This window comes from Klebsiella sp. 141162, from assembly GCF_050600755.1.
GTDB classification, from domain to species: domain Bacteria; phylum Pseudomonadota; class Gammaproteobacteria; order Enterobacterales; family Enterobacteriaceae; genus Klebsiella; species Klebsiella aerogenes.
Genome location: NZ_JAQIRI010000005.1, coordinates 115,344 through 230,686, shown reverse-complemented (window position 1 = coordinate 230,686; position 115,343 = coordinate 115,344). Strand labels below are relative to the sequence as shown.

Annotated in this window: 108 protein-coding genes, 2 tRNA genes, 3 other RNA genes and 1 other annotated feature (2 of these 114 cut by a window edge); of the genes, 63 read left to right on the top strand and 50 right to left on the bottom strand. The window is 55.0% G+C overall.

Annotation, left to right across the window (positions count from 1 at the left end; translation table 11 throughout):
• Positions 1-117 carry the beginning of a spermidine/putrescine ABC transporter ATP-binding protein PotA gene (potA, locus tag PGR23_RS16235; protein WP_042892246.1) on the bottom strand. 1,020 nt of this gene lie to the left of the window's left edge, so the window shows 117 of its 1,137 coding nt (coding positions 1-117); the start codon lies at positions 115-117; its stop codon lies off the left edge, out of view.
• Positions 118-371: 254 nt separating this feature from the next.
• On the opposite strand from potA, the gene pepT reads away from it, so the two are divergent.
• Positions 372-1,595, top strand: coding sequence for a peptidase T (gene pepT, locus PGR23_RS16230; protein WP_045361297.1), 1,224 nt, complete (start codon positions 372-374; stop codon positions 1,593-1,595).
• A 109-nt stretch (positions 1,596-1,704) separates the two neighbouring features.
• Here pepT and PGR23_RS16225 read toward each other — a convergent pair whose 3' ends face one another.
• The 8 genes from PGR23_RS16225 to rluE all read right to left on the bottom strand — a co-directional run bounded on the left by PGR23_RS16225 (position 1,705) and on the right by rluE (position 9,582).
• Entirely contained in the window at positions 1,705-2,826 is a 1,122-nt protein-coding gene (locus PGR23_RS16225) for a cupin domain-containing protein (protein ID WP_045375085.1), read from the bottom strand.
• A gap of 85 nt (positions 2,827-2,911) precedes the next feature.
• Positions 2,912-4,378 (bottom strand): two-component system sensor histidine kinase PhoQ, encoded by a 1,467-nt coding sequence (gene phoQ, locus PGR23_RS16220; protein WP_045393745.1) that lies wholly within the window; start codon positions 4,376-4,378, stop codon positions 2,912-2,914.
• Complete coding sequence (phoP, locus tag PGR23_RS16215) at positions 4,375-5,049, bottom strand: two-component system response regulator PhoP (protein ID WP_047046826.1); 675 nt, start codon at positions 5,047-5,049, stop codon at positions 4,375-4,377. The genes phoQ and phoP overlap by 4 nt, the downstream gene beginning before the upstream one ends.
• A gap of 167 nt (positions 5,050-5,216) precedes the next feature.
• The gene (purB, locus tag PGR23_RS16210; protein WP_316423306.1) at positions 5,217-6,587 is read right to left on the bottom strand and encodes an adenylosuccinate lyase; all 1,371 of its coding nucleotides are present in this window, start codon (positions 6,585-6,587) and stop codon (positions 5,217-5,219) included.
• A gap of 3 nt (positions 6,588-6,590) precedes the next feature.
• A complete protein-coding gene (gene hflD / locus PGR23_RS16205; RefSeq protein ID WP_015367144.1) occupies positions 6,591-7,232 on the bottom strand; it encodes a high frequency lysogenization protein HflD in 642 nt (213 codons plus the stop codon).
• Positions 7,233-7,288: 56 nt separating this feature from the next.
• A complete protein-coding gene (gene mnmA / locus PGR23_RS16200; RefSeq protein ID WP_045393753.1) occupies positions 7,289-8,395 on the bottom strand; it encodes a tRNA 2-thiouridine(34) synthase MnmA in 1,107 nt (368 codons plus the stop codon).
• 56 nt (positions 8,396-8,451) lie between these two features.
• Positions 8,452-8,910, bottom strand: a complete 459-nt coding sequence (locus PGR23_RS16195) for an NUDIX hydrolase (RefSeq protein WP_045393756.1) — start codon at positions 8,908-8,910, stop codon at positions 8,452-8,454.
• Positions 8,911-8,931: 21 nt separating this feature from the next.
• A complete protein-coding gene (gene rluE, locus PGR23_RS16190; protein ID WP_045393759.1) occupies positions 8,932-9,582 on the bottom strand; it encodes a 23S rRNA pseudouridine(2457) synthase RluE in 651 nt (216 codons plus the stop codon).
• Positions 9,583-9,821: 239 nt separating this feature from the next.
• Here rluE and icd point away from each other — a divergent pair, with 239 nt between their 5' ends.
• From icd to yajD, 3 genes are all read left to right on the top strand, one after another.
• Positions 9,822-11,072, top strand: coding sequence for an NADP-dependent isocitrate dehydrogenase (gene icd / locus PGR23_RS16185; protein WP_015705065.1), 1,251 nt, complete (start codon positions 9,822-9,824; stop codon positions 11,070-11,072).
• Positions 11,073-11,267: 195 nt separating this feature from the next.
• On the top strand, positions 11,268-11,567 hold the full coding sequence (locus tag PGR23_RS16180; RefSeq protein WP_047041657.1) for a hypothetical protein: 300 nt from the start codon (positions 11,268-11,270) through the stop codon (positions 11,565-11,567).
• A 134-nt stretch (positions 11,568-11,701) separates the two neighbouring features.
• Positions 11,702-12,049, top strand: coding sequence for an HNH nuclease YajD (gene yajD, locus PGR23_RS16175; RefSeq protein WP_015367133.1), 348 nt, complete (start codon positions 11,702-11,704; stop codon positions 12,047-12,049).
• 34 nt (positions 12,050-12,083) lie between these two features.
• Here the strand turns inward: yajD and PGR23_RS16170 are convergent, their stop codons facing one another.
• The 4 genes from PGR23_RS16170 to PGR23_RS16155 form a co-directional block, all read right to left on the bottom strand.
• On the bottom strand, positions 12,084-13,043 hold the full coding sequence (locus PGR23_RS16170) for a YbgA family protein (protein ID WP_316423308.1): 960 nt from the start codon (positions 13,041-13,043) through the stop codon (positions 12,084-12,086).
• A 150-nt stretch (positions 13,044-13,193) separates the two neighbouring features.
• Complete coding sequence (locus tag PGR23_RS16165) at positions 13,194-13,922, bottom strand: MerR family transcriptional regulator (RefSeq protein WP_047046819.1); 729 nt, start codon at positions 13,920-13,922, stop codon at positions 13,194-13,196.
• Positions 13,923-14,010: 88 nt separating this feature from the next.
• Positions 14,011-14,415, bottom strand: coding sequence for a cell envelope integrity protein TolA (gene tolA, locus PGR23_RS16160; RefSeq protein ID WP_316423309.1), 405 nt, complete (start codon positions 14,413-14,415; stop codon positions 14,011-14,013).
• Between the two features lie 117 nt (positions 14,416-14,532).
• A complete protein-coding gene (locus PGR23_RS16155) occupies positions 14,533-14,892 on the bottom strand; it encodes a helix-turn-helix domain-containing protein (RefSeq protein ID WP_315710051.1) in 360 nt (119 codons plus the stop codon).
• A 332-nt stretch (positions 14,893-15,224) separates the two neighbouring features.
• Here PGR23_RS16155 and PGR23_RS16150 point away from each other — a divergent pair, with 332 nt between their 5' ends.
• Together PGR23_RS16150 and oqxB are read left to right on the top strand one after the other, a co-directional pair.
• Positions 15,225-16,400, top strand: a complete 1,176-nt coding sequence (locus PGR23_RS16150) for an efflux RND transporter periplasmic adaptor subunit (protein WP_045393774.1) — start codon at positions 15,225-15,227, stop codon at positions 16,398-16,400.
• A 23-nt stretch (positions 16,401-16,423) separates the two neighbouring features.
• Positions 16,424-19,576 (top strand): multidrug efflux RND transporter permease subunit OqxB, encoded by a 3,153-nt coding sequence (gene oqxB / locus PGR23_RS16145; RefSeq protein WP_045393776.1) that lies wholly within the window; start codon positions 16,424-16,426, stop codon positions 19,574-19,576.
• 64 nt (positions 19,577-19,640) lie between these two features.
• On the opposite strand, the gene PGR23_RS16140 is transcribed toward oqxB, so the two are convergent.
• Positions 19,641-20,120 (bottom strand): RrF2 family transcriptional regulator, encoded by a 480-nt coding sequence (locus PGR23_RS16140; protein ID WP_063414922.1) that lies wholly within the window; start codon positions 20,118-20,120, stop codon positions 19,641-19,643.
• Between the two features lie 104 nt (positions 20,121-20,224).
• The gene (locus PGR23_RS16135; RefSeq protein ID WP_396279751.1) at positions 20,225-21,118 is read right to left on the bottom strand and encodes an oxidoreductase; all 894 of its coding nucleotides are present in this window, start codon (positions 21,116-21,118) and stop codon (positions 20,225-20,227) included.
• Between the two features lie 168 nt (positions 21,119-21,286).
• On the opposite strand from PGR23_RS16135, the gene PGR23_RS16130 reads away from it, so the two are divergent.
• The 6 genes from PGR23_RS16130 to PGR23_RS16105 all read left to right on the top strand — a co-directional run bounded on the left by PGR23_RS16130 (position 21,287) and on the right by PGR23_RS16105 (position 25,589).
• A complete protein-coding gene (locus PGR23_RS16130) occupies positions 21,287-21,769 on the top strand; it encodes a cold-shock protein (RefSeq protein WP_045375123.1) in 483 nt (160 codons plus the stop codon).
• A gap of 50 nt (positions 21,770-21,819) precedes the next feature.
• A complete protein-coding gene (locus tag PGR23_RS16125) occupies positions 21,820-22,359 on the top strand; it encodes a DUF2058 domain-containing protein (protein WP_015367123.1) in 540 nt (179 codons plus the stop codon).
• Positions 22,360-22,658: 299 nt separating this feature from the next.
• A complete protein-coding gene (locus tag PGR23_RS16120) occupies positions 22,659-22,916 on the top strand; it encodes a YjhX family toxin (RefSeq protein WP_396279750.1) in 258 nt (85 codons plus the stop codon).
• Between the two features lie 22 nt (positions 22,917-22,938).
• Positions 22,939-23,685, top strand: a complete 747-nt coding sequence (locus PGR23_RS16115) for an SAM-dependent methyltransferase (protein ID WP_396280109.1) — start codon at positions 22,939-22,941, stop codon at positions 23,683-23,685.
• A 154-nt stretch (positions 23,686-23,839) separates the two neighbouring features.
• The gene (locus tag PGR23_RS16110) at positions 23,840-24,865 is read left to right on the top strand and encodes an LLM class flavin-dependent oxidoreductase (RefSeq protein ID WP_396279749.1); all 1,026 of its coding nucleotides are present in this window, start codon (positions 23,840-23,842) and stop codon (positions 24,863-24,865) included.
• 160 nt (positions 24,866-25,025) lie between these two features.
• Positions 25,026-25,589 carry a YagU family protein gene (locus tag PGR23_RS16105; RefSeq protein WP_045393784.1) on the top strand — a complete coding sequence of 188 codons (564 nt, stop codon included), beginning with the start codon at positions 25,026-25,028 and terminating at the stop codon, positions 25,587-25,589.
• Positions 25,590-25,671: 82 nt separating this feature from the next.
• On the opposite strand, the gene ychF is transcribed toward PGR23_RS16105, so the two are convergent.
• Both ychF and pth read right to left on the bottom strand, forming a co-directional pair.
• Positions 25,672-26,763: a redox-regulated ATPase YchF gene (gene ychF / locus PGR23_RS16100; protein WP_015367117.1), complete on the bottom strand. Its 1,092-nt coding sequence runs from the start codon at positions 26,761-26,763 to the stop codon at positions 25,672-25,674.
• A gap of 117 nt (positions 26,764-26,880) precedes the next feature.
• Positions 26,881-27,465: an aminoacyl-tRNA hydrolase gene (gene pth / locus PGR23_RS16095; protein ID WP_047046770.1), complete on the bottom strand. Its 585-nt coding sequence runs from the start codon at positions 27,463-27,465 to the stop codon at positions 26,881-26,883.
• A gap of 271 nt (positions 27,466-27,736) precedes the next feature.
• Between pth and ychH the strand changes: the two genes are divergently transcribed.
• Positions 27,737-28,012, top strand: a complete 276-nt coding sequence (gene ychH / locus PGR23_RS16090) for a stress-induced protein YchH (RefSeq protein ID WP_045393789.1) — start codon at positions 27,737-27,739, stop codon at positions 28,010-28,012.
• A gap of 43 nt (positions 28,013-28,055) precedes the next feature.
• Here ychH and dauA read toward each other — a convergent pair whose 3' ends face one another.
• The 4 genes from dauA to lolB all read right to left on the bottom strand — a co-directional run bounded on the left by dauA (position 28,056) and on the right by lolB (position 32,466).
• A complete protein-coding gene (dauA, locus tag PGR23_RS16085) occupies positions 28,056-29,747 on the bottom strand; it encodes a C4-dicarboxylic acid transporter DauA (protein WP_072047995.1) in 1,692 nt (563 codons plus the stop codon).
• 124 nt (positions 29,748-29,871) lie between these two features.
• Positions 29,872-30,819 carry a ribose-phosphate diphosphokinase gene (prs, locus tag PGR23_RS16080; RefSeq protein ID WP_015367113.1) on the bottom strand — a complete coding sequence of 316 codons (948 nt, stop codon included), beginning with the start codon at positions 30,817-30,819 and terminating at the stop codon, positions 29,872-29,874.
• Between the two features lie 181 nt (positions 30,820-31,000).
• Positions 31,001-31,852: a 4-(cytidine 5'-diphospho)-2-C-methyl-D-erythritol kinase gene (gene ispE, locus PGR23_RS16075; protein ID WP_165430693.1), complete on the bottom strand. Its 852-nt coding sequence runs from the start codon at positions 31,850-31,852 to the stop codon at positions 31,001-31,003.
• On the bottom strand, positions 31,852-32,466 hold the full coding sequence (gene lolB / locus PGR23_RS16070; protein ID WP_045393797.1) for a lipoprotein insertase outer membrane protein LolB: 615 nt from the start codon (positions 32,464-32,466) through the stop codon (positions 31,852-31,854). Before lolB ends, ispE begins: the two co-directional genes overlap by 1 nt.
• A gap of 271 nt (positions 32,467-32,737) precedes the next feature.
• Between lolB and hemA the strand changes: the two genes are divergently transcribed.
• From hemA to kdsA, 6 genes are read left to right on the top strand one after another with little or no spacing between them, the layout of a single operon-like run.
• Positions 32,738-33,994, top strand: a complete 1,257-nt coding sequence (gene hemA / locus PGR23_RS16065; RefSeq protein WP_015367110.1) for a glutamyl-tRNA reductase — start codon at positions 32,738-32,740, stop codon at positions 33,992-33,994.
• Positions 33,995-34,034: 40 nt separating this feature from the next.
• On the top strand, positions 34,035-35,117 hold the full coding sequence (gene prfA, locus PGR23_RS16060; protein WP_015367109.1) for a peptide chain release factor 1: 1,083 nt from the start codon (positions 34,035-34,037) through the stop codon (positions 35,115-35,117).
• Positions 35,117-35,968 carry a peptide chain release factor N(5)-glutamine methyltransferase gene (gene prmC, locus PGR23_RS16055; RefSeq protein ID WP_047046764.1) on the top strand — a complete coding sequence of 284 codons (852 nt, stop codon included), beginning with the start codon at positions 35,117-35,119 and terminating at the stop codon, positions 35,966-35,968. The genes prfA and prmC overlap by 1 nt, the downstream gene beginning before the upstream one ends.
• Complete coding sequence (sirB2, locus tag PGR23_RS16050; protein ID WP_015367107.1) at positions 35,965-36,357, top strand: invasion regulator SirB2; 393 nt, start codon at positions 35,965-35,967, stop codon at positions 36,355-36,357. The genes prmC and sirB2 overlap by 4 nt, the downstream gene beginning before the upstream one ends.
• 3 nt (positions 36,358-36,360) lie before the next feature.
• A complete protein-coding gene (gene sirB1 / locus PGR23_RS16045) occupies positions 36,361-37,173 on the top strand; it encodes an invasion regulator SirB1 (protein ID WP_045393803.1) in 813 nt (270 codons plus the stop codon).
• A gap of 39 nt (positions 37,174-37,212) precedes the next feature.
• On the top strand, positions 37,213-38,067 hold the full coding sequence (gene kdsA, locus PGR23_RS16040) for a 3-deoxy-8-phosphooctulonate synthase (RefSeq protein WP_015367105.1): 855 nt from the start codon (positions 37,213-37,215) through the stop codon (positions 38,065-38,067).
• 77 nt (positions 38,068-38,144) lie between these two features.
• Here the strand turns inward: kdsA and chaA are convergent, their stop codons facing one another.
• Positions 38,145-39,245 (bottom strand): sodium-potassium/proton antiporter ChaA, encoded by a 1,101-nt coding sequence (gene chaA, locus PGR23_RS16035; RefSeq protein WP_015367104.1) that lies wholly within the window; start codon positions 39,243-39,245, stop codon positions 38,145-38,147.
• Positions 39,246-39,510: 265 nt separating this feature from the next.
• On the opposite strand from chaA, the gene chaB reads away from it, so the two are divergent.
• Positions 39,511-39,741 (top strand): putative cation transport regulator ChaB, encoded by a 231-nt coding sequence (gene chaB, locus PGR23_RS16030; RefSeq protein ID WP_015367102.1) that lies wholly within the window; start codon positions 39,511-39,513, stop codon positions 39,739-39,741.
• Between the two features lie 148 nt (positions 39,742-39,889).
• The gene (locus tag PGR23_RS16025) at positions 39,890-40,570 is read left to right on the top strand and encodes a gamma-glutamylcyclotransferase (RefSeq protein WP_015705085.1); all 681 of its coding nucleotides are present in this window, start codon (positions 39,890-39,892) and stop codon (positions 40,568-40,570) included.
• Positions 40,571-40,599: 29 nt separating this feature from the next.
• On the opposite strand, the gene PGR23_RS16020 is transcribed toward PGR23_RS16025, so the two are convergent.
• The gene (locus PGR23_RS16020; RefSeq protein WP_015705086.1) at positions 40,600-40,842 is read right to left on the bottom strand and encodes a DUF1883 domain-containing protein; all 243 of its coding nucleotides are present in this window, start codon (positions 40,840-40,842) and stop codon (positions 40,600-40,602) included.
• A 227-nt stretch (positions 40,843-41,069) separates the two neighbouring features.
• Positions 41,070-41,423, bottom strand: a complete 354-nt coding sequence (locus tag PGR23_RS16015; protein WP_047046759.1) for a DsrE/DsrF/TusD sulfur relay family protein — start codon at positions 41,421-41,423, stop codon at positions 41,070-41,072.
• A 66-nt stretch (positions 41,424-41,489) separates the two neighbouring features.
• Here PGR23_RS16015 and nasR point away from each other — a divergent pair, with 66 nt between their 5' ends.
• From nasR to PGR23_RS15980, 7 genes are all read left to right on the top strand, one after another.
• Positions 41,490-42,686 (top strand): nitrate regulatory protein NasR, encoded by a 1,197-nt coding sequence (gene nasR / locus PGR23_RS16010; protein WP_047046757.1) that lies wholly within the window; start codon positions 41,490-41,492, stop codon positions 42,684-42,686.
• Positions 42,687-42,920: 234 nt separating this feature from the next.
• A complete protein-coding gene (locus PGR23_RS16005) occupies positions 42,921-44,177 on the top strand; it encodes a CmpA/NrtA family ABC transporter substrate-binding protein (protein WP_047046756.1) in 1,257 nt (418 codons plus the stop codon).
• Position 44,178: 1 nt separating this feature from the next.
• Positions 44,179-45,063, top strand: coding sequence for a nitrate ABC transporter permease (ntrB, locus tag PGR23_RS16000; protein WP_045361320.1), 885 nt, complete (start codon positions 44,179-44,181; stop codon positions 45,061-45,063).
• A gap of 9 nt (positions 45,064-45,072) precedes the next feature.
• Entirely contained in the window at positions 45,073-45,861 is a 789-nt protein-coding gene (locus PGR23_RS15995; RefSeq protein WP_047078765.1) for an ABC transporter ATP-binding protein, read from the top strand.
• Between the two features lie 6 nt (positions 45,862-45,867).
• Positions 45,868-49,935 carry a nitrite reductase large subunit NirB gene (gene nirB / locus PGR23_RS15990; protein ID WP_165430640.1) on the top strand — a complete coding sequence of 1,356 codons (4,068 nt, stop codon included), beginning with the start codon at positions 45,868-45,870 and terminating at the stop codon, positions 49,933-49,935.
• Complete coding sequence (locus tag PGR23_RS15985) at positions 49,935-52,541, top strand: nitrate reductase (RefSeq protein WP_047046746.1); 2,607 nt, start codon at positions 49,935-49,937, stop codon at positions 52,539-52,541. Before nirB ends, PGR23_RS15985 begins: the two co-directional genes overlap by 1 nt.
• 131 nt (positions 52,542-52,672) lie before the next feature.
• The gene (locus PGR23_RS15980; RefSeq protein WP_046883774.1) at positions 52,673-54,049 is read left to right on the top strand and encodes a YchO/YchP family invasin; all 1,377 of its coding nucleotides are present in this window, start codon (positions 52,673-52,675) and stop codon (positions 54,047-54,049) included.
• Here the strand turns inward: PGR23_RS15980 and narL are convergent.
• Together narL and narX are read right to left on the bottom strand one after the other, a co-directional pair.
• Positions 54,046-54,696: a two-component system response regulator NarL gene (gene narL, locus PGR23_RS15975; protein WP_045375156.1), complete on the bottom strand. Its 651-nt coding sequence runs from the start codon at positions 54,694-54,696 to the stop codon at positions 54,046-54,048. The two genes, PGR23_RS15980 and narL, sit on opposite strands and share 4 nt — an antisense overlap.
• A gap of 10 nt (positions 54,697-54,706) precedes the next feature.
• Positions 54,707-56,485: a nitrate/nitrite two-component system sensor histidine kinase NarX gene (gene narX / locus PGR23_RS15970; RefSeq protein ID WP_045393808.1), complete on the bottom strand. Its 1,779-nt coding sequence runs from the start codon at positions 56,483-56,485 to the stop codon at positions 54,707-54,709.
• A 311-nt stretch (positions 56,486-56,796) separates the two neighbouring features.
• Here narX and PGR23_RS15965 point away from each other — a divergent pair, with 311 nt between their 5' ends.
• The 5 genes from PGR23_RS15965 (at position 56,797) to narI (ending at position 65,232) form a co-directional block, all read left to right on the top strand.
• On the top strand, positions 56,797-58,185 hold the full coding sequence (locus tag PGR23_RS15965; RefSeq protein ID WP_045393811.1) for a NarK family nitrate/nitrite MFS transporter: 1,389 nt from the start codon (positions 56,797-56,799) through the stop codon (positions 58,183-58,185).
• A gap of 387 nt (positions 58,186-58,572) precedes the next feature.
• Complete coding sequence (locus PGR23_RS15960) at positions 58,573-62,316, top strand: nitrate reductase subunit alpha (RefSeq protein WP_396279747.1); 3,744 nt, start codon at positions 58,573-58,575, stop codon at positions 62,314-62,316.
• Positions 62,313-63,848: a nitrate reductase subunit beta gene (gene narH, locus PGR23_RS15955; protein WP_045393813.1), complete on the top strand. Its 1,536-nt coding sequence runs from the start codon at positions 62,313-62,315 to the stop codon at positions 63,846-63,848. Before PGR23_RS15960 ends, narH begins: the two co-directional genes overlap by 4 nt.
• Entirely contained in the window at positions 63,845-64,555 is a 711-nt protein-coding gene (narJ, locus tag PGR23_RS15950) for a nitrate reductase molybdenum cofactor assembly chaperone (protein WP_045393815.1), read from the top strand. The genes narH and narJ overlap by 4 nt, the downstream gene beginning before the upstream one ends.
• The gene (narI, locus tag PGR23_RS15945; protein ID WP_015367083.1) at positions 64,555-65,232 is read left to right on the top strand and encodes a respiratory nitrate reductase subunit gamma; all 678 of its coding nucleotides are present in this window, start codon (positions 64,555-64,557) and stop codon (positions 65,230-65,232) included. The genes narJ and narI overlap by 1 nt, the downstream gene beginning before the upstream one ends.
• Here narI and PGR23_RS15940 read toward each other — a convergent pair.
• Positions 65,229-66,125, bottom strand: coding sequence for a DMT family transporter (locus tag PGR23_RS15940; RefSeq protein WP_047046738.1), 897 nt, complete (start codon positions 66,123-66,125; stop codon positions 65,229-65,231). The genes narI and PGR23_RS15940 overlap by 4 nt on opposite strands.
• A 107-nt stretch (positions 66,126-66,232) precedes the next feature.
• Between PGR23_RS15940 and PGR23_RS15935 the strand changes: the two genes are divergently transcribed.
• Positions 66,233-66,676, top strand: a complete 444-nt coding sequence (locus PGR23_RS15935) for an Lrp/AsnC family transcriptional regulator (RefSeq protein ID WP_045393819.1) — start codon at positions 66,233-66,235, stop codon at positions 66,674-66,676.
• A gap of 113 nt (positions 66,677-66,789) precedes the next feature.
• Here PGR23_RS15935 and PGR23_RS15930 read toward each other — a convergent pair.
• The 6 genes from PGR23_RS15930 to PGR23_RS15905 form a co-directional block, all read right to left on the bottom strand.
• Positions 66,790-66,922: non-coding RNA, RtT sRNA (locus PGR23_RS15930), on the bottom strand.
• Positions 66,923-66,965: 43 nt separating this feature from the next.
• Positions 66,966-67,050 (bottom strand) — tRNA-Tyr (locus PGR23_RS15925).
• Between the two features lie 39 nt (positions 67,051-67,089).
• Positions 67,090-67,222, bottom strand: a non-coding RNA gene (locus PGR23_RS15920) — RtT sRNA.
• Between the two features lie 43 nt (positions 67,223-67,265).
• Positions 67,266-67,350 (bottom strand) — tRNA-Tyr (locus PGR23_RS15915).
• Positions 67,351-67,509: 159 nt separating this feature from the next.
• Entirely contained in the window at positions 67,510-68,352 is an 843-nt protein-coding gene (gene purU / locus PGR23_RS15910; RefSeq protein WP_045397565.1) for a formyltetrahydrofolate deformylase, read from the bottom strand.
• Between the two features lie 44 nt (positions 68,353-68,396).
• Positions 68,397-68,855, bottom strand: a complete 459-nt coding sequence (locus PGR23_RS15905) for a YchJ family protein (protein ID WP_045397568.1) — start codon at positions 68,853-68,855, stop codon at positions 68,397-68,399.
• Positions 68,856-68,965: 110 nt separating this feature from the next.
• On the opposite strand from PGR23_RS15905, the gene rssA reads away from it, so the two are divergent.
• The 3 genes from rssA to galU all read left to right on the top strand — a co-directional run bounded on the left by rssA (position 68,966) and on the right by galU (position 72,069).
• A complete protein-coding gene (gene rssA, locus PGR23_RS15900; RefSeq protein ID WP_045397562.1) occupies positions 68,966-69,865 on the top strand; it encodes a patatin-like phospholipase RssA in 900 nt (299 codons plus the stop codon).
• 89 nt (positions 69,866-69,954) lie between these two features.
• Positions 69,955-70,968, top strand: coding sequence for a two-component system response regulator RssB (rssB, locus tag PGR23_RS15895; protein ID WP_045397559.1), 1,014 nt, complete (start codon positions 69,955-69,957; stop codon positions 70,966-70,968).
• 198 nt (positions 70,969-71,166) lie between these two features.
• Positions 71,167-72,069 (top strand): UTP--glucose-1-phosphate uridylyltransferase GalU, encoded by a 903-nt coding sequence (galU, locus tag PGR23_RS15890; protein WP_045397556.1) that lies wholly within the window; start codon positions 71,167-71,169, stop codon positions 72,067-72,069.
• A gap of 125 nt (positions 72,070-72,194) precedes the next feature.
• On the opposite strand, the gene hns is transcribed toward galU, so the two are convergent.
• On the bottom strand, positions 72,195-72,602 hold the full coding sequence (hns, locus tag PGR23_RS15885) for a histone-like nucleoid-structuring protein H-NS (RefSeq protein ID WP_004103116.1): 408 nt from the start codon (positions 72,600-72,602) through the stop codon (positions 72,195-72,197).
• 546 nt (positions 72,603-73,148) lie between these two features.
• On the opposite strand from hns, the gene tdk reads away from it, so the two are divergent.
• Positions 73,149-73,769, top strand: coding sequence for a thymidine kinase (tdk, locus tag PGR23_RS15880; RefSeq protein WP_045397553.1), 621 nt, complete (start codon positions 73,149-73,151; stop codon positions 73,767-73,769).
• A gap of 183 nt (positions 73,770-73,952) precedes the next feature.
• Here the strand turns inward: tdk and adhE are convergent, their stop codons facing one another.
• A complete protein-coding gene (adhE, locus tag PGR23_RS15875; protein WP_045397551.1) occupies positions 73,953-76,631 on the bottom strand; it encodes a bifunctional acetaldehyde-CoA/alcohol dehydrogenase in 2,679 nt (892 codons plus the stop codon).
• 478 nt (positions 76,632-77,109) lie between these two features.
• Here adhE and PGR23_RS15870 point away from each other — a divergent pair, with 478 nt between their 5' ends.
• From PGR23_RS15870 to PGR23_RS15840, 7 genes are all read left to right on the top strand, one after another.
• On the top strand, positions 77,110-77,757 hold the full coding sequence (locus PGR23_RS15870; RefSeq protein ID WP_045397549.1) for a YchE family NAAT transporter: 648 nt from the start codon (positions 77,110-77,112) through the stop codon (positions 77,755-77,757).
• A 753-nt stretch (positions 77,758-78,510) separates the two neighbouring features.
• On the top strand, positions 78,511-80,142 hold the full coding sequence (gene oppA, locus PGR23_RS15865; RefSeq protein WP_045397547.1) for an oligopeptide ABC transporter substrate-binding protein OppA: 1,632 nt from the start codon (positions 78,511-78,513) through the stop codon (positions 80,140-80,142).
• Between the two features lie 84 nt (positions 80,143-80,226).
• Positions 80,227-81,147: an oligopeptide ABC transporter permease OppB gene (oppB, locus tag PGR23_RS15860; protein WP_015367069.1), complete on the top strand. Its 921-nt coding sequence runs from the start codon at positions 80,227-80,229 to the stop codon at positions 81,145-81,147.
• 14 nt (positions 81,148-81,161) lie between these two features.
• Entirely contained in the window at positions 81,162-82,070 is a 909-nt protein-coding gene (gene oppC, locus PGR23_RS15855; protein ID WP_015367068.1) for an oligopeptide ABC transporter permease OppC, read from the top strand.
• Positions 82,071-82,081: 11 nt separating this feature from the next.
• A complete protein-coding gene (locus PGR23_RS15850; RefSeq protein ID WP_396279746.1) occupies positions 82,082-83,095 on the top strand; it encodes an ABC transporter ATP-binding protein in 1,014 nt (337 codons plus the stop codon).
• Complete coding sequence (oppF, locus tag PGR23_RS15845) at positions 83,092-84,096, top strand: murein tripeptide/oligopeptide ABC transporter ATP-binding protein OppF (RefSeq protein WP_015367066.1); 1,005 nt, start codon at positions 83,092-83,094, stop codon at positions 84,094-84,096. Before PGR23_RS15850 ends, oppF begins: the two co-directional genes overlap by 4 nt.
• Before the next feature lie 16 nt (positions 84,097-84,112).
• A complete protein-coding gene (locus PGR23_RS15840; protein WP_045368707.1) occupies positions 84,113-84,979 on the top strand; it encodes an ion transporter in 867 nt (288 codons plus the stop codon).
• Positions 84,980-85,047: 68 nt separating this feature from the next.
• On the opposite strand, the gene PGR23_RS15835 is transcribed toward PGR23_RS15840, so the two are convergent.
• Positions 85,048-85,377, bottom strand: a complete 330-nt coding sequence (locus tag PGR23_RS15835) for an HI1450 family dsDNA-mimic protein (RefSeq protein WP_015367064.1) — start codon at positions 85,375-85,377, stop codon at positions 85,048-85,050.
• Between the two features lie 34 nt (positions 85,378-85,411).
• A complete protein-coding gene (gene cls / locus PGR23_RS15830; protein WP_045397543.1) occupies positions 85,412-86,872 on the bottom strand; it encodes a cardiolipin synthase in 1,461 nt (486 codons plus the stop codon).
• 144 nt (positions 86,873-87,016) lie between these two features.
• Here cls and PGR23_RS15825 point away from each other — a divergent pair, with 144 nt between their 5' ends.
• Entirely contained in the window at positions 87,017-87,190 is a 174-nt protein-coding gene (locus PGR23_RS15825) for a YciY family protein (protein WP_086538044.1), read from the top strand.
• Between the two features lie 52 nt (positions 87,191-87,242).
• Here the strand turns inward: PGR23_RS15825 and PGR23_RS15820 are convergent, their stop codons facing one another.
• Positions 87,243-87,539, bottom strand: a complete 297-nt coding sequence (locus PGR23_RS15820; RefSeq protein ID WP_015367051.1) for a YciI family protein — start codon at positions 87,537-87,539, stop codon at positions 87,243-87,245.
• Positions 87,540-87,749: 210 nt separating this feature from the next.
• Between PGR23_RS15820 and tonB the strand changes: the two genes are divergently transcribed.
• Positions 87,750-88,484: a TonB system transport protein TonB gene (gene tonB / locus PGR23_RS15815; RefSeq protein ID WP_047046726.1), complete on the top strand. Its 735-nt coding sequence runs from the start codon at positions 87,750-87,752 to the stop codon at positions 88,482-88,484.
• A gap of 37 nt (positions 88,485-88,521) precedes the next feature.
• On the opposite strand, the gene PGR23_RS15810 is transcribed toward tonB, so the two are convergent.
• The 3 genes from PGR23_RS15810 to pfkB form a co-directional block, all read right to left on the bottom strand.
• A complete protein-coding gene (locus PGR23_RS15810; protein WP_047046724.1) occupies positions 88,522-89,388 on the bottom strand; it encodes a fructosamine kinase family protein in 867 nt (288 codons plus the stop codon).
• Positions 89,389-89,493: 105 nt separating this feature from the next.
• Complete coding sequence (ghoS, locus tag PGR23_RS15805; RefSeq protein ID WP_047046721.1) at positions 89,494-89,778, bottom strand: type V toxin-antitoxin system endoribonuclease antitoxin GhoS; 285 nt, start codon at positions 89,776-89,778, stop codon at positions 89,494-89,496.
• A gap of 86 nt (positions 89,779-89,864) precedes the next feature.
• A complete protein-coding gene (gene pfkB / locus PGR23_RS15800) occupies positions 89,865-90,797 on the bottom strand; it encodes a 6-phosphofructokinase II (protein WP_396279745.1) in 933 nt (310 codons plus the stop codon).
• Between the two features lie 357 nt (positions 90,798-91,154).
• Between pfkB and PGR23_RS15795 the strand changes: the two genes are divergently transcribed.
• The 9 genes from PGR23_RS15795 (at position 91,155) to ihfA (ending at position 99,511) form a co-directional block, all read left to right on the top strand.
• Positions 91,155-91,913 (top strand): DUF481 domain-containing protein, encoded by a 759-nt coding sequence (locus tag PGR23_RS15795; RefSeq protein WP_015705111.1) that lies wholly within the window; start codon positions 91,155-91,157, stop codon positions 91,911-91,913.
• A 431-nt stretch (positions 91,914-92,344) separates the two neighbouring features.
• Positions 92,345-94,273 (top strand): threonine--tRNA ligase, encoded by a 1,929-nt coding sequence (gene thrS / locus PGR23_RS15790; protein WP_045397528.1) that lies wholly within the window; start codon positions 92,345-92,347, stop codon positions 94,271-94,273.
• A 3-nt stretch (positions 94,274-94,276) separates the two neighbouring features.
• Positions 94,277-94,819: a translation initiation factor IF-3 gene (gene infC, locus PGR23_RS15785; RefSeq protein WP_004189469.1), complete on the top strand. Its 543-nt coding sequence runs from the start codon at positions 94,277-94,279 to the stop codon at positions 94,817-94,819.
• A 90-nt stretch (positions 94,820-94,909) separates the two neighbouring features.
• Positions 94,910-95,107 (top strand): 50S ribosomal protein L35, encoded by a 198-nt coding sequence (gene rpmI / locus PGR23_RS15780; RefSeq protein WP_001124225.1) that lies wholly within the window; start codon positions 94,910-94,912, stop codon positions 95,105-95,107.
• Between the two features lie 50 nt (positions 95,108-95,157).
• Positions 95,158-95,514, top strand: coding sequence for a 50S ribosomal protein L20 (gene rplT, locus PGR23_RS15775; protein ID WP_004102963.1), 357 nt, complete (start codon positions 95,158-95,160; stop codon positions 95,512-95,514).
• Between the two features lie 118 nt (positions 95,515-95,632).
• Positions 95,633-95,757: a sequence feature (Phe leader region), on the top strand.
• Positions 95,638-95,682, top strand: a complete 45-nt coding sequence (gene pheM / locus PGR23_RS15770; protein WP_001386830.1) for a pheST operon leader peptide PheM — start codon at positions 95,638-95,640, stop codon at positions 95,680-95,682. Its footprint overlaps the feature before it by 45 nt.
• A gap of 63 nt (positions 95,758-95,820) precedes the next feature.
• Positions 95,821-96,804, top strand: a complete 984-nt coding sequence (gene pheS, locus PGR23_RS15765; RefSeq protein WP_015367044.1) for a phenylalanine--tRNA ligase subunit alpha — start codon at positions 95,821-95,823, stop codon at positions 96,802-96,804.
• Between the two features lie 15 nt (positions 96,805-96,819).
• Positions 96,820-99,207: a phenylalanine--tRNA ligase subunit beta gene (pheT, locus tag PGR23_RS15760; RefSeq protein ID WP_045422920.1), complete on the top strand. Its 2,388-nt coding sequence runs from the start codon at positions 96,820-96,822 to the stop codon at positions 99,205-99,207.
• Positions 99,208-99,211: 4 nt separating this feature from the next.
• Positions 99,212-99,511: an integration host factor subunit alpha gene (gene ihfA / locus PGR23_RS15755; protein ID WP_015367042.1), complete on the top strand. Its 300-nt coding sequence runs from the start codon at positions 99,212-99,214 to the stop codon at positions 99,509-99,511.
• 57 nt (positions 99,512-99,568) lie between these two features.
• On the opposite strand, the gene PGR23_RS15750 is transcribed toward ihfA, so the two are convergent.
• Genes PGR23_RS15750 through PGR23_RS15740 form a run of 3 tightly spaced genes read right to left on the bottom strand, consistent with a single transcriptional unit; the run spans position 99,569 to position 102,137 of the window.
• Entirely contained in the window at positions 99,569-99,922 is a 354-nt protein-coding gene (locus PGR23_RS15750) for a RidA family protein (RefSeq protein WP_072251454.1), read from the bottom strand.
• Positions 99,919-101,184, bottom strand: a complete 1,266-nt coding sequence (locus PGR23_RS15745) for a D-amino acid dehydrogenase (RefSeq protein ID WP_323133878.1) — start codon at positions 101,182-101,184, stop codon at positions 99,919-99,921. The genes PGR23_RS15750 and PGR23_RS15745 overlap by 4 nt, the downstream gene beginning before the upstream one ends.
• A 38-nt stretch (positions 101,185-101,222) precedes the next feature.
• Positions 101,223-102,137, bottom strand: coding sequence for a LysR family transcriptional regulator (locus PGR23_RS15740; RefSeq protein WP_045396052.1), 915 nt, complete (start codon positions 102,135-102,137; stop codon positions 101,223-101,225).
• A gap of 277 nt (positions 102,138-102,414) precedes the next feature.
• On the opposite strand from PGR23_RS15740, the gene PGR23_RS15735 reads away from it, so the two are divergent.
• Together PGR23_RS15735 and btuC are read left to right on the top strand one after the other, a co-directional pair.
• On the top strand, positions 102,415-103,848 hold the full coding sequence (locus PGR23_RS15735) for a gluconate:proton symporter (RefSeq protein ID WP_045396055.1): 1,434 nt from the start codon (positions 102,415-102,417) through the stop codon (positions 103,846-103,848).
• A 127-nt stretch (positions 103,849-103,975) separates the two neighbouring features.
• The gene (gene btuC / locus PGR23_RS15730; RefSeq protein WP_315710096.1) at positions 103,976-104,962 is read left to right on the top strand and encodes a vitamin B12 ABC transporter permease BtuC; all 987 of its coding nucleotides are present in this window, start codon (positions 103,976-103,978) and stop codon (positions 104,960-104,962) included.
• Positions 104,963-104,998: 36 nt separating this feature from the next.
• Here btuC and PGR23_RS15725 read toward each other — a convergent pair whose 3' ends face one another.
• Positions 104,999-105,799, bottom strand: a complete 801-nt coding sequence (locus PGR23_RS15725) for a MetQ/NlpA family ABC transporter substrate-binding protein (RefSeq protein WP_045362713.1) — start codon at positions 105,797-105,799, stop codon at positions 104,999-105,001.
• Positions 105,800-106,030: 231 nt separating this feature from the next.
• Here PGR23_RS15725 and PGR23_RS15720 point away from each other — a divergent pair, with 231 nt between their 5' ends.
• From PGR23_RS15720 to selO, 4 genes are all read left to right on the top strand, one after another.
• Positions 106,031-106,582: a glutathione peroxidase gene (locus PGR23_RS15720; RefSeq protein ID WP_042893936.1), complete on the top strand. Its 552-nt coding sequence runs from the start codon at positions 106,031-106,033 to the stop codon at positions 106,580-106,582.
• Complete coding sequence (gene btuD / locus PGR23_RS15715) at positions 106,582-107,331, top strand: vitamin B12 ABC transporter ATP-binding protein BtuD (protein ID WP_315710099.1); 750 nt, start codon at positions 106,582-106,584, stop codon at positions 107,329-107,331. The genes PGR23_RS15720 and btuD overlap by 1 nt, the downstream gene beginning before the upstream one ends.
• Before the next feature lie 81 nt (positions 107,332-107,412).
• Entirely contained in the window at positions 107,413-107,877 is a 465-nt protein-coding gene (locus PGR23_RS15710; protein ID WP_045396070.1) for an NlpC/P60 family protein, read from the top strand.
• Positions 107,878-107,989: 112 nt separating this feature from the next.
• The gene (gene selO, locus PGR23_RS15705) at positions 107,990-109,432 is read left to right on the top strand and encodes a protein adenylyltransferase SelO (protein WP_315710101.1); all 1,443 of its coding nucleotides are present in this window, start codon (positions 107,990-107,992) and stop codon (positions 109,430-109,432) included.
• 28 nt (positions 109,433-109,460) lie between these two features.
• Here the strand turns inward: selO and hemP are convergent, their stop codons facing one another.
• The 3 genes from hemP to ppsR all read right to left on the bottom strand — a co-directional run bounded on the left by hemP (position 109,461) and on the right by ppsR (position 111,845).
• On the bottom strand, positions 109,461-109,640 hold the full coding sequence (gene hemP / locus PGR23_RS15700; protein WP_161799839.1) for a hemin uptake protein HemP: 180 nt from the start codon (positions 109,638-109,640) through the stop codon (positions 109,461-109,463).
• Between the two features lie 170 nt (positions 109,641-109,810).
• Positions 109,811-110,857 (bottom strand): 3-deoxy-7-phosphoheptulonate synthase AroH, encoded by a 1,047-nt coding sequence (gene aroH / locus PGR23_RS15695; protein ID WP_047046944.1) that lies wholly within the window; start codon positions 110,855-110,857, stop codon positions 109,811-109,813.
• 154 nt (positions 110,858-111,011) lie between these two features.
• Positions 111,012-111,845 (bottom strand): posphoenolpyruvate synthetase regulatory kinase/phosphorylase PpsR, encoded by an 834-nt coding sequence (ppsR, locus tag PGR23_RS15690; RefSeq protein WP_015367027.1) that lies wholly within the window; start codon positions 111,843-111,845, stop codon positions 111,012-111,014.
• 330 nt (positions 111,846-112,175) lie between these two features.
• On the opposite strand from ppsR, the gene ppsA reads away from it, so the two are divergent.
• Positions 112,176-114,554 (top strand): phosphoenolpyruvate synthase, encoded by a 2,379-nt coding sequence (gene ppsA / locus PGR23_RS15685; protein WP_315710102.1) that lies wholly within the window; start codon positions 112,176-112,178, stop codon positions 114,552-114,554.
• Positions 114,555-114,637: 83 nt separating this feature from the next.
• On the opposite strand, the gene rprA is transcribed toward ppsA, so the two are convergent.
• An RNA gene (rprA, locus tag PGR23_RS15680) (antisense sRNA RprA) lies at positions 114,638-114,745 on the bottom strand.
• A gap of 170 nt (positions 114,746-114,915) precedes the next feature.
• Positions 114,916-115,343, bottom strand: the end of a protein-coding gene (gene ydiK, locus PGR23_RS15675) for an AI-2E family transporter YdiK (protein WP_015367025.1). The gene runs 697 nt beyond the window's last position; 428 of the gene's 1,125 nt are visible here — the last part of the coding sequence; its start codon lies beyond the right edge, outside the window — the gene reads right to left on this strand; the stop codon is at positions 114,916-114,918.

Below are 115,343 nucleotides of genomic sequence, written 5' to 3'. Positions count from 1 at the left end.
GGTTAAGTTGAGATCGGAGATAACGGTCTTACCATCAAAGCTTTTGCGAATTCCCGCGAGTTGTACCAGCGGAGAAAGCGAACGCGGTTGTATATTCAATTTTTGACTCTGTCCCATGTAGACGCAACGGAAAAGGGATCGCTGCGGGGTTTGTGATTAACCACCTTTGGGGTTGCACATAATTAATAAGGGCCAGCATTTTACGGCAAACGATTGTAATCGCCAATCATTGTTGTTCTGCGGTGTATCACCTTTACACAGAATGCACGCAAATGTATTAAATTTTGGTTTACGGGCTAAAAATGACCTGACGCAATATTTGTCTTTTCGCCCTTATTGATAATGTTGTCACAAAAAAAGAGGGTGGCCACATGGATAAATTGCTTGAGCGTTTTCTGCAGTATGTTTCTTTAGATACGCAATCGAAGCCTGGCGTACGTCAGGTTCCCAGTACCGAAGGGCAGTGGAAGCTGCTGCGTTTGCTGCAGAGCCAGCTGGAAGAAATGGGGCTGGTCAACGTGACGCTAAGTGAGAAGGGGACGGTGATGGGGACGCTGCCGGCCAATGTCGCAGGGGAAATCCCGGCCATCGGTTTTATTTCCCACGTCGATACCTCGCCGGATTTCAGCGGTAAGAACGTGAATCCGCAAATTGTTGAAAACTACCGCGGCGGCGATATCGCCCTCGGCATCGGCGATGAAGTGTTGTCGCCGGTGATGTTCCCGGTTCTGCATCAGCTGTTAGGCCAGACGCTTATTACCACCGACGGTAAAACGCTGCTCGGCGCCGACGACAAAGCGGGCATCGCTGAGATCATGACGGCGTTGGCGACGCTGCAGGCGAAAAAAATCCCTCACGGTGATATTCGTGTTGCTTTTACGCCGGATGAAGAGGTCGGGAAGGGCGCGAAGCACTTTGACGTTGCCGCGTTTGATGCCCGCTGGGCGTACACCGTTGATGGCGGCGGGGTCGGTGAGCTGGAATTTGAAAACTTCAATGCCGCGTCGGTCACTATCAAAATCGTTGGCAATAATGTGCATCCAGGTACCGCGAAAGGGGTGATGGTCAATGCCTTATCGCTGGCTGCGCGAATTCATGCCGAAGTGCCCGCCAATGAAGCGCCGGAAACCACCGACGGTTATGAAGGCTTTTATCACCTGACCAGCATCAAAGGCAGCGTTGACCGGGCGGAGATGCACTATATTTTGCGTGATTTCGATCGCAAGCAGTTTGAAGCGCGTAAACGCAAAATGATGGAGATCGCCAAAAAGGTCGGTAAAGGGCTGCACCCTGACTGCTACATTGAACTGGTGATCGAAGATAGTTATTACAACATGCATGAGAAGGTGATTGCCCATCCGCACGTAGTGGACATCGCGCGTCAGGCGATGGTGGACTGCGATATCGAGCCGCAGATAAAGCCAATACGCGGCGGTACCGACGGCGCCCAGCTCTCGTTTATGGGATTACCGTGCCCGAATCTGTTTACCGGCGGCTACAACTATCACGGTAAGCACGAGTTTGTCACTCTGGAAGGCATGGAGAAAGCCGTGCAGGTGATTGTGCGGATTGCGGAGCTGACGGCGAAACGCTAAACCAGAGCCCGGTCCTGTAGGCCCGGTAAGCGTAGCGCCACCGGGTGGGGTATGGGTTGATGTGGTTTGTAGGCCCGGTAAGCGCAGCGCCACCGGGCAGGCTGTCGACTCAGTCCTCGAAGAACCAATAGCCGCTGTTGACCAGCGCCGCCAGCATGGCGAGGAAAGATGGGTCTTCCAACGCATCGCCGAAATGTTCGGCGCGCAGCGATAGATGCGTTGCCAGCGCGTCAAGCGCCGGGCGGTGCGGAGAATTGATTTTCTCGCCGTTGACGAACACTTCGCCATCGATTCGCAGCACGCGCAGGCCGCCGAGGCGGGCGAGCTTATCGCCCTGCTGCAGCGCATCGTAAATTTCATCTGGCTGATATGGCGGCTCCGGCGGCGCCACGTCAAGCTCGTGGCGGGATTGGGTAATGAACTCGCCAAACCACTGCTTAAAGTGCTCAGGCTGGTTAATCAGCCCCAGCATCATCTCGCGCAGACGATCCAGCTCAACCGGCAGAATATCGGCCGGATGGTCGCGGGATGGCACGTCCGGGTCGGCATAGCGCTGACTACCCAGTTCTCGTTGCAAAATATAGTCAGCAAAGCCGCTGAACAGCTCGCGAGCGTTCGGCGCACGATAGCCGACCGAATAGTTAAGCGAATTTTCCAGCGAATAGCCTTCATGCGGGAATCCAGGCGGAATGTAGAGAATATCGCCAGGCTCCATCTCTTCATCGATGATGGCTTCAAACGGATCAACCTGCAGCAGATCCGGATGCGGGCAGTGCTGTTTCATCGGCACCTTTTCGCCCACGCGCCAGCGCCGGCGGCCGGTACCCTGAATGATAAACACGTCGTATTGATCAAGGTGCGGGCCCACGCCGCCGCCGGGGACGGAGAAGGAGATCATCAGGTCATCGATACGCCAGTCCGGTAGGGCGCGGAAGGGATGCATCAACGCCGCCGTCGGCTCATGCCAGTTGTTCACCGCTTGCACCAGCAGCGACCAGTTGTTTTCGCTAAGATGATCGTAGCTTTCAAATGGACCATGGCTGACCTGCCATTTTCCGTCCTGATGACTCACCAGACGGCTGTCGACCTCGCTCTCCATGGCCAGGCCGGCCAGTTCATCCGGGCTGATTGGGTCGATGAAATTGGCGAAGCCGCGCTTTAACACTACCGGGCGTTTTTGCCAGTAGCGTTCGATAAAGTCGGGCCAGTTAAGCGTTAATTGATAGTCCATATTTATATTCCACAGCAGGTGTCTGTCTGGGATTATAACGGATGCGACGCCGCGGCGATGCAGGCGCCGTTAAAAAACTGTTGCGTTAGCTCTCTTTATCATCAGGAAGTTGTCGGCCAAAGATAACTTCCATGCAGGCGCCGCCGAGCAGGCTGTCTCCGGTCAGGATATCGCCATCATACTGTTCGACGATATCGCGGGCGACAGACAAGCCTACCCCCTGACCCGGACGCAACGTATCGGCGCGCTGGCCGCGATCGAACACCGCCGTGCGCTGGTTACGGGGAATTCCGGGGCCGTCATCCTCCACCAGAATATGCAGCTGGTTGTCGTTGGTCTGGCGTACCGAGACTTCGACAAATTCCAGACAGTACTTGCAGGCGTTATCGAGCACGTTGCCCATCACTTCCATAAAGTCGTTCTGCTCGCCGACAAAGCTTATCTCCGGCGAAATATCCAGCGTGATATTAACCCCTTTACGCTGGTAGACCTTATTCAAAGCCGAGGTCAGGCTATCCAGCAGCGGGGCGATCGGGTGCAGTTCGCGGCTGAGAAGCGCATTGCCGCTGCGCATGCTGGCGCGGTGCAGATAATAGCCGATTTGCTGTGAGATGCGGCTAATCTGCTCCAGCATCACCGGCTCTGCTTCGCTGACGCTAATTTTCTCGCCGCGCAGCGAGCGTAGGGTGCTTTGCAGCACCGCCAGCGGCGTTTTCAGGCTGTGGGTTAAGTCAGTGAGGGTGGTTCGGTATTTGTCGTAGCGGTCGCGTTCGCTTTTCAGCAGGCGATTAAGGTTGCTGACCAGACCGGTAAGTTCACGAGTGGTGTGAGAATCGAGCCTCTCACGATGATGTTCTTCCAGTTCGCGGACCTCTTTCGCCAGTGATTCGATAGGGCGTAAACTCCACCAGGCGGCAAGCCACAGCAGCGGGATGACCAGCAGCAGGTTAGCCGCCAGCACGTAGATAAACCAGCTCCACACCATATAAGAGCGTTTAAGCTCCACCGGGATGGTGTCGACCACCACAATGCTTAATTGCGGCATCTTCGCGGTGGCCGGATAGAGATTAATCGCCACCGAGTGCGTCATCTCCGAGGAGTCATCTTCCTCGCGGATGGCGTCAAGCTGCTCGCGAATTTCATCATTATTGCGCAGTAGCATACTACTGCTGCCAACATCGGCTTCGATTTCATGAAAACCGTTGCTTTTCAGCCATTCAGGTTGGATCCGCTTCACCAGCCAGGGGACGTCATGCTGTGCCCACAGCAGTTTACCTTTGGCGTCGTAAATCAGCGTCACCGTCGGGCTCTGCATATTCAGGTGTTCTGGAATATCGACATCGATGTGGTTATTTTCCCACTTCGCCAGCATGTAGAACAGGTTGCTCTCGCCGCGCAGCAGGCGGAAAGTGGTTTTATCGAAACTGACGCTGTAGCCTACCAGCGCAACCATGCCGTAGGCCAGCGACAGGATCAGCACCACGGCGGCTGTCGCCAGCAGGAAGCGGACGCGCAGTGAAAGCGGGAGAATATGTCGCAACACGCCTTTCATCCGCGCAGTTCGAATAAGTAGCCCTGACCGCGCACGGTGGTGATCACCTCTTGCGGATATTGCGTCTGGATTTTCTTACGCAGCCGCCCCATCAGCACATCAATAGTGTGGCTTTCGCGGAGTTCGGCATCCGGATAGAGCTGCAGCATCAGCGAATCTTTGCTCACCACTTTGCCGCGGTTACGGATCAGCGTTTCCATAATGGTGTACTCAAAGGCGGTGAGCTTAATCGGCTGGTCATTGACCGATAATTCGCGGCGCGATAAGTCAACCTGGAAAGGCGGAATCGAAATTACCTGTGACGCCAGGCCGCTATTGCGACGCAGCAACGCCTGCATGCGGGCGGCGACCTCTTCGATATGGAAGGGTTTGGTGACGTAGTCATCGGCGCCGGCGCTCAGAACCTCGACTTTATCCTGCCAGCCTTCACGGGCGGTCAGTACCAGTACCGGTACCGATACGTCGTGACTACGCCAGCGGCGGATCAGCGACAGGCCGTCTTCATCCGGCAGGCCAAGGTCAACGATGGCGACATCCGGGATATGCTCGCCCAGGTAGTAATCTGCTTCCTTTGCATCTTCCGCGGCATCCACCTGATGCCCCAGTTCCTGTAGCTGGACCTTGAGGTGATGGCGCAGCAGAGCATTATCCTCAACGACGAGTACGCGCATGCCCATTCTCCATTTCATTTTCGATTTGAATAGTTTAACGCGATTATGTGGCGCTGGGGGTAAACATTATTTAAACCAGGCGGGAGAGAGATTTTTTTGCGTGGAAAGTGGAGGGTTGCCAGGTAGCATGTGCGAAGAGATTGCCCATGCTACCTGAGGCAGGCTGGTTACTTCAGCTCGTCGACCATGGTGATCGCGCGGCCGATGTAGTTAGCCGGGGTCATCGCCTTCAGGCGGATTTTTTCTGCTTCTGGCAGCGGCAGGCCGTCGATGAACTGCTGCATACCTTCGGCGTCAACGCGCTTACCGCGGGTCAGCTCTTTCAGCTTCTCGTACGGCTTTTCGATACCGTAGCGGCGCATCACCGTCTGGATCGGCTCAGCCAGCACTTCCCAGTTGTGATCCAGTTCGTCCAGCAGACGATCCTGGTTCAGCTCCAGTTTGCTCACGCCTTTCAGGGTGGATTGGTACGCGATCAGCGCATAGCCGATGCCCACGCCGAGGTTACGCAGCACGGTGGAGTCGGTCAGGTCGCGCTGCCAGCGGGAAACCGGGAGCTTGCTGGCCAGGTGCTGCATCACGGCGTTCGCCAGGCCCAGATTGCCTTCGGAGTTTTCGAAGTCAATCGGGTTCACTTTATGCGGCATGGTTGAAGAGCCGATTTCACCCGCAATGGTTTTCTGTTTGAAGTGGTTGAGCGCGATGTAGCCCCACACATCGCGATCGAAATCGATCAGGATGGTATTGAAGCGCGCGATGCAATCAAACAGTTCGGCGATGTAGTCGTGCGGTTCAATCTGGGTGGTGTACGGGTTCCACTGAATACCCAGTGAGGTAACGAACTCTTCGCTGAACTGATGCCAGTCAACTTCCGGATAGGCGGCGATGTGGGCGTTGTAGTTACCGACCGCGCCGTTGATTTTACCGAGGATTTCCACCTGGTTCAGCTGACGGTACTGGCGCTCCATACGATAGGCGAAGTTAGCCATCTCTTTGCCCATGGTGGACGGGGTCGCCGGTTGACCGTGGGTACGAGAAAGCAGCGGCACGTCACGGTATTGGGTCGCCAAATCTTTAATCGCGTCAATCAGTTTACGCCAGTACGGCAGCACCACTTCGTCACGTGCGGTTTTCAGCATCAGCGCGTGCGACAGGTTGTTGATGTCTTCAGAAGTACAGGCGAAGTGAATGAATTCTGACACCGCGTGCAGCTCGGCGATATCGGCGACTTTTTCCTTGAGGAAATATTCTACCGCTTTCACGTCGTGGTTAGTGGTGCGTTCGATGGTTTTGATACGCTCCGCGTCCTCTACGCTGAAGTCGGCAACGATTTTATCAAGGAAACCGTTTGCGTCGGCAGCAAAAGCAGGAACTTCCTTGATCGCTGCGTGCGCGGCCAGTTTTTGCAGCCAGCGGACTTCTACCTGTACACGGAATTTCAGCAAACCGAATTCGCTGAAGATACCGCGCAGCGCGCTGACTTTATCGCCGTAGCGGCCGTCTACGGGGGAAACGGCGGTCAGTGAGGATAATTCCATAAATCATAACTCCGGGGTTAAATGAGCAAGAATTTGTTTTGCCTGGTTAACCAGACGATTGCGAGAAAACATGAGCTGCAGACGTCCGCCGCCAACCTGATGCCAGAGCACGGCGGAACGAATGCCGGCGAGCAGGGTAGAGCGTACCTTCGCCTGAACCTGCGGGCTTTGCAGCACGGCAGGAGAACCGGTGACCTGAATGCGCGGCCCCAGCGGGCTGATGACGTCAACGTAAATGCCAGCCATCGCGCTGAGCAGCGTTTCAGATTGTAGATCAAAATGTTCCAACTGACGGCGCAGGCCGCCGATGCGGTTGCCGAGAGTATCCATCGCCCCTTTGCTGGCGGCGAGTTTACGTTCCAGCACCATCAGGCTCAATGTGTAGCGGGTGAGTTCCGCGTTGAGGCCCTGACGGCTGCTGGTATTCAGCACGCCGAGCAGAGTCTCAAGCCCGAGACGAAGATTGGCTTCACTACCACCGAATACCGCCAGCGTTGAGTCCGGGTCGAGATCGATGATGCTGTTCAGCGAAACGTGCAGGGCGTCGCTGTCGCAATGCCCCTGATGCGCCAGTTGCTGAACCAGCCGCGCTGCCTGGCATACGCCCGCCAACGCCAGAGTGATGTCATAATAATTCTTCGCCACGCTTACTCCTTGTAACCCGCCGGGCGTTAATCATGCGTCCGGCGGAAAATGGTCGATCAGGATACCAGCGGCAGGCGCTGTTCGATAATTCCGCCGCCGAGGCACACTTCGCCGCTATAGAATACAGCCGACTGTCCCGGCGTCACGGCGGCGACGGGTTCATCAAAGATAACTTCGATGCGGTCGTCATCCAGCGCCTTCACGGTGCAGGGGATGTCGGTCTGGCGGTAGCGGGTTTTTACCGTGCAGCGAAGGGTGCCCTGAAGCGGCTGACGATCGACCCAGTGTAACTGCTGGGCAATCAGGCCGACGGACATCAGACGCGGGTGATCGTGACCCTGGGCGACAATCAGCACGTTGTTTTCCACGTCTTTATCGACCACGTACCATGGATCTTCGCTACCTTCTTTGGTGCCGCCGATGCCGAGCCCTTTACGCTGTCCGAGGGTGTGATACATCAGCCCCTGGTGTTCGCCTATCTCATCGCCATCGACGGTGATGATTTTGCCCGGTTGCGCAGGCAGATAGCGGCCCAGGAAGTCGCGGAATTTACGCTCGCCGATAAAGCAGATGCCGGTAGAGTCTTTTTTCTTCGCGGTGATCAGATCCAGCTCTTCGGCGATTTTGCGCACCTGCGGCTTTTCCAGCTCACCGACCGGGAACAAGCTTTGCGCGATTTGTTCGTGGCTGAGGGTGTAGAGGAAATAGCTCTGGTCTTTATTGCCGTCGAGCCCGCGCAGCAGTTGGCTTTTGCCGTTGACATCGGCGCGGCGCACGTAGTGACCGGTGGCGATGTAGTCAGCGCCGAGATCTTCTGCGGCGAACTCAAGGAAGGCTTTGAATTTGATCTCTTTGTTGCACAGGATATCCGGGTTCGGCGTACGGCCGGCTTTATACTCTTCGAGGAACAGCTCGAAGACGTTATCCCAGTATTCTGCGGCAAAGTTGACGGTATGCAGTTCAATACCGAGCTTATCGCAGACGGCTTGCGCGTCGGCGAGGTCGGCAGCGGCGGTGCAGTATTCCTCACCGTCGTCTTCCTCCCAGTTCTTCATGAACAGGCCTTCCACCTTATACCCTTGCTGTTGCAACAGGTAGGCGGAAACAGAGGAATCGACGCCGCCGGACATGCCGACGATCACTTTTTTTGGACTTTCTGACATTGGAATACTCACCACATTGAACTTCAAGGCGGCGTATTCTAGCACGCGCTAACCGTTCAGGCACCCCCTGTGAACGGCCAGTTAAATTCCGCAATCAGCGACAGCGGATGCCGCGGATCCTGCTGATAGCTGCGAATGCTTTCCGCCACCAGCGGCGAACGCAGGTTTTTCGCGTTAAGAATTTCCTCAGCACCGAGCCACAGACAGCGATCGATGTCGCTGTCGTGCGGTTCAGTAGCGCACGTATCGTTAAGCTCAATGGCAAACAGGAAGCGCAGGAACGGCGTGTTATCCGGGGCCTGCCACTGGTGCATGCGGATGAAGTGCTGCGGCGCGGCGCGAATACCGGTCTCCTCCCACAGTTCGCGCTCGGCGGCCTGCGCCAGGGTCTCATTGGCTTCGAGATGACCGGCTGGCTGGTTCCATAGCGCTTTACCGTTAATCGTCTCTTCAACAATCAGGAATTTGCCTTTGGCGTGAACCACGCAGGCGACGGTGACGTGCGGTTTAAACATCGAGCTTCCTTATGAATGCTGTTATTCGGTTTGACGCCACTCGCCGTTGGCTAAACCATCAAGCGTATAGCCGCCCATGGCGTAGCGAATCAGCCTTAGCGTCGGAAAACCGACGTGGGCGGTCATCCGGCGAACCTGACGGTTGCGTCCCTCATAGAGGGTGATTTTTAGCCAGCGAGTGGGAATCGATTTACGCTCGCGAATCGGCGGATTGCGCGGCCAAAGCCAGGCGGGTTCATCCACCAGCTCCACGCCGGCGGGTAGGGTGGGTCCATCGTTTAGCGTCACTCCGTCGCGCAGCGCGCGGATCGCTTCTTCTGTAGGTTCGCCTTCCACCTGAACGTAGTAAATTTTGCCGGTGCGCTTACCGGGCTGGGTCAGTTTTGCCTGTAGCGCGCCGTCGTTGGTCAGCACCAGCAGACCTTCGCTGTCGCGGTCAAGACGACCGGCGGCGTAAACACCGGCGACAGGAATAAAATCCTTCAGCGTGCTGCGCCCGGACTCGTCGGTAAATTGCGGCAACACATCGTAGGGTTTATTGAACAAGATCACAGTTTTAAGCTGGCGTTCTTTACGTTGTCTGGTCACTTGTTGTGTGCTGAATCGCTCAACGCGATGTTTTCTAAATGAAGTTTTCTGCATGGTATTTTCAGGCTCTCTCAATTGCCGCATTATAGCCTAATTACGAATGCCTTTCATGGACGCAAACATTCAGGTAGTATTGACATGCTCATTACAAATTATTAACAAAAAATTGCTCAAACCGATTCGCAATACAGGCAGGAAGGCAACACGGACGCGAATCTCCGGTTAGCGGGGCGACCCGGTACTCAGGAGTAGGCCGACTAAGCCAACACCAGGCTCGCGTGAAGAGGGAAGAGCAGAACCAGAAGCGCTCGAAGGAGAGGTTAATGGAAAGCAAAGTAGTAGTTCCGGCGGAAGGTCAGAAAATCACCCTGCAAAACGGCAAACTGAACGTCCCTCATAACCCGATTATCCCGTTCATTGAAGGCGACGGTATCGGTGTCGACGTTACCCCAGCGATGCTGAAAGTGGTTGATGCCGCCGTTGAGAAAGCCTATAAAGGCGAGCGTAAAATTTCCTGGATGGAAGTTTACACCGGTGAAAAATCTACCCACGTTTACGGCCAGGATGTCTGGCTGCCTGCTGAAACCCTCGATCTGATTCGTGATTACCGCGTTGCTATTAAAGGTCCTCTGACGACGCCAGTTGGCGGCGGCATCCGTTCTCTGAACGTGGCGCTGCGTCAGGAGCTGGATCTCTACGTTTGCCTGCGTCCGGTACGTTACTATCAGGGTACCCCGAGCCCGGTTAAACACCCGGAACTGACCGATATGGTTATCTTCCGCGAAAACTCCGAAGATATTTATGCGGGTATCGAGTGGAAAGCAGATTCTGCCGAAGCTGACAAAGTTATCAAATTCCTGCGCGATGAGATGGGCGTGAAGAAAATTCGCTTCCCGGAACATTGCGGTATCGGCATCAAGCCGTGCTCTGAAGAAGGTACCAAACGCCTGGTACGCGCCGCTATCGAATACGCGATCACCAACGATCGTGATTCCGTGACCCTGGTGCACAAAGGCAACATCATGAAGTTCACCGAAGGCGCGTTCAAAGACTGGGGTTACCAGCTGGCTCGCGAAGAGTTCGGCGGTGAGCTGATCGACGGCGGCCCGTGGGTGAAAATCAAGAACCCGAACACCGGCAAAGAGATCGTAGTTAAAGACGTGATCGCCGATGCGTTCCTGCAGCAAATCCTGCTGCGTCCGGCTGAATACGATGTTATCGCCTGTATGAACCTGAACGGCGACTACATTTCTGACGCCCTGGCGGCGCAGGTTGGCGGTATCGGTATCGCGCCGGGCGCCAACATCGGCGACGAGTGCGCGCTGTTCGAAGCCACCCACGGTACTGCGCCGAAGTATGCCGGCCAGGACAAAGTGAACCCAGGTTCCATCATCCTGTCCGCAGAAATGATGCTGCGCCACATGCAGTGGTTTGAAGCCGCAGACCTGATCGTTAAAGGCATGGAAGGCGCCATCGCCGCTAAGACCGTGACCTATGACTTCGAACGTCTGATGGAAGGCGCTAAGCTGCTGAAATGTAGTGAGTTTGGCGACGCTATCATTAAAAACATGTAATCCAGTTTTCTGGATTAATGCGAAACGGGAGCCTCAGGGCTCCCGTTTTTATTTGCTGTGTACCGGGTTATCCATAATTAAATAACAGTGAGCTATTCATGTTCGCTGCCGCTTGCTACGGTAATTCATCAATTGGCTCTATTTATTGCCATGTTTTGCCTGAGGATTCAGGTTATTATTATTAGAGGTGATATGATGAAAAAGATTATTTTGACCCTGGTATTAGCATCAGCAAGTATTTCTGCGTTTGCGGGTTATCATCCGGTCGCAAGGACCGCAGCCGTAGCCTCGGCCGATCATCCGGTGGCGGTAGCGGCGGCAACCAGCGATAACGGCAACCATCCGGTGGCGCGCACCGCGGCTGTCGCTTCGGCAGACCATCCGGTGGCGGTGGCGGCGGCAACCAGCGATAACGGTCGCCACCCAGTTGCGCGTACCACGGTTGTTGCTTCAGCGGATCATCCGGTAGCGGCGGCGGCAGTGACCAGCCATTAATAATCGTCTTCCCGGCGCTACGCCGGGATTTAGCTACCGCTCACGTCTGCGCATCGATTTCCTTTCCTGCCCCGTTTTACGCTATATTGGCGCTATTATCGTAAATTATCTCTTTATCACAGGTAACATCAGCCATGGCTTTGATCCCCAAAAACTATGCCCGCCTGGAAAGTGGCTATCGCGAGAAGGCGCTTAAAATTTATCCATGGGTCTGCGGACGCTGCTCGCGCGAGTTTGTCTACTCCAACCTGCGTGAACTGACGGTACATCACATCGATCACGATCATACCAATAACCCGGAAGATGGCAGCAACTGGGAGCTATTGTGCCTCTATTGTCACGATCACGAGCACTCCAAGTATACCGAGGCCGATCAGTATGGCACCAGAGTAGTGGCCGGTGAAGATGCGCAAAAGGATGTCGGTGAAGCCACCTACAATCCTTTTGCTGATTTAAAAGCCATGATGAATAAGAAGAAGTAGTCACGCTTCGTCGTAATAGAGCACAGTCTGGCTGCTAATTGACGCCCAGGCGCAGGGCTAAATCCTGCGGGTAGGGATCAAAATAGTTTTGCGCCTGCAGATAGCGGTCGGGATACTCGGCCAGGTAGTGCTTAAGCAGCGTCAGGGGCGCCAGAATAGGGAGCAGCCCCGCGCGATAATCCAGTATTACGTCACGCAGCTCGCCGCGCTGACGGCTATTCAACCTTTCGCGGAAATAGCCCTGAATGTGCATCAGCACGTTGGTGTGGTTTTTCCTGGAGGCGGTGTTTTTCAGGATCGCCATCAGCTTATCGCGGTAGGCGACGAAAAAGGCATCCAGGTCTTGCCATTGATGCATTGAGGCGACGAAAGGGCCGATTTCGCGATAGCCGGCCTGATGATGCGCCAGCAGCTGCAGTTTATAGCGGCTATGAAAATCCAGTAACCCCCGACGGGTCAGGCCATTGGCCCGCAGCGTATTCAGTTCATGCAGGGCGAAAAGACGCTCGACAAAATTCTCTCTTAGCTGCGGGTCGTGCAGTCGTCCATCCTCTTCTACCGGCAACCACGGATAGGCTTCCATCAACGCGCGGGTAAACAGGCCGGTTCCTTCTTTGCGCCCGCGGTTGCCTTTTTCATCATACAGGCGCACGCGTTCCATGCCGCAGCTCGGTGATTTGGCGCAGACGATAAAACCTGCTAATTCGCCGAGCCCAGGCAGGTAACCGGCGGTAAAGTCCGCCATTTTGCGCGTGACATCTTCGCGCGGTTCGCTGCTAAAACGCATCTGAATATCACCTGCACCGGTCTGCACCAGGCGCAGGGCCGGACGAGGGGAACTCAGACCGATGGCCATTTCCGGACAAATGGGTTTGAAGGTTACCCACGGCGCCAGTTCATCCATCGCAAATGGCAATCGTTTATGTCCGCCATCAAAGCGCACGGACGAGCCGGTTAAACAGCCGCTGATGCCAATCACAGGTTGCTTATTCATGGCGTTCTCCTCGCTTTGTTCTCACTGTTTGGGTCGTCCCGCAAAAACGGTTAGCCCGATATATTAAACTTACACAATCACGAATTTTTGTCCAAGTTTTTGGCGCGATTTTTTAGCGGAGAACATGGCGCAGGGGAGCAAAGCTATTTTTTACAGGGAGATAACGTCCAGAGAGACAACGTGCTGGCGCCAGAGGTCTATCTGTCTCTGGCGTGCGGCGGTGAGCTGGCCCGTGGTCACCAGCAACCAGTGGCGTTGAGGAAATATTTCCGGGGCCAGCGCGGTGGACGGCATCGGCAGCACATCAATGCGATGAGCTTGTCCGGTACGTATGAGCGCTTCCAGCCAGATTTCACATGGATCGCTCAGGTGCCAGCCGGTAATCAGATAGTTATCGCCCGGCGCGCGTTTATCGCCTTCAAGACAAAAAGAGGTGTAGGAGATGATAATGCCGTCGAGGATCTCACGCAGGGTCTGCATCGCCGGCACATTAGCCGATACTTTACTGCGTAACGGGCGCAATACGTTGGTAACCAGCTCAGGGCGGGGATTTTCCCGACCAGCATCGTAGATCAGCTGGCGTAGGGATTCGATTTTTCCCTCTTTCAGCCGCTGCAGCATGTTGTCCTGCAGGACAAGCCAGTTATTGCCTGGGCCGCCGTCAGGGCGGGTCAACAGCGGTTTGACCTGGCTTACGGGAACCCCTTTTTTTACCCAGTCGAGAATTTTCAGCGCCAGCTGGACATCGTTATCGTTATAGAGGCGGTGGCCTCCATCGGTGCGCTCGGGTTTAAGCAGGCCGTACCGGCGTTGCCAGGCCCGCAGCGTGGTTGCGTTGATGCCGCAAAGACGGGAAAATTCGCCGATGGAGTAAGACATTGCAATTACCTGATAACCGAGACTGCTTCTAATATACTACGGATGACGGCCGGTTGAATGCCGTATTGCTGGTAATAAAGCGCTGGTCTTATGCTTTAAAATCAATACTGGTATTTTTAAACGTCTGATAAGCGTCATCATCCGGCGCGGCAGGAATGTCAGCTTGCTTAAATGCTGATATCACCGCATGACACAGTTGTTCATCACCTTTTTCCGCACTGATGGAACTCACGGCGCCATCACGCTGCAGCGACAAACGAACCCGACAGCTTTGCCCGGAATATTCCGCGGAATCAGGCATTTTGGCCTTGACGGCGCTCATTATCTGATACGCGTAGGTAGCCCGACGCGATGGCTTCGCCGAAGGGGAGCTGGCGAACAGATCGTCGACTTCGGTGGCGCTCGCCGCCGCGTGCGACGTGGGCTGAGGATGATGACAGCCTGCCAGCAGTAAAGGGAACAATAACAACACCACCGGTGATTTGTTCAGCATGGTAACGCGTCCTTGTTTGTTTGGTATGGGCCAATCATAACGGTAGGTCCAACGCCCTGATAGCTGCTAAACATAGGTGCTTCTACCGTTCGCTCACCGATTCCCTGGGGACGATTATCACGACGGTAAGCGCAGTGGTAGCGTTTGGGAGCCGGAGACGCTTCGTCGCCAGGCGCCGGGCGCCTGACCATACTGGCGTTTGAAGCTGCGGTTAAAGGATTGCTGGGAGTCGAAACCCAGTGCGATTGCCACGTTTAAAATGGGCTCGTCGCTGTTGGCTAAGCGTTCGACCGACCTTTGCAGCTTATGCATGCGAATATACTCAGCGAGAGGGTAACCGGTGTGCTCCTTGAAGATCCGCTGCAGGTGCCATTTCGAATAGCCCGCTCGCCTGGCAACGGTCTCAATATCCAGACGGCTCTCGAGATTGTTGTCGATCCAATCCAGTAGGTCGTGAATAACCGCAGCAGTGTTCATTTTGTTGCCCCCATGCAGAAAATAAAAGTACCTTTTACAATTGCATTTAAAGGTGGCCCGTTTGGGGATTAATTGCAAGTTTTATTGTTGCATTTAATGCCGTGTCGGGAATAGGCCTTTTTTTCGACCTAAGAATAGCACATAAAGTGCAACAATTATTCTTGCACTTAGTTAAGCGCCTTCCTACAATCGCCGCGATAGTGTATTCGCAACTGTTACAGTTTTGTGGCGATGAACGACACAAATGGCCTCAAGCCTGCCCGGACAAAGGAAGTGGCGCGGCGTCTCCCGCAGCGTCTTGTCCGGCGGCGATAATTACCGGAATAAAAATAATGAGCCTGCAAAAAACCTGGGGAAAACGTCATCTGACAGCAGTAGGTATGGTGCTACTCTCGGCGCTGCTCGCTGGCTGCGATGAAGGCGTCGCGCAAAACGCCGCGCCGCAAGCTCCCGCCGTCAGCGCCGCTGACGTGGTGGTGAAATCTATTAGCCAGTGGGATAGTTTTAATGGTCGGATTGAAGCGGTGGAAAGCGTGCAGCTACGACCACGCGTCTCTGGCTATATTGATAAAGTGAATTACACCGACGGTCAGGAGGTGAAGAAGGGGGAGGTGTTATTCACCATTGACGATCGAACCTATCGTGCCGCTCTGGAACAGGCGCAGGCGAATCTGGCAAGAGCCAAAACACAAGCTAACCTGGCGCGAAGTGAAGCAAACCGCACCGATAAATTAATCAATACCAATCTGGTTTCCCGTGAAGAGTGGGAGCAGCGCCGCTCCGCCGCCGTTCAGGCGCAAGCGGATATTCGCGCCGCCCAGGCGGCGGTCGATGCCGCGCAGCTTAATCTGGATTTCACCAAAGTGACCGCGCCCATCGACGGCCGCGCCAGCCGCGCGTTGATCACCAGCGGTAATCTGGTCACCGCTGGTGATACCGCCAGCGTGCTCACCACGCTGGTGTCGCAAAAAACGGTTTATGTCTACTTTGACGTGGATGAGTCGACCTATCTTCACTACCAAAATCTTGCCCGTAGCGGGCAAGGGGCCTCCAGCAGTCACCAGGCATTACCGGTTGAGATCGGCCTTGTGGGCGAAGAGGGTTACCCTCATCAGGGTAAAGTGGATTTTCTGGATAATCAGTTAACGCCGAGCACCGGTACGATCCGCATGCGCGCGCTGCTGGACAATTCGCAGCGTCTGTTCACGCCAGGGCTCTTTGCCCGCGTCCGCTTGCCGGGCAGCGCTGAATTCAAAGCCACGCTTATCGACGACAAAGCGGTACTGACCGATCAGGACCGTAAATATGTCTATATCGTTGATAAAGAAGGTAAAGCTCAGCGTCGTGATATTACGCCAGGGCGGCTGGCTGCCGGTTTACGTATCGTCAAACAGGGGCTGAACCCAGGCGACAAAGTTATCGTCGATGGCTTACAAAAAGTGTTTATGCCGGGAATGCCGGTTAACGCGAAGACCGTCGCCATGACCACCAGCGCCGCACTTAACTGATCCCTTTTCTGAGAATCCGATCTATGGACTTTTCCCGCTTTTTTATCGACAGACCGATTTTTGCCGCCGTGCTGTCGATTTTGATTTTTATTACCGGCTTGATCGCCATTCCGCTATTGCCGGTCAGCGAATATCCTGACGTCGTACCGCCCAGCGTGCAGGTGCGGGCGGAATATCCCGGCGCCAACCCGAAAGTGATTGCGGAGACCGTGGCGACGCCATTGGAAGAAGCCATCAACGGCGTCGAAAATATGATGTACATGAAATCCGTCGCAGGCTCTGACGGCGTACTGGTAACTACCGTCACTTTCCGTCCGGGAACCGATCCCGATCAGGCGCAGGTTCAGGTGCAAAACCGGGTATCACAGGCCGAGGCGCGTCTTCCGGAAGATGTGCGGCGTTTAGGTATCACCACCCAGAAGCAATCACCAACGCTGACGCTGGTGGTGCATCTGTTTTCGCCCGGCGGTAAGTACGATTCCCTGTATATGCGTAACTACGCCACGTTGAAAGTCAAAGATGAACTCGCGCGTCTGCCCGGCGTCGGCCAGATCCAGATTTTCGGCTCGGGCGAATATGCGATGCGCATCTGGCTGGATCCCAATAAGGTTGCGGCGCGTGGGTTAACCGCATCGGATGTGGTGACGGCGATGCAGGAGCAAAACGTGCAGGTTTCCGCCGGTCAGCTGGGCGCCGAGCCGCTGCCGAAAGAGAGCGATTTTTTGATCTCTATTAACGCTCAGGGGCGTCTGCATACGGAAGACGAGTTTGGCAATATTATTCTGAAAACGGCGCAAGACGGTTCGCTGGTGCGCCTGCGCGACGTGGCGCGTATCGAAATGGGCTCGGGTAGTTATGCGTTACGTTCCCAGCTTAACAATAAAGACGCGGTGGGGATTGGTATTTTCCAGTCGCCGGGGGCGAATGCTATCGATTTGTCTAACGCCGTACGCGCGAAAATGAACGAACTCTCCACCCGTTTCCCGGAAGATATGAAATGGGCGGCGCCTTACGATCCGACCGTGTTTGTGCGCGATTCCATTCGTGCGGTGGTGCAAACACTGTTGGAAGCGGTGGTGTTGGTGGTGCTGGTGGTGATTTTGTTCCTGCAGACGTGGCGTGCGTCGATTATTCCGCTGATCGCGGTGCCGGTATCGGTGGTGGGCACCTTCAGCATTCTTTATCTGCTGGGCTTTTCGCTGAATACCCTCAGTCTGTTCGGGCTGGTACTGGCGATCGGTATCGTCGTGGATGATGCCATCGTGGTGGTGGAAAACGTCGAACGAAACATCGAAGAGGGGCTGGCTCCGCTAGCGGCGGCGCACCAGGCGATGCGCGAAGTCTCCGGGCCGATTATCGCTATCGCGCTGGTGTTGTGCGCGGTATTTGTGCCGATGGCATTCCTCTCCGGAGTGACGGGGCAGTTTTACAAGCAGTTTGCGGTGACGATTGCGATATCGACGGTGATCTCCGCCATCAACTCGCTGACGCTCTCGCCGGCGCTGGCGGCGCTGCTGTTAAAACCGCACGGCGCGGCGAAAGACTTCCCGACCCGGCTTATCGATCGCTTGTTCGGCTGGATTTTCCGTCCGTTTAACCGTTTTTTCCATCGTAGCTCAAATGGCTATCAGGGGCTGGTGGGCAAAACGCTCGGCCGACGCGGCGCGGTGTTTGTGGTCTACGTCCTGCTGCTCTGCGCCGCTGGCGTGATGTTTAAAGTCGTACCCGGCGGGTTTATTCCGACGCAGGATAAACTGTATTTAATTGGCGGCGTGAAAATGCCGGAAGGTTCTTCGCTTGCGCGTACCGACGCCGTGATTCGTAAAATGAGCGAAATCGGGATGAATACCGAAGGCGTGGATTATGCGGTCGCTTTTCCCGGTCTTAATGCGCTGCAGTTCACCAATACGCCGAATACCGGTACGGTCTTTTTTGGTCTGAAACCGTTCGACCAGCGTAAACACACCGCTGCGGAAATTAACGCCGAGATTAACGCCAAAATCGCGCAAATTCAGCAGGGCTTTGGTTTCTCGATTCTGCCGCCGCCGATTTTAGGACTGGGTCAGGGTTCCGGCTATTCGTTGTATATTCAGGATCGCGCCGGTCTGGGTTATGGCGCGTTGCAAAACGCGGTGAACGCGATGTCGGGTTCAATTATGCAGACGCCGGGAATGCATTTCCCGATCTCTACCTACCAGGCGAACGTGCCGCAGTTGGATGTGCAGGTCGATCGTGATAAAGCGAAAGCGCAGGGCGTGTCGTTGACCGACCTTTTCGGTACGCTGCAAACCTATCTGGGGTCATCGTATGTGAATGACTTTAACCAGTTTGGGCGTACCTGGCGCGTAATGGCGCAGGCCGATGGGCCGTTCCGCGACAGCGTGGAAGATATTGCTAATTTACGCACCCGCAATAATCAGGGCGAAATGGTGCCGATTGGCAGTATGGTGAATATTAATACCACCTACGGGCCGGATCCGGTGATTCGCTACAATGGCTATCCGGCGGCGGATTTGATTGGCGATGCCGATCCCCGCGTGCTCTCGTCCACGCAGGCGATGACGCAGCTGGCAGACATGTCTAAGCAGATACTGCCGAACGGCATGAATATTGAGTGGACGGATCTCAGCTTCCAGCAGGCTACGCAGGGCAATACGGCGCTGATCGTCTTCCCGGTCGCGGTTCTGCTGGCGTTCCTGGTGCTGGCGGCGCTATATGAAAGCTGGACGCTACCGCTGGCGGTGATCCTTATCGTCCCGATGACCATGCTCTCCGCGCTGTTTGGCGTCTGGCTGACCGGTGGCGACAATAACGTATTTGTGCAGGTGGGGCTGGTGGTGCTGATGGGGCTGGCGTGTAAAAACGCGATTCTGATTGTCGAGTTCGCCCGCGAACTGGAAATTCAGGGGAAAGGGATCATGGAAGCGGCGCTGGAAGCCTGTCGCCTGCGTTTACGCCCGATTATCATGACCTCGATTGCCTTTATTGCCGGGACGATCCCGCTGATTCTTGGCCACGGCGCGGGGGCGGAAGTGCGCGGCGTCACCGGGATCACGGTGTTCTCCGGTATGCTCGGCGTGACGCTGTTTGGTTTGTTCCTGACGCCGGTGTTTTACGTGACGCTGCGAAAACTGGTGACGCGTGGCAAACAGGCAAGGGACGTCTTGCCCGCGTAGGTCGCTGCTAATAACAAAAAACCGCCTTTTCGTTTAAGGCGGTTTTTTTTCGCAACAAGAAAAGTTAATGCGCTTCTTTATAGCGGGCAGTCAGCTCAGGCAGCGGATTGCAGCCGCTGGTATCGGCTTTTTTGACCTCTTCCAGGGCGCTTGCCACGGTGTGGCGAGCTAACACCGCGAGCGACGCCTGCTCGGCTTCATCGGCTACGGACTTAAAGTACCAGCAGGCGTTGGCGCTGACCACGCAGCGAGCCGGGACCTCAGGGCGAGACGCCCACAGTTTTTTATCTTCAATAACGGAAAGATAGATATCACGCAGCGTGATTTGGTCGGCAGGGCGGCCAAGATGAATAGAGCCGTTGCGGCCAAGCGTGGAGACGATGATGCCGTCGCGGGTGAGCGGAACCATGAGTTTACGGATAAAGCTCGGGTTGGCTTCCAGGCCGTAGGCCAGAATCGCACTCGTCGAACGTTCACCCAATTGCTCCGCCATCGCTACGCTGAGAACCATCTGCAAAGCTGTCGGGAAGCGGTAATCTAACATTTTCTTATCCTGGGTTGCGGTGAATCTTGTTCTTTTTGGCACCGCAGAGGTAAATAATCAGTGAGTAACACTATAACAAATACGGTAATTTTTTTGAAGCAATCTTAGCCAGGTCCCTCGCTTGCGGCCGCCAGCAGCGGCACGACGACATCGCTGATGGGGGTGGCAACGCCTTGCGTTCGGCCATAGCGCTGGATGACGCCGTTGCGGATGTCCCATTCCAGCGGACGATTAGCCTGACGGTCGGCAAGTATCGAGGTGCTTAAATCCGCCGGCGCCTGATGAAACCCATCAACAATTTCCTGCGGCACGCTATCGGCGAGTTTCGCCCCTGCGGCGCGCGCCACCGCCAGACATTCGTGCAAATAGGCCAGCGCCAGCCCGGTGATGTCCTGGCGCGAAAACATCCCGGCGCGGCGATTCGCCAGCACCATCAGGCCAGCGACGGCATTTTGCAATAGTTTCCGCCACGCGACCGATGTGAAATCTGTCGCTAACTCAACCGCGCAACGGGTTCCGTCGAGAACCTCGACTATTTTCTTCGCTTGCGGCGTATCGGGTAGCGTCAGGCGCGGTTTGGCGCGTAACCATACCGAAGCATCCGCCTCTCGTTGGGCCGGAAACCAGACAACCGAGGGCAACACCTTTGCGCCGTTAACATAGGGGTCAAGCAGGCTTTCCTGTTCAACGCCGTTCTGTAGCGCGCAGACCACCGTGTTTTCATCGCACAGCGCGTTAAGCCAGCCCGCGCAATCCGCTACCTGGGTGGTTTTCACCGCCACAAACAGCAGCTCAACCGGGCGTTCCAGCGTATGCGGATCGGTCAATACCGGCCCAGGAATGATCGTTTCGCCGTCATCCCGGCGTAAGATCAACCGCTGATGCGCGGTGCGCCCGCAGAGCACCGGTTTGCGGCCCGCTTCATGCAGTACGGCGGCAATGGTCGTGCCGATAGCGCCAGGACCTAGCAACGCGACTGAGGCAAGATTAGACATCATGCATTCTCCTGATTGAACCGTACTCATTAATGAATCAAATTTTCGGCAAAAGCCAGGATCAATTGTCGATATCGGGCAACACTTAGAGCAAAGGCATGGTCTACGCTGGCATTGTGCTTTAAACTGCGCGCAGCAAAATTGAGTAGATAAACGATTAATCAGGCGGTAATGGCGATGAACGGTACGATCACAACGTGGTTTAAAGATAAAGGTTTCGGATTTATCAAAGATGAAAATGGTGATAACCGCTATTTTCACGTGATTAAGGTCGCCAATCCGGATCTGATTAAGAAAGACGCGGCGGTCACGTTTGAACCCACGACCAATAATAAAGGTTTATCGGCTTACGCGGTGAAAGTCATCCCGGAAAGCAAACACCTGTATATTGCCGGTGAGCGCCTGAAGCTGACATCGATTAAGTCTTACCTGGTCTACAGTGAGGAAGTGCCGGCCGATACGCGTATCGACAAGGAAAATGCGGTCCTCTCCGTGGGACTGCTGATGAACAGCATCAAGCCGAAAGCGAGCGTGAAGCCGGGCGAAATGCGCACGCTGAAAAAGCTGGCGATCACTACCTTTCAGGGCACGACGCTCATCTTCTCTGAAGATGAAATCGACATCGACGCCACGGTGAAGCTCCTTAAAGTTTGACCCTGATTTACCGTATCCGAAGCAGAATTCCAACGATTGTAGAAACGACGATGACAAAACTTACCTTACAAGAACAGATGCTGAAAGCGGGTCTGGTCACCAGTAAAAAGATGGCTAAGGTTCAGAGAACGGCGAAAAAGTCACGTGTTCAGGCGCGTGAAGCCCGCGAGGCCGTGGAAGAAAACAAAAAAGCCCAGCTTGAGCGCGACAAGCAGCTCAGCGAACAGCAAAAGCAAGCGGCTTTAGCAAAAGAGTATAAAGCGCAGGTTAAGCAACTGATCGAAATGAACCGAATCACGATTGCGAAAGGCCATATTGCTTTTAACTTTACGGATAATAATCTCATCAAAAACATTGATGTGGATAAAACCACCCAGGCGCAGCTCATTAGCGGCCGTCTGGCGATTGCCCGCCTTGCTGTTGATAATAACGGTAAATATGAATACGCGATTATTCCCGCCAGCGTGGCGGATAAAATCGCCCAGCGCGACGCCGAAAGTATTGTGTTGAACAGCGCCCTGAGCCAGGAAGCCGAGGACGAAGACGATCCGTATGCTGACTTTAAAGTACCTGATGATTTGATGTGGTAATCAGGGCCAGTAGGCTGATGCTATTTATTGTGCGCCTACCGTCATGGGGCGGGGGCGCAATTTCAGATATCGATCACAATTTTCCCATTTATAAATATCCTTTCTGTCACTGGATGTTATCATCCGGCTGGTAAATACCTTTCAACTCTACCGAGGCTTTGATGCTGGAGAATGTAATCATCTGATAATCAGTTTGCCGACCTTTCAGGCCGGGCTGGTTATCAATGCGCTGAAATCGAATGCGGGCACCGCTGCGTGTTTGCACGTTTTGCACATGATGATTAAACAGGTTTTCCAGTATGAATTTATCCCGTCAGGAACAACGTACCTTACACGTTCTCGCGAAAGGCGGACGTATTGCGCACATTCGCGACGCCTCAGGCCGCGTCATCGCCGTAGAGTGCTATAGCCGCGAAGGCCTACTGCTCAGCGACTGTACGCTCGCCGTCTTCAAAAAACTCCGCACTAAAAAACTGATTAAATCCGTTAACGGCCAGCCGTACCGCATCAACACCAGCGGGCTGAATAACGTTCGCGCCCAGCCGGATAACCGCTAAGGAGAGTGATATGACCACAACTATCGATATCCCACGTATTTTTACCATCAGCGAAAGTGAACATCGTATCCATAACCCCTTCACGGCGGAAAAATATGCCACGCTTGGCCGCGTACTTCGCCTGCAGGCGGGGGCGCAAATCCTCGACCTTGGCAGCGGTTCTGGTGAAATGCTCTGCACCTGGGCGCGGGACCATGCTATCGGTGGTCTGGGCATTGATATGAGCCCATTGTTTACCGCACAGGCTAAACAACGCGCCGCAGCGCTTGGCGTCAGCGATCGCGTCACTTTTATCCATAGCGATGCGGCAGGTTACGTCGCCGAACGGCAATACGATGTGGCGGCCTGTATTGGCGCGACGTGGATCGCCGGCGGCGTCGCCGGAACCGTGGCGCAGTTAGCCCGCAGTCTTAAGCCTGGCGGTATGCTACTTATCGGGGAGCCCTGGTGGCGTAAGGTCCCCGCGACAGAAGAAGAAGCGCGCGCCTGCGGTGTTTCTGCGGTGGCTGATTTGTTGCCGCTTCCGGCGCTGGTCACCTCTTTTGGCGAACTGGGCTATGATATCGTTGAAATGGTGCTGGCTGACCGCGAGGGGTGGGACCGTTATGAAGCCGCTAAATGGCTGACCATGCGCCGTTGGCTGCAGGCCCACCCCGAGGATGAATTTGCGTTTGAGGTCCGTGCGCAGCTTAATGCCGCGCCGCTTCGCCATGTTACCTATACCCGGAAATATTTTGGCTGGGGCGTATTTGCGCTAATGCAGAAATAGCGATCGTTATATTTGGTCAATTTATTTGAACTATTCTGTTAAATAAACGCCATTTATACATTTTGGCTAAGGGGTAGAGTAGGGGAACCACAAGCAGACGCGGAATAGTATCTCCGCGTCTGCTGAATGTTTTGCCAAATCAGGGGCTATCCTCATGAAAAAGATCGGATTTTTGTCATTTGGCCACTGGACGCCATCGCCGCAGTCGGCGACCCGTTCTGCTGCCGACACGCTCTTACAATCCATCGATCTGGCCGTTGCCGCCGAAGAGTTGGGCGCGGACGGCGCCTATTTTCGGGTTCACCATTTTGCCCGTCAGCTCAGTTCACCGTTCCCGCTGCTGGCCGCTATCGGCGCGAAAACTAAAAAGATTGAGATTGGCACCGGCGTTATCGATATGCGCTATGAAAACCCGCTATATATGGCGGAGGATGCTGGCGCTGCGGATTTGATCTCGGGAGGGCGTTTGCAGCTTGGCATCAGCCGCGGTTCGCCGGAACAGGTGATTGATGGCTGGCGTCATTTTGGTTTTCAACCACAGGATGGCGAGTCCGACGCTGACATGGCGCGGCGGCACACTGAGGTGCTGTTGGACGTGCTGCGCGGCGAAGGTTTCGCGAAACCCAATCCGCAACCCATGTTTCCCAACCCGCCGGGATTGCTGCGTCTTGAGCCGTACTCCGCCGGATTACGCGAACGTATCTGGTGGGGCGCGGGCTCTAATGCTACGGCGATGTGGGCGGCGAAGCTCGGCATGAACTTGCAAAGCTCGACGCTGAAAGATGATGAGACGGGCGAACCATTCCATATCCAACAGGCGAAACAGATCCGCGCCTATCGTCAGGCCTGGACGGAAGCGGGGCACACGCGTAAGCCGCGGGTATCGGTCAGTCGAAGTATCTTTGCCCTGATGGACGATCGCGACCGGATGTATTTCGGCTCCAGCCGGGATAATAGTGACAGTATTGGTTTTCTTGATGAGAAAACCCGCGCCATTTTCGGCCGCAGCTATGCCGCTGAACCCGATAAGCTCGTCGAGCAACTGAAACAGGATGAAGCGATCGCGGAAGCCGATACCTTATTGCTGACCGTGCCGAATCAGCTGGGCGTGGATTATAACGTTCATGTGATTGAGTCTATTCTGAAGCACGTTGCGCCGGCAATGGGATGGCGTGATTAAAAGAATGCCTCGCGGGGCATTAATTGATGCTCCGCGATGATATAAAAGTATTAGCTTTGTTTATCTTTTGAACAAAAAGTGTGATCTTGATCAAGCCATGTCCGCGCAGACTTAAAGAATATTGCAATGCTGTAACAATATTATTCATGGCGAGGGATTTATGGCAATTAAGGATTTTTTTGTACAGACTGCACCTGGTCGGCGTCGCTATGGCGTCGCCTTATTGGTTGGGGTTATTGCCGGAATTATGTCGGCATTCGTTAAGTGGGGGGCGGAAGTGCCTCTGCCGCCGCGAACATTTTCCGGCGGGCGTGATGAATTCAACCCTCCTTATCTCTTTCTACGCGACTATCTTGGTATTGACCCAACACATACCGTTTACACCTTTTCTGAACATATCATCAACCCGGTGATGGTCACGCATATCATCTTCTCGTTGGTGTTTGCGATTGGCTATTGCGTGGTGGCGGAGATATTCCCAAAAGTTAAATTATGGCAGGGCGTGTGGGCCGGCATTGTCGCCACCATTGCGGTTCACTGGATATCTTTCCCGCTATTAGGACTTACGCCGTCGTTATTCAATATTCCGGCTGATGAATATATTTCCGAACTGCTTGGCCATATTTTTTGGTTCTGGGCAATTGAGATGATTCGTCGCGATCTGCGTAACCGAATTACCCATGAGCCTGACGCAGAAATTCCTTTAGATGCGCCGTTCAGATAATTTAAAGCCTCGCGAGTGATAAAACTCGCGAGGCTTTAAAATGAAAAATCCGCGCCGGGGCGCGGATTTTATCGGCAGGGATTTAGACGTTGAACAAGAAGTTCATCACGTCGCCATCTTTAACGATGTAGTCTTTGCCTTCCGCACGCATTTTACCGGCTTCTTTCGCGCCTTGTTCACCTTTGTAAGCAATGAAGTCTTCATAGGCGATGGTCTGGGCGCGGATAAAGCCTTTTTCGAAGTCGGTGTGGATTTTACCGGCGGCCTGCGGCGCGGTCGCGCCAACCGGAATAGTCCATGCGCGAACTTCTTTCACGCCAGCGGTGAAGTAGGTCTGCAGGTTCAGCAGAGCGTAGCCTGCGCGGATCACGCGGTTCAGGCCTGGCTCTTCCAGGCCCAGCTCGGCCATAAACTCGTCGCGCTCTTCGTCGTCCAGTTCGGCGATGTCGGATTCAACGGCGGCGCAAACCGGAACCACTACGGAACCTTCTTGCTCAGCGATAGCGCGAACCTGGTCGAGATACGGGTTGTTTTCAAAACCGTCTTCGTTAACGTTGGCGATATACATGGTTGGCTTCAGGGTCAGGAAGCTCAGATAGCGGATGGCGTCTTTCTCTTCTTTGCTCAGATCCAGCGCGCGCAGCATGCCCGCTTTTTCCAGCTGCGGCAGGCATTTTTCCAGCGCGGCCAGCTCAATCTTAGCGTCTTTATCGCCGCCTTTGGCTTTCTTGGACACGCGGTGGATAGCGCGTTCGCAGGTATCGAGGTCAGACAGCGCCAGCTCGGTGTTGATAACGTCAATATCTTCCGCCGGATCGACTTTACCCGCGACGTGGATAATGTTGTCGTTTTCAAAGCAACGCACTACGTGGCCGATGGCTTCGGTTTCACGGATATTGGTCAGGAACTGGTTGCCCAGCCCTTCGCCTTTGGACGCGCCTTTAACCAGACCGGCGATATCTACGAATTCCATGGTCGTCGGCAGGATACGCTGCGGCTTGACGATCTCAGCCAGTTTGTCCAGACGCGGATCGGGCATCGGTACGACACCGGTGTTCGGCTCAATGGTACAGAACGGGAAGTTGGCCGCTTCAATACCTGCTTTGGTGAGCGCATTGAACAGGGTGGATTTGCCGACGTTGGGCAAACCGACGATACCGCATTTGAATCCCATGATTTAAATCACCTTAATCTTTGGATAATCAGTCAGTTATGAATAACAGACTGTAGAAAAGTAAATAGCTTTGCCTATTATACACGGTGTGCGGCAAAAATTCCGCACGTCGACCGTTTATTGCGCTTTAAAGGCGTGTAAACGGTTAGTCGCTTTGGTTAAACCGTCTTTCAGCCACACCTCGGTACAGCGCGCCGCTTCATCAACCGCTTCGTCAATTAACTTCTGTTCGCTGACCGGCGGTTTACCCAGCACAAAACCGACAACTTTGTTTTTGTCGCCCGGATGACCGATTCCGACGCGTAAGCGGTGAAAGTTCGGGTTATTGCCCAGCTTACTGATAATGTCCTTCAGGCCATTATGGCCGCCGTGTCCGCCGCCGAGTTTAAATTTAGCGACGCCGGGTGGTAAATCGAGCTCGTCGTGAGCGACCAGAATTTCATCCGGATTAATACGGTAAAAGGTAGCCATCGCGGCCACCGCTTTACCGCTAAGATTCATAAAGGTGGTCGGCACCAGCAGGCGCACGTCTTCCCCCGCCAGGTTGAGGCGCGAGGTATAGCCGAAGAATTTGCTCTCTTCGCGCAGCGGCGCGCGGTGGCGCTCCGCCAGTAAATCTACGTACCAGGCGCCAGCGTTATGGCGCGTTGCCGCGTATTCCGCGCCGGGGTTAGCCAGGCCGACAATCAGTTTTATCGTCACTTTTTATTCCTGCATGGGTCGTTCTTTGCCGCGTAGTGTACTGCCTGCGTCGGCGCTTGACAAAATTCTGCCGACGAAACGGTATCATTGTTGATAATTTCTTCTTTGAACCATTAGAATTTGATGTTGTTCAGTGGCTTATTTGTAAACTTTTGTTGATCAGATGTTCCCGAATGTGATCACTCACGCAATCAGGCTTATCCCCATTGTCTATACTTAACCTATAAATTTTGGGGATATTCCCATGCAGCCCAAGGTCCGGAGGTGACATATGAAACGCAGAAACGCTTCGTTACTCGGTAACATACTGATGGGTTTAGGGTTGGTTGTGATGGTGGTCGGCGTTGGTTACTCTATTTTAAACCAGCTTCCACAGCTTAACCTGCCGCAATTTTTTGCTCATGGCGCGGTGTTGAGTATCTTCGTCGGCGCCGTTTTGTGGCTGGCGGGCGCTCGCGTAGGCGGTCATGAAAGAGTCACCGACCGCTATTGGTGGGTTCGCCATTACGATAAACGCTGCCGTCGCGATCCGCACCGTCACAGCTAACGGAATTCAGCTCGCCGGATAGCCCTTCCGGCGAGCCTCTCATTTATTGCCCTAATTCTATATCCGCCAGCGCCGCATTGCGGTCCGGATAGAAGCTTAGTCGACCTGGAATCGGCTGGACGCCTGCGCGCGCCAGGGTACGCAGCGGCTGGAATTCGAGATTCGATACCCGCAGCTCGCAGCCTTCCGGCAGGCGTTTCACGAAGCGCAGGAACGCGTCAAGACCACCGGCATCCAGCACCGGTACCGCATCCCACTTCAGCACCACTACGCGTTTGCCTTCGATCCGGCTTTCCAAATCGGTAAATAGTCCTTCCGCCGCGGCGAAAAACAGCGGGCCGATAACTCGCAGCACCAGAACATCATCCGGTACTTCAACGTTCACCGGCGCAAGGCGCGTCATGCGCGCGATGCGGCGCATAAACAGCAGCGAAGCCAGCACGATCCCGACGCTAATGGCGATGACCATATCGAACAGTACGGTCAACGACATGCACATTAACAGCACGACGATGTCGTCTTTGGGCCCGTGGCGTAGCAGGTTAATCACCTTATGCGCTTCGCTCATGTTCCACGCGACCATCAGCAGCAGGGCGGCCATCGCCGACAGCGGCAGCCATGAGAGCAGCGGGGCGAGGATTAACAGTGCGAGGATCACCAGCAGGGCATGGATCACCGCGGAAATCGGCGAGGTCGCGCCGGCGCGCACGTTAGCCGCGGAACGGGCAATCGCCGCGGTGGCGGTTATCCCGCCAAAGAACGGAGCGACGATATTGCCAAGGCCCTGGCCTACCAGCTCGCTGTTAGCTTTGTGTTTGGTGCCGGTCATACCGTCGAGCACCACTGCGCAGAGCAGTGATTCAATGGCGCCAAGCATCGCCATAGAGAAGGCGGCAGGCAGCAGCGCGCGCAGCGACGACCAGCTCAGGGTAAACTCCGAGCCCGGCATATCCCACGGCAGCACCAGTTGCGGCAGCAGCTGCGGGATACCGTTGCCCTGGCTGCCGTCGGCGAGTACATAGTGGAACTGCGAGCCGATGGTCGCTACATGCCCGCCGAGTAAATTAACGATGCCCATCACCGCACAGCCCGCCAGCAGCGCCGGCAGATGCCCCGGCAGGCGGATCCCCAGGCGCGGCCAGAAAATCAGGATACCCAGCGTCACGATACCGATGGCGGCATCGCCAACGTTAATTGTCGGCAGCGCCATCACCAGCGCGCCGACTTTCTGCAGATAGTGCTCCGGGACGTGCGCCATCTGCAGACCAAGGAAATCTTTAATTTGCATGGTACCGATGGTGATGCCTATACCGGAGGTAAAGCCAAGGGTGACCGAAAGCGGGATATATTCAATCAGGCGGCCAAAGCGGGCGAGGCCGAAAAGGATTAAGAAGATACCCGACATTAGCGTCGCCACCAGCAGGCCGGCCAGGCCAAACTGCTGTGACACTGGATATAGGATCACCACGAAGGCCGCGGTTGGGCCGGAAACGCTAAAGCGTGAACCGCCGGTCAGGGCAATGACTATTCCCGCCACCGCCGAGGTGTATAGCCCATATTGCGGCGCGACGCCGCTGCCAATTGCTAACGCCATCGCCAGTGGGATTGCGATAATCCCGACGGTTATCCCGGCAATCAGATCGCGGGTAAAGCGCGATGCGGTATATTTTTCTTTCCAGCAAGCGTCGATGAGGGCGCGGAAAGGCATCACATGTGAGGAAAATAATCTATTCACAATAATGTTTCATCCATGAGCGCATCATCTGTCAACTGAATGGCAGGTGAAGGAGGCATTAGTCATACAAATATGAACCAGAGACAAAAAAACCCGCCGCAGCGGGTTTTTCGGCTGGGCTCGATTAGTGCTCGAACATAGCAGAAATGGATTCTTCGTTGCTGATACGACGAATCGCTTCGGCCAGCATACCAGACAGGGTCAGGGTACGGACTTTGTCCAGCGCTTTGATTTCCGGCGTCAGCGGAATGGTATCGCAGACGACGAATTCATCAATCACAGAGTTTTTAATGTTCTGGATAGCATTGCCGGAGAAGATCGGGTGAGTCGCGTAGGCGAAGACACGTTTCGCACCGCGCTCTTTCAGCGCTTCCGCTGCTTTACACAGGGTGCCGCCGGTATCGATCATGTCATCAACCATCACGCAGTCACGGCCAGCGACGTCGCCGATGATATGCATCACCTGAGAGACGTTAGCGCGCGGGCGGCGTTTATCGATGATCGCCATGTCGGTGTCGTTCAGCAGCTTCGCGATAGCGCGAGCGCGAACCACGCCGCCGATGTCCGGAGAAACCACGATCGGGTTGTCCAGATTCAGCTGCAGCATATCTTCGAGCAGAATTGGGCTACCGAATACGTTATCAACAGGCACATCAAAGAAGCCCTGAATCTGTTCAGCGTGCAGGTCAACGGTCAGTACGCGGTCAACGCCGACACTGGACAGGAAGTCAGCGACGACTTTAGCGGTGATTGGCACACGAGCGGAACGTACGCGACGGTCCTGGCGGGCATAGCCGAAGTAAGGGATAACAGCGGTGATACGGCCTGCAGAAGCGCGACGCAGGGCATCAACCATAACAACCAATTCCATCAGGTTGTCATTGGTGGGAGCACAAGTGGACTGGATGATGAAAATATCACCACCGCGTACGTTTTCGTTGATTTGTACGCTGACTTCGCCGTCGCTAAAACGACCTACAGCGGCGTCGCCAAGAGAAGTGTACAGGCGGTTGGCAATACGTTGTGCTAGTTCCGGGGTGGCGTTACCAGCAAAAAGCTTCATATCAGGCACGAGAAGAACCTCAGGCATGCGTCCAGTGGTGGATGAAACGGGCCATTAAACTGTGCGGGCCGGCGCCATCTCATCCAGGCGGTGTATTAAAGAGCACGATGCAACGTCTGGAACAGGGTGACGTTGTCACCGATACTCTGTTTGCCCGGCAAACTTGCCGTTATTCATGCAAAATGCAGAATTACTTCAGTAGGGCTTGCTTCAGCGGCGAGACATTAATTCCTCGCGCAACAAAGCCTTGCAGCCATTCCGGGGCTTTTTCCAGCACCTGACGAGCGGCGGATTCGGTGTCAAATTCAGCAAAGACACAGGCTCCTGTGCCAGTCAGGCGCGACGGCGCGTATTCTAACAGCCAGGAAAGCGTTGCATCAACCTCACGAAAACGTTTTCTTGCGATAACCTCGCAATCGTTGCCGAATTCACAGTTTAGTAAGGTATTAATTGACCTGCTCGGGGTATTTCGTGGTAACTCCGGATCGCGAAAAATGATCGGCGTCGGGATACTCACGCCCGGGTGGGCGACCAGATACCATTTTTCCGGCGGATTCACCGGGGTGAGGATTTCGCCAACCCCTTCGGCAAACGCCGCGTGACCGCGAACGAAAACCGGGACATCGGCGCCGAGCTGTAGCCCAAGCGTCGCCAGTTGGTCTTCGCTAAGCCCGCAGCCCCACAGATGATTGAGGGCTACCAGCACCGTCGCGGCGTTAGAAGAGCCGCCGCCTAAGCCGCCGCCCATCGGCAGGCGTTTGTCGATGCTGATATCCGCGCCGCTGCCAGCGGGAAGTTGACCGTGAGACTCCGCAGCTGCCATCAGCAGCCTGGCGGCGCGAATAATCAGGTTCTCTTCATCCGGCACGCCGGCGACCGGCGTTAACAGCCGCAGTTTCCCGTCGCGGCGTGGTTCAATGGTCAGCGTGTCGCCATAGTCGAGAAACTGAAACAGCGTCTGCAGCGTGTGATATCCATCGGCGCGCTGGCCGGTGATATACAAAAACAGATTCAATTTTGCAGGTGCGGGCCAGCGACTCATCATTTCACAATCCAGTTATCCATTTTCAGCTTGATGCGCTGGCTGCCATTGTTGAGTTCCATATTAGACGGCAGGGTGGGTTTGGTGTCGCTGGTATAGCCGCTGTAGGTCACGTGCCAGGTTTTGCCGTTCTGCGTGTAGTTGAGTTCGCGCAGGCGGTACTGGTCATCCAGCGCATAGTCGGTGGCATCGCCCGGCAGGCCGATAATCCACTGACGCAGGCTGTTAAGCGGGATCGGCATGCCGGTCAGGCGGCCAATCATCTCTTCGGCATCGGTAGCGTTATAGGTCTGGCCTTTGTTATCGATCAACTGGACGCCGCCCGGCTGCGCGGTCAAAGACAGTTCGGTGCTGCCAAGCGGGTTGGTCAGCAGCAGGCGGTAGCGGTCCTGGCCGGTTTGTTGCCAGAAGAAACGGGCATACACTTTCTGCTCATCGGACAGATAGGCGAACGCCCCGCGGGTCTGGAACTGGTTAAGGTTGCGGACATCCTGCTGGTGCTGGCGCCACTGCGGGGAGTCCGGGCTTTTACCTGGCCCTTGCGGCGGAGTATTGATTGCACAGGCGGTCAGAACGAGGCTTGCCAACGGCAGCAGGCGGAACAGTCGATTCATAATGATGACAAATCCTTGATGTCTACAGTGAAATGCGGCGACTGATAGTTCGCACACCGATTTGTGTAGCGGGTTGCAATAATAACCCTTAATGCTAGCGTCGCTGGCCGATAGCGTCTACGTTCAAGTTGTCTGAAATCAAAAAATTACCGTTAGTGGCTTTTAAGCCCTGACTATTACTCCAAAAGGGGGGCGTCTCTTTTATTGAGTACGCGCATCCTGTATGATGCGCTCAGACTAACCTTAGCAACGCTGGTACTATTCCCTCACCATGACCCTTTTAGCTCTTGGCATCAACCACAAAACAGCTCCGGTAGCGCTGCGAGAACGCGTAACGTTTTCGCCGGATACGCTCGACAAGGCGCTGGAGAGCTTGCTGGCTCAGCCGATGGTGCAGGGCGGGGTGGTGCTATCAACCTGTAATCGCACGGAGCTGTATCTCAGCGTTGAAGAGCAGGACAACCTGCAGGAAGCGCTTATTCGCTGGCTATGCGACTTCCACGGCCTGAATGAAGAAGACCTACGTAAAAGTCTTTATTGGCATCAGGATAACGACGCCGTCAGCCATCTGATGCGCGTCGCCAGTGGCCTGGATTCGCTGGTGCTTGGCGAGCCGCAAATCCTCGGACAGGTGAAAAAAGCATTTGCTGATTCCAGCCGCGGTCATCTGAACGTCAGCGAACTGGAGCGCATGTTCCAGAAATCGTTCTCGGTGGCTAAGCGCGTGCGTACCGAAACCGATATCGGCGCCAGCGCCGTTTCCGTTGCCTTCGCCGCCTGTACGCTGGCGCGACAAATTTTTGAATCGCTCTCCAGCGTCACGGTGTTACTGGTTGGCGCGGGGGAAACTATCGAACTGGTCGCCCGCCATCTGCGCGAACACAACGTTCGCAAAATGGTGATTGCCAACCGCACCCGTGAACGCGCCCAGGCGCTGGCGGATGAAGTCGGCGCGGAAGTTATCGCCCTCAGCGATATCGACGAGCGCTTAAAAGACGCCGATATCATTATCAGCTCTACCGCCAGCCCGCTGCCGATCATCGGCAAAGGGATGGTCGAGCGCGCGCTGAAGGCGCGCCGCAATCAGCCGATGCTGCTGGTGGATATCGCGGTGCCCCGCGACGTCGAGCCGGAAGTCGGCAAGCTGGCCAACGCCTATCTGTACAGCGTTGATGACCTGCAAAATATCATTCAGCACAATCTGGCGCAGCGTAAGGCCGCGGCGGTGCAGGCGGAATCGATCGTCGAGCAGGAAACCAGCGAATTTATGGCCTGGCTGCGCGCCCAAAGCGCCAGCGAGACTATCCGCGAATATCGTTCCCAATCCGAGCAGGTTCGCGAGGAGCTGACGGCGAAAGCGCTTGCCGCGCTGGAGCAGGGCGGCGATGCGCAGGAAATCATGCAAGATCTGGCCCGTAAGCTGACCAATCGCCTGATCCACGCTCCAACCAAATCTCTTCAGCAGGCTGCCCGTGACGGGGATGATGAACGCCTGCATATTCTGCGCAACAGCCTCGGGCTGGAATAGCGCACATTTCTCTATTTAAAGACAGGGTGAATTCACGCCTATGAAGCCTTCTATTGTTGCTAAACTGGAAGCTCTGTACGAACGCCATGAAGAAGTTCAGGCGCTGCTTGGCGACGCCGCCACCATTGCCGACCAGGACCGTTTCCGCGCGCTGTCGCGCGAATATGCGCAGCTTGGCGATGTCGCCCGCTGCTATACCGACTGGCGCCAGGTGCAGGACGATATCGAAACCGCGCAGATGATGCTCGACGATCCGGAAATGCGCGAAATGGCGCAGGAAGAGCTGCGCGATGCCAAAGAAAAAAGCGAAGCGCTGGAGCAGCAGCTGCAAGTTCTGCTATTGCCGAAAGATCCTGACGATGAACGTAACGCTTTTGTCGAAGTTCGCGCCGGTACCGGCGGCGATGAAGCGGCGCTGTTCGCCGGCGATTTGTTCCGCATGTATACCCGCTACGCTGAAGCCCGCCGCTGGCGGGTAGAAATCATGAGCGCCAACGAAGGCGAGCATGGCGGATTTAAAGAAGTGATTGCCAAAATCAGCGGCGATGGCGTCTATGGGCGGCTGAAATTTGAATCCGGCGGCCATCGCGTCCAGCGCGTTCCGGCGACCGAATCCCAGGGGCGTATCCACACCTCCGCCTGTACCGTGGCGGTGATGCCGGAGCTGCCGGAAGCCGAAATGCCGGATATCAACCCGGCTGACCTGCGCATCGATACCTTCCGCTCCTCAGGCGCGGGCGGCCAGCACGTCAACACCACCGACTCCGCTATCCGTATTACCCACTTGCCGACCGGTATTGTCGTGGAGTGTCAGGACGAGCGTTCACAGCATAAAAACAAAGCCAAGGCGCTGTCGGTGCTGGGCGCGCGTATTCGCGCCGCCGAAGTCGCCAAGCGTCAGCAGGCGGAAGCGTCTACCCGCCGTAACCTGCTGGGCAGCGGCGATCGCAGCGATCGCAACCGGACCTACAACTTCCCGCAGGGGCGCGTGACCGACCACCGTATCAACCTGACCCTTTACCGTCTGGATGAAACCATGGAAGGCAAACTGGATATGCTGATCGAACCGATTGTGCAGGAATTCCAGGCTGACCAGCTGGCGGCGCTTTCCGAGCAGGAATGATGACCTTTCGACAGTGGCTCACTCAGGCGATAGCCCGGCTCGGCGCGAGCGACAGCCCGCGTCGCGACGCCGAGATCTTACTGGGGCACGTCACCGGCAAAGCGCGAACCTGGATCCTCGCTTTTGACGAAACCCTATTGACGGCGGAACAGTTGGCGGAACTGGAAGCATTGCTGGCGCGCCGCGCCAACGGCGAGCCGGTGGCTCATCTGGTGGGGCAGCGTGAGTTCTGGTCGCTGCCGCTGTTTGTCTCGCCGGCGACGTTGATCCCGCGCCCCGACACCGAATGCCTGGTCGAGCAGGCGCTGGTACGCCTGCCGCAGACGGCCTGCCGCATCCTGGATCTTGGCACCGGCACCGGCGCTATCGCTCTGGCGCTGGCCAGCGAGCGGGCGGACTGTCAGGTCACTGCCGTTGATTTTATGCCTGACGCCGCGGCGCTCGCCGCGCGCAATGCCGCCCATCTCGCTCTCAACAACGTGACCATCCTGCAGAGCGACTGGTTTAGCGCGCTCAAAGGGCAGCGGTTCGCGATGATTGTCAGTAACCCCCCTTATATCGATGAAACCGATCCGCATCTTGCTGAGGGCGATGTTCGCTTTGAACCGAGAACGGCATTGGTCGCCGCCGATCAGGGGCTGGCCGATTTGGCGCATATTATCCGTGAGGGACGACAGTATTTGTTGCCTGGAGGTTTTATGCTACTGGAACATGGCTGGAAGCAGGGTGAGGCGGTACGCGCATTATTTATTGAAGCAGGATACAGCGATGTCGAGACCTGCCGCGATTATGGCGATAACGAACGTCTGACACTCGGGCGTTGGCCGCACAAGGAGCAAACCGGCGAATGAATTTATTTACTGCAGTACTCTATTTACATATTGCCTGCGTGGTGACATCCGTCGGGCTTTTCGTGCTGCGTTACTGGTGGACCTACAGCGGCAGCGCGATGCTGAATCAGCGCTGGGTGCGTATTGCGCCGCATTGTAGCGATACGCTGCTGTTCCTCAGCGGCGCGGGATTAATGGCGATAACGCATTATCTGCCGTTTACTGAAGATGGCGCATGGCTGACTGAAAAGCTGTTTGGCGTTATCATTTACATCGCATTAGGATTTATCGCGCTGGGCCGACGTCGCCCGCGCCGCCAGCAGACCCGGTTCATCGCCTTTCTGCTGGCGCTGGTGGTGTTGTTCTTTATCGTTCAACTCGCCATCACAAGAATACCGTTACTGGGGTAAGGCATGAGGTCATTAGCTGATTTCGAATTTAACAAAGCGCCATTATGCGAAGGCATGGTCCTCATTTCTGAATTGATCCGCGACGACTTTCCGACGCACTTTGTGCAGGATGAGCTGCAGCGGTTGTTAACACTGGCGCAGGAAGAGATTGCCACCTCCTGGGATCAGGAGCGTCAGCTCGACCGACTGCTGGAATTGTTCTATCACGAGTGGGGCTTCGGCGCATCGCAGGGCATCTACCGCCTGTCCGATGCGCTATGGCTGGATAAAGTGCTGGTGAATCGCCAGGGGAGCGCCGTGTCGCTGGGAGCGATTCTGTTGTGGATTGCTCAGCGTCTGGATCTGCCGGTGGTGCCGGTTATCTTCCCGACGCAGATGCTGCTGCGCGCTGACCCGGATACCAGCGAAGAGATGTGGCTAATTAACCCATTCAACGGCGAGACGCTCGATGAACACACCCTGGAAGTGTGGCTGAAGGGGAACATTAGCCCGGTGGCTGAGCTGTTTAATGAAGATCTCGATGAGGCCGACAACGCCGAAGTGATCCGCAAACTGCTCGATACGCTGAAATCGGCGCTGATGGAAGAGCGGCAGATGGAGCTGGCCCTACGCGCCAGCGAAGCGCTGCTGCAGTTTAATCCAGAAGACCCGTATGAAATTCGCGACCGCGGGCTCATCTACGCCCAACTGGAGTGCGATCACGTGGCGCTGCTGGATCTCAATTATTTCGTTGAGCAGTGTCCGGAGGATCCGATTAGCGAGATGATCCGCGCGCAGATCAACACGATTTCACATAAACAAATTACATTGCATTAGTCTGGAACCATTCCGGTTACACCCTGATAAGGCGATCTTATGAAACAAAAAGTGGTTAGCATTGGTGATATCAACGTAGCAAACGACCTGCCGTTCGTGCTGTTTGGCGGAATGAACGTGCTGGAGTCCCGCGATCTTGCGATGCGTATCTGCGAACATTATGTGACCGTCACGCAAAAGCTGGGCATTCCGTATGTGTTCAAAGCCTCTTTTGATAAAGCCAACCGTTCTTCCATCCACTCCTATCGTGGGCCGGGTCTGGAAGAAGGGATGAAGATTTTCCAGGAGCTGAAGCAGACTTTCGGCGTGAAAATCATCACTGACGTCCACGAAGCCAGCCAAGCGCAGCCGGTGGCCGACGTGGTTGATGTGATCCAGCTGCCGGCGTTCCTCGCGCGTCAGACTGATCTGGTGGAAGCGATGGCCAAAACCGGCGCTGTTATCAACGTCAAGAAACCGCAATTCGTCAGCCCGGGCCAGATGGGCAACATCGTCGATAAGTTCATTGAAGGCGGTAACGACAAAGTGATCCTCTGCGATCGCGGCGCCAACTTCGGCTACGACAACCTGGTCGTAGATATGCTCGGCTTCGGCGTAATGAAGAAAGCGTCCAACAACTCGCCGGTTATCTTTGACGTGACCCACGCCCTGCAGTGCCGCGACCCGTTTGGCGCTGCCTCAGGCGGCCGCCGCGCTCAGGTGACGGAACTGGCCCGCGCCGGGATGGCGGTGGGTATCGCCGGTCTGTTCATTGAAGCGCACCCGGATCCGGACCACGCGAAATGTGACGGCCCGTCCGCGCTGCCGCTGGCTAAACTGGAACCGTTCCTGAAGCAAATGAAAGCAATCGACGATCTGGTGAAAAGCTTCGACGAGCTGGATACCAGCAACTAAGTTTCGTTGAGCAGTAAAAAAGCCTGCCGGTTTCGTCACCGACAGGCTTTTTTTTGGCATTATTGCTGATTACCCGGTCAGGCAAATATCGTCATCAGGTAGGCGGCGAACAGCGCCAGATGCGCCGCGCCGTTAAGGACATTGGTGCGCCCGGTTGAGAACGAAATATGGCACAGCACCAGCGACGCTACCATCACCACCATTTCCGGCGCGCCAAGGCCGAAGCGGAGTTCATTGCCGGTAAGGAAGGCGATAAGTGTAACGACAGGCACCGTCAGGGAAATCGTCGCCAGTACCGAACCAAAGAAGAGGTTCATCGCGCGCTGCACCTGGTTATTCAGTACCGCTTTCAAGGCGCCGAGTCCTTCCGGTGAGAGGATCAGCAGCGCCACCAGGAAGCCGGTAAAGGCGACAGGCGCGTTCATACTGGTCAACAGCGTTTCCAGCGGATTTGCGTTCATTTTGGTAACGGCGATAACCGCAACCAGGTGTACCAGTAACCAGGCCGTGTGCCAGCCGCTGCTGTGCGCCGATGGCTTACCGTGATGCGGGTCGTCATCGTCGCTGTCATCTTCATGCTCGTAGACAAACAGGCTCTGGTGTGTTTTGGTCTGAATGAGCAGAAATACGCCGTACATGGCGGCGGAAATCAGCGCCACCAGCAGCGCCTGGCCGGTGCTGAAGTTGGCGCCCGGCAACGCCATCGGGAATACCAGCACGATAATCGCCAGCGGGAAGAGGGCGATCAGGTACTGCTTGATACCAAACAAATTCATATACTGCGTGGCGAATTTACGCCCGCCCAGCAGTAATGAGAAACCGACCAGACCGCCGGTGACGATCATAATGATTGAATATAACGTATCGCGCATTAGCGTTGGCGCGGCGTCGCCGGTCGCCATTAATGCGGAAATCAGGCTCACTTCAAGAATGACCACTGACAGGCTCAAAATTAATGAACCATAGGGCTCGCCGAGGCGGTGAGCAAGGACGTCGGCGTGGCGAACCACGCTAAATGCGCTACTCAGAATCCCGACCAGCGCCAGAATATTAATCGCAACGACCACTGGTAGTGATTGACTGCTTCCCCAGAGAAACAGCACCACCAGTGCTAAAACCGGAAAAACGAGGGAGGTCTCCTTGTGGCGGGTCTTAACCGCCTCATGTGCATGTGTCATGAACCATCTCCATTTATGCAGGTGTTATAATTATAGATAACGTAAGTTAATAAAATAACAGACATTGATAGGTTTAATTTGTATTTTTACTTAAATTTACCACTCTTGCATAAGAAATGCGTTGGTCTGTCAAAAAAGGCTGTTACGTATGTTTTGTACATATTTTTCAGATAATTACTAAAATTCATTTCTCAATATTCCTGTGATTTGCCAACCCGGGAATTGTGTTCCAGACTTAGTTTTTATCCTGATTCTGGAGGTCATTATGCCTTACCGCAGTAAACAAGAGCTTCCCGATAGCGTTCAGCACGTCCTGCCGGAACACGCGCAGGAAATTTATAAAGAAGCTTTCAATAGCGCCTGGGATCAATATAAAGACAAAGCCGACCGTCGCGATGATGCCAGCCGTGAGGAGACGGCGCATAAAGTCGCCTGGGCGGCGGTTAAAAATGATTATCAAAAGGGCGATGACGACAAATGGCATAAGAAAAAGTAATCACTTTTGCGATCTAATTTTTTTTCAGACCCCTTGTCAACGCTCCGTTAATTGCTTATTGAGTAATAAAGCTGGATAATAATTCAGCAATATTCACGGATGGCACAGATTATCGCCGGGAAGCAGGCAGTGGCGGAGGTAGTAGAAAGTGTTAACTCGTGATTTCTTAATGAATGCGGATTGTAAGACGGCGTTTGGCGCGATTGAGGAATCGCTGCTGTGGTCGGCAGAGCAACGGGCAGCCTCGCTGGCGGCGACCCTGGCCTGTCGTCCGGACAACGGTTCGGTGTGGATTTTCGGCTATGGTTCGCTGATGTGGAACCCGGCGCTGGAATACAGCGAATCCTGCACCGGTACGCTGCCAGGTTGGCATCGCGCGTTTTGCCTGCGCCTGACCGCCGGTCGCGGTAGCGCACATCAGCCGGGCAGGATGCTGGCGCTGAAGGAAGGCGGGCGCACCACCGGAGTAGCCTATCGTCTGCCGGATGAGACGCTGGAGCAAGAGCTGACGCTACTGTGGAAGCGAGAAATGATCACCGGCTGCTATTTGCCCACCTGGTGCCGTCTTGAGCTTGATGACGGGCGTACGGTGAATGCGCTGGTGTTTATCATGGATCCGCGCCACCCGCTGTATGAATCCGATACCAGCGCGCAAACCATCGCGCCGCTAATTGCCCGCGCCAGCGGGCCGCTCGGCACCAATGCCCAGTATCTCTTTTCGTTGGATCAGGAATTACGCAAGCTCGGTATGCGTGACGCCAGTCTTGACGATCTGATTATCCAGGTGCGGCATCTGGTCGGCGAGGCGAGCCAACCCGGGCTTGCATAAAAAACGCCCGGTCAGCCGGGCGTTGAGGTTCAGGCAGGAACGTAGCTAATGGAGTGCTCCAGCGACTGGCTATGGCTGTCGATCAGCACGTTCCAGGTGCCGCTATAGGGCACGGTGAGATAAGCGCTGTCCCTGTCCTGCACGCTAAAAATATCGGCGTGGCTGTCGCCGGCGGCCTTGGCGCTCATTAAGTGAATATGACAGCGCTCCGAACAGCGTACCACCAGCGTATCACCGCCGAATAACGTCAAACTTGCTTTTACCATTGCCATTTTCATACCCCGTTTCTGTCTCTGAATACATCAACCCGCGCGTGATATTGTTCACACTTTGCTCGTTGCATAACACCAAAGGGGGAGCGTGTGGATGATGATTTCGATCAACAAAATGAATAACGATTAAACAAAAATGACAATCTTCCTGAAAGCGTTCAGCTGGCGTACTTTTGCATCAGCAATAGCCACCAGCCTGACATTTAATCCTGTTAATGGCGATTAATTCAGAAGGTCAGCACTTTATCCGCCGCCAGCGTCCACTGCGCCAGCTCGACCAGGGTTCCCACTTCCACGCCATCGACTAATGGCAAATGGGTGATCCCGCGTCCGTCCGTGCAGGTTTTGCAGAGTTTTACCGGCACATTCTGCGCGGTGAGGATCTCCAGCATCTGCTGAATGTTATAGCCTTCCGCCGGTTTCTGTCCGCGCAGCCCGGCGGTCACCGCATCGGACATTAAAAACAGCTTCAGATCGAGGTCTGAATTCTGCTCGCGCAGGGCGATAGCCAGACGCAGGCTATTAAACAGGGATTCGCTGCCGTAGGCGGCGCCGTTGGCGACAATCACAATACGTTGCATAAAGACTCCTTTTATCAGGCACGGTTATTGCTTAGCTTTACCTAAAGACGTAATTCGGGAGGGGGTATGAATAATACGACCGGCATGACGCCTGAAGCAATCGGCTGGTTTCATTATGCGCGCCAACTACAAAAACAGCAGCTCCGCCAGCTAACGCAGCAAGGGACGCTGGCGAGCGAAATAAGTGGGTTGGTTCATATGCTGCAGTGCGAGCGCGGTGCCTCCAATATGTGGCTCTCTTCCGATGGCCGCTTGTATGACGCCGAGCGTCGGGCTGGCGGGGCGCTGGTGGACGCGCGCTTAAGCGCTTTTTATGCTGCGCTGCAACCGGCGCGGGAATCCGCCAGCAGCGCGCTGTGTTGGCGAATAGCCAGCGCGGTGTGGTATCTGGCGCAGCTTCCGGCGCTGCGGACGGCGGTGCAAGGCCGCGCGGTGGACGCTCAGGAGGCCACTCAGCGTTTTAGCCGTATTATTCGCCATATATTGAATATTGTGCCGCAGTTGAATGACAGCATTGACGATCCGCAGATCGCCGGGCGTATGGTCGCCCTGTACAGCTTTATGCAGGGTAAAGAGCTGGCGGGCCAGGAGCGCGCGCTGGGAGCGTTGGGCTTCGCGCGCGGCCAATTTAACGGCGAGCTCCGTCAGCTACTGGTTGACCGCATTGACGGTCAGCAGCCCTGTTTTGACAGCTTTCAGGCACTTTCCGGTCTGCCACGGACGCTTGAGCTGATGCAGGGTTGCGAAGCCGGGCGCGAGATAGAGCAACTGCGGCGCATCGCCTGTACCCGCCAGCCCTCGGCGGACGAAGGGGCCGCGGCGCACCGCTGGTTTAGTCTGCAAACTGAACGGATTGAGCAGATGCGCGGTCTGGAGGAGGCGTTGATTGCCGATCTGCTCAGCGCGACCCGGCAGTTGCTAGAACGTGGAGAAGACGATATGCCGCCGCTGCAATGGCCTGAAGAAGAGTGCGGCGATAGCCTGACTTTGCGCCTAGATAAGCAGCTTCTGCCGCTGGTCCGCCAGCAGGCGTGGGAACTTGAGCAACTTTCCGGCCAACTGGCCTCATTGAAAGCGACGCTTGAGGAGCGCAAGATTATTGATAAGGCGAAAGCGCTGCTGATAAGCCATCAAGGGATGCAAGAAGAACAAGCCTGGCAGGCGCTGCGTAAAATGGCGATGGATAAGAACCAGCGGATGGTTGAAATCGCCCGCGCGTTGCTGACGGTGAAAGCTCTGCTGCCGGACTCATCGTCAAATTGAATGCACAATCAGCGAGCAGGGTTGCCTGACGATGGTGCAATCGTTTACGCGGCGGAGCGGTAAAACGACGCCTGGCGGGCAATGATAAATTGGCATCTGCTTTGCATTACTGAACTTGAGTGAATCAACAATTTGAGATAACGGGCCAACGGCGGTCTGAAGATCTCTGGATAAAGGCGTCCTGCGGTGCGAAAGCACTGCCGGGCGCTTTTTTTTGCGCGTTCTGGAGCGGCTATGGGCGATAAAGTTTTCATTTCACGACGGCGTTTTTTGCAGGTCGGGGCAGCGCTGAGCGGCGCTATGCTGCTGCCCGGCGTGATGCAGGCGGCGTGGGCGGCGGGTTCCGATAAACCGGAGTTGGCCACCGTGCGGGTCGGATTCATCCCGCTAACCGACTGCGCGCCGCTGGCGATTGCGGCATTGAAAGGATTCGATAAAAAGTATGGCATCAGCCTGCAGCCAAGTAAGGAGGCCAGTTGGGCGGCGGTGCGCGATAAGCTGGTTGCCGGCGAACTCGATGCGGCGCATATCCTCTACGGCATGCTGTATGGCCTTGAGCTTGGTATTGCCGGCAAACCGCAGCAGATGGCCAACCTGATGACCCTGAACCGCAACGGTCAGGCGATCACCCTCTCAAGTGACCTGCAGGCGCAAGGCGTTAGCGATAGTCATGGGCTCAAGCGGCTGATCGGCCAAAAAGCGCCGGGCAGCTACACCTTCGCCCACACCTTTCCTACCGGCACCCATGCGATGTGGCTCTATTACTGGCTGGCCAATGCCGGTATCGATCCTTTCGCCGATGTGCGCATGGTGGTCGTGCCGCCGCCGCAAATGGTAATGAACATGCGCATCGGCAATATGGTTGGCTTCTGCGTTGGCGAACCGTGGAACGCGCGTGCGATCAACGATCGCATTGGTTTTACGGCGGCAACCAGCCAGCAAATCTGGCCAGATCATCCAGAAAAAATTCTCGGCGCGCGCAGCGATTGGGTGGTGCGCTACCCAAATACCGCAAGGGCGCTGGTGGCGGCGCTGCTGGAGGCACAGCGCTGGATTGAAGCGTCTGCCGACAACACCCGCGAAACCGCGCGGATCCTCGCCAGACGCGCGTGGCTCAACACGAAAGAACAGTACCTTAGCGGTCGAATGCTTGGCGAATACGACAACGGCATCGGCAAACGCTGGCGCGACGATCACCCCATGCGCTTCTTCCAGCAGGGCGAAGCCAGTTATCCGTGGCTTTCAGACGGCATGTGGTTCTTAACCCAATTCCGCCGCTGGGGCCTGCTGAAAAGCGCGCCTGATTATCAGGCGGTAGCGCAGCGTATCAACCGCATCGACCTGTGGAAAGAGGCGGCGCAGGCCGTGGGCGGTATCACTGCGCCAACGCAAACGCTACGCAGCAGCACGCTGCTGGACGGCAAAGTGTGGAACGGCATCGACCCGGAAGGGTACGCCGCCAGTTTCGCCATTCAACATAAGGGGACATGAGATGAAACCAGCCATTAACACGCAGCCGCGCGCGCAGACGTCAACCGCGCCGGGCGAAATCATTGTCCTGCCGCCGCTGCAGGTGCGCAAAGCTACACCGTTCGCCAGGCGCTGGCTTAATGCCGCGCTGCAGCGTCTGCTGCCACCGCTGCTGGGCCTGGGTCTGCTGCTGCTCGGCTGGCAGCTGGCGGCGATTGGTACGAAAGGCTTCCCGACGCCGCTGAGCACCCTGGATTCGGCGCTGACGCTGTTTTCCGACCCGTTCTACCGCGACGGACCGAACGATATGGGCATCGGCTGGAACGTGCTGGCTTCGCTGCAACGGGTTGCGGTGGGCTTTGGTTTGGCGGCGCTGGCCGGTATTCCGCTGGGCTTTCTTATCGGCCGCTCGCTGTTCTTTGCGCGAATGTTTAATCCGCTCATCGCGCTGCTGCGCCCGGTGAGTCCGCTGGCGTGGTTACCGATTGGCCTGCTGTTGTTCCAGAAGGCGGAACCGGCTTCCAGCTGGACCATTTTTATCTGCTCTATCTGGCCGATGGTCATTAACACCGCGGAAGGCGTCAGGCGTATCCCGCAGGACTATCTCAATGTGGCTCGCGTGCTGCAGCTGTCGGAATGGACGGTGATGCGCAAAATCCTCTTTCCGGCAGTGCTGCCTGCGGTATTAACCGGCGTGCGGCTATCGATAGGCATTGCCTGGCTGGTGATCGTCGCCGCCGAGATGCTGACCGGCGGGTTGGGTATCGGGTTTTGGATCTGGAATGAATGGAACAACCTCAATGTGGAAAACATCATCATCGCCATCGTCATTATCGGCGTTGTCGGCCTGCTGCTAGAACAGGGGCTCATATTGCTCGCCCGCCGCTTCAGCTGGCAGGAAAAATAAGGAGTCGCTATGAAACCATTAATTCAGGTACAGGCCGTCAGTCAACGCTTTAACACCGCCAGCGGCGAGTTCCTGGCGCTGCAAAACGTCTCTTTTGATATTCACGAAGGGGAAACCATTAGCCTGATTGGCCACTCCGGATGCGGAAAATCCACGCTATTGAACCTGATCGCCGGGATTACCCAGCCTACTGAGGGCGGACTGTTATGCGATAACCGTGAAATTTCCGGGCCGGGGCCTGAACGGGCTGTGGTGTTTCAGAACCATTCGCTGCTGCCATGGCTGAGCTGTTTTGACAACGTGGCGCTGGCGGTGGATCAGGTGTTTCGCCGCACCATGAGCAAGGCAGAGCGCCGGGAGTGGATCGAACACAATTTACAGCGAGTACAGATGGGGCACGCGCTGCACAAACGGCCGGGAGAGATCTCCGGCGGTATGAAGCAACGCGTTGGCATCGCGCGCGCGCTGGCGATGAAGCCAAAAGTGTTACTGCTTGATGAGCCTTTTGGCGCGCTGGACGCGCTCACCCGAGCCCATCTGCAGGACGCGGTAATGCACATCCAGCAGGAACTGAACACCACCATTGTCGTGATCACCCACGACGTCGATGAAGCGGTGCTGCTTTCCGACCGGGTGTTAATGATGACCAATGGCCCGGCCGCGACGATCGGCGAGATCCTTGACGTTAATCTGCCGCGTCCGCGTAGCCGGGTCCAACTGGCGGAAGATAACCGCTACCACCACCTGCGTCAGCAGATCCTCCATTTCCTCTACGAAAAGCAGCCGAAAGCGGCGTAAGGCGGAATGATGCGGCGACTGGTGATTATCGGCAACGGTATGGCGGCAACCCGGCTGGCTGAGAAGCTGGCGGCGCGCGCGCAGGGGCGTTTCATCATCACGCTAATCGGCGATGAACCACAGCCGGCCTACAACCGCATTCAGCTCTCGCCGGTACTCGGCGGGGAAAAAACGGCGGCGCAAATCCAACTGCTGCCGACGGAGTGGTACGCACAGCATGGTGTCCGCGTGCGGCTTGGCGAAGCGGTCAGCGAAGTGGATGTCGCGGGGCGGAGGCTGCGCGTCGGCGGCGACTGGCTGGGATGGGATGAACTGGTGTTCGCCACCGGATCGCAGCCATTTATCCCGTCGCTGCCGGGCATTGAGCGCCCGCAGGTATTCGCCTTTCGCACCCAGGCGGATGTCGAAGGCATCCTGGCAATCCCCGGCCCGGCGGTGGTAATCGGCGGTGGCGTACTGGGCGTGGAGGTCGCGGCGGCGCTGCGCCGTCACGGTGGGGAAGTGACGCTACTCCATCGCGGTAGCGGTTTGATGGAGCCGCTTACCGATGCTTTTGCCGCGGAACAGTTAAAACAACAGCTTGAGGCACGCGGCATCCACTGCGAGCTGGAGAGCCGAATTGCCGCTATTGACGAGCAGCATGTGCGGCTGGAGGACGGGCGCGCTTTTGCCGCCAGCCGGGTGGTGTTAGCCACCGGTGTACGGCCGGATATCCGTCTGGCGGCGCGCAGCGGCGTAGCCTGCCAGCGGGGGATTATCGTCGACCGCCGGATGGCGACCTCGCTGCCGGGGATCAGCGCTATCGGCGAGTGTTGTGAGATTGACGGCCAAACCTGGGGGCTGGTGGCTCCCTGCTTGCGCCAGGCCGATGTGTTAGTTGAACGCCTGTGCGGGGCTCCCGGCGAAGAATTCAGCTGGCAGGACGGCGGCACCCGGCTGAAGGTCTCCGGTATCGAGTTTTTTAGCGCCGGCGAACAGCGGGCCGGCGAGCAGGACCAGATCTACAGCAGTTGGGACCCCATCGATCGCCACTACCGTCGCCTGTTGGTCCGCGATGGCCGGCTGCACGGCGTGCTGCTGCTGGGCGACTGTCAGCATGCGGCGCCGCTTACCGCGCTGCTCGGCAGCGATAAGTCTCCTTCGGCGGAGTGGCTTTTTGACCCTTCTATAACGCAGCCGCGAGCTGCAGGAAAAATGACGATGACTAAACCTGTATTAGTGCTGGTCGGACACGGCATGGTCGGCCACCATTTTCTTGAGCAATGCGTGAGCCGGAACCTGCACCAGCAGTACCGTATCGTGGTTTTTGGCGAAGAGCGCTATGCCGCCTATGACCGGGTTCATCTCTCGGAATATTTCGCCGGGCGCAGCGCAGAGTCGCTATCGCTGGTAGAGGGAGACTTTTTTAGCCAGTACGGGATTGAGCTGCGGCTAGGAGAGACGATCGCGGAAATCGATCGTCCGGCGCGAATCGTGCGCGATGCCCGCGGCCATGAAACCCATTGGGATAAGCTGGTGCTGGCGACCGGCTCCTATCCCTTTGTGCCGCCAATCCCCGGTAACGATGAAGAAGGCTGCTTCGTCTATCGTACGCTTGACGATCTTGACCGCATTGCCGACCGCGCCGCCACTGCGCAGAGCGGGGTGGTCATCGGAGGCGGGCTGTTGGGGCTGGAAGCCGCCAACGCGTTAAAACAGTTGGGGCTTAAGACCCATGTGGTGGAGTTCGCCGCCAACCTGATGGCGGTGCAGTTGGATAACGGCGGCGCGGCGATGCTGCGGGAGAAAATTCTCGATCTGGAGGTTGGCGTGCATACCAGCAAAGCGACGACCTCGATAGTGCGCACCGCCGACGGGCTGCAGCTTAACTTTGCCGATGGCGGCACGCTGCAGACCGATATGGTGGTCTTTTCCGCCGGGATCCGCCCGCAGGATGCGCTGGCGCGCGGCGCAGGCCTGGCAATCGGCGAACGCGGCGGTATCGGTATCGATGACCACTGCCGGACCTCGGACGCAGATATATTGGCGATTGGCGAATGCGCGCTGTGGAACAACAAAATTTATGGCCTGGTGGCGCCGGGCTACCACATGGCGCGCACCGCAGCGGCGCAGTTGGCTGGCGAAGCGGCCCGTTTTAGCGGCGCCGATATGAGCACCAAACTCAAACTGCTCGGCGTGGATGTGGCGTCGTTTGGCGATGCTCACGGACGTACAGCTGGTTGCCAGAGCTATCAATGGACCGATGGTCCGCAGCAGATCTACAAAAAGATCGTTGTCAGCGCTGATGGCAAAATGCTGCTGGGCGGCGTATTGGTGGGCGATGCCGGTGACTACGCGACGCTGTTGCAGATGATGCTGAACGGCATGGCGCTACCGTCTCGTCCGGAAAGTCTGATCCTCCCGGCCATGGATGGGGCCACGACGAAAGCGCTGGGGGTGTCGGCGCTGCCGGATAGCGCGCAGATTTGCTCTTGCCATAACGTCAGTAAGGGAGACATTTGCCAGGCGGTCAGCGCCGGAGCGGGCGATATGGCGGCAATCAAAAGCTGTACTAAAGCAGCGACCGGCTGCGGCGGCTGTAGCGCGCTGGTCAAACAGGTGATGGAACACCAGCTTGCCGGGCAGGGCGTCGAGGTTAAAAAAGATATCTGCGAGCATTTTCCGTGGTCGCGGCAGGAGATCTATCATCTGGTACGAGTTAACCACATCCATACCTTCGATCAGCTCATTAGCCGTTACGGGCAGGGCCACGGCTGTGAAGTGTGTAAACCGTTGGTGGCGTCGGTACTGGCCTCCTGCTGGAATGAGTATCTGCTGAAACCGGCGCATCTGCCGCTGCAGGACACCAACGATCGCTACTTCGCCAATATTCAGAAAGACGGCACTTACTCGGTGGTGCCGCGGATGGCCGCAGGCGAAGTGACACCGGATGGGCTTATCGCTATCGGCCATATCGCCAAACGTTACCAACTGTACAGTAAAGTGACAGGAGGGCAGCGTATCGACCTGTTTGGCGCGCGGTTGGAGCAACTGCCGGACATCTGGCGTGAACTGGCGGCGGCGGGATTTGAAACCGGACACGCCTACGGCAAATCATTACGCACGGTAAAATCCTGCGTCGGCTCGACCTGGTGCCGCTATGGGGTTCAGGATTCAACGGGGCTGGCGGTAAGGCTTGAACATCGTTACAAGGGGCTGCGCGCGCCGCACAAAATCAAAATGGCGGTCTCGGGCTGTACCCGCGAATGTGCCGAAGCGCAAGGTAAAGACATCGGGGTTATTGCGACTGAAAAGGGCTGGAATCTTTACGTCTGCGGCAACGGCGGGATGAAACCGCGCCATGCGGACCTCTTTGCGAGTGACCTTGATGACGCCACCCTAATTCGTACTGTCGATCGGTTGTTGATGTTTTATATTCGCACCGCCGACCGCCTGCAGCGCACCAGTAGCTGGATGGATAACCTTGAAGGCGGCGTGGCGTATCTACGCGAGGTGATCTTGCACGATAGTCTCGGTATCGGCGATGAGCTGGAGCAGGAGATGGCGCGGGTGGTGGATAGCTACCAGTGTGAATGGCAGACCACCCTGAACGACCCACAGAGGCTGGCGCTATTCCGTTCCTACGTTAACAGCGATGAGGCCGATGAGGCGGTGCAGCGGCAAATCCTGCGCGGTCAGCCGCAGCTGGTGGCGCCTCAAGGGCTTGGGCAACCGGCCCTGCCGTCGCGGCCGTGGCAGGCGATCTGCGACCTGGACGCGATTCCGCCGCAGGCGGGGATCGGCGCGCGCCTCGGCGAACGGCAGATTGCGCTGTTCCGCTTCGGCGAGCAAGTTTATGCGCTGGATAACCAGGAACCCGGCAGCGAGGCCAACGTGTTATCGCGCGGCATTTTAGGCGACGCGGGCGGCGAGCCGATCGTCATTTCGCCACTCTATAAACAGCGGATTCGCTTGCGAGACGGTCGCTTGTACGACAGCGGCGAGCCGTCGGTGCGCGCGTGGCCGGTGAAGATCGAACAGGGCAAAGTGTGGGTCGGCAACCAGGTATTACTGCTGCGCGCGGAGGCTAGCTGATGAGCGAAACCCGAACCACCTGTCCATACTGCGGCGTCGGTTGCGGAGTTAGCGCCCGCGTTGAACCAGGCGGAACCGTCACGGTTCGCGGCGATGAAAACCACCCCGCTAACTTTGGCCGCTTGTGCGTAAAAGGGGCTGCGCTTGGGGAAACGACCTCGCTTACCGGGCGGTTATTACACCCTGAAGTCGATGGCCGGGCGGTCGGCTGGCCGCAGGCGCTGGCGGAGGCGGGTTCACGTCTGCGCGACATTATTGAGCGCTACGGCCCGCAGGCGGTCGCGTTTTACGCTTCCGGTCAGCTGTTAACTGAGGATTATTACGCCGCCAACAAGTTGATGAAGGGCTTTATCGGCGCCGCCAATATTGATACGAATTCGCGGTTATGTATGTCATCGGCGGTCACCGGCTATAAACGGGCGCTCGGCGCGGACGTCGTGCCGTGCAGCTATGAAGATGTCGAGCAAAGCGATCTGGTGGTGCTGGTGGGCTCCAACGCCGCCTGGGCGCATCCGGTTCTCTATCAGCGGTTGGCGCAGGCGAAACGCGATAATCCGCGGTTGCGGATCGTGGTGGTGGATCCGCGACGCACCGCGACCTGCGATATTGCCGACGATCATCTGGCCTTGGCGCCCGGTAGCGATGGCGGGCTATTTGTCGGCCTGCTTAATGCCATTGCCGCCAGCGGTGAAATGGCGGCGGGTTTTCGCGACCAGCGGCAGGCGCTGACTATCGCCGCGGAATGGAGCGTGGAAAAAGCGGCCGCATTCTGCGGCCTGGCGCCGGAGCAGGTGGCCCGCTTTTATCGTGATTTTATCGCTGCACCGCGCGCCATCACGCTGTACACCATGGGAATTAATCAGTCCGCCAGCGGCAGCGATAAGTGCAACGCGATTATCAATGTCCATCTTGCCAGCGGGAAATTTGCCCGCCGCGGCTGCGGGCCGTTTTCGCTGACCGGTCAACCAAACGCCATGGGCGGGCGTGAAGTGGGGGGACTGGCGACGATGCTGGCGGCGCATATGAATTTTGAGCCGCAGGACCTGCAGCGATTAGCGCGTTTTTGGGGCAGCGAGCGACTGGCGCAGACGCCGGGACTAACCGCCGTCGAACTATTCGCCGCGATTGGACGCGGTGAGGTCAAAGCGGTGTGGATTATGGGGACCAATCCGGTGGTCTCACTGCCCGATAGCCACGCGGTGAGTCAGGCGCTGTCCAGGTGTCCGCTGGTGATGGTCTCCGATGTCGCCGCCAATACTGATACGGGTCGCTTTGCCCATATCCGCTTTCCGGCGCTGGCATGGGGCGAAAAAAACGGTACCGTGACCAACTCGGAGCGGCGAATTTCGCGTCAACGGGCTTTTTTGCCGCCGCCGGGGGAGGCGAAAGCCGACTGGTGGATCATTTCCCGTCTCGCCGCCGAATTAGGTTATGCCCGGGCTTTTTCATGGCAACATCCGCATGAGGTGTTTTGTGAACACGCGGCGCTCTCAGGATTTGAAAATGACGGTCAGCGGGCGTTTGATATCGGGGGGCTGGCGGACCTCAGCCGGGAGTCGTGGGATGCCCTGGCGCCGGTGCGCTGGCCGGTGAGCCGCAGCGCCGCGCCCTGGCGGTTAACGGAGGGCTGGCACGTCGACGGCAGGTTGCGGATGGTGCCGGTGTCGCCGCAGCCGACCCGGGCGCAGACCGAGGCATTTTATCCATTGATCCTCAATAGCGGACGTATTCGCGATCAGTGGCATACCATGACCCGCACCGGCGACATACCGCGGTTGATGCAGCATATTGCCGAACCGGTCGTCGAGGTGGCACCTGCCGACGCTCGTCGTTTTGAATTACGAGAGGGAGAACTGGCTCGCGTCTGGTCGCGCCACGGCGTGATGATTGCGAAGGTGATAGTCAGCGAAGGGCAGCGCGGCGGTTCACTCTTTGTGCCGATGCACTGGAATAATCAGTTTGCCCGCCAGGGGCGGGTCAATAACTTACTGGCGGCGGTCACCGATCCGCATTCGGGGCAGCCGGAGAGCAAGCAGTCGGCGGTAGCGATAGCGCCGTGGCGGCCGGCGTGGCAAGGGGAGCTATTATCTCGCGAGCCCTTGCCGTTGCCTTCCTCGCTGCACTGGCGGCGGCGGGCGGCGGTAGAGCTCAGCCATTTGTCGCTAGCCGCGGACACCGGCCCGCAAAGCTGGCTGACCGAGTGGTGTCGCAAGCAGGGATGGCAGTTGCAAATTGCCGAGGGCGGTGGGCTGTGGAACCTACTGGCCTGGCACGACGGACAATTGATGCTCGGCTGCTGGAGCGATATTAAGCCGCCGCAAATCGATGCTGAATGGCTGTATACGGCGTTCCGGACGCAGCCGCAGACCGCCGGGCTACGCCATGCGCTGCTCAGCGGCCGTAAGGGCGGCGACAGCATGCCGCGTGGGCAGACTATTTGCAGTTGCTTTAGTATCGGTGAGCGGCAGATCGGCGAGGCTATTGCCGGCGGTTGCGTCAGCGTAGAGGCGCTTGGCGCGAAGCTCAAGTGCGGCACCAACTGTGGTTCCTGTATTCCGGAACTCAAAGCGCTGCTGGCGGCAAATCAAACCCGAACGCTGGTTTGATGATAGGGGAAAACAAACGCCAACCGGTTTCAGTTTATTCCTGGAATGGCCCACAGGGCTGCGGGGAAGGGCAAAAAACGATAAACTAACGTGATGTTGTTATTCCCCGTGAGCTTACGTTAATCCGTTTGATGCCTTTGCCGTACCGCTTAACCCCATCACTGACGCTTCTCCTGCTGCTGACAGGCACTCCCGCTTGGGCGCTGATTGCCAACGATAACAGTATGCCGCCGCAAACTACGCTGCCCGATTTAGGAATAGCGCCGCAGGTTGACGACGATGCCAAACATTTCGCCGAGATGGCAAAAAAATTCGGCGAAGCCAGCATGAGCGATAACGGACTGACCACCGGCGAGCAGGCGCGGATGTTCGCCATCAGCAAAATCGGCAATGAGTTCAGCCATCAGCTGGAAAACTGGCTGTCGCCGTGGGGTAATGCCAATATCGACCTGTTGGTGGATAAAGAGGGTAACTTCACCGGCAGCAAGGGTAGCTGGTTTGTGCCGCTGCAGGACAATGAGCGTTACCTCACCTGGAATCAATATTCGGTTACCCGGCGCGAGAACGATCTGGTGGGCAATATTGGGCTCGGTCAGCGCTGGCGTGTCGGTAGCTGGCTGTTGGGTTATAACTCGTTTTACGACAAAGTGCTCAGCGAGAGCCTGGCGCGCGGCAGCATCGGCGCGGAAGCCTGGGGCGAGTACTTGCGCTTATCGGCCAACTATTACCACCCACTCGGCGATTGGCAGTTGCGGGAAAATCAGACTCAGGAGCAGCGGATGGCCGTTGGCTATGACGTGACTGCCCAGGCGCGATTGCCGTTTTATCAGCACATTAATACCAGCGTCAGCGTTGAACAGTACTTCGGCGATAGCGTCGATCTGTTTCATTCCGGTACCGGATACCACAATCCGGTAGCGGTTTCGGTGGGACTGAATTACACCCCGGTACCGTTGGTGACGGTCACCGCAAAACACAAACAGGGTGAAAATGGCGTCAGCCAGAATAATGTCGGCCTGAAGCTGAATTATCGTTTTGGGGTACCGCTGAAACAGCAACTGGCGGCGGATGAAGTGGCTATCAGCAACTCGCTACGCGGCAGCCGATACGATAGCCCGGAACGCGATAATCTGCCGGTAGTGGAGTATCGCCAGCGTAAGAATCTGACGGTCTATCTGGCGACGCCGCCGTGGGATCTGCACTCCGGCGAAACGGTACAGCTGAAGCTGCAAATTAATAGCCTGCACGGTATTAAATCGCTGCACTGGCAGGGGGATACTCAGGCGCTAAGCCTGACGCCGCCGGTTAATGCCAACAGTGCGGATGGCTGGAGCATCATTATGCCGGTATGGAACAGCGAGCCGGGCGCGGTGAATCGCTGGCGTCTGTCGGTGGTGGTTGAAGACAAATCGGGTCAGCGCGTCTCGTCCAATGAGATCGCACTGGCGCTGACCGAGCCGCTGGTGACGTTTACGGCTCCCGACGTTTCCTGGACGGAATCGCCTTAGAAGATCCGTTCCTGGTGAACCCAGACGGCGGCTTCAACGCGTGATTTCAGCTTCATTTTCTTCAGCATATGCTTCACATGCACTTTAACCGTGCTTTCGGTGATATCCAGGCGGCGGGCGATCATTTTGTTCGGCAGGCCCTGGGCAATCAGCTTCAGGATATCGCGCTCGCGCGGGGTCAACTGGCTGATGTCGCGGTCGGACGTGGCGCGATTAGCGCGCAGGCTGGCGGCCAGTACCGGGGTTAACGCTTCGCTTAATACCATTTCGCCCGCCGCGGCCTGCTGCAGCGCTTTCAGCAAATCTTCCGGTTCCATATCTTTCAGCAGGTAGCCGTCGGCGCCGCGTTTCAGGGCGGTCACCACGTCCTCTTCATGATTGGAGACGCTGAATACGACCACGCGGCCGGAGAGCGATTTTTCCCGCAGCTTGTCAAGGGTTTCGAGGCCGTTCATCCCCGGCATATTAAGGTCCAGCAGAATAAGATCCGGATCCAGCGATTCCGCCAGTTCAATACCTTGTTCGCCATTGCTGGCTTCGCCGATAACCTGAATGTCCGGCGCCATGCTAATCAGTTGCTTAACGCCAGTGCGCAGCATGGGATGATCATCAATGAGAAGGATGGTTGCCCGTTCCTGTTGACTCATAGGGGTCTCCTTATTGGATTGAGAAGGCTTTTTCCGGGATAAATGTCACCACGACTTCGGTACCGCCGGTCTCCCGGCGGCGGACCTGACAGTCGCCGCGCAAGCTTTGCGCGCGATCCCGCATAATAATTAAACCGTAATGGTTACTTCGCTCCGCGTTTTCCGGTACGCCGCGGCCGTTATCGGCAACGACTAAACGTACCTGATTATCGCGTTGTGACACGGTCACGGTGACTTCCGTCGCGTTGGCGTGCTTCAACGCATTGCTTAACGCCTCGCGGGCGATCTGCAACAGGTGAATCGCCTGATGCGACGGGACAAATCGCGGCGGCAACTGGTAATCGAGTTGCACCGTGAAACCAAAATGGGCGCTGTACTCCTGACAGCTGGCCTCCAGCGCCGGACGCAGTCCTGCTTCGGTAAGCTGCAGACGGAAGGTGGTTAATAACTCCCTCAACTGCGCCCACGAAGTATTCAGTTCGTTGCGTATTTGCCCCAGCAGCAGGCGGCTTTCATCCGGCAGGCTGTCGCCCTGCATCTGCAGACAGCTGACCTGCATCTTCATGCACGAAAGCGACTGGGCGATGGAGTCATGCAGCTCGCGGGCAATGGTGGCGCGCTCTTCCATCACAATAAGCTGCTGCTGCTTCTCCTGATGGCGGTCCAGCGCGAGCGTGCTGGTCAGCTGTTCCACCAGCGTATCCACCAGTTGCTGTTGATCGTGGCTCAGATGGCGGCCAACCGGCAGCGTGGCCAGCAGGATGCCATACTGGTTATGCGCGTCCGATAGCCGCCATTTCAGCGTCGTACCGCCATCCGGCAGCGGGGGAAGATCGCGCGGACACAGATAACAGCCTTTATCATCGCATTCGATATCGGAGTGGCAGGCAAATTCCTGATGATTGTCTTCATCCTCGAGATCATATACCCGCACTTCAATATCACGCAGCAGCGTCAGCCCCTGCAGGCCATTCAACACCGGTGAAATGCGCTCGCACAGCGGGGCGCTGGAGTGTAGCCGACGGTTGGCCTGCCATAAAAAGGCCAGAATCTCGTTTTTCTGCTCGAGGCCGGCGGTCTTTTCCTGTACTCGCCGTTCAAGCACGGCGTAGCTTTCCGCCAGCTCTTCCGACATATTATTCAACGCCATACCGAGCGTCGCCATTTCGTTACGCCCGCTAATGTGCGCGCGCTGGGTAAAATCGCGCTGGCTGACCGCCCGCGCCATACCCAGTAACTGTTTCCATGGCCGTAGCAGACGCGCACGCAGCCAGATGATGGTAAAGATCAGCAGCACCGCCATGCCGATGGCGAGAATGCGATGGATCCAGACCACGCGCTCGATACGCTGTTCTGTCGTGTGGTCGAAAGCGGTAACCAACCGGTCAATACGGTCGACAAAATCGGCGACATCTTGCGCCACGTCGCTTTGCCTGACCGCCTGTTTCATGCCCGGTCCCAGCGACAACTGCCAATATTGCTGCAGCGCTTTCAGCTGTACTTCCTGGCCGTCACGACGCGCGGAGTATTGCAACTCCGGGCTAAATACGGTTGCAGTCATATCGTTAAACAACTTTTGATCGTTGTCCGTCAGCGGAATAGCCGCCAGCAGGCGATAGCTCTGCATACGCAGCGAGCCGGCCTTGTTAATGGCGTGGGCGCTGCCCTGCACCCCATGCACCAGGCGGGCGGATATCGCCATGCCGGCCACGCCGATGATGGTGGCGAGCAGTACGATTAACGCAAGCTGATTAACCAACGTCAGCGGCGTAAAAAGACGTTTTAACATGGAATGGGTGGCTCCTGATGGGTCATCTCTCCGGGAGTGGCGCTTATTCTCGGCTATCCCCTGGAGTATACCCATACCCCTAAGGTATTACTCCTTAATTGTCGGTGGTAGGCGCCGTGGTGGGAGGGATAACCAGAAACCCGGCAGTCGCGTGAAAAACCACACTTTTTCTCTCACAATTATCTACTCACTTCGGAGCATGATTTATTTTTGTACAAAATGGCCCGCGCTTTTCCTTTGATTTATATCAACTTACAGCCTTGAGCAACCCCTAAGGTAGCATCAGGAAATATGAATAATCAGAGGTATCTATGAGTCACTCTTCAATCCCGGAGAAGGCTAACAGCTCAGTCATCACCGACTGGCGTCCTGAAGATCCTGAGTTTTGGCAACAGCGCGGCCATCGTGTGGCGAGCCGTAATTTGTGGATCTCCGTTCCCTGCCTTTTACTGGCGTTCTGCGTCTGGATGTTGTTCAGCGCCGTCGCCGTGAACCTTAATAAAGTTGGCTTTCAGTTTACTACCGATCAGCTGTTTATGCTGACCGCCCTCCCGGCGCTTTCCGGCGCATTATTACGCGTACCTTATGCCTTTATGGTTCCGCTGTTCGGCGGCCGCCGCTGGACGGCGTTCAGTACCGGTATCATGATTATTCCGTGCGTATGGCTGGGCTTCGCGGTACAGGATACCTCCACGCCGTTTAGCGTGTTCGTGATTATCTCTCTGCTGTGCGGCTTTGCCGGCGCTAACTTTGCATCCAGCATGGCGAACATCAGCTTCTTCTTCCCGAAAGAGAAACAGGGCGGGGCGCTAGGGGTTAACGGCGGTCTGGGTAACATGGGCGTTAGCGTAATGCAGCTGGTTGCGCCGCTGGTGGTCTCGCTCTCTATCTTTGCCGTGTTCGGCGGTAGCGGTAGCGAGCAGCCGGATGGCTCGATGCTGTATCTGGAAAACGCCGCGTGGATCTGGGTGCCTTTCCTGATTATCTTTACCCTGGCCGCGTGGTTCTTTATGAACGACCTGTCGGCCTCAAAAGCGTCGCTGAGCGAACAGTTACCGGTACTTAAACGCCTGCATCTGTGGATCATGGCGCTGCTGTATCTCGCAACCTTCGGCTCTTTCATCGGTTTCTCCGCCGGGTTTGCGATGCTGTCAAAAACCCAGTTCCCGGACGTGCAGATCCTGCACTATGCCTTCTTCGGTCCGTTTATTGGCGCGCTGGCGCGCTCAATGGGCGGCGCGATTTCCGACCGACTCGGCGGGACCCGCGTGACGCTGGTCAACTTCGTGGTGATGGCTATTTTCTGCGCGTTACTGTTCCTGACTCTGCCGACCAATGGTCAGGGCGGCAACTTCATCGCCTTCTTCGCGGTATTTATGGTGCTGTTCCTGACCGCGGGATTGGGCAGCGCCTCCACCTTCCAGATGATTTCCGTTATCTTCCGTAAGCTTACGATGGATCGCGTCAAAGCGCAGGGCGGCAGTGAAGCGCAGGCGATGCGTGAAGCGGCGACGGATACCGCCGCGGCGCTGGGCTTTATTTCGGCGATTGGCGCGATCGGTGGTTTCTTTATTCCGAAAGCGTTCGGTATTTCGCTGGATCTGACCGGATCGCCGGCCGGAGCAATGAAAGTCTTCCTCGTGTTCTATATTGCCTGCGTGGTGATCACCTGGGCGGTATACGGCCGTAAACAGAAATAAGTCTTTTCTTAACGGTAAGTGACAGGGCGCGCCACAGGGTGCGCCTTTTTTATGAGTGGCTATTAGTTACAACATACTTTTGATCTGTGCAAGGTGGTTAAATTCAGGGAGATAACATCTGGTAAGCCATCTACCACTTAATACCTAAGCGTGGCATAAATCCCGGTTAACATTCTGTCATATTTAAAATAATCCTTATAAAACAAAGTGATAATCAATGAATATTGTTACTACTTTGGTGGTAATTGTAGTTTGAGGGCGGATTTATAAGGTATTTCGCATTGATCGTCATCAATTCTCCTCCTTCGGCATGGCGCTATTTTCGCTGCAAATCCAGCAATGTCGATTTATCAGAGAGCCGTCAGGCTCCATATCAGGAGAAACCCGATGAGTAAATTTCTGGACCGGTTTCGCTACTTCAAACAGAAGGGTGAAACCTTTGCCGATGGGCACGGCCAGCTTCTTAAAACCAACCGGGATTGGGAGGATGGATACCGCCAGCGTTGGCAGCATGACAAAATCGTGCGTTCCACTCACGGTGTGAACTGCACCGGCTCATGCAGCTGGAAAATTTATGTCAAAAATGGTCTGGTCACCTGGGAAACCCAGCAGACCGATTACCCGCGCACCCGCCCCGATCTGCCGAACCATGAGCCACGCGGCTGTCCGCGCGGCGCCAGCTACTCCTGGTATCTGTACAGCGCTAACCGCCTGAAATATCCGCTGATGCGTAAACGTCTGATGAAAATGTGGCGTGAAGCGAAAGTTCAGCATAGCGATCCGGTTGAGGCATGGGCTTCTATTATTGAAGATGCCGATAAAGCGAAAAGCTTTAAACAGGCCCGCGGCCGCGGCGGTTTTGTTCGTTCTTCATGGAAAGAAGTGAACGAACTGATTGCCGCTTCAAACGTTTATACCGTCAAAACTTATGGTCCAGACCGCGTGGCAGGGTTCTCGCCAATCCCGGCGATGTCGATGGTTTCCTACGCGTCCGGCGCCCGTTACCTGTCGCTGATTGGCGGTACCTGCCTGAGCTTCTACGACTGGTATTGTGACCTGCCGCCGGCCTCGCCGATGACCTGGGGCGAACAGACCGACGTGCCGGAATCCGCTGACTGGTATAACTCCAGCTATATCATCGCCTGGGGCTCCAACGTCCCGCAGACCCGTACCCCGGACGCGCACTTCTTTACCGAAGTTCGCTATAAAGGGACTAAAACCGTGGCAATTACTCCGGACTATGCCGAAATCGCCAAGCTGTGCGATCTGTGGCTGGCGCCGAAGCAGGGTACCGATGCCGCGATGGCGCTGGCGATGGGCCACGTTATGCTGCGTGAGTTCCACCTCGATAAACCGAGCCAGTACTTCACCGATTACGTACGCCGCTACACCGACATGCCGATGCTGGTTATGCTCGAAGAGCGCGATGGCTACTATGCCGCTGGCCGTATGCTGCGCGCTGCCGACCTGGTTGACTCCCTGGGCCAGGAGCAGAATCCGGAATGGAAAACCGTCGCCTTTGACGAGAAGGGCGAAATGACCGTACCTAACGGTTCTCTGGGCTTCCGCTGGGGCGACAAAGGCAAGTGGAACCTCGAGCAGCGCGATGGTAAAACCGGCGAAGAGATTGAACTGCGTCTGAGCCTGCTTGGCAGCCACGACGATATCGCCAACGTCGGCTTCCCATACTTTGGCGGTGAAGGTTCCGAGCATTTCAACAAAGTCGACCTCGAAAACATTCTGTTGCACAAACTGCCGGTGAAACGCCTGCAGATGGCCGACGGCTCCACCGCGCTGGTGACCACCGTTTATGACCTGACCATGGCTAACTATGGCCTGGAACGTGGGCTGAACGATGAAAACTGCGCGACCAGCTACGATGACGTCAAAGCGTACACCCCGGCCTGGGCTGAAAAAATTACCGGCGTACCCCGCGCGCACATCATCCGTACCGCCCGCGAATTTGCCGATAACGCCGATAAGACCCACGGCCGTTCGATGATTATCGTCGGCGCGGGCCTGAACCACTGGTTCCATCTGGACATGAACTACCGCGGACTGATCAACATGCTGATCTTCTGCGGCTGCGTTGGCCAGAGCGGCGGCGGCTGGGCGCACTACGTTGGTCAGGAAAAACTGCGTCCGCAGACCGGCTGGCAGCCGCTGGCGTTCGCCCTTGACTGGCAGCGTCCGGCACGCCACATGAACAGTACATCGTACTTCTATAACCACTCCAGCCAGTGGCGCTATGAAACGGTCACCGCGCAGGAACTGCTGTCGCCGATGGCGGATAAATCCCGCTACAGCGGACATCTGATCGACTTCAACGTGCGCGCTGAGCGTATGGGCTGGCTGCCGTCGGCGCCACAGCTGGGCGTGAACCCGCTGCGTATCGCTGACGAAGCGAAGAAAGTCGGCATGACGCCGGTCGATTACACCGTGAAATCGCTGAAAGAGGGGTCTATCCGCTTTGCGGCCGAACAGCCGGAGAACGGTAAAAACCATCCGCGTAACCTGTTTATCTGGCGTTCCAACCTGCTGGGTTCCTCCGGTAAAGGTCATGAATACATGCTCAAGTACCTGCTGGGTACCGAGAATGGCATTCAGGGCAAAGACCTTGGCAAGCAGGGCGGCGTGAAGCCGGAAGAAGTCGAGTGGCGGGATAACGGCCTCGACGGCAAACTGGATCTGGTCGTCACGCTCGACTTCCGTCTGTCGAGCACCTGTCTCTATTCCGACATCGTACTGCCGACCGCAACCTGGTACGAAAAAGACGACATGAATACCTCGGATATGCATCCGTTTATTCACCCGCTGTCGGCCGCCGTTGACCCGGCCTGGGAATCGAAGAGCGACTGGGATATCTATAAAGGTATCGCTAAGAAATTCTCTGAAGTGTGCGTGGGCCACCTCGGAAAAGAAACCGACGTCGTGACGCTGCCGATTCAGCACGATTCCGCCGCGGAAATGGCGCAGCCGTTTGACGTTAAAGACTGGAAAAAAGGCGAATGTGACCTGATTCCAGGGAAAACCGCGCCGCATATTATTCCGGTCGAGCGCGATTATCCGGCGACCTACGAGCGCTTCACCTCTATCGGCCCGCTGCTGGAAACCATCGGCAACGGCGGTAAAGGGATCGCCTGGAATACCCAGAGCGAGATGGATCTGCTGCGTAAGCTCAACTACACCAAGGCGGAAGGCCCGGCGAAAGGCCAGCCGAAGCTGGAGACCGCTATCGACGCCGCCGAGATGATCCTCACTCTGGCGCCGGAAACCAACGGTCAGGTGGCCGTGAAGGCGTGGAAAGCGCTGAGCGAATTTACCGGCCGTGAGCATGCGCACCTGGCGTTGAATAAAGAAGACGAGAAGATCCGCTTCCGCGATATTCAGGCGCAGCCGCGTAAGATCATCTCCAGCCCGACCTGGTCTGGCCTGGAAGACGAACATGTCTCCTATAACGCTGGCTATACCAACGTTCACGAGCTCATCCCCTGGCGTACGCTGTCCGGCCGTCAGTCGCTGTATCAGGATCACCAGTGGATGCGCGACTTTGGCGAAAGCCTGCTGGTCTATCGTCCGCCGATCGACACCCGTTCGGTGAAAGCGGTGATGGGCGAGAAGTCCAACGGCAATCCGGAGAAGGCCTTGAACTTCCTGACGCCGCACCAGAAGTGGGGGATTCACTCCACTTACAGCGATAACCTGCTGATGCTGACCCTGTCGCGCGGCGGGCCGATCGTCTGGATGAGCGAAGCGGATGCGAAAGATCTCGGTATCGAAGATAACGACTGGATCGAAGTATTTAACGCCAACGGCGCCCTCACGGCGCGTGCGGTAGTGAGCCAGCGCGTACCGGCCGGAATGACCATGATGTATCACGCGCAGGAACGTATCGTGAACCTGCCAGGCTCTGAAGTTACCGGTCAGCGCGGCGGGATCCACAACTCGGTCACCCGTATTACGCCAAAACCGACCCATATGATCGGCGGCTACGGCCACCTGGCATACGGCTTTAACTACTATGGCACCGTCGGTTCCAACCGCGATGAGTTTGTTGTGGTACGTAAGATGAAGAACATTAACTGGTTAGACGGCGAAGGTAATGACCAGGTACAGGAGAGCGTAAAATGAAAATTCGTTCACAAGTCGGCATGGTGCTGAATCTCGATAAATGCATCGGCTGCCACACCTGCTCCGTAACCTGCAAAAATGTCTGGACCAGTCGTGAAGGGATGGAGTACGCCTGGTTCAACAACGTAGAAAGTAAGCCAGGCGTCGGTTTCCCCAACGACTGGGAAAACCAGGAAAAATGGAAAGGCGGCTGGATCCGCAAAATCAACGGTAAGCTGCAGCCGCGCATGGGCAACCGCGCGATGCTGCTGGGTAAAATCTTCGCCAACCCGCATCTGCCGGGGATCGATGATTACTACGAGCCGTTTGATTATGACTACCAGAATCTGCATAACGCGCCGGAAAGTAAACATCAGCCGATCGCCCGTCCGCGCTCGCTGATTACCGGCCAGCGGATGGACAAAATTACCAGCGGCCCGAACTGGGAAGAGATCCTCGGCGGCGAGTTTGAAAAACGCGCCAAAGACCAGAACTTCGAAAACATGCAGAAGGCGATGTACGGCCAGTTCGAAAACACCTTCATGATGTATCTGCCGCGCTTGTGCGAGCACTGCCTGAACCCGGCGTGCGTCGCGACCTGCCCGAGCGGTGCCATCTATAAGCGTGAAGAGGACGGTATCGTCCTGATCGACCAGGATAAGTGCCGCGGCTGGCGGATGTGTATCACCGGCTGCCCGTACAAGAAGATCTACTTCAACTGGAAGAGCGGGAAATCCGAGAAATGCATCTTCTGCTACCCGCGTATTGAGTCCGGGATGCCGACGGTGTGTTCCGAAACCTGTGTGGGCCGTATCCGCTACCTTGGCGTACTGCTGTATGACGCGGACGCAATTGAAAACGCCGCCAGCACCGAGAACGAGAAAGATCTGTATCAGCGCCAGCTGGACGTCTTCCTCGATCCAAACGATCCAAAAGTGATTGAGCAGGCGCTAAAAGATGGCGTACCGCAGGGCGTAATTGAAGCCGCGCAGCAGTCTCCGGTATACAAAATGGCGATGGACTGGAAGCTGGCGCTGCCGCTGCACCCGGAATATCGTACCCTGCCAATGGTCTGGTACGTGCCGCCTCTGTCGCCGATTCAGTCCGCCGCCGATGCGGGCGAACTGGGTAGTAACGGGATCCTGCCTGACGTAGAAAGCCTGCGAATTCCGGTCCAGTATCTGGCGAATCTGCTAACCGCGGGCGATACCCAGCCGGTACTGCTGGCGCTGAAACGTATGCTGGCGATGCGCCACTTCAAACGAGCGGAAACCGTCGACGGCGTCGTCGATACCCGCGCGCTGGAAGAGGTGGGGCTGAGCGAAGCGCAGGCGCAGGAAATGTATCGCTATCTGGCCATCGCCAACTACGAAGATCGTTTCGTGGTACCGAGCAGCCATCGCGAACAGGCCCGCGATGCCTTCCCGGAGAAGAGCGGTTGCGGCTTTACCTTCGGCGATGGTTGTCACGGTTCTGACAGCGAATTCAACCTGTTCAACAGCCGTCGCATCGACGCCATTGACGTTACCAGCAAAACGGAGCCGCACTCATGATTGAACTCGTGATTGTGTCGCGTCTGCTCGAATACCCTGACGCTGCCTTGTGGCAGCATCAGCAGGAGATGTTCGAGGCTCTCGCGTCATCGGAAAAACTCGCCAAAGAAGATGCCCATGCGCTGGGCGTTTTCCTGCGCGATTTGGTGGCTCAGGATCCGCTGGACGCCCAGTCGGCGTACAGCGAGCTGTTCGACCGCGGCCGCGCCACCTCGCTGCTGCTATTTGAACATGTTCACGGCGAATCCCGCGATCGCGGGCAGGCGATGGTCGACCTGATGGCGCAGTACGAGCGCCATGGTCTACTGCTTGATAGCCATGAGCTGCCGGATCACCTACCGCTGTATCTGGAGTATCTGGCGCAGTTGCCGGAAGAGGAAGCGCTTGGCGGCCTGCGGGACGTTGCGCCGATCCTCGGCCTGCTCAGCGCGCGTCTGCAACAGCGCGAAAGCCGCTATGCGGTGCTGTTCGAGCTGCTGTTGAAGCTGGCCAATACTCAGGTCGATAGCCAGAAAGTGGCGGAGAAGATCGCCGACGAGGCCCGCGACGATACGCCGCAGGCGCTGGATGCCGTCTGGGAAGAAGAGCAGGTCAAATTCTTTGCCGACCAGGGCTGCGGCGAGTCGGAGATTTCCGCTCACCAGCGTCGTTTTGCCGGAGCCGTGGCCCCGCAATATTTGAATATCTCTAACGGAGGACAGCACTAATGCACTTCCTGAATATGTTCTTCTTTGACATTTATCCGTACATTGCGGGTTCGGTGTTCCTTATTGGCAGCTGGCTGCGCTACGACTACGGTCAGTACACCTGGCGCGCCGCCTCCAGTCAGATGCTGGATCGTAAAGGGATGAACCTGGCGTCAAACCTGTTCCATATCGGGATCCTGGGTATTTTCGCCGGCCATTTCCTCGGCATGCTGACTCCGCACTGGATGTATGAATCCTTCCTGCCGATCGACGTGAAGCAGAAAATGGCGATGTTCGCCGGCGGCGCGTGCGGCGTGATGACGTTGGTGGGCGGTTTACTGCTGCTTAAGCGCCGTCTGCTGAGCCCACGCGTTCGCGCTACCACCACGACAGCGGATATTCTGATCCTCTCGTTACTGATGGTGCAATGCGCGCTGGGACTGCTGACCATTCCATTCTCCGCCCAGCATATGGACGGTAGCGAAATGATGAAACTGGTCGGCTGGGCGCAGTCGGTGGTGACCTTCCACGGCGGCGCTTCGCAGCATCTTGATGGCGTGGCGTTTGTCTTCCGCGTGCACCTGGTGCTGGGGATGACGCTGTTCCTGTTGTTCCCGTTCTCACGTCTGGTTCATATCTGGAGCGCGCCGGTCGAATACCTGACGCGCAAATACCAGATTGTACGCGCACGTCGCTAGTTCATCCGCGACGGCTGACTCACCCCGCCATGGCGGGGTTTTTTTTCGCCCCAACCAAGGTTGTTGCCCGCAGCGGCAAGCAAAATCAGCACCCCTCCTGCCAACTGCAGCGGCGCCAGCGCATGATGGAAAACCAGATAGTCCACCAGAATAGCCACCAGCGGATAGATAAACGACAGCGAACCGGTGACCGGCGTCGGTAGCTTTTGAATCGCACTATATAAAAGCTGGTACATAATCCCGGTATGGACAACGCCGAGGATCAGCAGATAGCGCCAGGGGAAGTGGCTGTTAAACTCAGGAGCATGAACCAGCGGCAAAAGCATTACCGTGCCGACGATAACCTGAATAAAAGCGATATGCTGCGCCGGGAGCGGCTGCAGTTTGCGGGCAATAATAGCGGTCAGGGCATAAAAAAATGCCGCGCCTAATGCCAGGATAATACCGGTGACGAGATTATCGCTGTGGGCGGGAGTCAGCTCGCTCGACAGCAGAATCACCACGCCGGTAAAGGCCAGGAGTAACCATGCCCATTTTACCGCGCTTACCTTTTCACCCAGCATCATGCTCAGTAATACCAGCATAAAAGGCTGGGTATTGTAGACCACGGTGGCCATCCCAATAGAAACGCGTGAGTAGGCGGCAAAAAGCAGCAGCCAGTTAATGACCAGCGCGACGCCGCCAAGGATTGCCAGCGCCAGGGTGAGACGCGTCAGGCGGCTGAAGGGCTGTCGGCTTAACAAAATAAACAGCAATAATGTGACTGCGCCGATAAGACAGCGCCAGAAAACCACGTCGATTACCGGCAACCCTGAGAGCAGCACGAACGCGCCAATCGAGCCGGAAATTATCATCGCCAGACTCATTTGCCAGACTCCACGAGAAAGCTGCATATTTCACCTCCAGAAGTTTTCCATTATTGTCGTGAAAAGCCTGACAGCTTGATATATCTGAATTAAGGTAAAAACAGATAAATACCTTTATTAATTAGGTGAAATAAATGGAATACATTATTGATGAAATAGACCGGGCGATTCTGGCCTGCCTGACGCAAGATGCCAGAGTTTCGCTTAAGGTATTGAGTGCGCAGGTGGGATTGACCTCCCCGAGTACCGCCGAGCGGGTAAAACGCCTTGAGGAAAAAGGAGTGATTCAGGGTTATAGCGCACGGGTTAATCTGGCGGCATTGGGATATAGCCTGCAGGCATTAGTACGGGTGAGGCCGCTACCGGGATTGCTGCAAAAAGTGGATAAATATATTCAGGCTATACCGGAGTGTATTGAAAGCGACAAGGTCACCGGAGAGGATTGTTTTGTTATGCGTCTCGTGGTGCGTGATATTGCGCAGCTGGATACGATATTGGATGGTCTGGCAGAATATGCGCAATGCAATACGTCGGTGGTGAAAAGCTCGCCGGTAAAAAGGCGCTTGCCCCCGCTGTGAGTTTTCCCGGAGGCGGTGCTGCGCACCTGTCCGGGCTACCAGACGGCACCACCTGTAGCCTCGCTAAGCGAAGCGCGAGCGAGGAGATAGCAGAACCGGTGGCTGAAGGGAGATGGTGGTGGGGGAAGGATTACTCGGCGCTAAAGCGCCTCGCCCTTCGGGCCGTTGCCTGCGGCAACGTGCTCTCGCTGACGTTCGAGTCGAACCTTAGTCGAAGCTTCCCATCCTTCCCCATTGGGCAGAATATAGAATATCGCAGGTAAATTAAGCTGGGCATAACATGGAGAGATGGTGGTGGGGGAAGGATTCGAACCTTCGAAGTCGATGACGGCAGATTTACAGTCTGCTCCCTTTGGCCGCTCGGGAACCCCACCAGGGGTAAAATCAAATTGTAGGCTATTCAGCAAAATGAATGGTGGTGGGGGAAGGATAACTCGTCGCTATCGCTCCTCGTCCTTCGGGCCGTTGCCTATGGCAACGTTCTCTCGCTGGCGCTCGAGTCGAACCTTAGTCTAAGGTTCTTACCCTTCCCGCTAAGTGCAAACATCGTTTACGCTTGTCGGGGAAACCATATCACTGTAGTGAATAATGGTGGTGGGGGAAGGATTCGAACCTTCGAAGTCGATGACGGCAGATTTACAGTCTGCTCCCTTTGGCCGCTCGGGAACCCCACCACGGGGTAATGCTTTGTACTGGCCTGCTCCCTTCTCGGGAAGCGGGGCGCATCATACCAAATGACGCGCCCCTGTAAAGCATTCCTTTGACAAAATTAAACTGGTTGCCTGATTTTTACGCGTAACGCCGTAAAGCTAACCAATTCATTTCGCTGTCGATTAAAGAATAATCGTCCGGTTACCGTAAACAAAGACGCGCTGCGCCAGCACTTGATAAAGCGCTCGGCTTAAGACGTTTTTTTCAACGTCGCGCCCCGCGCGCATCATATCTTCGGCGGTATAGGTATGATCGACGTGAATCACGTCCTGCATGATGATTGGGCCTTCATCCAGATTATCATTCACGTAGTGGGCGGTGGCGCCGATGATCTTCACTCCGCGCTCATAGGCCTGATGATAAGGACGCGCACCGATAAACGCCGGCAGGAACGAGTGGTGAATATTAATGATTTTGTTCGGGAAACGAGCGACAAACGCCGGAGTAAGTACGCGCATGTACTTTGCCAGTACCACGTAGTCCGGATCGTGGGCGGCTATCGCATCGCCCATTCGCTGGTCGTGCTCTTCACGGCTCAGTCCTTCATGGCTCACCAGCTCAAAAGGAATACCGAAACGTTCCACCAGCGTGCGCAGCGTTTCATGGTTGCCGATTACCGCGGCGATGTCGACATCCAGCCCACCGTAGTTGGCTTTCATCAGTAGATCGCCGAGACAGTGCGCTTCTTTGGTGACCAGAATCACCACCCGGCGACGGCCGGCCGGGTTGAGTTCGCGAATTGAACCTTCCGGCAGCGCGCTATCGAGGTCGGCCAGCAGTGTGGCGTCGTTAAAAATACCTTCGAGCTCGGTACGCATGAAGAAGCGACCGGTACGGTGGTCGACAAACTCATTGTTCTGCACGATGTTTAACTCGTGTTTGTAGCAGATATTCGTGATACGCGCGATGAGGCCTTTCTGATCAGGGCAAATGGTGCGTAGTACTTTACGTTGTAATGAATGCATCGCGGGGGAAATCCTGTTGTGTTTGCAATTGCTGATGCCGGGCCTTACTGGCCGCAGCATTTTTTAAATTTTTTACCTGAACCGCAAGGGCAGGGGTCATTACGACCAATTAATGGCCGGGTGCCGTCAATATAGTACCACTGTCCGTTTTCTTTTAAGAATCTGGAACGTTCAATAATCGCGCCGGGGCGGTTATCTTCAGTAAAACGTGCGATAAAACTGACGAAGCCTTCGTCGGGATTACGTCCGTTATCGGTGGCGAAAACGGTTAAGCCGAGCCATTGCGTATTGGCAAAGCCTTTTTCAATATCGGTGCGAAAACGTGACGCTTCACAGGTCGGATGCCAGGTTTTGATTAAATAATCGACATCTTTCATCACGAATGCGCTATAGCGGGAACGCATCAGCTGTGACGGGCTCGGCGCTAGCTGACCGCCGTCCAGATATCGCTGGCAACATGAGCTATACTCGAGAGCGCTGCCACAGGGGCATAATTGCGACAAAATCGCCTCCATGGAAAAGAATGACGGCGCCTGAGCGCCAACCTGCATTATGTTAACTGAGCGATGGCGCTGATGTCATGCTCGGAGTGGAAGGATATGTATCAGTACTAATGAGAAAGTTGAAGATTGGTTTAGCGCTAGGGGCTGGCGCCGCGCGCGGTTGGTCGCATATCGGCGTGATAAAAGCGCTGCATCGGGCGGGAATTGATGTCGATGTAGTGGCGGGATGTTCTATTGGTGCCTTAGTCGGTGCGGCTTACGCCTGCAATCGTCTCCCTGCGTTGGAAAAGTGGGTTAGCTCCTTTAGCAACTGGGATGTGCTGCGCTTGATGGATCTCTCCTGGCGGCGCGGCGGTTTGTTACGCGGCGAGCGGGTGTTCAATCAATACCGGCAAATTATGCCTGTTGCGCAAATCGAAGAGTGCGAACGTCGTTTTGCCGCCGTGGCGACAAACCTGAGCACCGGGCGTGAATTATGGTTTACGGAAGGTGACCTGCACATGGCGGTCCGCGCTTCTTGTAGTATGCCGGGCCTGATGTCGCCGGTGATGCATAACGGCTACTGGCTGGTAGATGGTGCGGTGGTCAATCCGGTCCCGGTCTCGCTAACGCGAGCCTTGGGGGCGGATATTGTGATTGCCGTTGACCTCCAGCATGACGCCCATCTTATGCAGCAGGACCTATTATCAATCGAATCGCCGCGTCCGGAGCCGATAGAAGAGCTAAGTTGGCATTCCCGCCTGCGATCCCGGTTGGGGAGAATGAGCTCTCGTCGTGCGACAATAACCCCCACGGCGATGGAGATTATGTCCACCTCGATTCAGGTGCTGGAAAACCGCCTGAAACGTAATCGTATGGCAGGCGATCCGCCAGATATCCTGCTACAGCCGTTTTGTCCGCAAATCTCCACTCTCGATTTTCATCGTGCTGGCGAAGCGATGGCCGCAGGACAGCTGGCCGTTGAGAAAAAAATGGATGAATTACTACCCTTGGTGCGCACTTCCGCGTAGCGCACTTGTCCAACACTTAAGTAAATTCTGACAGGCGATAGCGTGAATAGCGTGCCACTATTTAATTATCGTCAGCCAGGGGAGAGAACATGACGCAGCCATTGGCGGGAAAACAGATTCTGATAGTTGAAGACGAACCCGTTTTCCGCTCTCTTCTGGATAGCTGGCTCACTTCACTGGGGGCGACCATCCGCCAGGCGGAAGACGGCATTGAGGCGCTGCAGCAAATCGCGATTTCGAAACCGGATCTGATGATTTGTGATATCTCGATGCCGAGAATGAACGGCCTGGAGCTGGTTGAACAGGTTCGCAACCAGGGTGAACAACTTCCTATTTTGATGATTTCCGCGACCGAAAACATGGCGGACATTGCCAAAGCGCTGCGTCTTGGCGTGCAGGATGTCTTACTGAAGCCGGTAAAAGATTTTAATCGCCTGCGTGAAACGGTGTATGCATGTCTCTACCCGACAATGTTTAGTTCTCGAGTAGAAGAGGAAGAGCGATTATTTGAAGACTGGGATGCGTTAGTTAGCGATCCTCTGGCCGCGTCAAGGTTATTGCAGGAGCTTCAGCCGCCAGTACAGCAGGAGATATCTCATTGTCGCATTCATTACCGTCAGCTTATCTCTGCGGATAAACCGGGGCTGGTGCTGGATATTGCGCCGTTATCAGAAAACGATCTGGCGTTTTATTGCCTGGATGTTACCCGTGCCGGTGATAATGGCGTTCTGGCCGCATTATTATTACGCGCTTTGTTTAATGGTTTGTTGCAAGAACAGCTTGCTCATCAGGGGCAGCGACTGCCGGAAATGGGCGCATTGTTAAAACAAGTTAACCAATTACTCCGCCAGGCCAATTTACCAGGCCAATTCCCATTGTTGGTTGGTTATTATCACAGCGGATTAAAAAATTTGATTCTGGTTTCTGCTGGCCTTAACGGCACGCTGAATACCGGAGAGCATAAAATTCAAATTAGTAACGGCGTTCCGTTAGGAACGTTGGGCAACGCATACCTCAACCAAATTAGCCAGCGCTGCACATCATGGCAGTGTCAAATTTGGGGAGCAGGGGGACGTTTACGCCTGATGTTGTCTGCAGATTGAACAATTCTATCTATTTTTAGTAGGTGGGATTACCGGGCCTACATTTCCGGTGGTACTATCACTGCGTTTTATGCGTAAAAGTCCTAATTCGAGGGTATCCAAACCTTTTCAGACCAGGTTTATCTGATCAGACTGATATACTCGATGCGTTATTTATTGACGATTAAGTTCAAAAAACGAACAGTCCAGGAGATTTCAATGGCTGCCCTTAATTCTAAAGTAAGAAAAGCTGTTATCCCGGTAGCGGGATTAGGCACCAGGATGCTACCCGCCACCAAGGCTATTCCGAAAGAAATGCTGCCACTGGTAGATAAACCATTAATCCAATATGTTGTTAACGAATGTATCGCCGCTGGGATTACTGAAATTGTTCTGGTGACACACTCTTCGAAAAACTCTATTGAAAACCATTTCGATACCAGCTTCGAACTCGAAGCGATGCTGGAAAAACGTGTAAAACGTCAGCTTCTGGAAGAAGTTCAGTCTATTTGTCCGCCGCACGTCACCATCATGCAGGTACGTCAGGGGCTGGCTAAAGGTCTGGGCCACGCGGTGCTGTGCGCGCATCCGGTTGTCGGCGACGAACCGGTTGCGGTTATTCTGCCGGACGTGATTCTGGACGAATATGAATCCGATCTGACCCGCGATAACCTGGCGGAAATGATTGCTCGCTTTGACGAGACGGGCGCCAGCCAGATCATGGTTGAGCCGGTTGATGACGTTACGGCCTATGGCGTTGTTGACTGCAAGGGCGAAAGCCTGCAGCCTGGCGAAAGCGTGCCGATGGTTGGCGTTGTTGAGAAACCGAAGGCAGACGTCGCGCCGTCTAATCTGGCGGTAGTCGGTCGTTATGTGCTGAGCGCCGATATTTGGCCGCTGCTGGCGAAAACCCCTCCGGGAGCTGGCGATGAAATTCAGCTGACTGATGCTATTGATATGCTGATCGAGAAAGAAACCGTTGAAGCCTACCACATGAAAGGCAAAAGCCACGACTGCGGTAATAAGCTCGGTTATATGCAGGCCTTCGTAGAATATGGCGTTCGCCATAAAACTCTGGGCGAAGACTTTAAAGCCTGGCTTGAGCAGGCGGTCGCGAAGTAATATTCGCCAGCAGAACAACCGGATCGTCTGATGATGATCCGGTTTTTTTATGCCTGTTACTTTAAGCGTGTAGCGATAAAAAAAATCCCGCCGAAGCGGGATTTTTATATCAAGCATAAAGCTAATTAGAGCAGGAAATCGTCCAGTGTTTTACCTTGCTCGTCCATTGCTTTCTTGATGACTGCCGGAGTACGACCCTGGCCAGTCCAGGTTTTAGTTTCGCCGTTTTCATCAACGTAGCTGTATTTAGCCGGACGTGCAGCACGTTTAGTTTTGGTGCCAGCTTTAACTGCCGCCATGGTGCTCAGCAGTTCATTCGGATCAATACCGTCAGCGATCAGCATTTCGCGGTACTGTTGCAGTTTACGAGTGCGCTCTTCAATTTCTGCAGCAGCGGCGCTTTCTTCTTCGCGACGTTCGTTAACGACAACTTCTAATTTTTCCAGCATCTCTTCAAGCGTTTCAAGGGTGCATTCTCTTGCCTGCGCACGAAGAGTACGGATGTTGTTCAAAATTTTAAGTGCTTCGCTCATTGTAGTAATCTCAAACTTATATTGTGGGGTGGTTTGTTGAAGTAATAATAGAGCGATAAAATCAGATGTGCAATAGGGGAGAATGTAAGGAATTCAAAATTACTTGTTATTTGTCTGGTTGATTAAATAATTTAAGTTAAATTTTCGCGCGACTTCACATCTTCTCGCTTATAGCTTAAGCATACGCACAGGCGCTAAAACCATGAGTCAGGATGGTTTTCCTGCGTTTCGAGAGTAAATTTATACTTTACGTGGATAAATATCACTCTTCAGTTTTAGCGCATTAGTTACGGTGATGCTTAATATAAATTGGCGGCCAAAATCCATTATAGTTGTCCGGAGAATGGCGGTTTAAGCACAAAACGACAATGATTTGTATCTGCTGGCGCAGTAACGGTCTTGCCTGAAGCTATTCATTCACCGTCCGTTTCATTTTTTGTAAAGCATTATCGTTAAGTCGGCAATACCCCCTGTGAAAGCACGGTCGGCTCGGTAATATATGATACAATTGCGCAGTAAAACACATTGATTGGGGTTACGCAGCCGATGGCACAACTTTATTTTTACTATTCTGCAATGAATGCCGGTAAGTCTACCGCACTGTTGCAGTCTTCGTACAATTACCAGGAACGAGGGATGCGTACCGTCGTTTATACCGCTGAAATCGACGACCGCTTTGGTTCTGGCAAAGTGAGCTCGCGAATCGGGCTGTCTTCTCCGGCGCGGCTGTATAATCCTCAGACGTCATTATATGCCGATATAGCGTCAGAACATGCCCGCCAGCCTATTCATTGCGTGCTGGTGGACGAAAGCCAGTTCCTGACCCGTGAACAGGTCCACGAGCTCTCAGAAGTGGTGGATGAGCTCGATATCCCTGTATTGTGCTACGGCTTGCGTACGGACTTTCGCGGTGAGTTATTTAGCGGTAGCCAGTATTTGTTGGCATGGTCGGATAAGCTGGTTGAATTAAAAACTATTTGCTTCTGTGGGCGAAAGGCAAGCATGGTTTTGCGTCTTGACCAGGAGGGGCGCCCGTACAATGAGGGCGAGCAGGTGGTGATTGGCGGTAATGAGCGCTACGTTTCCGTATGCCGTAAGCATTATAAAGAGGCGTTGAATATCGGTTCGTTAACCCAGGTGCAAAGTAAGCTGCGCCACTGCGAATAATTCTTTAATTTCATTATCTTCAGGCGCCTGTATGGCGCCTGTTGTCTTTTATGGAATCGGTTCCTGTATTCAGATATTACCCAGTGTATTGCTTCTTGTACTTCTGTATGTGAACACGAATAAAGTACGAATATAAAAAAGCCCCATCAATAGATGGGGCTTCGTTCATATCAATGCCGTGAATTAAGCGGATTTTTTCGCTTTTTTCTCAGCTTTGACTGGAGCCGCTTCTTTTTTCACAGCCGCTGCTTCGCCTTCGACAAAGTCACGACCGTAGTAGGTGTCCAGCAGAATCTGTTTCAGCTCGGCGATCAGCGGGTAGCGCGGGTTAGCGCCGGTGCACTGGTCATCGAAGGCGTCTTCAGACAGCTTATCAACGTGAGCCAGGAAATCAGCTTCCTGAACACCGGCTTCACGGATAGATTTCGGAATACCCAGCTCCGCTTTGAGGCTTTCCAGCCATGCCAGCAGTTTCTCGATTTTCGCAGCAGTGCGGTCGCCCGGAGCGCTCAGACCCAGGTGGTCTGCGATCTCGGCGTAACGACGGCGTGCCTGCGGACGGTCATACTGACTGAATGCGGTCTGCTTGGTCGGGTTGTCATTCGCGTTATAGCGGATAACGTTGCAGATCAGCAGGGCGTTCGCCAGACCGTGAGGAATGTGGAACTGTGAGCCCAGTTTGTGCGCCATAGAGTGGCACACGCCCAGGAAGGCGTTAGCAAACGCGATACCGGCGATAGTGGCGGCACTGTGCACACGTTCGCGGGCTACCGGGTTCTTAGAACCTTCGTGGTAAGAGGCCGGCAGATACTCTTTCAGCAGTTTCAGCGCCTGCAGAGCCTGACCATCAGAGAACTCGGAAGCCAGTACGGAGACGTAAGCTTCCAGGGCATGAGTCACGGCGTCCAGACCACCGAAGGCGCACAGGGACTTCGGCATATCCATGACCAGGTTGGCATCGACAATCGCCATATCCGGAGTCAGCGCGTAATCGGCCAGCGGATATTTCTGTCCAGTTGCATCGTCGGTTACCACGGCGAACGGAGTCACTTCAGAGCCGGTACCGGAAGTCGTGGTGATGGCAACCATCTTCGCTTTAACGCCCATTTTCGGGAACTTGTAGATACGTTTACGGATATCCATAAAGCGCAGCGCCAGTTCTTCGAAGTGGGTTTCCGGATGCTCATACATAACCCACATGATTTTGGCTGCATCCATCGGGGAACCGCCGCCCAGCGCAATGATTACGTCTGGTTTGAAGGAGTTGGCCAGGTCCGCGCCTTTACGCACGATGGTCAGAGTTGGGTCAGCTTCAACTTCAAAGAACACTTCGGTTTCTACGCCAGCCGCTTTCAGTACGGAAGTGATCTGGTCTGCATAACCGTTGTTGAACAGGAAGCGGTCAGTCACAATCAGCGCGCGTTTGTGACCATCAGTAATCACTTCATCCAGTGCGATTGGCAGAGAGCCACGACGGAAGTAGATAGATTTCGGAAGTTTATGCCACAACATGTTTTCAGCTCGCTTAGCAACGGTTTTCTTGTTGATCAGGTGTTTCGGACCAACGTTTTCAGAGATGGAGTTACCACCCCAGGAACCACAACCCAGAGTCAGGGAAGGTGCGAGTTTGAAGTTATACAGGTCGCCGATACCACCCTGAGAAGCCGGGGTGTTGATCAGGATACGCGCGGTTTTCATCATCTGGCCGAAGTAGGCCACGCGAGCCGGCTGGTTGTCCTGGTCGGTGTACAGGCAAGAGGTGTGACCGATACCGCCCATGGCGACCAGTTTTTCTGCTTTATCGACCGCGTCTTCGAAATCTTTCGCCCGGTACATTGCCAGAGTCGGGGACAGTTTTTCGTGAGCGAACGGTTCGCTTTCGTCAACGTCGGTAACTTCGCCGATCAGAATCTTAGTGGTGGCCGGCACGGTGAAGCCTGCCAGTTCAGCGATTTTTGCCGCCGGTTGACCAACGATCGCCGCATTCAGCGCGCCATTTTTCAGGATGATGTCCTGAACGGCTTTCAATTCTTTGCCCTGCAGCAGGTAGCCGCCGTGGCTGGCAAAACGTTCGCGAACGGCATCGTAGACCGAGTCGACAACAACAACAGACTGTTCAGAAGCACAGATAACGCCGTTATCGAAGGTTTTTGACATCAGTACGGACGCTACTGCGCGTTTAATATCGGCAGTTTCATCGATAACAACCGGCGTGTTACCTGCACCAACGCCGATAGCTGGTTTACCAGAACTGTAAGCAGCTTTAACCATACCTGGGCCACCGGTGGCGAGGATCAGGTTGATGTCAGGGTGGTGCATCAGCGCATTAGACAGTTCTACTGAAGGTTGGTCGATCCAACCAATCAGATCTTTCGGCGCACCGGCAGCAATCGCCGCCTGCAATACGATGTCAGCCGCTTTGTTGGTAGCGTCTTTAGCACGCGGGTGCGGGGAGAAGATAATGGCGTTACGCGTCTTCAGGCTGATCAGCGATTTGAAGATAGCCGTTGAGGTCGGGTTGGTAGTCGGAACGATACCGCAAATAATACCGATTGGTTCAGCAATGGTGATGGTACCGAAAGTGTCGTCTTCAGACAGGACGCCACAGGTTTTTTCATCTTTATAGGCGTTGTAGATATATTCGGAGGCGAAGTGGTTTTTGATCACTTTATCTTCAATAATACCCATGCCGGATTCGGCAACGGCCATTTTTGCGAGAGGGATTCGAGCATCTGCAGCGGCCAGAGCGGCGGCACGGAAGATCTTATCAACTTGTTCTTGAGTGAAACTGGCATATTCACGCTGGGCTTTTTTTACGCGCTCTACAAGTGCGTTAAGTTCAGCGACATTAGTAACAGCCATAATGCTCTCCTGATAATGTTAAACTTTTTTAGTAAAACAGTAGCTCGATTCGACATTATAGACAGGCTGTTAACAGCTTGCATGTAAATGTTAACGTAAAGATTTCTAACGCTTTGAACACACTGATTTACTAAAAAAGCTTTGTCTCACTACGCACTCAGGTACTTCGGCCTTTCACTCTCTTGATGTAGCCAAGATTACTCACTTCTGAGTATGAATTACGTGATTTAGATCAATATTTGGCGATGCTGATACCTTTCAGCAGGGCAATAATTGACCAGTTAGATGATGGGGAGTGATAATGTATGCATATTTAATGAATAAAGCCCATCCGCTAAACAAATATATAACAAATAAAAGCAAACAGCCGCGGCTGCATATTTGAGATGAATTGTGGCTATGAAAAGGGTATCTTCTGCCAAATTAATTTGTACTGACACTGTCAACAGCCTTTTTTAATGGTGCTGCGGAGTTCACTGTGACCCTACCGTTGTTTGATTTCGCTGTTTATTTCAAATTTTTTATCGGCCTTTTCGCGCTGGTCAACCCGGTCGGCATCATCCCGGTTTTCATTAGCATGACCAGCTACCAGACGGCGCTGGTGCGGAATAAGACGAATCTGACGGCTAATCTGTCGGTGGCTATCATTCTCCTTACCTCGCTCTTCCTTGGCGATGGCATCTTGCAAATTTTCGGCATCTCTATTGATTCTTTCCGTATTGCGGGTGGGATCCTGGTGGTGACTATCGCCATGTCGATGATTAGCGGCAAACTCGGTGAAGATAAACAAAACAAACAGGAGAAGTCGGAGACGGCTATTCGGGAAAGTATCGGGGTCGTACCGTTAGCGTTACCTTTAATGGCGGGGCCGGGGGCGATAAGCTCCACGATCGTTTGGGGGACTCGCTATCACTCCATTGCCCACCTGATCGGTTTTTCAATCGCCATTGCGCTGTTTGCCGCCTGTTGTTGGGGAATTTTCCGCATGGCGCCGTGGTTGGTCAGATTGTTAGGGCAGACCGGGATTAACGTCATTACTCGTATCATGGGTCTGTTGCTGATGGCTTTAGGGATTGAGTTTATCGTCACCGGGATTAAAGCGCTGTTTCCTGGATTGACAGGGTAACTTACTTGGCAGGCGCGGGGCGTGGGGCCTCGCGTTTGAAAGATTATTAGCAAAACTTATTTCTGCAGCTGATATAAAAGACAAACTATAACTTTTACCAATTATGATTTAATTTTATATTTATCATATGGTTAGTCGTTTTTATTCTATCTCGCCGTACTGTCTTTCTCCCCTCATCACTGTTATTTTCGTCACATCATTCTCTGGCGCTTGCTGTCGGATCATTGAAATGATATTAGTAATTTCTGCGAGACAGCAGATTAATGTGCTAAAAATTAGACAATTGTTAAATTATTGTGCAAAAAAGCAACTTTGCGCGCAGAGCGGGAACGCAAAATGACAGGGTGTTCCTATCTTGCTGATTAAAAGCAATATTTTTGCTTTTTTAACATGATAAGTCTTACGTTAAGTGCGGCTAAAAAAACAATAAAAGAGAATCCGGTAACATATTTGCAAATTGCATTGGCGGACATGAAACCGTTTTGGTACTTTCCGGCCTGATCGCTAACTAAATAATGTGCACAAATGAGAATTATTATTACATAACTCATTGTGCCGGAATTCCCCTCTGGACAGGGGGATAAAGAATCGACGTCAAGGCTGCCGTTTGAGCGGTCGTAATAAATAAGTCGGTGATAGCAAGCAGTAGAATCTGACAGCGGCAAAGACTCCTGCACTGTACAGAATCCCTTTAAGGGAAAAATAACAGGCTGGTTAAATAACCAGTAATTATAATGAGTGGAGTAACAACACATGACCATCATCACTAAAAAAAGTCTGGTAGCGGCGGGAATTTTATCTGCGCTAATCACCGCAAATGTTGCTATGGCAGCAGATGTTCCTGCTGGGGTGCAACTGGCGGATAAACAAACGCTGGTGCGTAATAACGGGGCAGAGGTGCAATCTCTGGATCCGCATAAAATTGAAGGCGTCCCGGAGTCCAACGTTAACCGCGATCTGTTTGAAGGGTTAGTGATTGGCGATCTTAACGGCCATCCTGTGCCGGGCGTTGCCGAATCGTGGGATAACAAGGATTTTAAAGTCTGGACCTTCCATATCCGCAAGGATGCCAAATGGTCCGACGGTTCACCGGTTACCGCGCAAGATTTCGTTTATAGCTGGCAGCGTCTGGCCGATCCGAAAACGGCATCTCCTTACGCCAGCTATCTCCAGTACGGCCATGTCGCCAACGTCGATGAGATTATCGCTGGCAAAAAACCTGCAACAGACCTTGGCGTCAAAGCGATTGACGACAAAACGTTTGAAGTCACGCTGAGCGAACCGGTTCCTTATTTCTATAAACTCCTCGTCCATCCATCCGTTTCTCCAGTACCCAAAGCCGCCATTGAAAAATATGGTGAGAAATGGACTCAGCCGGCGAATATTGTCACCAACGGCGCTTATAAATTAAAAGACTGGGTGGTCAACGAGCGTATTGTGCTCGAGCGTAATACGAATTACTGGGACAACGCCAAAACCGTTATTAACCAGGTAACTTACCTGCCAATTTCTTCTGAAGTTACCGATGTGAACCGCTATCGCAGCGGCGAGATCGACATGACCTATAACAACATGCCGATTGAACTGTTCCAGAAGCTGAAAAAAGAGATCCCGAAAGAAGTTCACGTCGATCCTTATCTGTGTACTTATTATTACGAAATCAATAACCAGAAAGCGCCATTTACCGACGTACGCGTCCGTACCGCGCTTAAGCTGGCGCTGGATCGCGATATTATCGTCAATAAAGTGAAAAACCAGGGCGATCTGCCGGCTTACAGTTATACCCCGCCATACACCGACGGCATGAAACTCGTTGAGCCGGAGTGGTTCAAATGGTCTCAGGACAAGCGTAATGAAGAAGCGAAAAAATTGCTGGCGGAAGCCGGTTATACCGCTGATAAACCGCTGACCTTTAATCTGCTCTACAACACTTCCGATTTACATAAAAAACTGGCTATCGCCGTGGCGTCCATCTGGAAGAAAAACCTTGGCGCTAACGTTAAGCTGGAAAATCAGGAGTGGAAAACCTTCCTCGATAGCCGTCATCAGGGCACCTTTGACGTCGCTCGCGCCGGCTGGTGCGCTGATTACAACGAGCCGACATCGTTCCTGAACACCATGCTCAGCGACAGCTCTAACAACACGGCGCATTATAAGAGCCCGGCATTCGATAAGATCATCGGCGATACCCTGCAGGTCACCGATGAAGCGAAACGCGCCGAGCTGTACGCGCAGTCGGAACAACAGCTGGATAAAGATTCCGCGATTGTGCCTGTTTACTACTATGTGAACGCGCGCCTGGTTAAACCGTGGGTTGGCGGTTATACCGGTAAAGACCCGTTGGATAATATTTACGTGAAGAACCTTTATATTATCAAACATTAATGGCAAGACGTGGGGCAGGCTGAGCTTGCCCCACCGTGTCTGAATTCATCGCACTCGATAGGCACAGGCCAGAAGGTACGGGCAATGTTAAAATTCATATTACGTCGCTGTCTGGAAGCGATTCCGACGCTATTCATTCTTATTACTATCTCTTTCTTCATGATGCGCCTCGCGCCGGGCAGTCCTTTTACCGGTGAACGCACGCTGCCGCCGGAAGTCATGGCGAATATTGAAGCGAAATATCATTTAAACGACCCCATCATGACCCAGTACTTCAATTATCTGAAGCAACTGGCGCACGGTGATTTCGGTCCTTCCTTCAAATATAAAGATTATTCGGTCAACGATCTGGTCGCATCAAGCTTCCCGGTTTCCGCCAAACTGGGCCTTGCTGCCTTCTTGTTAGCCGTGATTCTTGGCGTCAGCGCCGGGGTTATTGCCGCGTTAAAACAGAATACCAAATGGGACTACGCGGTGATGGGGGTGGCAATGACCGGCGTCGTCATACCGAGTTTCGTGGTGGCGCCGCTGCTGGTGATGATTTTCGCCATCACGCTGCACTGGTTGCCTGGCGGCGGCTGGAACGGCGGGGCGCTGAAATTTATGATCCTGCCGATGGTGGCGTTATCGCTGGCCTATATTGCCAGTATCGCCCGTATCACCCGCGGTTCGATGATTGAAGTTTTGCACTCTAACTTCATTCGCACCGCAAGGGCGAAAGGTCTGCCGATGCGCAGAATTATCTTCCGCCACGCGCTGAAGCCTGCGCTGCTGCCGGTGCTTTCCTATATGGGTCCGGCGTTCGTCGGCATTATCACCGGTTCAATGGTTATCGAAACGATTTACGGCCTGCCGGGTATTGGCCAGTTATTCGTCAACGGCGCGCTTAACCGCGACTACTCGCTGGTGCTCAGCCTGACGATTCTGGTCGGCGCACTGACCATTCTGTTTAACGCGATCGTCGACGTGCTGTACGCCGTTATCGATCCGAAAATTCGCTACTGAAGCCGGAGTTCGCCATGATGTTAAGTAAGAAAAACAGCGAGGCGCTGGAGCACTTCAGTGAGAAGCTGGAGGTTGAGGGCCGTAGCCTGTGGCAGGATGCGCGTCGCCGCTTTATGCATAACCGCGCGGCGGTAGCCAGCCTGATTGTGCTGGTGATTATTGCGCTGTTTGTGACTATCGCTCCAATGTTGTCGCAGTTCTCCTATTTCGATACCGACTGGGGGATGATGTCCAACGCTCCGGATATGGAGTCTGGTCACTATTTTGGTACCGATTCATCCGGTCGCGACCTGCTGGTGCGCGTAGCGATTGGCGGACGTATTTCGCTGATGGTTGGCGTGGCCGCAGCGCTGGTGGCGGTGATCCTCGGCACCCTCTATGGTTCACTTTCCGGTTATCTCGGCGGCAAAGTGGACTCGGTGATGATGCGTTTGCTGGAAATCCTCAACTCCTTCCCGTTCATGTTCTTCGTGATCCTGCTGGTTACCTTCTTTGGTCAGAACATCCTGCTGATCTTTGTGGCGATCGGGATGGTATCTTGGCTGGATATGGCGCGTATCGTACGCGGTCAGACTCTAAGCCTGAAACGTAAAGAGTTCATCGAAGCCGCGCAGGTCGGCGGGGTCTCCACCGCGAATATCGTTATTCGTCATATCGTGCCGAACGTCCTGGGCGTGGTGGTGGTTTACGCTTCACTGCTGGTACCCAGCATGATTCTGTTCGAATCCTTCCTGAGCTTCCTCGGCCTTGGTACCCAGGAGCCGCTGAGCAGTTGGGGCGCGTTACTCAGTGATGGCGCCAACTCAATGGAAGTCTCGCCGTGGCTGTTATTGTTCCCTGCCGGGTTCCTGGTGGTAACGCTGTTCTGTTTCAACTTTATCGGCGATGGCCTGCGTGATGCCCTCGACCCGAAAGACCGCTAAGGAGCGCCGTCATGAGCACAATTGAAATGACTAAAGCGCCGAAGGCCGCGCAGCAAAGCGGTCTGCTGCTGGATGTGAAGGATCTTCGGGTGACGTTTAAAACGCCGGATGGCGATGTCACCGCGGTTAACGATCTGAATTTTAACCTGCGGGCTGGTGAAACATTAGGTATCGTCGGTGAGTCAGGTTCCGGTAAATCGCAAACGGCATTCGCCTTAATGGGGCTGCTGGCGGCGAATGGCCATATCGGTGGTTCCGCCACTTTTAACGGTCGTGAAATCCTCAATTTGCCGGAGCGTGATCTGAATAAGCTGCGTGCCGAACAGATTTCGATGATTTTCCAGGATCCGATGACGTCGTTGAACCCTTATATGCGGGTCGGCGAGCAGCTGATGGAAGTGCTGATGCTGCATAAAGGGCTGAGCAAAGCCGCGGCTTTTGAAGAGTCGGTACGGATGCTCGATGCGGTGAAGATGCCGGAAGCGCGTAAGCGCATGAAGATGTTCCCGCACGAGTTCTCCGGCGGGATGCGCCAGCGCGTGATGATCGCCATGGCGCTGTTATGTCGGCCAAAACTGCTGATTGCCGATGAACCGACCACCGCGTTGGACGTCACCGTGCAGGCACAGATCATGACCCTGCTTAACGAGCTGAAGCGCGAGTTTAACACCGCGATTATTATGATTACCCACGACCTCGGCGTGGTGGCGGGGATCTGCGATAAGGTACTGGTGATGTATGCCGGGCGTACCATGGAATACGGTCAGGCGCGCGATGTGTTCTACCAACCGTCGCACCCGTACTCGATCGGTTTGCTCAATGCGGTACCGCGTCTCGATGGCGAAGGCGATTCCTTGCTGACGATTCCCGGCAACCCGCCGAACCTGCTGCGTCTGCCGAAAGGATGTCCGTTCCAGCCGCGCTGTCCGCATGCTATGGAAATCTGTAATAGCGCTCCGCCTCTGGAGTCGTTTGCGCCAGGTCGCCTGCGCGCCTGCTTTAAACCGGTAGGGGATCTGCTATGAACGCCGTGATCGAACAAAGAAAAGTGTTGCTCGAAATTGCTGACCTGAAAGTACATTTTGATATTAAAGATGGTAAGCAATGGTTCTGGCAGCCGTCAAAAACGCTCAAAGCGGTGGATGGCGTTACTCTGCGCCTGTATGAAGGCGAAACGCTCGGGGTGGTTGGTGAATCCGGCTGCGGTAAATCGACCTTCGCCCGCGCCATCATCGGCCTGGTGAAAGCTACCGACGGTAAAGTGGCCTGGCTTGGAAAAGATCTGTTAGGCATGAAGCCGGAAGAGTGGCGCGACGTGCGCAGCGATATCCAGATGATCTTCCAGGATCCTTTAGCATCGCTGAATCCGCGTATGACCATTGGCGAAATCATCGCTGAACCGCTGCGGACCTATCACCCGAAGATGCCACGTCAGGAAGTGCGCGATCGCGTGAAGGCGATGATGATGAAGGTCGGACTGCTGCCGAACCTGATTAACCGCTATCCGCACGAATTCTCCGGCGGCCAGTGTCAGCGCATTGGTATCGCTCGCGCGCTGATCCTTGAGCCTAAGTTGATTATTTGCGATGAGCCGGTATCGGCGCTGGATGTTTCCATCCAGGCGCAGGTGGTGAACTTACTACAACAACTGCAGCGGGAGATGGGGCTGTCGTTGATTTTTATTGCCCATGACCTGGCGGTAGTAAAACATATTTCCGACCGCGTGCTGGTCATGTATTTGGGTCATGCGGTGGAGTTAGGTACCTATGATGAGGTGTACCATAATCCGCTGCATCCTTATACCAAAGCGCTGATGTCGGCCGTACCGGTGCCGGATCCTGATCTTGAGAAGAATAAAACCATCCAACTGCTGGAAGGGGAGTTGCCTTCGCCGATTAATCCGCCTTCGGGTTGCGTGTTCCGCACCCGATGTCCATTGGCCGGGCCCGAATGCGCCAAAACGCGTCCGGTGCTGGAAGGCAGTTTCCGCCATGCGGTTTCCTGCCTGAAGGTAGACCCGTTATAATCACTTGGGCTGACTGATGTCAGCCCTTTTTTATTGTGAGGTTAACGTGGCAGTTTCGCTTTCCGCCGCCCGTTTGCGGCTTTACCACTTACTTTTCGATCAAACTCGTCGCTCCGGCCGCCGTTTTGAAGGGCTTTGCGGTTTATTCGCCCTGTTGAGCGTGGTCATTATTTTTGTTGAGTCCGGGCTCGGTTCGCAGTATCACCTGTCGCTTGATGAATGGCATATTTTTGTCTGGCTGGAGTTGGGGGTCACCGCGGTCTTCACCGCGGAATATATTTTACGCGTTATAAGCTGGCCGAATCCGCTGCGCTATATCTTCAGCTTCTGGGGATTTATCGATCTGGCGACCGTTTTGCCGCTGTATGTGATGTGGCTATGGCCGGAAATGAGCCTCGAGTATGTTTTTGCCTGGCGGGCCATGCGGGTTATCCGCGCGCTGCGTATTCTTAAACTGCTGCGTTTTATGCCGTCGCTGAATATTTTTTGGCGGGCTATCGTCAGCGCCCGCCATCAGCTCATTCTGTTCTACTCGTTTATTGCTATTGTGATGGTGATTTTCGGCTCGCTGATGTATTTAATTGAAGGGCCGCAATACGGGTTTACCACCTTAAATGCTTCGGTCTATTGGGCAATCGTCACCATTACTACCGTGGGGTATGGCGACATTACGCCGCATACGCCGCTAGGGCGGATACTCGCCTCGGTGTTAATTCTCATCGGTTATTCTATCATCGCCATTCCAACCGGGCTGATAACGACACATATGACTACGGCGCTGCAAAACCGACGCGCCCGCCGCGTTTGCCCAAACTGCAATAACGCCGAGCATGATAAAAACGCCCGTTTCTGCCACGCCTGCGGAACAGAATTACCGCAATAACGTATAAAACAAAAAGCCTGCCGATGTTACCGTCGGCAGGCTTTTTTACAGGCGCATTAGCTAAATGCTTATTCACGCCACAGAATGTGGCACAGCTTGTGATCTTTTTCGCGGCACAGCAGAACGCGAGCGAAGATATCGTTGATCTCACCGCCATCGGTATCGGCCAGGCCAATGACAACTTCGGCGAAGAAATCTGGATTGAGGTCGTAATCGACATGCTCCTGCCAGTCTTCCGCCGGGTCAAACAGCTCGGCGCCGCCGCGCTCTTCAAACTGCAGATTGAAAAGAATGATATCCGCTGGGTCTAGGTTATCTGCCGCCAGCTCAAGAAAGATATCGTAGGCCTGTTCGAGCGTTTCGTCTTCGGTCAGGCGATTGTTTAAATCCATATCCATGATTGCTACCCGTTAAGCATCTGATGGGCACGTTTTACAGCAACGGGCTGAAGAAGTAAAACAGTCGCTCTGCGATCCGCTGCCATAGCGGACGTTTGGCCCACAGTTTTGCATCCAGCAGGCGCGATCGGGAGATGTAATCGTCCTGTACCGCCGCCAGGTCTCCGCCGAAGCCCACGTCGTCGATCGCCAGCGTGATCTCGAAATTAAGCCACAGGCTGCGCATATCGAGATTAACGGTACCGACCAGGCTCAATTCGCCATCCACCAGCACGCTTTTGGTATGTAGCAGACCGCCTTCGAATTGGTAAATTTTCACGCCAGCGGCAAGCAGTTCAGTGAAGAAGGCGCGACTGGCCCAGCCTACCAGCAAGGAGTCGTTTTTACGCGGCATGATAATACTCACCTCGACACCGCGTTGGGCGGCGGTACAGATGGCGTGCAGTAAATCATCGCTGGGGACGAAGTAGGGGGTGGTCATGATCAGATGTTCTTTCGCCGCATAGGCTGCGGTTAACAACGCCTGATGAATCAAATCTTCCGGGAAGCCGGGACCAGAAGCAATGGTATGGATGGTATGTCCATTGGCTTCCTCAAACGGCATGATGTTGACGTCCGGCGGCGGCGGCAAAATTCGCTTGCCGGTCTCAATTTCCCAGTCGCAGGAGTAGACGATACCCATCGCCGTCGCCACCGGACCTTCCATTCGCGCCATCAGATCGACCCATTGGCCGACGCCGGAATCCTGTTTGAAGTAGCGCGGGTCAACCATATTCATGCTACCGGTGTAGGCAATATAGTTGTCAATCATCACCATTTTACGGTGCTGACGCAGATCCATACGGCGTAAAAATACACGCATTAGATTCACTTTTAGCGCTTCGACCACCTCGATACCGGCGTTACGCATCATTGCCGCCCACGGGCTGCGGAAAAAGGCGACGCTACCGGCCGAATCGAGCATCAGCCGGCAATGCACGCCGCGTCGTGCGGCTGCCATCAGCGATTCCGCCACCTGGTCGGCCATCCCGCCGGGCTGCCAGATGTAGAACACCATTTCGATGTTATGCCGCGCCAGCTGGATGTCTCGAATCAGCGCCTGCATGACATCATCAGATTCGGTCAGCAGCTGTAGCTGGTTACCTTTTACGCCAGCGATTCCCTGGCGACGTTCGCACAGTTTGAACAGTGATTCGGCAACCGGGCTATTTTCTTCAGCAAAAATATGTTTGCAGCTTTTCAGGTCCGTTAGCCATTTGGCGGTGGAGGGCCACATGGCGCGAGCGCGCTCGGCTCGACGCTTACCAAGATGCAGTTCGCCGAAAGAGAGGTAAGCGATAATTCCCACCAGCGGCAGGATGTAAATAATCAGTAACCATGCCATGGCGGAAGGCACTGCGCGACGTTTCATTAGAATGCGTAATGTAACGCCGGCAATCAGTAGCCAGTAACCAAGAATGACCAGCCAGTTTACGACCGTGTAAAAGGTTGTCATAGATGAAAAATCCTTTTGAATAGCCCGATGCCATGAGTTTACGCATCATCATCCATCTGGCAAATAAAAACGCAGCGAAAGCGATGGTCAGACAGATTCATCGGTTTATAATGAGGGCTGTTTTTCACTCGTAGAGTAGTAGCAATGAAGCGTAGTAGAACGGAAGTAGGGCGCTGGCGCATGCTTAGACAAGTAAGTCGCCGTAAATCGCGCTGGCTGGAAGCCCAATCTCGCCGCAACATGCGGATTCTTTCAATCAGGAAGTGCCTGGTCAAACGGCAGCGTCATGCTTTGCTGTTCACCTTCTCTGAATTCTGAGAGTTAAAACGAAAGGCACCGCTTGCGGTGCCTCTGTGTTTTAAGTGGGTGATTAAAATACTTTTTTGTAAGGTTTCACCGAGACGTGCTGATAGACGCCTGCGGCGATATAGGGGTCATCGTTGGCCCAGGACTGCGCCGCTTCCAGCGATTCAAATTCTGCGATAACCGTTGAGCCGCTAAATCCTGCCGCGCCAGGTTCATTGCTATCTACCGCGGGCATCGGGCCTGCGGTCAGTAAACGGCCTTCATCATGTAATAGTTGTAGGCGCGCCAGATGGGCAGGGCGCACCGCCTGGCGTTTTTCCAGAGAATCGGCGATATCTTCTGCGTAGATGACGTAAAGCACGGCAAGGCTCCTTAATCAAAAAATAGGCAAATCACGTGACGTGAAAGCGTTATGAGCAGCAATGTAAGATGCGCACGCCTTTAGCATGCCACGGCACGCCGGTTTTTTTCCACAAAACGAGGCAAAATTTGATGCAAGATAACACGTCTTATTGAATATGATTGCTATTTGCATTTAAAATCAGGGCATCATTTTTCAACAGAAACGACTATGAGCGCAATGACCCTTGATTTACCTCGCCGCTTTCCGTGGCCAACGCTGCTGTCCGTGGCTATCCACGGTGCCGTTGTGGCGGGGTTGCTTTATACCTCGGTACATCAGGTTATTGAAAAGCCTTCGCCTTCACAGCCAATCGAAATAACGATGGTGGCGCCGGCGGATTTAGAGCCTCCACAGGCGGCGCAGCCGGTCGTTGAACCCGTTGTTGAACCGGAGCCGGAACCTGAAGTGGTGCCTGAGCCGCCAAAAGAGGCGCCAGTGGTAATCCACAAACCGGAGCCGAAGCCCAAACCTAAGCCGAAACCAAAGCCTAAGCCAGAGAAAAAGGTCGAGCCGAAACGTGAGGTGAAACCCGCTGAGCCGCGTCCGGTCTCGCCGTTTGAGAATAACAATACGGCGCCTGCGCGTACCGCCCCGAGTACGACGGCGGCAACGGCAAAACCGATGACCACCGCGCCGAGCGGTCCTAAAGCGTTGAAACGCGGCGACCCTTCTTACCCGCAACGTGCGCAGGCGCTACGTATTGAAGGTGACGTGAGCGTGAAATTTGATGTTACTGCCGATGGTCGCGTGGAGAACATCCAGATAGTCTCCGCCAAGCCGGCCAATATGTTTGAGCGTGATGTCAAAACAGCGATGCGTAAATGGCGCTACGAGCCTGGCAGACCGGGTACTGGCCTGACGATGAACATCCAATTCCGCTTAAATGGCGTGAAAATGGATTAATCCTGCTGATGAAAAAGGCCCCTTTGAGGGCCTTTTTTTACGCTTCTTGCAGGGCTTCATCGAGCGCTTTTTGCGCGGTAACCAGGTGTTGGCCGCCGAACAGAATCGCCCGATTAAGTAAGGTATATAGCTGGTAAATCGGTTGTCGTTCAAGGAAGCCAGCAGGCAGCGGCGAGACCGACTGGTAACCGTCATAAATCTGCGGCGGCTGTTCCGGATGAAGTGGCAGCATAGCCAAATCGCATTCGCGATCGCCCCAATAACACGCCGGATCGAAAATATACGGGCCATTGGGCCCCAGCGCGCAGTTCCCTGACCACAAGTCGCCATGTAATAAAGAAGGCTGCGGCTGATGGTTGCTGAGCCGCCGCTGTACGGTGTCGACAATGCTGTCGATATCGCCGAAGTGCAGCCCTTTTTCCGCCGCTAGCTCCAGCTGCCAGCCAATGCGTTGTTCAGCGAAAAACGTTGACCAGCGGCGCTGCCAGGCATTCGGCTGCGGGGTCGTCGACAGATCGTTGTCAAAATCAAGGCCAAACTGCGGCTGATCGCTCCACTGATGTAAATGGGCAATTTGCTGACCGAGAAGAAACGCGTTATGTGCATCCAGCGGGCGCGGCGGTAAATATTCCATCACCAGAAAGCTGTAATCCCGATCGCTGCCGACGGCGAAGACCTGCGGAACGCTAACGGTTTTACAGCGCGAGAGCAGCTCCAGCTGATCGGCTTCCGCGGTAAAAATGGGGAGCAGCTCGCGTTCATCGCATTTGACGAAATAATCTTTCCCGCCAAAACGTAAATGCCAGGCGGCATGGATTTCTCCGCCGGGTAGCTCGTTGCGCAGTTCGATTTCAGCGCCGTCAGTGTGCTGCTCGCTTAACAAATTGCTAATAGCTTGCCACATGCTGTCTCTCCCCATGTTTTCCACCATATCATAAGGTTAGCGTATAACCTGGCCGTAAAGTACGAGCTAACGCACAACTGGCGCCTTCAGCGGTGGCGATCGCACTTATTGAGCTTTTAACCATTCGCTAAATGTGGTGATGGCGATCTCTGCCGGTCTGCCTAAGGCCGTTTCCGCAAGACCTGCGCTTAAAGCCCGGACGTCGTCGGCGCTCTGCGCGCTCAGCAGGCCAAATGTGTTGGTGCCTAATTCATGAGTTTTGCCATCATCATCGTTGAGCGTCAGGACAAAACCTGCGCGGATGAAATGATTGCTGAGCTCATTTATCTCGGTCAGCGCCTGTTCCTGAAATTTAACGGTGATCACGTGCGCGGTAATATCGTTGCTCATTTTTCACTCTGTTGTTATGCATGGAATTTCTAGCATAGACCATGATGGCGAATTGACCCCCTTCACCGGAGCGAAGGGGGGCGAGACTAGCGGCCACACAGGTAATCGTAGATTTTCTGCGTATTGGCTAAGGAACAGAGACGGGTGCCGTGGTTAATCGTGGCGGCGCTGCCGGCGGCGACGCCAAAGCGGACCATATCTTCCAGCGAGGCGTGCTCGGCGAGACGCAAAGTCATCGCGCCGACCATACTGTCGCCGGCGCCGACGGTGCTTTGGCTTTTCATCGGCGGCGGCACCACCTGTACGCTACCGTTGGAATCAACCCCCAGCGCCCCCTGCGGGCCCAGCGAAACCACTACCCGGCGTACTTTTCCGGAGCGGATGAGCTCCAGCGCGGCATTGCGCACATCGTCCGGCTGGCTGAGGTCGCGCTGTACCAGCGCGCTGAGTTCTTTCTGGTTAGGTTTGACCAGTTCGATATTGCCAACGTCCAGCGCGGCGGCCAGCGCATCGCCAGAGCTGTCGATGATGCAACGCAGCCCGTGTTGCTGGGCATTTTTTACCAGTTGAGTCAGATGCCCGACGCTGATGCCGGGCGGCAGACTGCCGCTGATAACCAGCAGAGAACCGGACTCAATCGCCAGCACTTTCTCTTCCAGGCGGCGGAATTCATCTTCGGTTAGCGCCGCGCCGGGCATGACAAAGCGATATTGTTCGCCGCTGGCATCGACATGCACATGTAAGTTTTGCCGCGTCCAGTCGCGGGTTTCTACTGTTTCGACCGGGACCTGCTCGTCAGCCATCAGGGCTGAAAGATGCTCGCCGGTGGCGCCCCCAACCGGAAAAATCGCCGTCGCTTTACCGCCCAGAAAAGTAATCGCCCGGGCGACGTTGATACCGCCACCGCCGGGTTCGAAAACCGGAGCGCTACAGCGTAATTTGCCTTCGGGGTAAATTTGCGGCGTCAGCGTTGCGCTGTCGAGTGATGGGGCTAGCGTGAGCGTATAAATTTTGGTCATCCTGTTCCTCCTTAATACGAATAAAGCTGCTTTTTTAAGCATGGCACCGAAATGGAGTGAGGGGAAGCGGGGCGGGCCGCGGATTTACAAAGATGTCTATGTTTTTATCTTTATGAAATAAAGATTGTTTTGGGAACCGTCTTATTCAAAAAACGAAATAGCAACTGATTGCTAAGTTATTCGTGCTTTTTTATAATCAAGCGCCTTTCTTAAGACTCGCATTCAGCGCGCCTCGCGAAAGTTTCCGGGACCTGTCGGGTCTCCTTAAATGTTGTACGGACTCTAAATTCAATGAAGGGATCTCTGGTCCATTCATCATTTGTACTGTCCTGAAGATATGTATTTTAGAGAGTTATAATGAAGCTTTTGAAGACAGTACCCGCAGCGGCATTGCTGGCGGGGGGGCTTTTTGCGTCTGTAAACGCACTGGCCGATGATTCCGTTTTTACCGTCATGGATGACCCTTCCACTGCTAAGAAACCTTTCGAAGGTGCTGTGAATGCGGGTTATCTCGCTCAGTCCGGCAACACGAAAAGCTCCTCAATGACCGCTGACTCAACGCTGACCTGGTACGGCGATACCACGGCCTGGTCACTGTGGGGCAACGCGAGCAACACGTCCTCTAACGATCAACGCTCTTCGGAAAAATATGCCGTTGGCGGTCGTAGTCGTTATAACCTGACCGATATGAACTACGTATTTGGTCAGGCCAGCTGGCTGACCGACCGCTACAACGGTTATCAACAGCGCGACGTCCTGACCGCCGGTTATGGTCGCCAGATCCTCAACGGCCCGGTTCACAGCCTGCGTTTTGAATTTGGTCCGGGCGTGCGTTATGACGAATATACCGATGGCGATAACGAAACTCAGCCGCTGGGTTACGCGTCCGGAACCTGGGCGTGGCAGATGACCGACAACGCTAAATTTACGCAAGGTGTTTCGGTATTCGGGGCTGAAGACACGACGCTGAATTCGGAAAGTGCATTAAACGTGGCCATCAACGCCCACTTTGCGCTACGCGTCGCCTATAACCTGACGTGGAACTCGCAGCCGCCGGCCTCGGCGCCTGAGCATACCGACCGCCGCACCACCTTGTCGCTCGGTTATAAAATGTAATTTTTCAGGCCGGGCAGCCGGCCTGATTCCTGTTGTATCCTGCCGGGTATGAATACTCACTATAACGGATGATTTTTTCATTCGTTTTTTAGCGGTGGGGGGATTTATTTATGTATGCAGGTAATTTATCGATTAATTAACCGCGTGGTATGAGCGGGAATTGCCGCGATTAATTGTCAGCGCCCCTTACTATTTAAAAGAAGAATAACCATTTAGTTATTGCGACTTTAATCGCGCACTAATGATGTGTACACTAACACCCGGTGTTATCAACGAGCGGCTGCAGGTGAGGGCGGTTCAATAGATAGACGGGCGTACTCATATTTTCGCAGAGTGAAGCGGGAGCTGAGCCACAACTCGTTGATAATTATGATTATATTGTTTTGTATGTGCTCTTTCGTGTGGGGCACCACTGCAAATAAGGACATAAAATGCCTGTAATTACGCTTCCTGATGGCAGCCAACGCCATTTCGACCACGCAGTTAGCCCGATGGATGTTGCTCTGGATATCGGTCCAGGCCTGGCGAAAGCCACCATCGCCGGACGTGTTAACGGTGAGCTGGTTGATGCCTGCGACCCGATCGAAAATGATTCCACGCTTTCTATTATCACCGCAAAAGATGAAGACGGTCTGGAGATCATTCGTCACTCCTGCGCGCACCTGTTAGGTCATGCGATCAAGCAGCTGTGGCCGAACACTAAAATGGCCATTGGCCCGGTTGTCGACAACGGTTTTTACTATGATGTCGATCTGGACCACACCCTGACTCAGGAAGACATCGACGCGCTCGAAAAACGTATGCACGAGCTCGCCGAGAAAAACTACGATGTCATCAAGAAGAAAGTCAGCTGGCACGAAGCGCGTGAAACCTTCGTGAAGCGCGGCGAAACCTATAAAGTTTCCATTCTTGACGAAAACATCGGCCATGATGACAAGCCAGGCTTGTATCATCACGAAGAATATATCGATATGTGCCGTGGCCCGCACGTACCGAATATGCGTTTCTGCCATCACTTCAAACTGATGAAAACCGCTGGCGCGTACTGGCGTGGCGACAGCAACAATAAAATGTTGCAGCGTATCTACGGTACCGCGTGGGCAGATAAAAAAGCGCTGAACGCCTACCTGCAGCGTCTGGAAGAAGCCGCTAAGCGTGACCACCGTAAAATCGGGAAACAGCTAGACCTGTATCATATGCAGGAAGAAGCGCCGGGTATGGTGTTCTGGCACAATGACGGCTGGACCATCTTCCGTGAACTGGAAACTTTCGTTCGCTCGAAGCTGAAAGAGTATCAGTATCAGGAAGTCAAAGGCCCGTTCATGATGGACCGTGTGCTGTGGGAAAAAACCGGCCACTGGGACAACTACAAAGATGCGATGTTCACCACCTCTTCTGAGAACCGTGAATACTGCATTAAGCCGATGAACTGCCCGGGTCACGTGCAGATCTTCAACCAGGGGTTGAAATCTTACCGCGATCTGCCGCTGCGTATGGCTGAATTCGGTAGCTGCCACCGTAATGAGCCGTCGGGTGCGCTGCATGGTCTGATGCGCGTTCGCGGCTTTACTCAGGATGATGCGCATATCTTCTGTACTGAAGATCAGGTTCGCGATGAAGTGAACGCCTGTATTCGTATGGTTTATGATATGTACAGCACCTTTGGCTTCGAGAAAATCGTCGTCAAGCTGTCTACTCGCCCGGAAAAACGTATCGGTAGCGATGAGACCTGGGATCGCGCGGAAGCGGATCTGGCGGTGGCGCTGGAAGAAAACAACATCCCATTTGAATATCAACTGGGCGAAGGGGCGTTCTACGGCCCGAAAATTGAATTTACCCTGTATGACTGCCTCGATCGTGCATGGCAGTGCGGTACTGTACAGCTGGACTTCTCCCTGCCGCAGCGTTTAAGCGCCTCTTATGTTGGCGAAAACAACGAGCGTCAGGTACCGGTAATGATTCACCGCGCGATTCTCGGCTCGCTGGAGCGCTTCATCGGCATCCTGACCGAAGAGTTCGCTGGCTTCTTCCCAACCTGGCTTGCGCCAGTGCAGGTAGTGGTCATGAATATTACTGATTCTCAGTCTGAATACGTTAACGAATTGACGCGTAAACTACAAAATGCGGGCATTCGCGTAAAAGCGGACTTGAGAAATGAGAAGATTGGCTTTAAAATCCGCGAGCACACTTTACGTCGTGTCCCGTATATGTTGGTCTGTGGCGACAAAGAAGTCGAAGCCGGCAAAGTGGCCGTGCGTACCCGTCGCGGTAAAGACCTCGGCAGCATGGACGTAAATGAAGTGATCGAGAAGCTGCAACAAGAGATTCGCAGCCGCAGTCTTCAACAACTGGAGGAATAAGGTATTAAAGGCGGAAAACGAGTTCAAACGGCACGTCCGAATCGTATTAATGGCGAGATTCGCGCCCAGGAAGTTCGCTTAACTGGTCTGGAAGGTGAGCAGCTGGGTATTGTGAGTCTGAGAGAAGCTATCGAAAAGGCTGAAGAGGCTGGAGTAGATTTAGTTGAAATCAGCCCTAACGCCGAACCGCCAGTTTGTCGTATCATGGACTACGGCAAGTTCCTTTATGAAAAGAGTAAGTCTTCTAAGGAACAGAAGAAGAAGCAGAAAGTTATCCAGGTTAAGGAAATTAAATTCCGCCCTGGTACTGATGAAGGTGACTATCAGGTAAAACTCCGCAGCCTGATTCGCTTTCTCGAAGATGGCGATAAGGCCAAGATCACGCTGCGTTTCCGCGGTCGTGAGATGGCCCACCAGCAGATCGGTATGGAAGTGCTTAATCGCGTGAAAGACGATCTGGTTGAACTGGCAGTAGTCGAATCCTTCCCAACGAAGATCGAAGGCCGCCAGATGATCATGGTGCTCGCTCCGAAGAAGAAACAGTAAGGCCATCAAGTAACATTCCGGTGGGCTTCGGCTCACTGGTTTGTTCGCCTTTGTTTCGTTTATTAACAATGCGAAGTGGAAGTTATTAAAATGCCAAAAATTAAGACCGTACGCGGTGCTGCAAAGCGCTTCAAAAAAACCGGTAAAGGTGGTTTTAAGCACAAGCACGCTAACCTGCGTCACATTCTGACCAAAAAAGCTACCAAGCGTAAACGTCACCTGCGTCCGAAAGCCATGGTTTCCAAAGGCGATCTGGGCCTGGTAATCGCGTGCCTGCCGTACGCATAAGTCGTTAACCCTTTTAACTTTTTAATTAGAATAGATACAGGAGAGCACATATGGCTCGCGTAAAACGTGGTGTAGTTGCCCGTGCACGTCACAAGAAAATTTTGAAACAAGCTAAAGGTTACTACGGTGCGCGTTCTCGCGTATACCGCGTTGCCTTCCAGGCTGTTATCAAAGCTGGTCAGTACGCTTATCGTGACCGTCGTCAGAAAAAGCGTCAGTTCCGCCAACTGTGGATTGCGCGTATCAACGCAGCAGCACGTCAGAACGGTATTTCTTACAGCAAATTCATCAACGGCCTGAAAAAAGCCTCTGTTGAAATCGACCGTAAGATCCTGGCTGACATCGCCGTATTCGACAAATTAGCGTTCACCGCTCTGGTCGAAAAAGCGAAAGCAGCTCTGGCATAAGCCAGTTGAAAGAGGGAGCTTGTCTCCCTCTTTTCGTTTCAACACTATCAATACATTGACTTTTATCCGTGCAGGCTTTTCAATACAGGTCTGACATTTCTTACCAGACAAGGTAATGCAAGCATGAATGCTGCTATTTTCCGCTTCTTTTTTTACTTTAGCACCTGAACTCAGGAGGCTAGCGCGTGAAAGAAGAAACGGAAAACAGCGCCAGAAAGCCTCCCCTGTGGAGGCTTTTTTCGTATATAGATTCGGGATATTTATTTCACTAAAACCGGTGTCTGCACCGACATAATGAGGAAAACCATGTCACATCTCGCAGAGCTGGTTGCCAGTGCCAAGGCAGCCATTAACGAGGCATCAGATGTTGCCGCGCTGGACAACGTCCGCGTTGAATATCTGGGTAAAAAAGGGCATCTGACCCTGCAAATGACCACCCTGCGTGAGTTGCCGCCGGAAGAGCGTCCGGCAGCGGGTGCGGTCATTAACGAAGCGAAAGAGCAGGTGCAGCAGGCGCTGAACGCGCGTAAGGCTGAACTGGAAGGCGCCGCGCTCAATGCCCGTCTGGCCGCAGAGACCATCGACGTCTCGCTGCCGGGTCGCCGCATCGAAAATGGTGGTTTACATCCGGTTACCCGCACCATCGATCGTATCGAAAACTTCTTCGGCGAACTCGGCTTCACCGTGGCGACTGGCCCGGAAATCGAAGATGATTATCATAACTTCGATGCGCTGAACATTCCGGGTCACCATCCGGCGCGCGCTGACCACGATACCTTCTGGTTCGATGCGACCCGTCTGCTGCGTACTCAGACTTCTGGCGTACAGATCCGCACCATGGAAAACCAGCAGCCGCCAATTCGTATTATCGCGCCGGGCCGCGTCTATCGTAACGATTACGATCAGACCCACACCCCGATGTTCCATCAGATGGAAGGTCTGATTGTCGATAAGAACATCAGCTTCACCAATCTGAAGGGTACCCTGCACGATTTCCTGAATAACTTCTTCGAAGAAGATCTGCAGGTACGATTCCGTCCGTCCTACTTCCCGTTCACCGAACCGTCTGCAGAAGTTGACGTTATGGGTAAAAACGGTAAATGGCTGGAAGTACTGGGCTGCGGCATGGTGCACCCGAACGTTCTGCGTAACGTCGGCATCGATCCGGAAGTTTACTCCGGCTTCGCCTTCGGCATGGGCATGGAGCGTCTGACCATGCTGCGTTATGGCGTGACCGATTTGCGCGCATTCTTCGAAAACGATCTGCGTTTCCTCAAACAGTTTAAATAAGGGCAGGACAGAACAATGAAATTCAGTGAACTGTGGTTACGCGAATGGGTTAACCCGGCGATCGACAGCGAAGCGCTGTCCGATCAGATTACCATGGCGGGCCTGGAAGTTGACGGCGTTGAGCCGGTTGCCGGTAGCTTCAACGGCGTGGTCGTCGGTGAAGTGGTCGAGTGCGGCCAGCATCCGAATGCTGACAAACTGCGCGTTACTAAAGTCAATGTCGGCGGCGAGCGTCTGCTGGATATCGTCTGCGGCGCGCCAAACTGCCGTCAGGGGCTGAAGGTGGCCGTCGCGACCATTGGCGCCGTACTGCCGGGCGATTTTAAAATTAAAGCGGCGAAACTGCGCGGCGAACCGTCGGAAGGGATGCTGTGCTCTTTCTCCGAGCTGGGTATTTCCGACGACCATAGCGGTATCATCGAACTGCCGGCCGATGCGCCGATCGGTACCGATATTCGCGAATACCTCAAGCTTGACGATAACACCATTGAAATCAGCGTTACGCCAAACCGCGCCGACTGCCTGGGTATCATCGGCGTGGCGCGCGATGTCGCTGTGCTGAACAAAGCGCCGTTGAACGCGCCGGAAATCACTCCGGTTGCCGCCACCATCGATGACGTGCTGCCGATTCAGGTTGACGCGCCGCAGGCGTGCCCGCGCTATCTGGGACGCGTGGTGAAAGGCATCAACGTCAAAGCGCCAACCCCGCTGTGGATGAAAGAGAAACTGCGTCGCTGCGGTATCCGCTCCATCGATGCGGTGGTTGATGTGACCAACTACGTGCTGCTTGAGCTGGGCCAGCCGATGCACGCCTTTGACCGCGACCGCATTGACGGCGGTATCGTGGTGCGGATGGCGAAAGAGGGCGAAACGCTGGTGCTGCTGGACGGCTCTGAAGCTAAGCTCGACAGCGATACGCTGGTCATTGCTGACCATAATAAAGCGCTGGCGATGGGCGGTATCTTCGGCGGCGAACATTCCGGCGTTAACGACGAAACCCAGAACGTGCTGCTGGAATGCGCGTTCTTCAGCCCGCTGTCTATCACCGGCCGCGCGCGCCGTCATGGCCTGCACACCGATGCATCCCACCGCTACGAGCGCGGCGTCGATCCGGCCCTGCAGTATAAAGCGCTGGAGCGTGCGACCCGTCTGCTGATCGACCTGTGCGGCGGTGAAGCCGGTCCGATTATCGATGTGACCAACGAAGAGACGCTGCCAAAACGCGCCACCATCACCCTGCGCCGCAGCAAGCTGGATCGCCTGATTGGCCATCATATTGATGACGCGCAGGTGAGCGATATTCTGCAGCGCCTGGGTTGCGAAGTGACCGTTGGTCAGGACGAGTGGCAGGCCGTTGCGCCAAGCTGGCGTTTCGATATGGAGATCGAAGAAGACCTGGTTGAAGAAGTGGCCCGTGTCTACGGCTACAACAACATTCCTGACGAGCCGGTACAGGCGGGTCTGATCATGGGTACTCACCGTGAAGCGGACCTGTCGCTGAAGCGCGTGAAAACGCTGCTGAACGACAAAGGTTATCAGGAAGTCATTACCTACAGCTTTGTTGACCCGAAAGTACAGCAGCTAATCCATGCCGGTGAAGAAGCGCTGATTCTGCCAAGCCCGATCTCCAGTGAAATGTCGGCGATGCGCCTGTCGCTGTGGACCGGTCTGTTGGGCACCGTCGTCTACAACCAGAACCGCCAACAGAGCCGCGTACGCATCTTTGAGAGCGGTCTGCGCTTCGTGCCGGATACGCAGGCGCCGCTGGGCATTCGTCAGGATGTGATGCTGGCCGGGGTGATTAGCGGTAACCGCTACGAAGAGCACTGGAACCTGGCAAAAGAAACCGTCGATTTCTATGATTTGAAAGGCGATCTGGAATCCGTTCTTGACCTGACCGGTAAATTAGCCGATATCGAATTCCGCGCAGAAGCGGCTACCGCACTGCATCCGGGACAATCCGCGGCGATTTATCTGAAAGGTGAACGCATTGGTTTCATTGGGGTTGTTCATCCGGAACTGGAACGTAAACTGGATCTCAACGGCCGCACTCTGGTGTTTGAAATTGAGTGGAACAAGCTTGCAGACCGCGTGGTGCCTCAGGCGCGCGAAATTTCCCGCTTCCCGGCGAACCGTCGCGATATCGCGGTACTGGTCGCGGAAAACGTCCCTGCAGCCGATGTTTTGGCCGAATGTAAGAAAGTTGGCGTAAATCAGGTAGTTGGCGTAAACTTATTTGACGTGTACCGTGGTAAGGGTGTGGCGGAAGGCTTTAAGAGCCTTGCGATTAGCCTGATCCTTCAGGATACCAGCCGTACACTCGAAGAAGAGGAGATTGCCGCTACCGTTGCCAAATGTGTAGAGGCATTAAGAGAGCGATTCCAGGCATCATTGAGGGATTGAACCTATGGCGCTTACAAAAGCTGAAATGTCAGAATATCTGTTTGATAAGCTTGGGCTTAGCAAGCGGGATGCCAAAGAACTGGTAGAGTTGTTTTTCGAAGAGATCCGTCGTGCTCTGGAAAACGGAGAACAGGTAAAACTCTCCGGGTTTGGCAACTTCGATTTGCGTGATAAGAACCAACGCCCGGGACGTAACCCGAAAACGGGGGAAGATATTCCCATTACAGCCCGGCGTGTGGTGACCTTCAGACCCGGACAGAAGTTAAAAAGCCGTGTCGAAAACGCTTCACCCAGAGAGAAATAATCTGGACTGACTAATTAAAAAGGCCGCTATGCGGCCTTTTTTCTTACCTAATTTATCTTACGCTTTTACGGCGGTGACCATGATCTCCACCAGAATATCTGGCCGCGCCATCTCGGCCTGAACGGCTGCCCGCGCCGGGCTATGGCCTTCCGGCATCCACTTCACCCAGACCTCATTAAACGCCGCAAAATCGCGTGAGATATCTTTAAGCCAGATTTGTGCGGAAAGGATGTGCTGCTTGTCGCTATCGGCCGCGGCCAGCAGGGCGTCGATCTTCTCCAGTACTTCGCGGGTTTGCAGCGCAATATCATCAGTGCTGCTTTTCGGCGTTTGGCCGGAGAGGAACACCAGATTGCCATATTCGACGCTGGCGGAAAGTCGGGGTTGCGGATTATTACGAATAATTGTCATGCGGATTGTTTCCATGTCAGACCATCTAAAGAAATTGCCGGCGCTTCGCCGTCGAGGAGCGCTCCCAGCACCACGGCGCTGCCGGCCGCGAGCGTAAAACCAAGGCTACCCTGGCCGAGATTCATCCACAGATTCTGGTATCCGGCGCGCCCCAGCATCGGTGGGCCCGCGGGCGTCGACGGACGCATACCGGTCCAGGCCTCGGCCTCATCCAGCCCCTGCAGATCGGGAAAGCTGCTAGCGACGATTTTCTTCAGCGCCTGAACGCGGCTATCACGTAGTTCATCCCCGTCGTAGCCGATATCCACCATCGCCGCGATACGCAACTGTTCTCCCAGGCGGGCGTAAACGATTTTATGTCCGTAGTCGGTCACGCTGATATCCGGCGCGATCCCGGCCTCTTTAGGGTAGGGAAGGGTCAGGCTGTATCCCTTCAGCGCGCACAGCGGCACGCGCACGCCCAGATGACCCAGCAGCGGGCCGCTACCGTTGCCGGCGGCGACGACATAATCATCGCCGGTTATCGTACCGCGGCTGGTCTCAAGCGAACTGATGCGCCCGTCGCGTTTATTGAGCTTGAGCACCTCGCAGTGGGTGAGCAGGCTGAAGTTGCTGCTGGCATTGAGTTTGTCGAGCAGGGCGAGACAGAATTTATGGCAGTCTGCCGTTTCATCTCCCGGTGAATAAATCCCGCCCTGTAGCGAATGGCTGATGTGTTTCAGCGCCGGTTCCAGCTGCAGGCAGGCCTCGGCGCTTAGCGCATGCTGGTACTGCGGATTCATTCCTTTCGCCGCTTTATGAAAGTCATATTCCCGGCGATGGATAATAAGTTTGCCGCTACGCCGCCAGTGAAAATCGGCAAGATTATCTTCATCAAGCCACGACTGCATGACCTGACGACTGAGCAGGGATAAGCGCAAAATATGATCGCCGTTAATTTTGTTGCTTTGGCTATTGCAGGCACGCAGAAACTGTAACAGCCAGCGCCACTGCTGGAAAGACATTTGCAGGCGCATATTCAGCGGCGAATCGGCTTTGCCCATCCATTTAATTCCCTGCAGGGGGACGCCGCGGTCGGCAAGCGGCGCGACGTAGCGGTAGCTTAGCTGCCCGCCGTTGGCAAAGCTGGTGGCGCTGCCCGGCTCGGCGTTGCGCTCCAGCAGTTGAACCTGGTGTCCGCTCTTAATTAATACCCAGGCGGTGGCCAGTCCCACCACGCCGCCGCCGATAATCACAATGCGTTTTTTCATAACCTGATATATCCACCGCTGATAAATATCTTGCGGTTATGTCAAAGCATTTACCCTTGCGGCGCAATTGACTTTTTATGGTCAGGGTATAACTGCAGGTTAATTTCTTTGAGCTGTTGACGCAGCTGTCGACACAGAAAATCGACAAATTTCTGCGTGATTGGGCTGAGCGAAACATCAGCGCGACGCAGCAGGCAAAGGTTAATTTTCATCGGCGGCGTAATGGGGTGAATCATTTCCGGCGACAGATTATGCCGCGCCGAGAAAATATCGGTAATGCTGCAGCCGATGCCGCGCTTCACGAACTCGGTGGCCATGTAATAGGTCTGCACGTTAAGCCGGGTGGTGGAAAAGTCACGGCGAGTGGCGATGGCGGCAGAGAGCGAATGCGGCCCCGGCGAGATCCAGCGCTGCTGATCGATCTCCTTGATGTCCACCGCGCCTTGCCGGTAGTCGCGGTCGATATAGACCAGCGGCACTTCGGCAATCAGGGTGGTGATGATCTCCCCCTGCTGGACCGGCTGCAGCGTCAGCGCTAAATCTATTTCGCGCAGATCCAATTTCTTGACCAACGTCTCAGTATGCTCGGTGGTTAAGGTCATCACCAGATTACTGTTTTGCTGATAAAAATCGGTCACCAGCTCCGGCACCAGGCTTAATCCAAGGCTTGGTAAACAGCCTAAGGCGATCTTGGCGCGCGGGTCGCGGGCCAGATTATCGGCAAGCAGGCGCAGGTTATCGAGATCCTGATAAATGCTCTGCGCCTTTTCAAAAAGTGTGAGCGCTTCGCTACTCGGCAGCAGCTTGCCTCGTACCCGCTGAAACAGCTTAAAGCCGAGCTTAAGCTCGGCGTTTTTTAACGCTTTACTGGCGGCCGGCTGGGAGATATTCAGCGATTCCGCCGCGCGTGAGAGAGAGCCGCAAGTCATCACGGCGTAGAAGATTTCCAGATGGCGCAGTTTCATGAACAGTTAACTCAGGGTTATAGCTTGCCGATAAAAAGTCATTTTCTACTAACACTAAATTAACATAAATTTAATCGCCAATCAGCGCTTCGGTTACATATTGCGCTGCTGGTACCGTCTTCAGGCGGTCTTTTACGTTCTCAGAACCATTCCCTTTGTACCCTGCAAACCCTCAGGCCATGAAGCCAATAATGATAACGAGGGGGGATATTTTCTGAGCAGGCCCGAATACGCCAACCTGCAATTGCGGTCGGTTTTAATGGCTTTAAGGAGTTATATGAGTGACTCAACGCTCGCTGGCAATACCCTCGCCAGACGAAATATCACGAGAAAAAACGTTGTTATTGGCCTGTTATTGGTGCTTTTTGTGTTAACCGCGTGGTGGTGCCATGGCCGCCCGAGCAGTGAACTCGGCCTGTTGGGCTTTACGCCATTAGTGGCGTTAGCGGTGCTGTCGCTGGTCGGCGTCGATATTGTGCTGGCGGTGATTTCTTCGATTATCATCGCCATGATTATGACCTCGACCGGGTTGCCGGAAATGGGCACCATGCTGGCGAAATCCACCGGTTCGTTTATTGCCACCGTCGGGTTAATTATTATGCTCGGCGCCGGCGTGGGTGAAGTCGCCACCCGTACCGGCGCCGCGGTTGAGTTAGTGAAATTTGTGGTTCACCGCATCGGCCTTTCCAGCCAGACGCGGGTGAAGTTCGGCATCGTTGTATCTTCGATTTTAATCTGCGGCTCGCTGGGCACAATGGCCGGTGGTAACGCGATTATCGTCGCGGTGATCATCCCGGTGGCGGCTGCGGTACGCTTAACGCCGCCGACGGTAGCTGCGCTGATGATGACCGCCGGTTCGGTGGGGTTGTTTACCGGGCCGTTTACGCCCAGTACCGTCACCATCCTGAGCCTCGGCGGATTGAGCTATCCTGATTATCTGCTGTACGTTGGCCTGCCGATGAGCGCAGTCACGTTATTGGCCGGCTGGGTGATGGCGGGGCGGATCCAGAAGATGACCGAAGGTAAACTGCGCTATGAAGTCGATCTCACGGAGAAGCCAACAGAAGCACTGAGCGCCGCGCAGCTGCGTCGGCGTAAGCTTAGCGCGCTGGCTTTCGCGGCAACGATTATTGTAATGGCGGTCATTGGCGTGGTGATCAAAGCCGGATTCAGCTTTGCGATTATCGTGATGCTGCTGGTGGCCCTGATTACCGGGCTGGTGGGCGGCCTGCGCCCGACGCAGATCCTGCAGGCGCTGTACCACGGTTGTGGCCGTCTGGTGTGGATGTTTATTCTCTACTGGCTGTATAACCCGATCCTGGAGCTGATGGATGGCCTTCATGCCTATCAGGGGCTGCTCGACTATACCCAGCCGCTGCTGGAAGGCATTTCGCCTGCCTGGCTGTGCTTTTGCATCTTCGCTTTCAATATTATTGGTCACGTACCGGGGGCGGCGGTGGCGCAGATGACCTTCACCCACAAAATTTTCGGCCCGATGCTGATGGCCGCCGGCGTACCGCCGCAGGGAACCACTGCGGTGCTGCTGGCCTCTTCGCAGGTCGACTGGTTTGGCCCATTCCCCTCTTCGGATATGTTTGGTCAGATGGGGCTGGCGCAGTCTACCCATCTGAAATACATGCTGTATAACGGCTGGGCGATTGTGGTGGCGAATATCATTCTCTTCGCGCTACTGTTCCAGATACTGGTGTAACTTCCGTTTTCACGCAGGCGTCCTGGCGAGCACTGACGTCTGCGTGAAGATTGCTCTGCGTTTTTCCTTTTCTCCCCGCCATCGCCACCGTAAAATCAATCACCTCGCTCACTTGCCTCCGGGACTTATGCAGACCTTCGTCGATATTCAACAGCGCCATAACCGTCGTTGGCTAACCGCCTTAACGCTGATTCTGCTCGTCACATTGACTATTAGCCTGTGCGCCGGTGACCAGTGGATCCCGCCGCAGGAGTGGTTTAGCGCCAAAGGCGAGCTGTTTATCTGGCAAATCCGCCTGCCGCGCACCTTGGCGGTGCTGTTAGTGGGGGCGGCGCTGGCGCTTTCCGGGGCGATCATGCAGGCGCTGTTTGAAAATCCGTTGGCGGAGCCGGGTCTGCTGGGCGTTTCTAACGGTGCGGGCGTTGGGCTGATTGCCGCCGTGCTGTTAGGCCACGGCGTGTTACCCATGTGGGCGCTGGGGCTGTGCGCCATTGCCGGCGCGCTGCTGATTACCTTTATTCTGCTCCGTTTCGCCCGGCGCCACCTGTCCACCAGCCGTCTGCTGCTGGCGGGCGTGGCGCTCGGCATTATTTGTAGCGCGTTGATGACCTGGGCGGTCTATTTCTCAACCTCTTTTGACCTGCGCCAGCTGATGTACTGGATGATGGGGGGTTTTGGCGGCGTCGACTGGCAGCAGCTGTGGCTGATGCTGGCGCTAATACCGGTGCTGCTGTGGGTATGCTGGCAGTCGCAGCCGCTGAACCTACTGGCGTTGGGCGAAGTCTCGGCGCGTCAGCTCGGCCTGCCGCTGTGGTTATGGCGAAAACTACTGGTGGTGGCCACCGGCTGGCTGGTCGGCGTCAGCGTGGCGCTGGCGGGGGCGATTGGCTTTATTGGTCTGGTGATCCCGCATATTTTGCGCCTGTGCGGCCTGAGCGATCATCGGGTGCTGCTTCCCGCCTGCCTGTTAGCTGGCGCCAGCGCGCTGCTCGGCGCCGATATCATCGCCCGTCTGGCGTTATCGGCGGCGGAATTACCGATCGGCGTGGTGACGGCGACGCTGGGGGCGCCGGTGTTCATCTGGTTGCTGCTGCGTTCGGGGCGACGGAGGTAGGGAGACGCCGTCATAGTGGACGGCGTCGGGTGACGATTACCAGCCTTTGATGGCATCGCCTTTATAGACTTCCTGCGCTTTATCGGCGACTTCCCTGGTCTGGAAGGCCTCTTTCAGCTCCTGAATTTTCTTGCTGTCTTTATTATCCTCGCGCGAGACGATCGCATTCACATAAGGTGAATCCGGGCCTTCCATAAACAGGCCATCGCGGGCGGCGGATAAACCGACCTGCGCCGAGAAATTAGTGTTGATGATGGCAAGCGTAACGTTCGGATCGTCGAGCGTGCGAGTCAGCTGCGGAGTATCGACTTCAACAATCTTCAGATGCTTCGGATTATCGATGATATCCAGCGTGGTGGGCAGATAGCCGACGCCATCTTTCAGCTTGATTAATCCTTGTGCCTGTAACAGCAGCAGGCTGCGGCCGAGGGTGGTGGTTTCGTTAGAGATAGAGACGGTCGCGCCGTCAGGCAGTTCGCTGATATTTTTGATTTTGCGCGAATAGGCGGCAATCGGGAAGACGAACGTTTTACCGACGATAGCGAATTTATAGCCGCGCTCTTTCGACTGCGCCTCGAGATAGGGCAGCGTCTGGAAGGCGTTAGCATCGACATCTTTATTATTTAACGCTTCATTCGGCAACACGTAATCATTGAAAGAGATAACTTCAACGTCAAGGTTATATTTGTCTTTTGCTACCTGCTCCACGACTTTCCAGATAGCTTCATCCGGGCCGGTATTGATCGCGACTTTAACCTTATTGTTATCGTCCGGAGAGCAGGCGGATAACAGCGCCACCGATGTGGCGATTAACACCGAGCTTAATAACTTCTTCATCTCTAAAAACTCTCATAAATTAACAAGTAACGAAACACTATTACATACTTTTCACACTGTACACTGATTTGTCCGCTGCGGATATTGAGAGGAATTCATGTTGTCGTCGGCAAGCGCAGCGCTGTCACATCAAGCGACATTTGCCCGCGAATCAAAGTAGAATCAAGCGCGTTGAATCCGCTACAGTAGATAGGGATCTCCTTAACCTGCATTATTGACTGAGGGAAGGCTATGCAACACGACATTCTTAATACCGAAGTGACGACCATCGATGGCGAAAAAACCACCCTGGCGGCGTACGCCGGAAAGGTGCTGCTGATCGTCAACGTGGCCTCAAAATGCGGCCTCACGCCGCAGTATGAGCAACTGGAAGCGCTGCAAGAAGAGTTTGCCCCGCAGGGATTTAGCGTCCTTGGCTTCCCTTGTAACCAGTTTCTCGGCCAGGAGCCGGGCAGCGAAGAAGAGATTAAAACGTTCTGCAGCGTGACCTACGGCGTCACCTTCCCGCTGTTCAGTAAAATTGATGTCAACGGCGAACATCGCGCGCCGCTGTATCAAAAATTGATTGCCGCCGCGCCGAAGGCCGTCGCGCCGGAAGGGAGCGGTTTTTATGAGCGGATGGCCAGTAAAGGCCGCGCGCCGCTGTACGTTGACGATATCCTGTGGAACTTTGAAAAATTCCTCGTGGGCCGCGATGGTCAGGTGATTCAGCGTTTCTCGCCGGATATGACGCCGGACGACCCGCAACTGCTGGCTGCGGTAAAAGGAGCGCTAGCGCAATAATGCCGTTTTTGATGCAGCTACAGGATGTAGCGGAAGCGGGGCGGCTGTCGCCGTTTACCGCTGACGTTCGGCCCGGAGAGATAGTCCATCTGGTAGGGCCGAACGGCGCGGGCAAAAGTACCCTGCTGGCGCGGATGGCCGGGCTGACCGCCGGCCCTGGTCTGATTACGCTTAACCAGCGGGCGCTGGAACAGTGGCCCGCGGCGGAACTTGCCCGCCATCGCGCCTATTTGAATCAGCAGCAGCTCCCGCCCTTCGCGATGCCGGTCTGGCACTATCTGTCATTACATATGCAAGACAGCGACCCGCAGGAGTTGCTCAACGAGATAGCCGGGCAACTGGGGTTAAGCGATAAGCTGGGGCGCCAGGTCAACCAGATCTCCGGCGGCGAGTGGCAGCGGGTGCGTCTGGCGGCGGTGATCCTGCAGATTCACCGCCGCGCGAATCCTGTCGGGCAGCTGTTATTGTTAGATGAACCGATGAACAGCCTCGATGTCGCGCAGCAGGCGGCGCTGGATAGCGTGCTGGCGTCGCTGAGCGCGCTGGGGATCGCTATCGTGATGAGCAGCCACGATCTCAACCATACGCTGCGTCATGCGCAGAGGGCGTGGCTCATTTGTGAGGGGCGGATGATTGCCTGCGGGGAAACGTATGAGGTGTTAAGTGAAGAGAATTTGACCGCCGCTTATCATATCGCGTTTCAGCGGGTGGAAGTCGCTGGTCATCTCATGCTCGTGGCGTCACAGTAGCGGTTAAGGATCTTGCCTGTAAGCCGCTAAACAGGCTAAATTATTTCAATTACAGGACAGGGAACAGAGGAATCGTCTGAGATGCGTGTGTGGTTCATTTTTATTGCGGCGATGGTGCTGGCAGGCTGTAGCAGCCACCGGGCGCCGCCGCCGAATCCACGGCTGGCTGATTCCATTACCGTGGTAGCGAATCTCAATGAGCAATTGCGTAACTGGCGTGGGGCGCCGTACCGCTATGGCGGCATGACGCCGCGCGGCGTCGACTGCTCGGGCTTTGTGGTACGAACGTTCCGCGATAAATTCGCCATGCAGCTGCCGCGGGAAACTCGTGAGCAGGCGGAAATCGGCACCCGCATTGATAAAAGCGATCTGTTGCCTGGCGATCTGGTGTTCTTCAAAACCGGCTCCGGCGAAAGCGGCCTGCACGTCGGTATCTATGATACCGACAATCAATTTATTCACGCCTCCACCAGCCAGGGCGTTACCCGCTCGTCGCTGGACAACGTCTACTGGAACAAGAAATTCTGGCAGGCGAGGCGCATTTAAGCCGCATTCGGCGAAAAAGGGAGCGATGGCTCCCTTTTTTAATTGCCATAACCCTGCAGTTCGCCCGTGTTAATCCCCTGTTTAAGGCACTACACTGGCGGCAGGAGGAACCATGACCCTGTCTTTTACTACTCACTGGCGCGATCGGCTGCCGGGTTTTTACACATCGCTGGCGCCCACGCCGCTGGATAACGCGCGTCTCATCTGGCGCAACACCGCTTTAGCGCAAACGCTGGGCGTCCCGGAGACGTTATTTAAACCGCAACATGGGGCGGGCGTCTGGGGCGGCGAAGCGTTGCTGCCGGGAATGTCGCCGCTGGCGCAGGTCTATAGCGGCCATCAGTTCGGCGCCTGGGCCGGCCAGCTTGGCGATGGACGCGGCATTTTGCTTGGCGAGCAGCAGTTGCCGAATGGTCAACGTTTTGACTGGCATCTTAAAGGCGCGGGTTTGACGCCCTATTCGAGAATGGGCGATGGCCGGGCGGTATTGCGCTCGACTATCCGCGAAAGCCTTGCCAGTGAAGCAATGCATGCGCTGGGCATTCCCACTACCCGCGCGCTGGCGATGGTGACCAGCGACACGCCGGTTTACCGCGAACGCGAAGAACGCGGCACGATGCTGATGCGCATCGCCGAAAGCCACGTACGCTTTGGCCATTTCGAACATTTTTATTATCGTCGCGAAGCGGAAAAAGTGCAGCAGCTGGCAGATTATGTGATTGACCACCACTGGCCGCAGCTGCAGCAGGAGGCGGATAAGTATATTCTCTGGTTCCGTGACGTTGTCACGCGCACCGCGGAGATGATAGCCAGTTGGCAGACCGTTGGCTTTGCCCACGGGGTGATGAATACCGATAATATGTCGATTCTTGGCCTGACCATGGATTATGGTCCGTATGGTTTCCTCGATGATTTCCAGCCCGGGTTTATCTGTAACCACTCTGATTACCAGGGGCGCTACAGCTTTGATAACCAACCGGCGGTAGGGTTGTGGAACCTGCAGCGTCTGGCCCAGTCGCTCTCGCCGTTTATCAGCGCCGACTCGCTGAACGCGGCGCTGGATGACTATCAGCATGCCTTATTGACCGCCTACGGCCGCCGCATGCGCGACAAACTCGGCTTCTATACTCAGCAAACCGGCGATAACACACTGCTTGATGGACTGTTCAGCCTGATGGAGCGTGAAGGGAGTGACTACACCCGTACCTTCCGGATGCTGAGCCAAAGCGAGCAGCACAGCGCGGCATCGCCGCTGCGCGATGAATTTATCGACCGCGCGGCGTTTGATAGCTGGTTTGCCGACTACCGGGCGCGGCTGCGCGATGAACAGATCGACGATAGCGAACGCCAGCAGCGGATGCAGGGCGTCAACCCGGCGGTGGTGCTACGTAACTGGCTGGCGCAGCGGGCGATAGAACAGGCCGAAGCTGGCGATATGCGCGAGCTGGAACGTCTGCATGAAGCCCTCGCGCAGCCGTTCGCCGATCGTACTGATGATTACGCCAGCCGCCCGCCTGATTGGGGAAAACATCTGGAAGTGAGCTGCTCCAGCTAACCGTAAAGCCTCGCCATCGCGCGGGGTTTTATTTGGTCAAAATTAGCTTACCGGCGTGGGTCTGGCGCAGCAGATAGCGCTGGCCGTCATGTTCGATCACCACGCGTCCTTCCGGGCCTAACAGCGTCCGGCTGCTGATTTGGCGATCGCTGGCAATAGGATAGGGAGCATTGTCTTTTGTTTTCTCTGCTGTGGCAGTGTTATCCATACGCGTCATAGCACCAAAATAAAAATAAAAGAAACAATGATAATCATTATCAGTAATGTTAATTTTCACGGCAAGCCTTTTTTGTCGTGGCTTACCATTTCAGGTAGCTATTGCGCAGAGGATGAACGGCGAGCGGTGAAAACCCGCCGCGAGCGCGGCGGGGGAAGGGATTACAACCGTGTAGCGGTGGCTGCAGCCAGTTCAGCGAGCATTTTTTCGCTATCTTCCCAGCTCAGGCACGGGTCGGTAATCGACTGGCCCCAGGTCAGCGGCTGACCTGGGATCACTTTTTGCGTTCCTTCGGCGAGGAAGCTCTCCGCCATGATCCCGGCAATGGCGGTGGATCCATCGCGGATCTGCTGGCAGATATTGGCGCACACTTCCAACTGACGGCGATGCTGCTTCTGACAATTGCCGTGGCTGAAGTCGACGACCAGTTGCTCAGGGAGATCGAATTCCCGTAGCGCTTCACCGGCGGCGGCGAGATCCGCTGCATGATAATTCGGCCGTTTACCGCCGCGCATAATGATATGGCCGTACGGGTTACCGCTGGTCTGGTAGATGGTCATCTGGCCCTGTTTATCCGGCGACAGGAACATATGGCTGGCGCGCGAGGCGCGTATCGCGTCGACCGCGATGCGGGTGTTGCCATCGGTACCGTTTTTAAAACCAACCGGGCAGGAGAGCGCCGAGGCCATCTCGCGGTGAATTTGGCTTTCGGTGGTGCGCGCGCCGATGGCGCCCCAGCTAATCAGATCGGCGATAAACTGTCCGGTCACCATATCCAGAAATTCGGTGGCGGTGGGGATACCCAGCTCGTTGACCTGCAGCAGCAGACGACGCGCCAGTTCAATGCCGTGGTTGACCCGGTAGCTGCCGTTGAGGTCAGGGTCGGAAATGAGTCCTTTCCAGCCCACGACGGTGCGCGGTTTTTCGAAATAGGTGCGCATGACAATTTCCAGCTGCGGCTGGTAACGTTCGCGCATGCCCTGCAGGCGGCGCGCATATTCCAGCGCCGCTTCGGGGTCGTGAATGGAGCAGGGGCCGATAATCACCAGCAGGCGGCGGTCTTCGCCGTTGAGGATCTTTTCAATCCGCCGGCGGGAAGCGGAGACGTGGGCGGCAACCTCGGCCGACACGGGATGGCGCTGCGCCAGTTCCGCGGGCGTTACCAGGCTTTCAATGCGCGCGGTACGCAATTCGTCTGTTTTATTCATTGGGGTCTCAAAAATCTGTTTCTTCCGCGGCGAAAATGCCGGGAAGTGATGCGCATCACGATAAACCAATCCCTGCTTATTGCAAGAGCAGGGCATGATCCTGTATAGGCCACGAGCGATAGCATAAACAAATTTTCAATAACGTACTAGTGTATTAGTACATTCTGCGATTCAGCCCCATGATATCCATGATTTTGGTGGCAATTTCCTCTACCGAATAGTTGGTACTGTTAAGGCAGGGGATCTTGTTTTTGCGATATAGCGCTTCGACTTCAGTTACTTCCATGCGGCATTGGCGCAATGAGGCGTAGCGGCTGTTTTCCCGGCGCTCTTCGCGGATTGCCGCCAGGCGCTCCGGGTTAATCGTCAGGCCGAACATCTTGTGCTGCAGCGGCTTTAACGAGGCCGGGAGAACCAGATTGTCCATATCGTCGGCGATAAAAGGGTAGTTAGCTGCGCGAATACCATACTGCATGGCCAGGTACAGGCTGGTCGGTGTTTTACCGCAGCGCGAAACGCCGAGCAGGATCACCTGCGCCTGATCGAGATTACGCAGCGAAATGCCGTCGTCATGGGCGAGCGTGTAATCGATGGCGGCGATACGCGCATCATATTTAATCAGGTTACCGGGATTCAGGCCGTGGGTGCGGTGAGCCACCGGCGTGGGATCCAGATGTAATTCTTGCTGCAGCGGGGCTACCAGCGCCTGCACGATATCCTGACAAAAACCCTCGCTTTGCAAAATTATGTCGCGAATTTCGGGGATAACGATGGAATAGAAGACCAGCGGACGGATGCCGGTTTGTTGAAAAATGGCATCGATTTGCTCTTTTACCGCCCGGGCGCGACTGACATTTTCGACGAACGGCAATGTCACGCTACTGATGGCCACCGGGAATTGCGACATTACCGCATGGCCTAAAACTTCCGCCGTAATAGCGGTACCGTCAGAAATATAAAATACGTGGCGATCTACAGCACTGTCCATTTTGACCATCCGGTATAATTATCTAAAAGCAGAGTAAATTTAAGCACAGAGCTTTAACCTTTGTCTCACTTAAAAAAATGAAACGCTATTTTTGTTTTTAATGAAATGGCAGGTTCAGTTTCTGTTTTTGCACACTATTTGTATCAAATATCAATAGAATCCATTTTAATCATATAGTTAGGGAATTCCGGAAAACAATCCTAAAAACAGAAAATTAATTTGCTTGAACGATTCACCGTTTTTTTCAGCGGCATAAATATGTCAGGATGAATACCGTAGTCGATCGTGTGTTTTCTATAATTTGTATTAAATCACAAAAGGATTGTCTCGATGTCCAACAATGGCTCGTCACCGCTGGTGCTTTGGTATAACCAACTCGGCATGAATGATGTAGACAGAGTTGGGGGCAAAAATGCCTCCCTTGGTGAAATGATTACTAACCTGTCCGGTATGGGTGTCTCCGTGCCAAACGGGTTCGCCACCACCGCTGATGCTTTCGATCAGTTCCTGGACCAAAGCGGCGTTAACCAGCGCATTTATGCACTGCTGGATGAAACCGACATTGACGACGTTTCCGCATTAGCGAAAGCGGGCGCGCAGATCCGTCAGTGGATCATCGACACCCCCTTCCAGAGCGAACTGGAAAACGCGATTCGCGAAGCTTATGACCTGTTGTCCGCCGATGACGCCGAGGCCTCGTTTGCCGTGCGTTCTTCGGCGACGGCGGAAGATATGCCGGATGCCTCCTTCGCCGGCCAGCAAGAGACATTCCTCAACGTGCAGGGCTTTGACGCCGTGCTCGTTGCCGTGAAGCACGTATTTGCTTCACTGTTTAACGATCGCGCGATCTCCTATCGCGTGCATCAGGGTTACGATCACCGCGGCGTGGCGCTATCCGCCGGGGTGCAGAGGATGGTGCGCTCCGACCTGGCCTCCTCCGGCGTGATGTTCTCCATCGATACCGAGTCCGGTTTCGACCAGGTGGTGTTTATCACCTCGGCGTGGGGGCTTGGCGAGATGGTGGTGCAGGGCGCGGTGAACCCGGACGAATTTTACGTTCACAAACCGACCCTGGCGGCTAACCGCCCGGCGATCGTGCGCCGTACCATGGGGTCGAAAAAAATCCGCATGGTTTACTCGCCGACTCAGGAACACGGCAAGCAGGTGCGGATTGAAGATGTGCCCCAGGCGCAGCGCGATGTTTTCTCGTTAACCAACGAGGAAGTGGAAGAGCTGGCGAAGCAGGCGGTACAGATCGAGAAGCATTACGGCCGTCCGATGGATATCGAGTGGGCGAAAGATGGCCACACCGGTAAGCTGTTTATCGTTCAGGCGCGCCCGGAAACCGTCCGTTCACGCGGTCAGGTGATGGAGCGTTATACCCTGCATGCCCAGGGGCAGATCATCGCCGAAGGGCGAGCTATCGGCCACCGCATCGGCGCCGGCCCGGTTAAGGTTATTCACGATATCAGTGAGATGAACCGCATTGAGCCCGGCGACGTGCTGGTCACCGACATGACCGACCCGGATTGGGAACCGATCATGAAGAAAGCCTCGGCGATCGTCACCAACCGCGGCGGACGTACCTGTCACGCGGCGATTATCGCCCGTGAGCTGGGGATCCCGGCGGTGGTCGGCTGCGGCGATGCGACCGACCGTATCCAGGAAAACCAGAATGTCACCGTTTCCTGTGCCGAAGGCGACACCGGCTACGTCTACGCAGAGCTACTGGACTTCAGCGTGAAGAGTTCCAGCGTCGGCGAGATGCCGAACCTGCCGCTGAAGGTGATGATGAACGTCGGCAACCCGGATCGCGCCTTTGACTTCGCCTGCCTGCCGAATGAAGGCGTGGGGCTGGCGCGTCTGGAATTTATCATTAACCGCATGATTGGCGTTCACCCGCGCGCGCTGCTGGAGTTTGACGACCAGGAACCGGGCCTGCAGAACGAAATCCGCGAGTTGATGAAAGGCTACGACTCACCGAGAGAGTTCTACGTTGGCCGCCTGACCGAAGGGATCGCTACCCTTGGCGCCGCCTTCTACCCGAAACGGGTGATCGTGCGTTTGTCCGACTTTAAATCTAACGAATACGCCAACCTGGTGGGCGGCGAGCGTTACGAGCCGGAAGAAGAGAACCCGATGCTTGGCTTCCGCGGCGCCGGACGCTACGTTTCAGAAAGCTTCCGCGATTGCTTCGCGCTGGAGTGTGAAGCGATGAAACGCGTGCGTAACGACATGGGGCTGACCAACGTGGAAGTGATGGTGCCGTTCGTACGTACCGTCGCGCAGGCGAAAGCGGTGGTCGAAGAGCTGGAGCGTCAGGGGCTCAAGCGCGGCGAAAACGGGCTGAAGATCATCATGATGTGTGAAATCCCGTCGAACGCGCTTCTGGCGGAGCAGTTCCTCGAGTACTTCGATGGCTTCTCGATCGGTTCGAACGATATGACGCAGCTGGCGCTGGGCCTTGACCGCGACTCCGGCGTCGTGTCTGAGCTGTTTGATGAACGCAACGACGCGGTGAAAGCGCTGCTGTCGATGGCCATCCGCGCGGCGAAAAAACAGGGCAAATACGTGGGCATCTGCGGCCAGGGTCCGTCCGACCACGAAGACTTTGCCGCCTGGCTGATGGAAGAGGGGATCGATAGCCTGTCCCTGAACCCGGATACCGTGGTGCAAACCTGGTTAGGTCTGGCTGAACTGAATAAATAAGTTCAACGCGGCTAGCACAATCCCTGGCAGAGATGCCGGGGATTTTTTTTGCCTTCAGCAACGTTTCGCTATTTGATTTTGACGTAAAAAAAAGCCCATCGTGGGAGATGGGCAAAGACTACACACAGCAATTCGTTGTTTCACTCAGGGGATTTCCATGCTTATAAATCAATATCTTGATCTATAACCGTGGGCTAATAGTAGGCATCAGGGCTGTTGGCGTCGATCGGATTCTTCTCAATAGTTAAATCAGTGTGAAGAATATGAGAGGTAAATATCGAGCTGGAACATGAATATGCCGGAAGTGGCGAGGGATTGATAAATTTAGCTTAAGTTTAAGGCGGGTTTCCCCGCCTTTCTGTTACTTTTCGCTTTTGTTATGGCTGGCATTAAGCTCGGCGAGCTCCGCCAGAACCAGATCGGGGTCCAGCGGCGGCGGCGGTACTTCTTGCACCCAGGCGTCGTAAAGACGCCAGGAGACGGCCAGCAGCACCGGGCCGATAAACAGGCCAATCATGCCGAAGGCGATCAGGCCGCCGATAACGCCGGAGAGGATCAGAATCATCGGCAGGTCGGCGCCCATGCGAATCAGCACCGGGCGAATCACGTTATCCATCGTACCCACCACGCAGCTCCACACCAGCAGCACCGTGCCCCAGGTCGTATCGCCGGTCCAGTACAGCCAGATAATCGAGGGCACCAGCACGATAAGCGGCCCCAGCTGTACCAGACAGGTGAAAATCATCACCACGGTCAACAGCGCGGCGTAAGGTACGCCGCTTATCGCCA

Coding starts and splice junctions, on each gene's coding strand:
- pepT (WP_045361297.1), top strand. CDS start 372: ATGGATAAATTGCTTGAGCGTTTTCTGCAGTATGTTTCTTTAGATACG.
- PGR23_RS16225 (WP_045375085.1), bottom strand. CDS start 2,826: ATGGACTATCAATTAACGCTTAACTGGCCCGACTTTATCGAACGCTAC.
- phoQ (WP_045393745.1), bottom strand. CDS start 4,378: ATGAAAGGCGTGTTGCGACATATTCTCCCGCTTTCACTGCGCGTCCGC.
- phoP (WP_047046826.1), bottom strand. CDS start 5,049: ATGCGCGTACTCGTCGTTGAGGATAATGCTCTGCTGCGCCATCACCTC.
- purB (WP_316423306.1), bottom strand. CDS start 6,587: ATGGAATTATCCTCACTGACCGCCGTTTCCCCCGTAGACGGCCGCTAC.
- mnmA (WP_045393753.1), bottom strand. CDS start 8,395: ATGTCAGAAAGTCCAAAAAAAGTGATCGTCGGCATGTCCGGCGGCGTC.
- PGR23_RS16195 (WP_045393756.1), bottom strand. CDS start 8,910: ATGTTTAAACCGCACGTCACCGTCGCCTGCGTGGTTCACGCCAAAGGC.
- rluE (WP_045393759.1), bottom strand. CDS start 9,582: ATGCGGCAATTGAGAGAGCCTGAAAATACCATGCAGAAAACTTCATTT.
- icd (WP_015705065.1), top strand. CDS start 9,822: ATGGAAAGCAAAGTAGTAGTTCCGGCGGAAGGTCAGAAAATCACCCTG.
- PGR23_RS16180 (WP_047041657.1), top strand. CDS start 11,268: ATGAAAAAGATTATTTTGACCCTGGTATTAGCATCAGCAAGTATTTCT.
- yajD (WP_015367133.1), top strand. CDS start 11,702: ATGGCTTTGATCCCCAAAAACTATGCCCGCCTGGAAAGTGGCTATCGC.
- PGR23_RS16170 (WP_316423308.1), bottom strand. CDS start 13,043: ATGAATAAGCAACCTGTGATTGGCATCAGCGGCTGTTTAACCGGCTCG.
- PGR23_RS16165 (WP_047046819.1), bottom strand. CDS start 13,922: ATGTCTTACTCCATCGGCGAATTTTCCCGTCTTTGCGGCATCAACGCA.
- tolA (WP_316423309.1), bottom strand. CDS start 14,415: ATGCTGAACAAATCACCGGTGGTGTTGTTATTGTTCCCTTTACTGCTG.
- PGR23_RS16155 (WP_315710051.1), bottom strand. CDS start 14,892: ATGAACACTGCTGCGGTTATTCACGACCTACTGGATTGGATCGACAAC.
- PGR23_RS16150 (WP_045393774.1), top strand. CDS start 15,225: ATGAGCCTGCAAAAAACCTGGGGAAAACGTCATCTGACAGCAGTAGGT.
- oqxB (WP_045393776.1), top strand. CDS start 16,424: ATGGACTTTTCCCGCTTTTTTATCGACAGACCGATTTTTGCCGCCGTG.
- PGR23_RS16140 (WP_063414922.1), bottom strand. CDS start 20,120: ATGTTAGATTACCGCTTCCCGACAGCTTTGCAGATGGTTCTCAGCGTA.
- PGR23_RS16135 (WP_396279751.1), bottom strand. CDS start 21,118: ATGATGTCTAATCTTGCCTCAGTCGCGTTGCTAGGTCCTGGCGCTATC.
- PGR23_RS16130 (WP_045375123.1), top strand. CDS start 21,287: ATGGCGATGAACGGTACGATCACAACGTGGTTTAAAGATAAAGGTTTC.
- PGR23_RS16125 (WP_015367123.1), top strand. CDS start 21,820: ATGACAAAACTTACCTTACAAGAACAGATGCTGAAAGCGGGTCTGGTC.
- PGR23_RS16120 (WP_396279750.1), top strand. CDS start 22,659: ATGAATTTATCCCGTCAGGAACAACGTACCTTACACGTTCTCGCGAAA.
- PGR23_RS16110 (WP_396279749.1), top strand. CDS start 23,840: ATGAAAAAGATCGGATTTTTGTCATTTGGCCACTGGACGCCATCGCCG.
- PGR23_RS16105 (WP_045393784.1), top strand. CDS start 25,026: ATGGCAATTAAGGATTTTTTTGTACAGACTGCACCTGGTCGGCGTCGC.
- ychF (WP_015367117.1), bottom strand. CDS start 26,763: ATGGGATTCAAATGCGGTATCGTCGGTTTGCCCAACGTCGGCAAATCC.
- ychH (WP_045393789.1), top strand. CDS start 27,737: ATGAAACGCAGAAACGCTTCGTTACTCGGTAACATACTGATGGGTTTA.
- ispE (WP_165430693.1), bottom strand. CDS start 31,852: ATGAGTCGCTGGCCCGCACCTGCAAAATTGAATCTGTTTTTGTATATC.
- lolB (WP_045393797.1), bottom strand. CDS start 32,466: ATGAATCGACTGTTCCGCCTGCTGCCGTTGGCAAGCCTCGTTCTGACC.
- hemA (WP_015367110.1), top strand. CDS start 32,738: ATGACCCTTTTAGCTCTTGGCATCAACCACAAAACAGCTCCGGTAGCG.
- prfA (WP_015367109.1), top strand. CDS start 34,035: ATGAAGCCTTCTATTGTTGCTAAACTGGAAGCTCTGTACGAACGCCAT.
- prmC (WP_047046764.1), top strand. CDS start 35,117: ATGACCTTTCGACAGTGGCTCACTCAGGCGATAGCCCGGCTCGGCGCG.
- sirB2 (WP_015367107.1), top strand. CDS start 35,965: ATGAATTTATTTACTGCAGTACTCTATTTACATATTGCCTGCGTGGTG.
- sirB1 (WP_045393803.1), top strand. CDS start 36,361: ATGAGGTCATTAGCTGATTTCGAATTTAACAAAGCGCCATTATGCGAA.
- kdsA (WP_015367105.1), top strand. CDS start 37,213: ATGAAACAAAAAGTGGTTAGCATTGGTGATATCAACGTAGCAAACGAC.
- chaA (WP_015367104.1), bottom strand. CDS start 39,245: ATGACACATGCACATGAGGCGGTTAAGACCCGCCACAAGGAGACCTCC.
- chaB (WP_015367102.1), top strand. CDS start 39,511: ATGCCTTACCGCAGTAAACAAGAGCTTCCCGATAGCGTTCAGCACGTC.
- PGR23_RS16020 (WP_015705086.1), bottom strand. CDS start 40,842: ATGGCAATGGTAAAAGCAAGTTTGACGTTATTCGGCGGTGATACGCTG.
- PGR23_RS16015 (WP_047046759.1), bottom strand. CDS start 41,423: ATGCAACGTATTGTGATTGTCGCCAACGGCGCCGCCTACGGCAGCGAA.
- nasR (WP_047046757.1), top strand. CDS start 41,490: ATGAATAATACGACCGGCATGACGCCTGAAGCAATCGGCTGGTTTCAT.
- PGR23_RS16005 (WP_047046756.1), top strand. CDS start 42,921: ATGGGCGATAAAGTTTTCATTTCACGACGGCGTTTTTTGCAGGTCGGG.
- ntrB (WP_045361320.1), top strand. CDS start 44,179: ATGAAACCAGCCATTAACACGCAGCCGCGCGCGCAGACGTCAACCGCG.
- PGR23_RS15995 (WP_047078765.1), top strand. CDS start 45,073: ATGAAACCATTAATTCAGGTACAGGCCGTCAGTCAACGCTTTAACACC.
- nirB (WP_165430640.1), top strand. CDS start 45,868: ATGATGCGGCGACTGGTGATTATCGGCAACGGTATGGCGGCAACCCGG.
- PGR23_RS15985 (WP_047046746.1), top strand. CDS start 49,935: ATGAGCGAAACCCGAACCACCTGTCCATACTGCGGCGTCGGTTGCGGA.
- PGR23_RS15980 (WP_046883774.1), top strand. CDS start 52,673: ATGCCTTTGCCGTACCGCTTAACCCCATCACTGACGCTTCTCCTGCTG.
- narL (WP_045375156.1), bottom strand. CDS start 54,696: ATGAGTCAACAGGAACGGGCAACCATCCTTCTCATTGATGATCATCCC.
- narX (WP_045393808.1), bottom strand. CDS start 56,485: ATGTTAAAACGTCTTTTTACGCCGCTGACGTTGGTTAATCAGCTTGCG.
- PGR23_RS15965 (WP_045393811.1), top strand. CDS start 56,797: ATGAGTCACTCTTCAATCCCGGAGAAGGCTAACAGCTCAGTCATCACC.
- PGR23_RS15960 (WP_396279747.1), top strand. CDS start 58,573: ATGAGTAAATTTCTGGACCGGTTTCGCTACTTCAAACAGAAGGGTGAA.
- narH (WP_045393813.1), top strand. CDS start 62,313: ATGAAAATTCGTTCACAAGTCGGCATGGTGCTGAATCTCGATAAATGC.
- narJ (WP_045393815.1), top strand. CDS start 63,845: ATGATTGAACTCGTGATTGTGTCGCGTCTGCTCGAATACCCTGACGCT.
- narI (WP_015367083.1), top strand. CDS start 64,555: ATGCACTTCCTGAATATGTTCTTCTTTGACATTTATCCGTACATTGCG.
- PGR23_RS15940 (WP_047046738.1), bottom strand. CDS start 66,125: ATGCAGCTTTCTCGTGGAGTCTGGCAAATGAGTCTGGCGATGATAATT.
- PGR23_RS15935 (WP_045393819.1), top strand. CDS start 66,233: ATGGAATACATTATTGATGAAATAGACCGGGCGATTCTGGCCTGCCTG.
- purU (WP_045397565.1), bottom strand. CDS start 68,352: ATGCATTCATTACAACGTAAAGTACTACGCACCATTTGCCCTGATCAG.
- rssA (WP_045397562.1), top strand. CDS start 68,966: ATGAGAAAGTTGAAGATTGGTTTAGCGCTAGGGGCTGGCGCCGCGCGC.
- rssB (WP_045397559.1), top strand. CDS start 69,955: ATGACGCAGCCATTGGCGGGAAAACAGATTCTGATAGTTGAAGACGAA.
- galU (WP_045397556.1), top strand. CDS start 71,167: ATGGCTGCCCTTAATTCTAAAGTAAGAAAAGCTGTTATCCCGGTAGCG.
- hns (WP_004103116.1), bottom strand. CDS start 72,602: ATGAGCGAAGCACTTAAAATTTTGAACAACATCCGTACTCTTCGTGCG.
- tdk (WP_045397553.1), top strand. CDS start 73,149: ATGGCACAACTTTATTTTTACTATTCTGCAATGAATGCCGGTAAGTCT.
- adhE (WP_045397551.1), bottom strand. CDS start 76,631: ATGGCTGTTACTAATGTCGCTGAACTTAACGCACTTGTAGAGCGCGTA.
- oppA (WP_045397547.1), top strand. CDS start 78,511: ATGACCATCATCACTAAAAAAAGTCTGGTAGCGGCGGGAATTTTATCT.
- oppB (WP_015367069.1), top strand. CDS start 80,227: ATGTTAAAATTCATATTACGTCGCTGTCTGGAAGCGATTCCGACGCTA.
- oppC (WP_015367068.1), top strand. CDS start 81,162: ATGATGTTAAGTAAGAAAAACAGCGAGGCGCTGGAGCACTTCAGTGAG.
- PGR23_RS15850 (WP_396279746.1), top strand. CDS start 82,082: ATGAGCACAATTGAAATGACTAAAGCGCCGAAGGCCGCGCAGCAAAGC.
- oppF (WP_015367066.1), top strand. CDS start 83,092: ATGAACGCCGTGATCGAACAAAGAAAAGTGTTGCTCGAAATTGCTGAC.
- PGR23_RS15840 (WP_045368707.1), top strand. CDS start 84,113: ATGTCAGCCCTTTTTTATTGTGAGGTTAACGTGGCAGTTTCGCTTTCC.
- PGR23_RS15835 (WP_015367064.1), bottom strand. CDS start 85,377: ATGGATATGGATTTAAACAATCGCCTGACCGAAGACGAAACGCTCGAA.
- cls (WP_045397543.1), bottom strand. CDS start 86,872: ATGACAACCTTTTACACGGTCGTAAACTGGCTGGTCATTCTTGGTTAC.
- PGR23_RS15825 (WP_086538044.1), top strand. CDS start 87,017: ATGAAGCGTAGTAGAACGGAAGTAGGGCGCTGGCGCATGCTTAGACAA.
- tonB (WP_047046726.1), top strand. CDS start 87,750: ATGAGCGCAATGACCCTTGATTTACCTCGCCGCTTTCCGTGGCCAACG.
- PGR23_RS15810 (WP_047046724.1), bottom strand. CDS start 89,388: ATGTGGCAAGCTATTAGCAATTTGTTAAGCGAGCAGCACACTGACGGC.
- ghoS (WP_047046721.1), bottom strand. CDS start 89,778: ATGAGCAACGATATTACCGCGCACGTGATCACCGTTAAATTTCAGGAA.
- pfkB (WP_396279745.1), bottom strand. CDS start 90,797: ATGACCAAAATTTATACGCTCACGCTAGCCCCATCACTCGACAGCGCA.
- PGR23_RS15795 (WP_015705111.1), top strand. CDS start 91,155: ATGAAGCTTTTGAAGACAGTACCCGCAGCGGCATTGCTGGCGGGGGGG.
- thrS (WP_045397528.1), top strand. CDS start 92,345: ATGCCTGTAATTACGCTTCCTGATGGCAGCCAACGCCATTTCGACCAC.
- rpmI (WP_001124225.1), top strand. CDS start 94,910: ATGCCAAAAATTAAGACCGTACGCGGTGCTGCAAAGCGCTTCAAAAAA.
- rplT (WP_004102963.1), top strand. CDS start 95,158: ATGGCTCGCGTAAAACGTGGTGTAGTTGCCCGTGCACGTCACAAGAAA.
- pheS (WP_015367044.1), top strand. CDS start 95,821: ATGTCACATCTCGCAGAGCTGGTTGCCAGTGCCAAGGCAGCCATTAAC.
- pheT (WP_045422920.1), top strand. CDS start 96,820: ATGAAATTCAGTGAACTGTGGTTACGCGAATGGGTTAACCCGGCGATC.
- ihfA (WP_015367042.1), top strand. CDS start 99,212: ATGGCGCTTACAAAAGCTGAAATGTCAGAATATCTGTTTGATAAGCTT.
- PGR23_RS15750 (WP_072251454.1), bottom strand. CDS start 99,922: ATGACAATTATTCGTAATAATCCGCAACCCCGACTTTCCGCCAGCGTC.
- PGR23_RS15740 (WP_045396052.1), bottom strand. CDS start 102,137: ATGAAACTGCGCCATCTGGAAATCTTCTACGCCGTGATGACTTGCGGC.
- PGR23_RS15735 (WP_045396055.1), top strand. CDS start 102,415: ATGAGTGACTCAACGCTCGCTGGCAATACCCTCGCCAGACGAAATATC.
- btuC (WP_315710096.1), top strand. CDS start 103,976: ATGCAGACCTTCGTCGATATTCAACAGCGCCATAACCGTCGTTGGCTA.
- PGR23_RS15725 (WP_045362713.1), bottom strand. CDS start 105,799: ATGAAGAAGTTATTAAGCTCGGTGTTAATCGCCACATCGGTGGCGCTG.
- PGR23_RS15720 (WP_042893936.1), top strand. CDS start 106,031: ATGCAACACGACATTCTTAATACCGAAGTGACGACCATCGATGGCGAA.
- btuD (WP_315710099.1), top strand. CDS start 106,582: ATGCCGTTTTTGATGCAGCTACAGGATGTAGCGGAAGCGGGGCGGCTG.
- PGR23_RS15710 (WP_045396070.1), top strand. CDS start 107,413: ATGCGTGTGTGGTTCATTTTTATTGCGGCGATGGTGCTGGCAGGCTGT.
- selO (WP_315710101.1), top strand. CDS start 107,990: ATGACCCTGTCTTTTACTACTCACTGGCGCGATCGGCTGCCGGGTTTT.
- hemP (WP_161799839.1), bottom strand. CDS start 109,640: ATGGATAACACTGCCACAGCAGAGAAAACAAAAGACAATGCTCCCTAT.
- aroH (WP_047046944.1), bottom strand. CDS start 110,857: ATGAATAAAACAGACGAATTGCGTACCGCGCGCATTGAAAGCCTGGTA.
- ppsR (WP_015367027.1), bottom strand. CDS start 111,845: ATGGACAGTGCTGTAGATCGCCACGTATTTTATATTTCTGACGGTACC.
- ppsA (WP_315710102.1), top strand. CDS start 112,176: ATGTCCAACAATGGCTCGTCACCGCTGGTGCTTTGGTATAACCAACTC.